The following is a 113,742-nucleotide window of genomic DNA, read 5'->3' as shown; positions in this document are numbered from 1 at the left end:
CGGCGCGGCGTCCGGCGCCACGAAGGCGTCCGACAGCGCCAGCTCGATCCAGGCCAGTTCATCGACGTCAGGGTTGTCCGGGAACAGTTCGGCCAGCGTCGCGCCGAAGCCGTCGGCGTAGGCGTCCAGGGTCCACGCGTGCGGCGGGCGGCGCTTGATATGGGCGGCGGCGGCGTACAGGAAACGCTCGTCGCCGATATGGGCGCGCAGCTGCGGATAGCTTTCCCGCAGACAGCCGACCAGCTGGGCCCGGTAGTTGTTCTGGTACACCGCCAGGCCCGGCGCTTCGCCGCCGCCCAGCCGGCCGGCGGCACCCGGCGCGGCGTCGGTGAGCCAGCTGCGGAAGTCGCGCTGCAGTTCGGCCAGCGTCATGCGGCCTCCCGCAATGCCGCGCGGCGCGCGACATCCAGTTCGGCCAGCAGCTCGGCCAGCGGCGGAATGTTGTCGTCGCGTTCTATCATGGTGGCCACCGGGCCGCAGCGCGCCACGGCTTCCCGGTACAGCGCCCACACGCCCTCGGGCACGGCGCTGTCGTGGGTGTCGATCAGCAGCTGCTTGCCCTGGCTGTGGCCGGCCAGGTGGATCTGGCGCACGCGGTCCGCCGGGATGCCCTGCAGGAAGGCGTGCGCGTCGAAGCCATGGTTGGCGGCGCTGACATAGACGTTGTTCACGTCCAGCAGCAAGCCGCAGCCGGTGCGGCGGCTCATCTCGGCCAGGAATTCCCATTCATGCATGGCGCCGCCGCCCAGGGCCAGGTAGCTGGAGGGGTTCTCGAACAGCATGGCGCGGCCCAGCGTGTCCTGCGCCATGTGGATATTGCTGCACACCAGGTCCAGCGCCTCCTCGGTGTACGGCAGCGGCAGCAGGTCGTGCGAGTTGAAGCCGCCGATGCGGGACCAGCTCAGGTGGTCCGACACGAACAGCGGCGCAATCTCGTCGGCCAGCGCCTTCAGCCGCCGCAGATAGTCGCGCCGCAGGCCGTCGGCGGAACCGATCGACATCGACACGCCGTGCAGCACCACCGGATAGCGCTCGCGCACCTGGCGCAGGATGTGGCGCGGCTGGCCGCCGTCGACCATGAAATTCTCGGAAATGACTTCCACGAAATCGACCGCCACGCGGGTTTCGAGGAAGTCCTGGTAATGCTCGCGGCGCAGCCCCAGGCCATAGCCGGAGAACGCGGTGGGACTTGGCAGGATGGACATGGGGCGCTCGCTTTACTCTTTTTCAGTCAGCGTGCCGCCGAGCGCCTTGCACTCGGACGGGGTCTTGACCAGCACGCCTTCGCCCTTGCACTCGTTCAAGCCTTTGCAGTCGTTCTTGGCGGTGGCGCACAGGCTGGTGCCCTTGCAGGTGTTGATGCCGTAGCAGCGGCCCGGCTGCTCGGCCTTGTCGCCGGTGGCGGCGGCATGGGCCGGCACGGTCATGCTCAGCGAGCTCAGGGCCAGCAGGGCGGCGGCGCCGGCGCGGAAGACTTGGGATTTGACTTGTTGGTTCATTGCATGCTCCTTGGGATTATTTGGCGATGGGGGTCAGCGAGCCGTAGCCCTTGGGGGTCTTGATGCTGGTGCAAGTGCCCTTCTCCACCAGCACCCAGGCGTCGCCCTGGTAGTCGGTGCTGGACGTGGCGGCGCACGAGGTGCCGGGGCCGGCCGAGCAGTCGTTATGGCCGGCCAGCGACACGCCGTAGCATTTCTCCATCGGCTTGCGCTCCGCCGCCTGGGCGCCGGTGGCGCACAGGGCGAGGGCCAGGGTTGCGGCCAGGGCTGCGTGGGATGATTTCATGGGTAGCTCCTTTCAGGGTTGGTCACGGTTACTTCACGTTCAGGGCGGCTTGCACCACCACCTCGGCCACGGCTTCCGGGCGCGACAGCTGCAAGGAATGGCTGGCTTTGATCTCAGTCACCTTTGCGCCGGCGCGCTGGTACATCCAGCGCTGCAGTTCGGGGTTCAGATAGAGGTCGTCGGTGGCGACGACCGCGTAGGACGGCTTGCTGCGCCAGGCCGCTGCCGTCGCCGGCGCATCCAGCAAGGCGCGCGCCGGCTTGCTTTGCGAGGCGGCCATGAAGTTGGTGCGGTTGGGCGGCAGGTCGCCGGCAAACACGGCGCCGAACCTGGCGGCGTCGATGTACAGGCGGCCGTCGCGGGTGGTTTTCACGCCGTTGTCCGGGGCCGGCTTGGAGGCGGCCAGCTGCGACACGCTCTCGCCCACTTCCGGCTGGAAGGCCGCGATGTAGACCAGGGCCTTGACCTTGTCGCTGGTGCCGGCCACCGAGATCACGGCGCCGCCGGTGTCATGGCCGACCAGCACCACCGGGCCGTCCTGGCTGTCGATGGCGTCGCGCGCGGCGGCCACGTCGTCCGCCAGCGAGGTGTGGGGCTGCTGCACCACGGTGACCTTATAGCCCTTGATCCACAACTGGTCGTGCATCGAGCGCCAGCTGGAGCCGTCGGTATGAGCGCCGGTGACCAGCACCACGTTCCTGGCGCCGGAGGTGACCACGTCCGGGAAGGCGGCGCTGGCCAGGCCGGGCGCCATGACGGCGAGGGTGGTGATTGCTGCGGTTTTGAGAGATTTCATTTCGTTTCCTGATGGAGATAGATCGGACTCGATCTAATTCAGGAACGATTCTATTTAAGGCACGGAAGACGGGAAAGCGGGGTTTTGTATGCCCGTTTGTCGCGCTTTCAAGCGGATACAAAGGAATACAAAAAGGCCCCGGTCACTAGCGTGAGCGGGGCCTCGGAACGGAAATGCGAGGGATTACAGCTTGCCGTAGGAGTGCAGGCCGGACAGGAACATGTTCACGCCGAGGAAGGCGAAGGTGGTCACCAGCAGGCCCACCAGCGCCCACCAGGCCGCCACTTTGCCGCGCAGGCCGGACATCAGGCGCATGTGCAGCCAGGCCGCGTAGTTGAGCCAGACGATCAGCGCCCAGGTCTCTTTCGGGTCCCACGACCAGTAGCCGCCCCACGCTTCGGCCGCCCACAGCGCGCCCAGGATGGTGGCGATGGTGAAGAAGGCGAAGCCGGCCGAGATGGCCTTGTACATCACGTCTTCCAGCGTTTCGGCGTCCGGCAGGCGCGCGGCCAGGCGGTCGCGCAGCAGGTTGGTGACCGCGAACAGCACCACCAGCACGGCCGTGAAGCGGCTGGCGTTGACCATGCCCTTGATGACCGCTTCGCCGGCGCCCGACACGTAGGCGATCAGCCAGGCCAGCGCCAGCAGCACGATGGGGGCGATCACCAGCGCCTGCCACAGGGTGCGGATCTTTTCATGCTTGAGCAGGTAGGCCCAGCCCACCATGGAGGCCAGCGCGAAGGTGCCGTAGCCGATGAAGTTGGCCGGCACGTGGATTTTCATCCACCAGCTTTGCAGGGCCGGCACCAGCGGCTGGATGTCGGCCGCGTCGCGCGAGACGGTGTACCACAGCAGGAAGGCCACCGCCGCCGAGATCACCAGCATCACGAAGGCGCCCAGCTGCCGCGTCTTGTAGTGCGCCTCGTAGTACAGGTAGAACATAGCCGTGATCAGCGCGAACAGGATGAACACTTCGTACAGGTTGGAGATGGGGATGTGGCCCACGTCCGCGCCGATCAGGTAGGACTCGTACCAGCGCACCAGCATGCCGGTGATGCCGATCACCAGCGCGGCCCAGCACAGCTTGGAGCCGACCACGAAGCCCATCGAGGAATGGGCCGCCAGGCCGATCCAGTAGAACAGCGTGGACAGGAAGAAGAAGGTGCTCATCCACAGGATGGCGGACTGGCTCGACAGCATGTATTTGAGCCAGAATTTCTGGTTGGCGGCGTCCAGGCTGCCGCCGTACAGGAAGATGGCCAGCAGCGCCAGCGCGAAGGACAGCGGCATGAACCAGCGCACCGGCTTCCAGCCCCAGCCCAGCGCCGCGAACGAGGGCGCGGCGGCCAGCAGGATCACTTTTTCGTAGATGTCCATATAGGCGCCGTAGCGGTTCAGCGCGAACAGCGCGCCGCCCGCCAGCGCCAGCGCGAACAGCCAGTCGAAGGCATTGAGGCGCTTGAAATAGCCCGGCGTCTGGCTATAGGTTTGGGGTTGTGTCATTTCCATATTGGTCTCCAGTACTGCTTCATGCCATGCAGCTTACGCCGATTGCGGCAGCTTTTCCTTCAAGTCTGCAAATTCCTTGTCGAAATCGAGGGTCTTGCGCTGGGTGCTCATGGCCATCAGCGCATGCGCGCCGCCATCCGCCCCCTGCCCGTCCTTGATCCACACCCACAGCCGGCGCTCGCGGATGTAGAACATCGAGAACACGCCCAGCACCAGGAACAGGCAGCCCAGGTAGACCACGTTCTTGCCAGGCGACTTGGTCACCTGGAACACCGACGCCTTCACTTCGTTGAATTCGTCCAGCTGCAGGTAGACCGGGGCGCCGTAGAAGGTGGCGTCGGACAGCGCGTTGGTGGCCAGCTGCAGGAAGCGGCCGTGCTGCTCGTTGCCTTCCACCGGCGCCAGGCCGTCCTTCTCGCGCGCGGCCTGCCACAGTTCCCACATGCTGCCGTTCAGGATCTTCATGAAGATGTCGGCCGCTTTCTCCTGCTCGGCCTGCGGCACTTTTTCCAGGAAGCGGGAGATCGCCATGTAGCCGCCCGCCGCGCCGCCATCCTTGTCCTCGCCCGCTTCGGCGCCGGCGAACATGTTCAGGCTGCGCGCGGACGACTGCGCCAGCTGGTCGCGCAGCACGGCGCTGCCGGCGCTGGCGGCGGATTTGGCCGCATCGGCGCCGGCCGGCATGGCGCGGCGCGCGTAGCGTTCGGCGGCGATGGCGCGCAGCGCCGGGTCATGCAGGGCGGCGCGCAGGCGCATCCATTCCTTCACCGTGTAGTCGTCGTCCGCCGGAATGCGCAGGTAGCTGAACGGGTCGGCCGGGCTGGCGCGCACGCCGGCCAGGAACACCGTGGCGCCGTCCACCGTCACCGGCTGCATATAGTTCTGGAACTCGCGCGCCTGGCCGGTCTTGTCGCGCAGCTTGTACTGCACGCTCGGGCCGACGTTCTTCAAGTCCTTGTTGTTGGCGTTCTTGGCGGCCGAGCCGAGCTGCTTGTCCAGGCCGCGCGCAAAGCTCTGCTCCAGCTTCTCGCCCTGGGCCACCGAGCGCGCGTCCTGGGTGGCCATGTTCTCCACGTTGAACGGGCGGAAGCCGCTCCATTCGATGCTGTATTCCTGGCTCCCGCCCAGCGCCAGCGGGGTGGCCGAGTTGACTTCGCCGCTGAGGTCGAAGCTGTCCTTGCCGGCGCCCGCCATCGGGTAGCCCTTGAGCTTGAGCTTGGTGCCGCCGTCCTCGAAACTGGACTGGTACACCGCCAGGCCCTTGTAGACCAGCGGCTTGTTCACTTCGATCACGGCGCTGAAGGTCTTGCCGGTTTCATGGTCGCGCACTTCCACTTCGCTGGCGAACAGCTTGGGCATGCCGGTGCTGTAGAAGTCGATATTGAATTTCTTGAGCAGGATGGTGAACGGCAAGTCCTGGATCAGCACGCCGTCCGCGCGCGGGATGATGGCGGTATTGCTGGCCTGCCCTTCGGGAATGGCGGTGTTGGCGCGGTAGGTGGGGTTGCCCAGGCCGAGGCGGTGCTGGGCCGGGATGTCGGCGATGACGCCGCTGCCGGCGAACGGGCTCTTGCCCATGAACCATTCCTGGAAGCGGATCGGCATGTCCGAATCGAGCAGGCCGCCGACGCAGATCACCACGATGGCGGTGTGCGCGAAGATGTAGCCGAACTTGGCGCCGGCGCCGCGCTTGGCGGTGACCAGGGTGGCGTGCTCTTTCTCGACGATTTTCGCCTTGTAGCCGGCGTGGCCGAGGCGCTGCGCCATCTGCTGCGCCAACGCCGCGCGCGGCAGCGGCGAGTTCCAGTCGCTCTTGTGGTGGAAGTTCAGCAGCGACTGCTCGCGCACGTTCTCGCGCCAGCTGCGCATGTCCTTCATCATCTTGGGCGTGTTGCGCACGATGCACAGCGTGGTGGACACCACCAGGAAGCCCATGATGGCCAGGAACCACCAGGCCGAGTACACGGCGTACAGGCCCACCTTGTTGAACACTTCGAACCAGAACGGCCCGAACTGGTTCACGTAGTTGGACATCGGCTCGTTCTGCTTCATCACCGTGCCGATCACGGAGGCGATGGCGATCATGGTGAGCAGGCTGATGGCGAAGCGCATCGACGACAGCAGTTCGACGGTCGCGTCGAAAGCTGGCCGGCGGGTCTTCAGTTTGATACCGGCGGTGCTGGTGGTGCTCATGCGGACACTATCTCAAAAAGGACTGGCAGCAGAATACCAACAAAAAGGGCAGCCCGCTCACGCGGCCGCCCTCTTTTTGATATTCACGGACTGATAGGCGCCATATCGGCGCATAAATACACGGAATTACTTCAGGCCGGCCACGTAGTCGGCCACGGCTTTCATTTCGTCGTCCGACAGGCGCTTGGCGATGGTGCTCATCTCGGCGCTGTTCTTGCGGCCGTCGCCGCGGAAACCGGTCAGCTGGGCCACCGTGTAGTCCTGGTGCTGGCCGGCCAGGCGCGGATACAGCGCAGGAATGCCGCCGCCGGCAGGGCCGTGGCAGCTGGCGCAGGCCGGCACGTTCTTCTCGGCAATGCCGCCGCGGTAGATCTTCTTGCCCAGCTCGACGGTGTCCTTGTTCTTGGCGGCGCCCGGCTTCTGCACCTGGCCGCTCAGATAGGCCGAAATGTTTTTCTTCTCATCGTCGGTCAGCATCTTGGCGTAGGTGCTCATCACCGCGTTGTTGCGCGACGGCGAGGCGAAATTCACCAGCTGCTTGTAGAGGTAGGCTTCCGGCTGGCCGGCCAGCTTGGGGTTGGCGGCGATGGTGGAATTGCCCGCCGCGCCGTGGCAGGAAACGCACGCCGGCAGGCCGCGGGCGTTGTCGCCGTCGGCATACAGGGTGGAGCCTTTGGCGGGATCTACTTTAGCGGGAGCAGCATGTTCGGCAGCCGACGCGACACCCGAAACGGCCAACACTGCGAGGAGCAAGGACTTTACCAACGGTGAAAACGCACGATTCATTCAAACACCCTGAGACTAGTGAAAAAAATGGTGGGACTGCGATGTATTGTTTTGCCGCTCGCTGAACGTTTATTTGCGCGCTTATTTGCTTTTATACATGGCAACAATTCGTAACCCCTTATTGTACAATAGCTTTTCGCGCTTTTAGCTTTCTTTGTTGCATTTCTGCCCACCCCTCCCATGTCCAAACTCTGGCAAGCCCGCTTCTTTACCACCGTGAATCACTTGCGTGAATTGCCCAATACCACGGTGCCCGAAATCGCCTTCGCCGGCCGCTCCAACGCCGGCAAGTCGACCTCCATCAATATTCTGTGCAATCAGAAGGGGCTCGCTTTCGCGTCCAAGACGCCGGGCCGCACCCAGCACATCAACTTCTTCTCGATCGGCGGCGCCCACGTGGCGATGCACCGCAAGGACCCCACCAAGGTCGAGGAAATCCAGGCCATGCTGGTAGACTTGCCCGGCTACGGCTACGCCGAAGTGTCCGGCAACACCAAGCTGTACTGGCAGCGCCTGCTGGGCGACTACGTGCAGCAGCGCGAACAGCTGGCCGCGCTGATCCTGATCATGGATTCGCGCCGCCCGTTCACCGACCTGGACATCCAGATGCTGGAATGGTTCGCCCCGACCGGCAAGCCGATCCATTGCATCCTGACCAAGGTTGACAAACTGACCCGCAGCGAATCGACCACCGTGCTGCGCCAGGCGCAAGCCAAGCTGGCCAGCTACGTGGACGAGGACGGCGAAGGCTTCCCCTTCACCGTGCAGCTGTTCTCGGCGCTCAAGCGCGTCGGCCTGGAAGAAGCCACGGCCAAGATCGTCGAACTGGCCGGCCTGGCCGAGGACGACGCCGCCGCGCAGGCCGAACTGATCGACACGCCGGAAGATTCGTCGCACGACTAAACCGTAAAGGAAAACCGCAGCCATGCCCCACAACACGCCCTTCCCCGCCATCCGCATGCGCCGTATGCGCCGCGACCCGTTCTCGCGCGCGCTGATGCGCGAAAACACCGTCACCGCATCCGACCTGATCTACCCGGTCTTCATCCTCGAAGGCACGAACCAGCGCGAGCCGGTGGCCTCGATGCCGGGCGTGGAGCGCGTGTCGGTGGACCTGCTGCTGAAGGTGGCGGAAGAGTGCGTGGCGCTGGGCATCCCGGTGCTGGCGCTGTTCCCGGTGATCGATGCGGCGCTGAAGACGCCGGACGGCATCGAGGCGACCAACCCGGACGGCCTGGTGCCGCGCGCCGTGCGCGCCCTGAAACAAGCCTTCCCCGAGCTGGGCATCCTGACCGACGTGGCGCTGGACCCGTACACCAGCCACGGCCAGGACGGCCTGATCGACGACAACGGCTATGTGCTGAACGACGTCACCACCGCCATGCTGGTGCGCCAGGCGCTGTGCCAGGCGGACGCCGGGGTGGACGTGGTGGCGCCGTCGGACATGATGGACGGCCGCATCGGCGCGATCCGCGCCGCGCTGGAGGAAAAAGGCCACATCCACACCCGCATCATGGCCTACTCGGCCAAGTACGCGTCGGCCTTCTACGGCCCGTTCCGCGACGCGGTCGGTTCCGCCAAGAACCTCGGCAAGAGCGACAAGAACACCTACCAGATGGACCCGGCCAACGGCAACGAAGCGCTGCGCGAGGTGGCGCTGGACCTGCAGGAAGGGGCCGACATGGTGATGGTGAAACCCGGCATGCCCTACCTGGACATCGTGCGCCGCGTGAAGGACGAGTTCAAGGTGCCGACCTTCGCCTACCAGGTGAGCGGCGAGTACGCCATGATCAAGGCCGCCGCGCAAAACGGCTGGCTGGACCATGACAAGGTGATGATGGAATCGATGCTGGCCTTCAAGCGCGCCGGCGCCGACGGCGTGCTGACCTACTTCGCGCTCGACATCGCGCGCAAGCTGAAAGCATAAAAAACGGGGCGCAAGCCCCGTTTTTTTATCTCCGGTAATTCGGGAAGAATTCCTTCAGCAGGAAAGCTTCCAGCTCGGCCTGGTACGGCCTGGCGGCGTTCATCGTGATGACCTTGCCCAGGCGGTGCGATTCCCACTGGAACTCGCCCGGCTTCTCCTTGCGGATCAGCTCTATCATGCGGCGCACGATGGCCGTTTCGATGTCCGGGTCCGTGCCCAGCTCGACGTGCACCTGCTGCGACCACTGGCGCTTGAAGTTGGTGTTCCAGCCTCGGAACTTGATGTCCGCGCTCAAGCCCGTTTTATTGATGATGGAAAAGATGCCGCCCGTGTCTTCCCGCTCGCCGGCCGCGTTGCGGCCCATGGCGCCCATGATGTTGGCGCGCGCAATGCGGTTGGCGCGGTCGGCCTCGCTCTCCTGCGGCTCCGGCGCCGGCTGCGGATTAGCCTCGGCGCGGCGCTTGCGGGCCGCTTCCACGCGCGCCATCATGTCTTCTTCCACGGCCGGGGTCGGCGGCGGCTTCATGGTGGCCTGCACCGGCGGCACATAGGTTTCCAGCTTGGGCGGCGCGGCCTTCTTGGCCACGGCCTTGCTCTCGCGGCGCGGCTGCGGCTGCGCTTTCGCCACTTCGGTTTTCTTCGGTTCCGGCTTGGCCTTGGGCGCCGGCTTGTCCTTCAGCGGCGCCACCCACACCATCTCGCCTTCCTTGGCCGGCGGCTTGAGGGAAATCTTGTGCTGGGGACTGAACAGGTAGTACAGCACGATCAGCAGGTGCAGCGCGATCGAGATGCCGATGCCGATGCGCTTGTGCCGGCTCGGGCCGCCATAGCCGCCATAGCCGTAGCTGGCGGGCGGCGGAAGGCGCTGGCCGCATGCTTCGCAATATTCGTGGCTGTGGTCGGCCCCGTGGGTGTGGCTGAACTGGAACAAGATAAACGGACTTTCTTTACAAACACCCGAGTACGCCAGCTTACCCGGACCCGGTCTTGATGGATGTTACCGTATGTATCACAAGATTGCCTAAAACAAACGGGCCGGAAATCTTCCGGCCCGCAGTATGATATCAGTGCTTGGCAAGACTGACAGCTTTTAGCTCCACCGGAGCCTTGGCCGGCTCCGGCTCGTCGGCCAGGGCCGCGTCGTCCATCGGCCCGCTGCCGCTGTATTTGTCGAGGAACAAGTAAATCACCGGCGTGATGTACAGCGTGATCACCTGCGAGAAGATCAGGCCGCCCACCACGGCCAGGCCCAGCGGCTGGCGCAGCTCGGCGCCGGCGCCCAGGCCGAGCGCGATCGGCAAGGCGCCCATCAAGGCGGCCAGCGTGGTCATCATGATGGGGCGGAAGCGCAGCACGCAGGCTTCGCGGATGGCGTCCGCCGGTTGCATGCCGTGGTTGCGCTGCGCGTCCAGCGCGAAGTCGATCATCATGATGGCGTTCTTCTTGACGATACCGATCAGCATCAGGATGCCGATGATGGCGATCATGGTCAGGTCCATATTGAAGATGCGCAAGGTCAGCAAGGCGCCCACCGCCGCCGACGGCAGGCCGGCCAGGATGGTCAGCGGGTGGATGTAGCTCTCGTAGAGCACGCCCAGCAGCACGTAGATGACGCCCAGCGCGGCGATGATCAGGATCAGCTGGCTGCCCTGCGAGCTCTGGAACACGGCCGCGTCGCCGCCATAGGTGGTGATGATGGAGGCCGGCAGGGCCATGTCCACCGCCATCTGGTCGATCTTGTTGGTGGCCACGCCCAGCGGCACGTCGGGCGCCAGGTTGAACGACAGGGTGATGGCCTGCAGTTGCCCCTGGTGGTTGACCGAGGTGGGGCCGACGGTGCGCTCCACGCTGGCAAAGCTGGACAGCTGCACCAGGTTGCCGGCCTTGTTGCGCACCGAGATCCTGGTCAGCGCGTCGTCGAACTGGCGGTCCTCGGTGGCCGCTTCCAGTATCACGAAGTAGCTGGCGGCGGACGAGTAGATGGTGGACACCTGGCGCTCGCCGAAGGCCAGGTACAGCGCGCTGCGGATGGCGCTCATTTCCACGCCCAGGGTGTTGGCCTTGTCGCGGTCTATCTTCAGCGACGCCTGCAGGCCCTTGTTCTGCGAGTCGCTGGTGACGTCGCGGAAGTCGTTGTCGGCGCGCATGCGTTCCTGGAACTTGTTGGCCCAGTCGCTGAGCGCGTCCGGGCTGACGGACTGCAGGGTGTACTGGTAGCGGCTCTTGCTCGGGCGGCCGCCCAGCTGCAGGTTTTGCACCGGGCTCAGGTAGACGGCGATGCCGGGCACCTGCCTGGTGGCCTTGCGCAGGCTGTCGAGCACCTGCGGCATCTTGGCGCGCTCGCCGCGCGGCTTGAGCACCAGGAACATGCGGCCGCCGTTGCCGCCGCTGACGAAGGAAGTCACGTCCTGTACGTTGGGGTCGGCCATGATGACGGCGGCCACCTTGGTCTGCAGCTCCAGCAGCGCGGCCGAGGAAATGTCCTCCGCAGCCTCGGTGGTGACGCGGATCTGGCCCAGGTCCTCCTCCGGGAAGAAGCCTTTCGGAATGGTGGCGTACAGCACCACGGTCAGCACGAAGGTGCCGACGGCCAGCGCCAGCACCGCGTAGCGGTGCTTGAGGGCGATGTCCAGCGTGCTGGCGTAGCCGTTGCGCAGGCGCGAGAAGCCGGCTTCGAACCAGCGGCCGATGAAGGTGTCGTCGCCGGCCGCGTCGTGCGCCTCGTTCGGCAGCAGGCGCGCGCACAGCATGGGCACCAGGGTCAGCGACACCACCGCCGACACCAGCACCGACAGCGCCACCACCACGGCGAATTCGTGGAACAGCAGGCCGATCACGCCGGGCATGAAGAAGATCGGGATGAACACCGCCACCAGCGAAATCGAGATCGAGATAATGGTGAAGCCCATTTCGCGCGAGCCGACCAGCGCGGCCTGCAGCGGCTTCTTGCCCATCTCGATGTGGCGCACGATGTTTTCCAGCACCACGATGGCGTCGTCCACCACCAGGCCCACGGCCAGCGTGATGCCGAGCAGGGACACGTTGTCCAGGCTGTAGCCGAAGGCGTACAGCAGGCTCAGCGCGCCCAGCAGCGAGATCGGCATGGTGATGGCCGGGATGAAAGTGGCGGCCGCCTTGCGCAGGAACAGGAAGATCACCAGCACCACCAGCACCACGGTCAGCGCCAGGGTCAGGTTGACGTCGTGGATGGCTTCGCGGATCGACACCGAGCGGTCGTTGACCAGGTTGATCTTGACCGAGGCCGGCAGCTGGGCGGTGAAGCGCGGCAGCAGCTGGCGCACGCCGTCCACCACCTGCACGGTGTTGGCGTCCGGCTGGCGCTGCACCAGCAGCACGATGGAGCGCTCGCCGTTGTAGCTGCCGGCGGTCTTGACGGACTGGTAACTGTCCTCGGCCTCGGCCACGTCCTTCAGGCGCACCGGCTGGCCGTTGCGGGTGGCGACGATCAGTTCGGCGAACTCGGCCGCCTTCATCAGCTGGGCGTTGCCCTGGATGGTCAGGGTCTGGCTGGGGCCGTCCAGGATGCCGAGCGGGGTGTTGGCGTTGGCGGCGCGGATGGCGGCGGCCAGCTCGTCCAGCGTGATGTTGCGCGCGTTCAGCAGGTCGGCCTTGGCGCGGATGCGCACCGCGAAGCGCTTCTGGCCGTTGACGGTGACCTGGGCCACGCCCGGCAGGGTCGACAGGCTGGGCGCCACCAGGTTTTCCGCATAGTCGTTCAGTTCGGACAGGCTCAGCGAAGGCGAGGTCATGGTCATGAACAGCACCGGCGCGTCGGCCGGGTTGACCTTGCGGTAGGACGGCAGGTCCGTCATTTCCTGCGGCAGCGAGCGCTGCGCGCGCAGCAGCGCGGCCTGCACGTCGACCGCCGCCTCGTTGACGTCGATGCTGGAGTCGAACTCCAGGGTCAGCGAGGTGTTGCCCAGGGTGCTGGTGGAGGTGATCATGCTCAGGCCGGCGATCGTGGAGAACTGCTTCTCCAGCGGCAGCGCGACCGAGGACGCCATGGTTTCCGGGCTGGCGCCGGGCAGGTCGGCGCCGACGTTGATGACCGGGGTGTTATAGCTGGGCAGCGCCGCGACCGGGATGTGGGCGTAGGCCAGCACGCCGGCCAGGATCAGGCTCAGCGACAGCAGCACCACCATCACCGGGCGGCGGATGCACAATTCGGACAGGTTCATGCTGCGCCATCCTTTTTCCTGGCAGCCCCGCTGCCCGGGGCCTCGCCCTTCTTCTTGTCCGGCGACGCGGCTTCGGCGATGCGCACCTTGCCGCCGGGGCGCAGGTTCTGCTTGCCTTCGACGATGATCTTTTCGTCGCCGTTCAGGCCGCTCACGGCGGCGTAGGGGCCGAAGGTGTGCAAGCGCTTGATGTTGGCCACGGCAGCGGTCTGGTCCGGGGCGACCGTGTACACGAAGGTCCCCCGCGTGTTGCTAATGATAGCGTTTTGCGGCACCACCAGCACGTCTTTCAGCGTTTGCACGGTGAGCTTGGTGTTGACGTACTGGCCCGGCCACAGCCGGGTCTGGCTGTTGTCGAACTCGGCCTTCACGCGGATCACGCCGGCCATCGGGTCGACCGCGTTGTCGATGAAGCTCAGCTTGCCCTTGAACAGCTGGCCGCCCGATTCCACTTCCACCGGCACCGCGCCGGCCTGTTGCGCCGCCAGCAAGCCGGCCAGCGCGCTTTCGGGCAGGGTGAAGGCCACGTTGATGGGGTTGAGCTGGGTCACCGTGGTGAGCGAGGTCGACAGCTGCACCAGGCTGCCCGGGTAGACGTTGATGGCGCCCACCCGGCCCGTCAGCGGGGCGCGGATGGTGGTGTAGCTGGCGTCCACCTTGACCGCCTGGGCGGCGGCGAGGTCCGCGTTGAGCACGGCGCGCGCCTGTTCGACCTGGCTGCGCAAGGTGTCCACCGCGCCCTGGGCGATGAATTTCTGCGCCAGCAAGTCCATGCTGCGCTGGTATTGGCGCTCCAGGTCGGCCAGCGTGGCGCGGTCGCGCATCACCTGGGCCTGGGCTTTTTCCACGTTGGCGTTTTCGCTGCGGCTGTCGAGCGAGAACATCAGCTCGCCCTGTTTGACGAACTGGCCTTCCTTGATGTGCACCTTGACGATGGTGCTGGTGGTTTGCGGATGCAGGTCGACGGTGCTGATGGGCGACACGGTGCCGTTGGCCGACAGCAGCACCGGCACGTCCTGGCGTTGCGGCGCCACCACGTTGACGGTGGTCGGGCCTTGCTGGCCCTGCTGCCCCGGCTTGCCTTGGGCGCCGGCCTGCGCGGCCGGCCCGGCCGGCTGCGCGAAATACCAGGCGCCCGCGCCGATTACGGCGGCCGCGCCTGCCAGGAGTACCAGAGTGGTCTTTTTCATCGTTTTTATAGGTAATTGGCTTGACTGCAATGCGTGCAATGCGGGAATCATTTCCCTGCGTAATATTCGGGCAGCACCAGGGTCACTTCCAGGCCGCCGTCGGGATGGTTGGCCAGCGCGATGCTGGCGCCGTGCTGTTCGGCGATATTGCGGGCGATGGTCAGCCCCAGGCCGGTGCCGCCCGATTCGCGCGAGCGCGAGCTTTCGATGCGGTAGAACGGCTCGAACACCTGGGCCAGCTGGTCGGGGGCAATGCCGGGGCCGGCGTCGCGGATGCGGATGCGCGCCGCGCCCACCAGGCGCTCGACCGTCACGCTGGCGCTCTGGCCGTACTTGACCGCGTTGTCCAGCAGGTTCACCAGGCAGCGCCGGATCGCCAGCGGGCGGCCCATCAGCGCCATCGCGGCGCGGCCCTTGAGGGCCACGTCCTGGCCGGCGTCGGCGGCGTCGGCGCACACGCTGTCGAGCAGCGAGTCCAGGTCCAGCGCCTGCATGTTCTCGGTGCTGTCCATGCTGCGCGCCAGGTCCAGGCCCTCCTTCACCATCTGCTGGGTGGCCGACAGGTCGCCCAGCAGCTTTTGCTGCAGGTCGCCGTCGGACACTTTTTCCAGCCGCAGCCGCATGCGGGTGAGCGGGGTCTGCAGGTCGTGCGTGATGGCGGCCAGCATTTGCGTGCGCTGGAAGATGTGCTGGCGGATGCGCGCCTGCATGGCGTTGAAGGCGGCGCTGGCCTGGCGGATCTCGCTGGCGCCGCTCAGGGCCAGCGGCGGGTGGTTGATGTCGTCGCCCAGGTCTTTCGCGGCCTGCGCCAGCTTTTGCAGCGGGCGCACGGCCATGCGGGTGACCAGGTAAGCCAGGCCGACTATGCTGAACAGGAAAGGCAGGATGCTGAACAGTTCGTTCTGGCCGGTGGGCGGCGGCGAGCGCGGCGGCAGCACGGTCAGGCGCAGCACCTGGCCGTCGTGCAGTCCGACGTGCACCACTTCACAGATGCCGCGCCATTGCACCGGGCCGAAGATGGAATTGATCTCGCGCGGCGCGTCGCAGGCGGCCGGGCGGCCCGGCTGAGGCGCCAGCGTGTAATCCTTGCCCAAGCGCGCGGACAGCTGGCGCGAAAAGTCCGTCTGCTGGGCCGCCATGTCGATGGCGGCGTCGGTCGCCTCCAGCCGCAGGCCGCCCTGGCTGACGATTTTCAGGTAGGCCGCGCGCGCGTCCGGCGCCACCACGCTGATGGTCGAGATCAGTTCGCCGGAACGGTCCAGCACGTAAGAGTCGCGGTAGCGCTCCAGCGTGCGCTGGCGTTCGGTGACGGCCAGGTAATGCGTCAGCGCGGCCGAGGCCACGATGCCGAGCAACAGGACCAGGAACACGCGGCCTGTCATCGAACTGAGGAAAGCTTTCACGCCCCCTGCTCCACGCTGACGGCACCGGCCAGCACATAGCCGCCGTTGCGCACGGTCTTGATGATTTGCGGCACGCGCGCGTCCTCGCCCAGCTTCTGGCGCAGGCGGCTGATCTGGATGTCGATCGAGCGGTCGAAGGGGTCGGCGTCGCGGCCCTGGGTCAGGTTCAGCAGCTGGTCGCGGTTGAGCACGCGGTTCGGGTGCTCCAGGAACACCTTGAGCAGGCGGAACTCGGCGCCCGACAGCATGATGACGATGCCGTCCGGGTTGACCAGGTGGCGCGCGGTCAGGTCCAGCGTCCAGTTGGAAAAGCGCATCTGCTGCACCTTGTCGGAGCCGGAATGGGACGGCATGGCGTGGCTGCGGCGCAGCACGCTGCGGATGCGGGCCAGCAGCTCGCGCGGCTCGAACGGTTTCGGCAGGTAGTCGTCGGCGCCCATTTCCAGGCCCAGGATGCGGTCCAGCGGCTCGTTGCGGGCGGTCAGCATGATGACCGGCAGCGAGGACGTGGCGCGCAGCTTGCGGCACAGGCTCAAGCCGTCGTCGCCGGGCAGGTTCAGGTCCAGCACGATCAGGTCCGGGCGCGCCTCGTCGAGCTGTTTCCACATGGCGCCGCCGTCCGCCGCGCACTGGGCGCGGTAGCCGTTGGCCTCCAGGTAGTCGGCCAGCAGGGAGCGGATATCGCGGTCGTCGTCGACGATCAGGATGGCAGAAGTTTGTTCCATGCCTCAATTATCCTCAGTTCGGAGGGGGAAGGCCAATAAGGGTTTGTATCGGCTTGTATATCTGCAGGCTCCGCGGCGCGGAGAAACAGTTTGATACAAAAGCGGCGGCGGGGGCAATGCGGCGGCAACACCGCGCTGCCAAGATATGTTCCATGTGCAGTGCACATAGTGCAGCCACCGGGCAGCTACCGAGCCACTGAACCCAACCACAAAGGACTTACCATGAACACGATACGCAAATCCCTGATCATCGGCATGACCGTGCTCAGCCTGGGCGCGGTGGGCAGCGGCGCCTTCGCCGCCGACACCCCGGCCCCGGGCCGCCACGGCCAGGCCCTGACCCAGGAGCAGCGCGCCGCCAAGGCCGCCGAGCGCCAGGCCAAATTCAAGGAAATGGTGGCCAAGCGCCAGGCCGCGCTGCACGACAAGCTGAAACTGACGGCGGCGCAGGAACCGGCCTGGAACGCCTTCATCGCCGCCAGCGCGCCCAAGCTGCCGGCGGCCCGCCCGGACCGCGCCGCGCTGGCCCAACTGAGCGCGCCCGAGCGCGCCGAGCAGCGCCATGAAATGCACAAGCAGATGCTGGCCCACCAGGAAACCCGCCTGGCCGCGCTGAAGACCTTCTACGCCCAGCTGACGCCCGAGCAGCAAAAGACCTTCGACGAAGCCACCAGGCGCCACCACGGACGCGGCCACGGTCACGGCGGCGCCCATGGACGCGGCCACGGCGCCATGCACCACAGCTGATCAAGCTTGCATCAACAACAAGGGGCGCCACGGCGCCCCTTACTTTATTGCAATTTGTTTAGCGATTTCGAGAACGTTTCGGCGTTCTGGAAGCCGATTACGCGCGAGTCCGGGATTTCCTGGCCTTGCGGGTTGAAGAAGATGATGCCGGGCGGGCCGAACAGCTTGAAGCGCTTCAGCATGGCTTTGTCGTCCTCGTCGTTGGCGGTCACGTCCACCTGCAGCAGCACGGTGTTGGCCAGTTTGGCTTTGACGGCCGGGTCGACGAAGGTGAGCTTTTCCATTTCCTTGCAGGACACGCACCAGTCGGCATAGAAGTCCAGCATGGCGGTCTTGCCGCCGGTTTGCGCCAGCGCGGCGTCCAGCTGGGCCACGGTTTTCACGCGCGTGAAGTGCACCGGCTGCTCGCCGCCGCGCCCCAGGTGGGCCAGCGGCGCCAGCACGTCCCGGCCGCCGGTGGCCGCGCCCACCAGCTGCACGCCGCCGAGGATGACGAACACCACCGCCGCCGCCTTGCCCAGCCAGCCGGTGCCGGCCCGGCCCCGGCTACCCGCCGTCAACAGGTAGACGCCATAGCCGATGCCCAGCAGCGCGAAACCCAGCATGGCCAGCCTGGCCGGCAGCACCGGCGACACCAGCCACAGCGCCATGGCCAGCAGCAGCACGCCGAAGAATTTCTTCACATTGTCCATCCAGCCGCCGGCGCGCGGCAGCAGGGTGCCGGCCGACACGCCCACCAGCAGCAGCGGCACGCTCATGCCCACCGCCATGGCGAACAGCGCGCCGCCGCCGATGACCACGTCGCGCGTCTGGCTGATGTAGACCAAGGCGCCGGCCAGCGGCGCGGCCACGCAGGGGCCGACGATCAGGGCGGAAATGGCGCCCATGGCGAACACGCCGGCCAGCTTGCCGGAGGACTGGCGGTTGGACACCGTGCTCAAGCGGCTTTGCAGCCCGGCCGGCACCTGCAGTTCATAGAAGCCGAACATGGACAGCGACAACGCCACCATCAGCAGGCCGAAGGCGCCCAGCACCCAGGGATTCTGCAGCGCGGCCGCCAGGCCTTCGCCGATCAGGCCGGCCGCCACGCCCAGCGCGGTGTAGACGATGGCCATGCCCAGCGCGTACGTGAGCGACAGCACCAGGCCGCGTCCACGGCTGCTGCGCGCGCCTTCGCCGACGATAATCGAGGACAGGATGGGCACCATGGGCAGCACGCAAGGCGTGAACGCCAGGCCCAGGCCCAGCAGCGCGAACAGCGGCAGGATCACCAGCAGGCGGCCGCCCTGCAGCGCCGCTTCGATCTTGCCCAGCTCGCTGACGCCGTCGGCTGGCCCGCTTGGCCCCGCCGCGTCCACGCCGGCCGGCGCAGCGCCCTGCCCCGCCGCGCCCGGCAGCGACATGGCCGCGCCGCTGCCGCCGGCGCCCACCAGTTTCACCTGCGCCTCCTGCGGCGAGTAGCACAAGCCCTTGTCGGAGCAGCCCTGCGAGGTGGCGACCAGGGTGAACGGTCCGGCGGTGTCGACCGGGATGGTGATGGTGACCTGCTTGCGGTAGGTTTCCACGTCCTTGTTGAAGGTTTCGTCGAACTTGACCTTGCCCGGCGGGATGTCCGGCGTGCCCAGCGTGGCGCCCTGCGCCTTGAACATGAAGCGTTCGCGGTACATATAGTAGCCGTCCGCGATGTCATAGGTGACGGTGGCGGTTTTCTCGTCCAGCATGCGGGCGGAGAACTTGAAGGCGACCGCCGGGTCGAGGAAGTCTTCCTCGGCGCGGGCCGGGGCGGCAAACAGCAGGACCGTCAACGCCAGCAGGCGGACGAGGGAGTGGGCAAAGCGGGACATGACTGCCTTCGAGAACTAAAACCTGCTTATGGTACACCTGGCCGCGCTTTCCCGCCCGGCCATAAAAAAAGCCAGGCAGAGCCTGGCTTTTTCCTTAACTCGGCGTAAATTACGCTTCGTCGGCAACTTCAACAGCTTCGGTGATCTCTGGACGGTCCAGCAGTTCAACGTAAGCCATAGGAGCGTTGTCGCCTACGCGGAAACCCATTTTCAGGATGCGCAGGTAACCGCCGTTACGGTTGGCGTAACGTGGGCCCAGTTCAGCGAACAGCTTCAGAACCATTTCGCGGTCGCGCAGGCGGGCGAAGGCCAGGCGCTTGTTGGCCAGGGTGTCGGTCTTGCCCAGGGTCAGGATCGGCTCGATCACGCGGCGCAGTTCCTTAGCTTTAGGAACGGTGGTTTTGATGGCTTCATGACGCAGCAGGGAAACGGTCATGTTGCGCAGCATAGCCAGGCGGTGGGACGAGGTACGGTTCAGCTTACGGAGGCCGTGACGGTGACGCATGGTACTTCCTTTCGATGATGTTTAATGCCAGGTTCTTCGATCGCCAAGGTGTTCGCCAGGGCGCGGACCGGTTCATAAGGGTTAAACGCCCCCGGCACATGCCGGGGACGGGTACAACAAGAATTACTTCTCCAGACCTGCAGGCGGCCAGTTCTCCAGCTTCATGCCCAGAGTCAGACCGCGCGAAGCCAGCACTTCCTTGATTTCGTTCAAGGACTTGCGGCCCAGGTTCGGCGTCTTCAGCAGTTCGTTTTCCGAACGCTGGATCAGGTCGCCAATGTAGTAGATGTTTTCCGCTTTCAGGCAGTTGGCCGAACGGACGGTCAGCTCCAGGTCGTCCACCGGACGCAGCAGGATAGGATCGACCAGCGGAGCGCGCGATGGCGCTTCGGCGGCCGCTTCCGTGCCTTCCAGGGCGGCGAATACATTCAACTGGTCCACCAGGACGCGGGCCGACTGGCGGATCGCTTCTTCCGGCGTGATCACGCCGTTGGTTTCGATGTTGATGATCAGCTTGTCCAGGTCGGTGCGCTGTTCCACGCGGGCCGATTCCACTGCGTAAGACACGCGGCGCACTGGCGAGAATGACGCGTCCAGGATGATGCGGCCGATGGTCTTGTTGGTGTCTTCGGACAGGCGGCGGACGTTGCCCGGCACATAGCCGCGGCCTTTTTCCACTTTGATCTGCATGTCCAGCTTGCCGCCCGCGGTCAGGTGGGCAATCACGTGGTCCGGGTTGATCAGCTCGACGTCGTGCGGCAGGTCGATGTCCGATGCCAGGACGGCGCCTTCGCCTTCCTTCTTCAGGGTCAGGGTGACGGAGTCACGGTTGTGGACTTTGAAGACCACGCCCTTCAGGTTCAGCAGCAGATCAACCACGTCTTCCTGGACGCCGTCCAGCGACGAGTACTCGTGCACCACGCCGGCGATCGTCACTTCGGTCGGCGCGTAGCCGATCATGGACGACAGCAGCACGCGGCGCAGCGCGTTGCCCAGGGTGTGGCCATAGCCACGCTCGAACGGCTCCATCACGACTTTAGCGTGACCGGCGCCCAGGGCTTCGACGTCGATGATACGTGGTTTCAACAAACTGTTTTGCATGAAATGTCCTTTTCAATACCCTCGGCTCATTACACCGATAAGGCTGATGGCATTAGTGAAAAAGCCCACTGGGCTTGACAGCCAGTGGGCGGTAACTACTTACTGCGATTAACGCGAGTACAGTTCGACGATCAGCGATTCGTTGACGTCGTGAGCGATTTCGTTACGCTCTGGCAGCGACTTCAGCGTGCCTTCCATTTTCTTGGAGTCAACCGACACCCAGGCCGGCATGCCGACTTGTTCAGCCAGCGACAGCGCTTCAACGATACGCACTTGCTTTTTGGCTTTTTCGCGCACGGCGATCACGTCGCCGGTCTTCACGTTGTACGAAGCGATGTTCACCACATTGCCGTTCACGGTGAAGGCTTTGTGCGACACCAGCTGACGCGCTTCAGCGCGGGTCGAGCCGAAGCCCATGCGGTATGCAACGTTGTCCAGGCGGGTTTCCAGCAGGGCCAGCAGGGTTTCGCCGGTGTTGCCCTTGCGGCGGTCCGCTTCAGCGAAGTAGCGGCGGAACTGGCGTTCCAGGATGCCGTACATGCGTTTTACTTTTTGCTTTTCGCGCAGCTGGTTGCCGTAGTCCGAGGTGCGGGCGCCCGATTTCACGCCGTGCTGGCCTGGCTTGACGTCCAGTTTGCATTTCGAATCCAGCGAGCGGCGTGCGCTCTTCAGGAACAGGTCAGTGCCTTCACGGCGGGACAGCTTTGCTTTTGGTCCGATATAACGTGCCACGATGTTTTCCTTTAAATATGACGCCCCAGCCGCGGCGCGACAATGCGTGCGGTTAGGCGCTAGTCCAGCTCACTTTCAGCTTGGACGGTGGCTCAAAACGAAAAACCCGTCGAAATCCATCCGACAGGCGAGAACAGCCGGACAGTATAGCCGTTTCCGGCCCACTGTTCCAGCGGTTTTTTTGCTTCCAAGAGGACGACGCCGGCGGAAGCGGGTTACCCCGCCGCCGGCGGCATCATTAGATACGACGACGCTTAGGAGGACGGCAGCCGTTGTGCGGTACTGGGGTAACGTCCTGGATCTCGGTGATCTTGATGCCCAGGTTGTTCAGTGCGCGCACTGCGGATTCGCGGCCAGGGCCTGGGCCCTTGATGCGCACTTCCAGATTCTTCACGCCGCACTCAACAGCCACTTTACCTGCGGCTTCGGCAGCAACCTGCGCTGCGAACGGGGTCGATTTACGCGAACCCTTGAAGCCAGCGCCACCGGAGGTCGCCCACGACAGAGCGTTGCCCTGACGGTCGGTGATGGTGATGATGGTGTTGTTGAAGGAAGCGTGAACGTGTGCGATACCTTCTGCAACGTTCTTCTTGACCTTCTTGCGTACGCGAGCTGCTGCTGCGCTGCTTTGTTGCTTAGCCATAATATTTTCCTAAGATTATTTCTTCAGCGATTGAGCGGCTTTGCGCGGGCCCTTGCGGGTACGCGCATTGGTGCGGGTGCGCTGGCCGCGGACCGGCAGGCCCTTGCGGTGACGCATGCCGCGGTAGCAGCCCAGATCCATCAGACGCTTGATGTTCATCGACAGTTCGCGGCGCAGGTCGCCTTCAACTACGAACTTGCCGATCTCATCACGCAGCTTTTCCAGCTCGCTGTCGTCCAGATCCTTGATCTTCTTGTTGGATGGAACACCCGTCGCCTGGCAGATGAACTGCGAGCGTGGGCGGCCGATACCGTAGATGGCGGTCAGGCCGATAACGGTATGTTGGTGGTTTGGGATGTTAACCCCTGCAATACGTGCCATTCGTTATTCCTCGATAAATAACGGTTATTAACCTTGACGCTGCTTGTGACGCGGTTCGACGCAGATTACGCGGACCACACCTTTGCGCTTGATGATCTTGCAGTTGCGGCAGATGCGCTTGACTGAAGCGTTAACTTTCATTTTTGCACTCTCTTCTAGTACGATTGTTTATTTACTTGGTCCGGAACACGATGCGGGCCCGGCTCAGATCATAAGGTGTCAGTTCGACCGTCACCTTGTCGCCAGGAAGGATGCGGATATAGTTCATCCGCATTTTACCCGAAATGTGTCCGAGCACCACGTGCCCGTTTTCCAGCTTCACTCGAAATGTTGCATTGGGGAGATTCTCCAGAATCTCGCCTTGCATCTGTATGACGTCGTCTTTTGCCATTTTTCGTTATGTTTGCCGCGCTTAACGCGTCGGAATTCCGCCCTTGAAGTTTGCTTTGCGCAGCAGCGACTCATATTGCTGCGACATCACATAGTTTTGCACCTGGGCCATGAAATCCATGGTCACAACCACAATAATCAACAGGGAGGTGCCGCCAAAGTAGAAGGGAACCTTCCACTGGGCTTGCATAAACTCCGGCAACAAACACACCAGCGTGATGTAGACGGCGCCGGCCAGCGTCAATCGCGTCAGGATCTTGTCGATGTAGCGGGCAGTCTGCTCACCGGGACGAATCCCTGGCACAAAGGCCCCGCTCTTCTTCAAGTTGTCCGCTGTTTCCTTGCTGTTAAACACCAGCGCGGTATAGAAGAAACAGAAGAACACGATTGCAATGGCGTACAACAATGCATGGATCGGCTCGCCAGGACTCAACGAGGCCGCCAGGTCTTTCATGAAACCGACGACCGGGCTGGACTTGTCGGCGCCCTTCGAGAACCACTCCACGAGCGTAGCCGGGAACAGGATAATCGACGATGCGAAGATCGGCGGGATCACGCCGGCCATGTTCAGCTTCAGCGGCAGGTGGCTGGTTTGGCCACCGTAGATCTTGTTGCCGACTTGACGCTTGGCGTAGTTGACCAGGATCTTGCGCTGGCCACGTTCCACGAACACCACGACGAAGGTAACCAGGGCTACCAGCACCACGATGAGGATGGCCGAGAAGCTGCCGATCGAACCGGTCGACACCTGGGTGAACAAGCCACCCAGCGCGCCCGGCAGACCGGCGGCGATGCCGGCGAAGATGATGATGGAGATGCCGTTACCGAGACCGCGCTCGGTAATCTGCTCCCCCAGCCACATCAGGAACATGGTGCCGGTCAACAGCGTCACGATCGTCACGAAGCGGAAGCCCAGGCCAGGATCCAGCACCAGGCCAGGCTGCGATTCCAGTGCCACGGACACACCCAGCGCCTGGAACAGAGCCAGCGCCACCGTCGCATAACGGGTGTACTGGGTGATCTTGCGGCGGCCGGATTCGCCCTCCTTTTTCAGCGCCTCCATCTGTGGCGACACGATCGACAGCAACTGCATGATGATCGAGGCCGAGATGTAGGGCGTGATACCGAGCGCAAACACCGTAAAGCGGGACAAGGCGCCACCGGAGAACATGTTGAACATGCCCAGGATGCCGCCTTCCTGTTGCTTGAACAGGGCCGCCAGCTGTACCGGGTCGACACCCGGTACAGGAACGTGAGCGCCGATACGATACACCACCAATGCGCCAAGCAGGAACCACAGGCGGCCCCAAGGGAAGCCAGCTGCGGCGCTCTTAGCAAGTTGTGGGTTGGTCGCCAATTTTCGCTCCGATCTAGCTGTTAGCTATCAGCTCAGGCTACCGAGCCGCCAGCCGCTTCGATGGCCGCTTTCGCGCCCGCGGTGACTTTCAGGCCTTTGACCACGACGGCTTTGGTGATTTCGCCGGAGGCGATCACGCGCACGTCGCGGGCCAGCACGCCCAGCACGCCGGCTTGCTTCAGGACCAGAATGTCGACTTCGCCGGTAGGCAGGTTGTTCAGGTCGGACAGGCGCACTTCAGCTTTGAAGGTGGCGTTGAGCGACTTGAAACCGCGCTTAGGCAGACGGCGTTGCAGAGGCATTTGACCGCCTTCGAAACCGACTTTATGGAAGCCGCCCGAACGCGATTTTTGACCTTTGTGACCACGGCCGGAGGTTTTACCCAGGCCGGAGCCGATACCGCGACCGACGCGACGCTTGTAGTGCTTCGCGCCGTCTGCTGGTTGAATGGTATTCAATTCCATTGATTTCTCCAGATCATAAGCCGAAGCTTACGATACGACTTTCACGAGGTAGGCGACTTTGGTGATCATGCCGCGTACCGATGGGGTGTCCTGCAGCTCGGAAACCGAGTTGACGCGGCGCAGACCCAGGCCGCGCACGGTGGCGCGGTGGTCTTGACGAGTGCCGATCAGGCCCTTCACCAGTTTGACTTTGATAGTGCTCATGTGGTTTCCCCTTAAGCCAGGATGTCTTCCACCGACTTGCCGCGTTTCGCAGCGATGTCAGCAGCAGTACTGATTTTCGACAGGCCGTCCAGGGTCGCGCGCACCAGGTTGTATGGGTTGCTCGAACCGGTGGATTTCGCCACCACGTCGGTCACGCCCATCACCTCGAAGATCGCGCGCATGGCGCCACCAGCGATCACGCCGGTACCCGGCTTGGCTGGCATCATCATCACTTTCGACGCGCCGTGGCGGCCGATGACGGTGTGATGCAGCGTGCCGTTTTTCAGCGGCACTTTGATCAGGTTGCGGCGGGCTTCTTCCATTGCCTTTTGCACACCCACTGGCACTTCTTTCGATTTGCCTTTACCCATGCCGATGCGGCCATCGCCGTCACCAACTACGGTCAGCGCCGCGAAGCCCATGATACGACCACCCTTGACCACTTTGGTCACGCGGTTGATCGCGATCATTTTTTCGCGCATGCCGTCGTCCGGCTTGTCGCTTTGCATTTTAGCTTGCATTTTTGCCATGATCGTACCCTTAGAACTTCAGACCGGCTTCGCGGGCAGCTTCTGCCAGCGCTTTGACACGGCCGTGGTAACGGAAACCGGAGCGGTCGAACGCAACTTCGGTGATTCCTGCTTTCAGTGCTTTTTCTGCTACGCGCTTGCCAACCAGAGCGGCGGCGGCGGCGTTGCCACCCTTGCCGGTTTTGCCAGCCAGTTCAGCGCGCACTTCCGCTTCCGCGGTCGAGGCCGAAACCAGTACTTTGGCATCCGGGGAGGTCAAGTTTGCATAGATGTGCAGGTTAGTGCGGTGCACCGACAGGCGGTTCACTTTCAGCTGTGCAATCTTGATCCGGGTTTGACGTCCGCGACGCAGACGAGATTCTTTTTTATCCATCGTCAGCCCCTAATTACTTCTTCTTGGTTTCTTTGATCTTAACCACTTCGTCCGAATAACGGACGCCCTTGCCCTTGTAAGGCTCAGGAGCGCGGTAAGCGCGAACTTCAGCGGCCACCTGGCCGACCTTTTGACGGTCGATACCCTTGATCAGGATCTCGGTCGGGGTCGGGGTTGCCACGGTGACGCCTTCTGGCATCGCGTGCACAACCGGGTGCGAGAAGCCCAGCGACAGGTTCAGCTTGTCGCCAGCGGCTTGCGCCTTGTAACCCACGCCAACCAGGTTCAGCTTCTTCTCGAAGCCCTTGGTGACGCCGGTGACCATGTTGTTCACCAGCGCGCGCAGCGTGCCGGACATGGCATTGGCTTCGCGGCTGTCGTTGGCCACGTCGAAGGACAGGGTGCCAGCGTTGTTTTCTACTTTCACCTGGCCGTTCAGAGCCTGGGTCAGTACGCCCAGCGGGCCTTTTACGGTGATCGCTTGTGCGGAGATGGCGACTTCAGCGCCAGCTGGCACAGCGATAGGCATTTTAGCTACACGAGACATTATTGCTCCTTACGCGACGTAGCAGATGACTTCGCCGCCGACGCCGGTAGCGCGTGCTTTGCGGTCGGTCATGACGCCTTGCGGGGTCGACACGATGGCAACGCCCAGGCCGTTCATCACGGTTGGGATTTCATCCTTGCCCTTGTACACGCGCAGACCCGGACGGGACACGCGCTCAAGGCGCTCGATAACAGGACGGCCTACATAATATTTCAAACCGATTTTGAGTTCCGACTTGCCACCGGCTTCGGCGACAGCGAAATCTTCAATGTAACCCTCGTCCTTGAGGACGTTGGCAATCGCTACTTTGACTTTCGACGATGGCATGGCCACGGTCGTTTTTTGAACGCCTTGGGCGTTGCGAATGCGGGTCAGCATATCGGCGATAGGATCGCTCATACTCATTGCTTGTTCTCCTATTACCAGCTGGCTTTAGTCATACCCGGAATCTCACCACGCATGGCGAATTCACGGAGCTTGATACGGCCCAGACCGAATTTACGGAAGGTGCCGCGTGGACGACCGGTGACGGCGCAACGGTTGCGCTGACGGGTCGGAGCGGAGTTACGTGGCAGCGCCTGCAGTTTCAGGCGGGCTTCGTAACGCTCTTCTTCCGTCTTCGACTGGTCGTCGATGATGGCCTTCAGCGAGGCGCGCTTGGCAGCGAATTTGTTTGCCAGGTCGACACGCTTCTGTTCACGGTTAATCAGTGCGAGTTTTGCCATGATCTATTAGTTCCTGAACGGGAATTTAAAGGCGGCGAGCAGAGCTTTCGCTTCGTCGTCGGTCTTCGCGGTGGTGGTGATCGAGATGTTCATACCACGCAGCGCATCGATCTTGTCGTACTCGATCTCTGGGAAGATGATCTGTTCTTTAACACCGATGTTGTAGTTGCCGCGACCGTCGAACGAACGACCGGACACGCCACGGAAGTCACGCACGCGCGGCAGGGCCACGGTGATGAAACGATCCAGGAACTCGTACATGCGGGCGCCGCGCAGGGTCACCATGGTACCGATCGGATAGCCTTCGCGGATCTTGAAACCGGCGATAGCTTTGCGCGACTTGGTGGTCACTGGCTTCTGGCCGGCGATCTTGGTCAGGTCGCCAACAGCGTGCTCCAGGACTTTCTTGTCAGCGATTGCTTCGCCCACACCCATGTTCAGGGTGATCTTGGTCAGGCGTGGCACTTCCATCACCGACTTGTAACCGAATTTCTCGGTCAGCTCGGCAACGATTTTGTCTTTATAGACTGCTTGCAGACGGGCCATTTCTTATTACCCTTTCACTACTTCGCCGGAGGACTTGAAGACGCGGACTTTTTTGCCATCCACTTCCTTGAAGCCTACGCGATCTGCCTTACCGGTCGCAGCGTTGAACAGAGCAACGTTGGACACGTGAATAGGCATGGTCTTGTCAACGATGCCACCAGTTACGCCAGTCATCGGGTTCGGCTTTTGCGCTTTTTTCGCGACATTGACGCCTTCAACCACGACATGCTCAGCGCCTACACGCTGTTGCACGGTGCCGCGCTTGCCCTTGTCTTTACCGGTCAAAACGATGACTTCGTCGTTTTTACGAATCTTATCCATTTACTGACTCCTTACAGGACTTCCGGTGCCAGGGACACGATCTTCATGAACTTCTCAGTGCGCAGTTCGCGCGTGACAGGTCCGAAGATGCGGGTACCGATCGGCTCCAGCTTGGCGTTCAGCAGCACGGCGGCGTTGCCGTCGAACTTCACCAGGGAGCCGTCTTGGCGGCGCACACCTTTAGCGGTACGCACAACCACAGCGTTGTAAATTTCACCTTTTTTGACACGGCCGCGTGGCTGGGCAACCTTGACGGTTACCTTGATCACGTCGCCAATGCCAGCATAACGGCGCTTGGAGCCGCCCAATACCTTGATGCACATGACTTCTTTGGCACCGGTATTGTCGGCCACTTCGAGCCGGCTTTCAGTTTGAATCATAGTATTCTCTTTCCCAACTTAAGCCGAAGAATCCACACAATGCGGACCTCTCGGTCAGTCTTGGTCCCGCCAGTGATTCGCATCACTGTTTGGGTGCTTGACCTTCGTACAAGTACTGACCGCAGGTGCGCGTCTGCGGAGAGACACTTTGCGGCGATACATGAGCGAAGCCCGCAAGTATCACATAAAACCTGCGGGCTTGCAAGAACTAATTGAAAACCGCCACAGTCAGGGACTGCGGCGGTTGGTCAATTAAACGATTTGTGCAGCTTGCACTACACGAGTCACCGTCCACGCCTTCGTTTTGGAGATCGGACGGCCTTCCTGGATCTCGACCGTATCACCGGCCTTGACTTGGTTGGTTTCGTCGTGTGCGTGGTATTTAGCCGAACGCACAATGATCTTGCCGTACAGAGGGTGCTTCACGTGACGTTCGATCAGAACGGTAACGGTCTTGTCCATCTTGTCGGACACCACTTTACCGATCAGCGTGCGCTTGAGCGACTGTTTCACTGGTTGGTTCATTTGGCTTCCTTCAGATTCATTACCGTCTTCACACGCGCGATGTCGCGGCGTACCTTCTTGAGCTGCGAAGTGTTGCTCAGCTGCTGCGTAGCGACTTGCATACGCAGACCGAACTGGGCCTTCAGCAGGTCGTTCAGCTCTTTTTGCAGAGCTGCCTGGTCTTTGCCGCGGAGTTCAGATGCTTTCATATTTCACTCCTATTATTGGCCAACCTGGCGCACCACGAAGGTGGTAGCCAGAGGCAGTTTGGCAGCAGCCAGGCGGAACGCTTCGCGCGCCAGTTCTTCTGCGACGCCATCCATTTCGTACAGTACTTTACCTGGCTGGATTTCAGCCACGTAGTACTCTGGATTACCCTTACCGTTACCCATACGGACTTCGGCAGGCTTGTTCGAAATTGGCTTGTCCGGGAAGACGCGAATCCAGATACGGCCGCCACGTTTGATGTGACGGGTCATGGCGCGACGCGCTGCTTCGATTTGACGTGCGGTGATGCGACCGCGAGCAACTGCCTTCAGACCGAATTCGCCAAACGACACGGCGGTGCCGCGGCTGTGCGAAATACCGGTGTTGCGGCCTTTCTGCTCTTTACGATACTTCCTGCGTGCTGGTTGCAGCATGGTTATTCTCCTGCTTTCTCAGCTGGTGCAGCGGCGGCCGGTTTCGCGGAACGCACACGGGCAGCACCTGCCGGGGATGGTTTAGCACCGGCTGGACCTGGACGTGGGCGGCCCGAAGGCTTGCCGTCGTCGCGGCGTGGACCGCGGCTTTTCTTCTCGTCGGCTGGGGTCTCGATGACTGGCGCTTCGCCGGTCGGCGAGCGGTCGCCCTTGTAAACCCAGACCTTGACGCCGATGATGCCGTACGTGGTCGACGCTTCGCTGGTGCCGTAGTCGATGTCGGCGCGCAGGGTATGCAGAGGCACGCGGCCTTCGCGGTACCATTCTTTACGCGCGATCTCGATGCCGTTCAGACGGCCCGACGACATGATCTTGATGCCCAGGGCACCCAGACGCATGGCGTTTTGCATCGCGCGCTTCATCGCGCGGCGGAACATGATGCGCTTTTCCAGCTGCTGCGAGATCGAATCGGCGATCAGCTGCGAGTCGATTTCCGGCTTGCGGATTTCTTCGATGTTCACGTGCACCGGCACGCCCATGATCTTGGTCAGCGCCGACTTCAGTACTTCGATGTCTTCGCCTTTTTTACCAATGACCACGCCTGGACGCGAGCTGTAGATCGTGAAGCGCGCGTTCTTGGCTGGACGCTCGATGACGATGCGGCCGACGGAGGCGTTCTTCAGTTTCTTTTTCAGGAAAGCGCGAGCTTTCAGGTCTTCGTTCAGCATGGCAGCGAAATTGCCGTTGCCTGCGTACCAGCGCGAAGCCCAGTTACGGGTGACCGCCAGACGGAAACCGGTTGGATGAATTTTCTGACCCATCGTGGCTCCTTAGTTACCGACAGTCACGTACACGTGACAGGATTGTTTCGAAATGCGGTCGCCACGGCCCTTTGCACGCGCGGTGAAGCGCTTCAGGATCGGGCCCTTTTCGACGTAGATCGTTTTCACGAACAGTTCGTCGATGTCGGCACCATCGTTGTGCTCGGCGTTCGCGATTGCGGACTCCAGCACTTTCTTGATGATGGCCGCGCCTTTTTTCGGGCTGAACTGCAGAATGTTCAGCGCAGCGTCAACCTTCTTGCCGCGGATCAGATCAGCCACCAGGCGGCCTTTTTGATCCGACAGGCGCACGCCTTTGAGGATAGCTTTGGTTTCCATTATTTCTTAGCCTTTTTGTCAGCAGCGTGGCCCTTGAACGTGCGGGTCAGCGCGAATTCGCCGAGCTTGTGACCAACCATGTTCTCGGAAACATACACTGGCACGTGCAGCTTGCCGTTGTGCACAGCGATCGTCAGACCGATGAAGTCAGGCATGATCGTCGAGCGGCGCGACCAGGTTTTGATTGGCTTTTTGTCTTTGGTCGCTTGCGCGGCTTCGACTTTTTTCACCAGGTGGGCGTCACAGAACGGCCCTTTTTTCAATGAACGAGTCATGGTTTATCCTTATTTCTTGCCGCGGCGCGAGACGATCATCGAAGAAGTACGCTTGTTGCTGCGAGTCTTCTTGCCCTTGGTCTGCTGGCCCCATGGGGACACTGGATGACGACCTGCTGCCGTTTTACCTTCACCACCACCGTGCGGGTGATCGACCGGGTTCATGACCACACCGCGAACGGTAGGACGAACACCGCGCCAGCGCATCGCGCCAGCCTTACCGATCTTGCGCAGGCTGTGTTCGGCATTGCCGACTTCGCCTACGGTCGCGCGGCACTCGATGTGCACGCGGCGCACTTCGCCCGAGCGCAGACGCACTTGAGCGTAGGTGCCTTCGCGGGCCATCAGCACAACGCCGGCGCCGGCGGTACGGGCCATCTGGGCACCCTTACCTGGCAGCATTTCGACGCAGTGCATCACGGTACCGACCGGGATGTTGCGGATAGGCAGGCAGTTGCCCGACTTGATAGGCGCTTCCGAACCGTTCATCACGCTGTCGCCGACGCTCATGCCCTTGGTGGCGATGATGTACTGGCGCTCGCCGTCGGCGTAGCACAGCAGGGCGATATTCGCGGTGCGGTTTGGATCGTATTCGATACGTTCCACTTTCGCAGGAATGCCATCCTTCTGACGCTTGAAGTCGATCAGGCGATAGTGCTGCTTGTGACCGCCGCCGATGTGGCGGGTGGTGATGTGGCCGTTGTTGTTACGGCCGGCGGTCTTCGATTTTTTCTCAACCAGGGCTGCGAACGGACGGCCTTTGTACAGGTCGGCGTTAACAACCTTCACCATGCCGCGACGGCCTGGGGAGGTTGGCTTCATCTTAACGAGTGCCATTATTTAGCCTCCTCGGAGAAATTGATTTCCTGGCCAGGCTTCAGGCACACGAAAGCACGCTTGGTGTGGTTGCGGCGACCGATGAAACGGCCCGAACGCTTAACCTTACCTTCGCGGTTGACGGTTTGCACCGACAGGACTTCAACCTTGAACAGCAGTTCAACGGCTGCCTTGATCTCAGGCTTGGTCGCATCCGGCAGTACGCGGAATACGATTTGCTCGTTCTTTTCCGCGACCATGGTGGCCTTTTCGGAAATGACCGGAGCCTGCAGCACCTTCATCAGGCGCTCTTCGCTGTGTTTGATGACTGCGCTCATGCCAGCATCTCCTCAATCTTGGCCAGTGCCGCCTTGGTGACCAGGATCTTCTTGTAGAAGACCAGCGACATTGGATCTGCGTGACGTGGCTCAACAACCAGCACGTTCGGCAGGTTACGGGAAGCCAGTTCCAGGTTTTCTTCGATGTTGTCAGCGATGATCAGCACCGATTCCAGACCCATGGCGTTCAGCTTTTGCGACAGCAGCTTGGTCTTTGGAGCTTCGATGGCGAAGTCTTCAACAACAACCAGGCGCTCTTCGCGAGCCAGTTGGGACAGGATCGAGCAGATACCGGCGCGGTACATCTTCTTGTTCACTTTGTGGGTGAAGTTCTCGTCAGGCGAGTTCGGGAAGATGCGACCACCGCCGCGCCACAGTGGCGACGACGACATACCAGCACGTGCGCGGCCGGTACCTTTTTGGCGCCATGGCTTCTTGGTCGTGTGGTGGACTTCTTCGCGGTCTTTCTGCTTACGGTTGCCGCTGCGAGCATTGGCTTGGTAGGCAACCACGATCTGGTGGATCAGGGCTTCGTTGTAATCACGGCCGAAGACGGTGTCAGCGGCGGCAACGTTGGAAGATGCTTGACCTTGAGCATTCAGGAGCTTGAGTTCCATCGATTAAGCCCCTTTCTTTGCTTTGACTTTGACAGCAGGCGAGACGACCACTTGGCCGTTTTTCGCGCCTGGTACCGCGCCTTTGACCAGCAGCAGCTGACGGTCGGCGTCGATACGAGCGATTTCCAGATTCTGGGTGGTAACAGTCACGTCACCCATGTGGCCGGTCATGCGCTTGCCTGGGAATACACGGCCCGGATCCTGCGCCATACCGATCGAACCTGGTACGTTGTGCGAACGCGAGTTACCGTGGGTCTGACGACCGGAAGCAAAGTTGTGACGCTTGATGGTACCGGCGTAGCCTTTACCGATGCTCGTGCCCTGAACGTCGATCTTCTGACCAACTTCGAACAGCGAAGCGGCGATAACTTCACCAGCTTTCAATTCTGCAGCTTTGGCAGCGTCAACGCGGAACTCTTTCAACAGAGTACCGGCTTCGACACCAGCTTTAGCGTAGTGACCGGCTGCGGCTTTGGTCACGCGGGAAGCGCGACGTTGACCGAAGACGACCTGAACAGCGGAATAACCATCCGTTTCAGGGGTTTTGATTTGCGCAACGCGGTTGTTCGACACGTCCAGCACGGTGACTGGGATCGAATCCCCATCATCCGTGAAGATGCGCATCATGCCAACCTTGCGACCGAGGAGGCCTAGGCTCATTTTTTCTCCATTCCCACCTACGATTGGGCGGGGCTTTGTTTAACTACAAAAATTAGTACGGCCCGTAAAAAGATGGAATCCATACCGAAGCCGGCTAGTGTAGCGTGAAAAGACTCTTGACGCAACAACTTAGTACGGGGTATGTCAATTATTTGCGGCCCGCCGCACATACGTGAAAAAGGGCCGGGCATCGCTGCCCGGCCCTGCCGTTTCTCAGCCTGCGGAACGGCTTAGAAGGTGTACGCGGCGCTCATGCCGATGGTGCGGAACAGCGGCTGCGAGGTGGTGTTGTTGAAACCGTCGCGCCAGTTGACGGCGGTTTCACGCTCGAACACGTTGTTGACGTACAGGCTCATGCGGACATTCTTGATGCCGGTGTAAGCCAGGTTGTAGTCGACCGTGGTCGGCGGCTGCACGCGCTCGCACGCTGCCATGTTCTCGGCGGCGACCTTCTGCGTGACGCAGTAGGTTGGCGAAGAGACACTATTGTTGCTAAAGCCACTGGCGTAGTGCACGGTCATGCCGTGGTCCCAGGCGCCGGCCTTCAGCGAAGGACGCAGCTTCACGATCAGGCGCGAACCGCCGTCGTAGTTGCCGTTGATGTTAGGGTTGTACTTGCCGTCGGCTACCGAGTAGGTCTGGTAGTTCAGGTTGTACGTGCCTTCCAGCTTGATCTTCAGGTCACCCACGTTCTTGATCGGGAAGCGGGTGGTGGCATCGAAGTCGAAGCCGGAGGCCTTGGTCTTGCCGCTGTTGACGTACGGGTTGTACACCAGGCCCAGCTTGCCCACGCCGCCGAAGTTGGTGGTGTTGGACGGCTGGTATTTGCGGACCAGGGCCAGGAACTCGTTGTCGTTGGCGGTGTTGTCCACGCGCAGCAACTGGCCGGCCGGCAGCGACGCTTCGCCTTTCAGCACGTCGACCACGGAACGGGTGCCGATTTCATCCTTGCGCTTGATGTTGAAGTAGTCCAGCGCGAAGGTGGTATTCTTGATCGGTTCCCACACCAGGCCGGCGGTGAACGATTTCGACGTTTCCGGCTTCAGCTCCGGGTTCGAGGCCACGAAGCTGGGCAGCGAGCCCAGGCAGTCGGCGTTGCGGAAGGTGTTCGCTTGCGCTTTCTCCGCGGTGGTGGCGTTCGACTTCTGGATCACGTCGTTCAGCGCGGTCGCGGTAGGGCAGCGGCGCGGATCGATGACGCTGGTGGCCACCGAGCTGCGGCCCAGGCCGTTGCCGGACTCGACGATGTTCGGCGCGCGGAAGCCGCCGGCGGCAGTGGCGCGCAGCAGCAGGCTGTCGGTGGCGTTCAGGCGCAGGCCCAGCTTCGGCGACACGTGCGCGTCGGCGTTGCCGCTCTTGTCGGCGCGCAGCGCGGCGCTCAGCTCCAGGCGCTTGACCACCGGAATGGTCGCTTCGCCGAAGATGGAGTAGTGCTTGGAGGTGTCCTTGACCTGCAGGCCGAAGATGCCCACCAGATCGCCGTTCAGGACGTTGTCCGAGCTCTTCATCTCGTACTTTTCCTGGCGGATGTCGGCACCCAGCGCAATGCTCAGCGGGCCGGCCGGCAGCTGCGCCACTTCGCCGGTGATGGTGCCGTCCCAGAAGGCGATCTTGGCCTTGCCGACCGTGGTACGAACCGGGAACATCGATTCCAGCAGCGCCGGATCGTTCTGCTGGCCGAACTTGTAGGTCTTGTTGACGATGGCGTCGGTGTAGCCCTTGGCGGACACGGCGCGGGTGGCCTTGGTGGCGCCCGAGGTCATGTAGCCGGCGGCCGATTTCCAATCGTAGTTACCCAGCGAGCCGGTCAGCGCCAGCATCACGCGCGACTGGTCGGACTCGGTGCGGTTGAAGTTGAAGCCGTTGCCGGTGTCCATCATGCGGGCGCGGTATTCAACCGGCACGGTGTACGGGTTGTTCGGGTGGCCGACCGGCAGCTTCGGATACGAGAACGGGCCGACCATCTTGCCGCCGTACACGTTGTACCAGACGCTGGACGACGAGGTGGCAGAACCGTTGCTGACGTTGAACGGGGCCACGATGTAGTCGTTGGTGGCGCCGGCCGAGGTGATCTCGAAGTTGGCGTCGATGTTCGAGCCGATCTTGAAATGGGTGTTGCTGGCCAGGGCCCAACGCTTGTTGTTGGTGGTCGAGCCGGTGTACGGCAGCACATCCCATTTGCACAGCTTATCGACCGGGTCGATCGCGTCGGCCGGGCAGCCGGGCGCGGCCACGATGTTGGTCGAGCTCAGGAAGTAGTTGCCGGTTGGCGAGTACGAGCTTTTGGCATCCCAGGTCGAACGGCCCGGGGTCAGGCGGTGCCAGTCCGGATAGTGGCTGCGCAGTTCGCCGGTGCTGTAGCCGTCGCGCTTGTAGCCTTCGAAGGTGACGTAGGTGTTGTAGCCGTCTTTGTCGAGGTCGCCGAAGCCGTAGATGGCCGAGGCGTTGCGGTTGCGGTAGTCCTTGAAGCCGTCGGCCATGGTGTAGTTGACCTTGACTTTGCCGCCCTGGTAGTCCTTCAGCAGGATGATGTTGATCACGCCGGCAATCGCGTCGGAGCCGTAGATGGCCGATGCGCCGTCTTTCAGGATCTCGATGCGCTCGATGGCTTCGGCGGCGATCGCGTCCAGGTTGGTGAAGTTCTGCTGCGCGCCGTCGGACAGGCCGTACTGGGCGATGCGGCGGCCGTTTACCAGCACCAGCGTACCCACTTTGCCCAGGCCGCGCATGTTCACGGCCGAGGCGCCGGTGGCGAAGCCGCCCGAACCCTGGGTGCCCGAGTCGATGCTGGTGTTGACGGTGGCCGACGAGGTCAGGATTTCCAGCGCGGTGGTGGCGCCGGTGCGGTCGATATCGGCGCGGTTCAGGATCTGGATCGAGCCGGCCGCCTCGGAGGCGGTGCGCTTGATGCTGGAGCCGGTGATTTCAACGCGCTGGATTTTCGGTTCCGCGGCAGGGGCTTGCTGTGCAAAGGCGGATTGCGAGAAGGCCACAGCCAGGGCTGCAGCGATCGCGCTCTTCTTAAGGATCGGCGTGTGGTTCAAGTAACTACTCCCAAGTGTTGTTATGCTATCAACTTATAATAAGTTGCCATCTGTCGCCGAGGGCCGGATTACGGCCTGGGCGGCGATGGCAACTTGGCAGCATTACTCAAGCTATTGCCAAGGCGCAAGGGTGAATTAACAAAACCCGCACAAACTTTCGTATTGGCCGGCAAACTGTTGTTTTTAATCACAAACTTTTGTTTGCGTAACAGATAGTTAAGTTAATGTTTGACCATCTCAGTTACCAATCTGGTACCAATCCACTTTGCGGGTTGCCACCATCAGCGCGGCCAGCACGGCGAACAGCAGCAGCGCACCCAGCACCAGCGCGTTGCTCTCGGAGATCAGCAAGCCGTACAGCGCGCCGTACAGCAGGATCAGGCCGCTGCCGAAGGCCAGGCCGCGCCAGCGGTCGCGCAGCACATGGCCCAGGTAGTAGGACAGCAGGCCGATGCAGGCGGCGCTGGCGCCCAGGTAGGCCAGCGCGAACTCCACGTGTTCCGACAGGCCCAGCAGCAGCAGGAAAAACAGCGCCAGCGCCAAGCCCACCAGCGCATACTGCACCGGGTGGATCGGCAGGCGCTTGAGGATCTCGAACACGAAGAAGGCGGCAAAGGTGAGCGCCACGAACAGCAGGCCGTACTTGCTGGCGCGGTCGGCCTGGCTGTAGATGTTGACCGGCTCGACGAAGGCCACGCTGAACGAGTCCAGCTGCGCGCCGGCCAGCCCGCCCGCGCCGCGCACCAGCGCCGCCTGGGCCGCCGCACCGGCAGCCGGGCTGCCCGGCGCGGGCGCCGCCCCGCCCTTCCAGCCCTCCTGCGCCTGCGCCGCCAGCAGCAGCTGCACATTGGACGCCAGCGACGGCACGCGCCAGGTGGCGGTGAAGCCGGCCTCGGACACGGACCGGTCTTCCGGCAGGAAGCGGCCGCCGAACTGCGGATGCGGCCAGTTCGACGCCAGCGCCACCACGTTGTTGCGGCCCACCGGCACGAAATGCTGCCGCTCCATGCCCGCCAGGTTGAGCTTGAAGCTGAACCGGGCCTGCGCCGTGCCCGCGGCAGCCCCGGTCCCCGCTGCGGCCAGCGTGTCGGCCGGCAGCATGGCGTGCATGCCGCCCTGCCAGGCGCCCAGCAGCGCGCCTTGCCCGAACTCCAGCAGCGCGCCGTTCCAGCTGATTTTCGGGATCGCGCGCACGCCGCGCACATCGGCCACCGGCAGCGACACATACGGCCGCCCCACCGCCGTGATGCGCGCGGCGCCGCCGCTGCGCGGCAGCTCGGCCGCCTGCGGCAAGGTGAAGGCGCCGCTGAAATCGTACTGGCCGTTGTAGACCAGCACCTGGTGGATGCCCCGGTAGCGGCGCTCGGTGCCGACGTTGCCGGCCACCTTCAGCTCGTCCGGATAAACCAGGTGCAGGCGGCGCACGGCACTCGTCTTCACGCGCGGCTGCTCGTCGCTGCCGCCGCTGGCCGGGGTGTCAAGCTCCTCGGTATAGGGAATGACCAGCACCGGGCCGATCACGGTCTGCTCGCCGACCGAATCCTCGGCGATGCTGCGGGCCGCGTCGTCGCGGTAAGCCATCCGCTCGCGGACGGTGGCCTGTATCATCAGCAGCGGGATGCAGAGCAGCAGCATCAGCGCGGCAATGATGCAGACCTTCATAAGCAATTTCTTTTGCATGGCGCTTCCTGTGGTGAGAAAGCGGCCAGTCTAGAAAACGCAGGCGAAGGGACGATGCGTTCTGTGTGCAGTGGAGATGAAGTGCCGGCGCGGGCTACATCGCCAGCGGCAGCGGCAGCACCAGTCGCGAACAGCAGCCGCCGCCCGGCGCGCTGGCCACGCTGACCGTGCCGCCGTGCAGCGCCGCCACTTCGCGCACGAAGGGCAGGCCCAGCCCGGTGCTCTTGCCGCCGCCGGGGCGCGGCAGCGAATAGAAACGCTCGAACAGGCGCTCCGCCGCGTAGGCCGGCACGCCCGGCCCCTGGTCGCACACGTCCACGCCGGCATCGTTCTGGCCGCGCCACAAGGCGATGCGCACCACCCCGCCGCGCGGCGAAAAGCCGATCGCATTGTCCAGCAGATTGCCCAGCGCCTGGCGCAGCAGCAGCGAGTCGCCCTGCACCAGCAGCGGCACGGGGCCGGCTCCTTCGCCCTCCTCGCCCGCCTGCCCCGCGCCGGCAATCTCCAGCGTCACGCCGGCGGCCGCCAGCGCGCCGGCGAAGTCACCGCCCACCTGCCGCGCCAGCGCATGCAGTTCGACGCTCTCGGCCGCCTCCAGCCGCTGCTGCTGCTCCACGCGCACCAGCGCCAGCAGCTTGTCGATCAGCTGCTTCTGGCGCGCGTTCTGGCTGACGATATTGCCCAGGAAATGGCGGCGCTCCTGCTCCGGCATGTCCTCCTGCAGCAGCTCGGCGGAGGCCTGGATCGCCGCGATGGGCGACTTCAGCTCGTGCGCCAGCGTGTGCATCAGCTGCTCCGCGTATTCCTTGCCCTCCAGCCGCGCGCGCATGGCCTCCAGCGCCCGCCCCAGGGTGCCGATCTCGCTCTTGCCCAACTCCGGCAGCACCACCTTGTGCCCGGCCTCCACCGCCGACACATAGGCCATCAGCTTGCCCAGCGCGCGCGCCAGCCAGGACGTGACGGCCAGGCCGATCAGCAGCGACAACCCCAGCAGCACCGCGCCGCCGCGCAGGATGCTTTGCTGGCTGCGCTCCACGAAAGCCTGCACGCTGGCGTTGGGCTTGGCCACCGTCAGCACGCCGATCAGCTTGCCCTGGTCCAGGATGGGCGCGGCCACGTGCATGACGGTGCTGTCCTCGTCGTCGGGATCGGAGCGGGTGCTGCGGGCGCCGTATTTGCCGCGCAAGGTCAGGTAGACGTCGTTCCAGCGCGAATAATCCTTGCCGGCGTCGCGGCCGTCGCTGTCGAACAGCACGATGCCGCGGGCGTCGGTAATATAGAAGCGGTAATCCAGCCGCTCGCGGTCGATGCCGCTGACGTTGGCGCGGATGGGGCCGCGCAAGGCGTCCCGCATGCGTTCCAGCACGCCGGACGACAGCAGCGTGCCGGCCTTCATGTCGCCCGCCACCACCGCCGCCAGCATGTGGGCGGTGCCCACCAGCGTGTCCTCCTGGGTGGCGCGCACGCCGGGCTTGACCTCCGCCATGAAGACGTTCAACAGGAACCACGCCGCCAGGCCCACCACCAGGAAATAGCCGAGCAGGATGCGCAGTCCTATTTTCATGCGGCGGCCAAGCTGTAGCCCAGCCCGCGATGGGTCTGGATCGGGTCGGCGTCGGGTGCCACCGCGCGCAGCTTGGCGCGCAGGGATTTCACGTGGGCGTCCACGGTGCGGTCCAGCGTGTCGGACGCATCGGTCCACACGCGGTCCATCAGCTGCGCGCGCGACAGCACATGGCCGGGATGTTCGATCAGCGTTTTCAGCAGCAGGTATTCATAGCGCGTCAGCTCCAGCGCCTGGCCGCCGTACAGGATGCGCGCCTCCAGCGCGCGCAGCTCCAGGCCGGCCACGGTGCGCGCGCCGGCGCCCGCCGCTGGTGCGGCTGCGGTTGCTGCGGCGGCGTCCAGCGGACGCGGCTCGCGCGGCTGCGGCGGCGCCATGCGGCGCAGGATGACGCGGATGCGCGCCACCAGCTCGCGCGGCGAAAACGGCTTGGTCACATAATCGTCCGCGCCGATCTCCAGGCCCACCACGCGGTCGATCTCGTCGCTGCGGGCGGTCAGGAAAATGACGGGCGCATCGGAAAACTGGCGCAGGCGGCGGCACACCTCCAGCCCGCTCATGTCCGGCAAGCCGATATCGAGCACCACCAGTTCGGGCACAGGCTGTCCGCCCTCCCCGCGCATGGCGGCCAGCGCCTGTTCGCCCAGCGTCACGTGCAGCGGCGCAAAGCCGTCGGTGCGCAGCGCATAGGCGATGCCGTCCGCAATCGCCTGCTCATCCTCCACGATCAGGATACTTCTCGCCATAGCAATTCCACAAGTTCAACACCCGCAGACTCTACCGCCGCCCACCCGCAAAGTCCACCCCGCGCTTAATGCGGAACGCGGTTGCGGCTGCGTCCTTGGGGTCGGGCAGCTGGGTGCCGCAGCCGCTCAGCATGAGCAGTGCGGCGAGCGGGATAAGCTTGTTGCGCATGGCGAGCCTTGTATGGATAATTTGCCTTTTAAGCGGTTTAATTCGCGACAAAATCCATACATCGAATCAAAATGCCCCCCACATCATCCATGCAAGACCCGCCGTGGCTGGGCGAGCTCAGTCCGACCGGCGGCCCGCGCTACCTGCAGATCGCCGATTTCATCGAGCGCGCGCTGTCCGACGGGCGCCTGCAGCCGGGCGACCGCCTGCCGCCGCAGCGCAATCTGGCGGCGCGGCTGCGGGTGGACCTGACCACCATCACCCGCGCCTACGACGAGGCCAAGCGGCGCCACCTGGTGGAGGGCAAGGGCGCGGCCGGCACCTACGCCTCCGCGCCCAAGGTGGCGCTGGCGCCGATGCTGGACCTGGGCATGAACATCCCGCCCCCGCCGGCCGGCGTGGATTTCGACGACATGCTGAAACAGGGGTTGAGCCAGGTGCTGATGCGCACCAACAGCGATCTGCTGATGAGCTACCAGTTGGGCGGCGGCAGCCAGGCCGACCGCGCGGCCGGGGCGATGTGGCTGGCGCCGATGCTGGGCAAGGTGGACGAGGAGCACATCGTGGCCTGCCCGGGCGCGCAGTGCGCGCTGGCGGCGCTGATTCTGGCGCTGACCAGGCCGGGCGACGTGATCCTGGCCGAACCGGCCATCTACCCCGGCCTGCGCTCGGCCGCCGCGCAGCTGGGACGGCGCGTGGCGGCGGTGGCGGTGGATGAGGACGGCATGCGGCCGGACGCGCTGGAAAAAATGTGCAAAAAGCACCGCGCGCGCCTGCTCTACCTGAACCCGACCTTGCAGAACCCCACCGCGCACACCATGCCGGCGCAGCGCCGCCGCGAAATCGTGCAGGCTGCCGCGCGCTGCGGCGCCGCCATCATCGAGGACGATCCCTACTGGCTGCTGGCCGGCGGCGGCGAAGGCAATGATGGCGGCGCCCCGCCGCCGCTGGCCAAGCTGGCGCCGCGCCACGTCTATTACATTTCCACGCTGTCGAAGTGTTTGGCGCCGGGCCTGCGCACCGCCTTCGCGCTGCTGCCCGATGCGCAGGTGCGCGAGCGCTTCCTGCAGGCGCTGCGCGCGCTGGTGCTGATGCCCTCGCCGCTGGCCGGCGCGCTGGTGACGCAGTGGATACACGACGGCACCGCCCGGCGCCTGCTGGCCGGGGTGCGCGAAGAAGCGCAGGCGCGCCGGCAGCTGGCCGCGCAGATCCTGTCCGGCCTGCAGTTCACGCCGGGCGGCATCCATGTCTGGCTGGCCTTGCCGGACTACTGGAGCCCGGAGCAGCTGGCCCGCGCGGCGCACGCAGAGGGCCTGGCGGTGACCGCATCGAACGCGTTCAGCGCGCCCGGCAGCGGCGCTTTGGTGCCGAATGCGATCCGCATTTCGCTGGGCAGCATCCGCGAGCAGGCCCGCCTGGCCGGCGCCCTGCGCAAGCTGTCCCACCTGCTGGGCCACAAACCCGCCGCGCCGCGCGCAACAGTGGTATAGCGGCGCCGCCGGCGCCGCGCCCCTGCCCCGGGTCAGAACACGTAGGACGCCTTCACCGTGAAGTAGCGGCCGTAGGCATTGTGCAAGCCCTCGTTGTAGCCCGCCAGCGGCGTGGCGGCCGAGTTGGTGCCGTCACGCGGATCGTACGGCGCGCGCTTGTCCAGCAAGTTCTGGATGTTCAAGTTCAACGTCAGGTTCTTGAAGCCGGTGTAGGTGTAACCCAAACCGACCGTCATCCACGGATTGACCTTGCAGGACGGGTAGTACGCCTCGTACAGCGGCACCGTGGTGTCGCGGTTCGGCTCCGCGTCGCTGGCCTTGCGGGTGCCGTAGTGGCAGAACGGCTGCGCGTACACGGTGTCGTAGTTGACCACGCGCAGCAGCGACAGCGAGCCGACGTAGTTCAGCGAAGCGTTCACCGCGTGGTCGCCGCGCGACCAGCGGCTGGTCAGGTTGAACTTCATGCGCGGCATGTCGGTGCCCGAGCCCAGGTTCCAGTCGTACAGGCCGGGGTTGCCGCCCACCAGGTTGTGCTCGGGATCGCCGCTCAGCGTGGCGATCGAGTAGTAGGTCATGTAGGTGCCGCTCAGCCGGGTGTCCGTGTCGCCCCAGGCGCCCAGGCTGGCGCGGTGCCGCACTTCGAAGTCGATGCCGCGCACTTCGGTGGCGCCCTGGTTGATCCACGGTTCCTTGACCATCAGCAGCGGGCCGGTGCCGGGAATGGGGTTGCCGTTGTTGTCGGTCACGAAGTTGACCGGGTTCTGGTCGCGCACCACGTTGCCGGGCGTCTTGTCCTCGTTCTTCAGCGCGTCGGCGGCCGAGCCCAGGATCACTTCGCCTTCCTTGCGGATCTTGAAGGCGTCGATGACGAAGTCCAGGTTCTTGGTCGGCGAGAAGATCAGGCCCAGCGAATAGCTCCTGGATTTCTCGGGCACCAGGTCGGGATTGGCGCCGCCGGTGCCGGCCACCGACTTGGAGCAATCGACCTCGGTGGCGCCCGGCTTCGGCGTTTCCTCGTCGGTTTCGCAGCGCTTCGGATCGTACAGGCTGTTCAGGAAGAACTGGGCGCCGCCCGGCGTCACCTGCACCAGCGCCGGCGCCCGGAAGCCCTTGGCGTAGGTGCCGCGCACCGCGAAGCTGTCGTTCGGGGTCCACTTGGCGCCCACCTTCGGCACATAGCTGGTGGCGATGCCGGGATATTTGTCGGCCCGGCCGGCGAAGTCCATCTCCAGGCCGCGCAGCAGCGGCAGGCGCAGTTCGGCGTAGGCCGACTTGACGTCGCGCTGGCCGTCGATCACGGTGTTGACCAGGCCGTAGATGTCGCCGCGTCCCACCAGCTCGTCCGGATTGAGCTTGATCTTCTCGCGCCGCACTTCCACGCCCAGCGCGATGGCCATCGGGCCGCCCGGCAGCATGCCGAACTCGCGGTTGGCCTTGGCGTCCCACTGCGTGATGGAAGCGGCATTGTCGGTCATCACGTCGTGGCCCAGGGTCGGGTCGGCCGACAGCTGGGCCAGCGTGGTGCCGGTGTTGAGCTTGCGCAGCGTGGGCAGGAACAGGCGGCCGTAGCTGAAGTCGGTCTTCTTCGACTCGTTCCACAGCAGGCCGGTCTCCCAGTCCCAGCCCCAGTGCGTGCCCTGCAGGCCGGCCAGCGCGCGGGTGTTGTCGATTTCGTTGCGGCTGCCGCCGCGCAGGTTCTCGAAGCGGTAGCCGACCGAGGCGCGCGCGTTCGGGAACGGGTTGTCCGGATGGCCGATTTCCAGGATGGCCTGGAACGGCGTGCCCACGCCGGTGGCGGTGAAGGTGTTCACCGAGGACTGGCCGATGGTGATCGGGGTGCCGGTGTAGTCGCGCTCGGAGCGCGCGTAGGCCACTTCGGCGAAGGCCCGCATGGCCGGGCTGATCTTGAACACGCCGCGGCTCATGACGGTGGCGTCCTTGCCGGCGCCCTGCGTTTCAAGGAACTGGTTGGTGTCGAAGTTGCAGAAGGTGCGGCCGATGAAGACGCTGGCTGCCGACAGGCCCATGTCGCGGCTGCCCACCAGTTTCTGGCTGTCCGGGCAGTCGGTGCGGGTGACCAGGCGCGCGGCCGCGTTGGCCTGGGTGACGCCGAAGTTCTTCGAACCGGGCGCGCTCTCGCGGTAGAACGAGGCGTGCGACGAGATGAAGCTGCCGTACGGCGTGGCGAAGCGGCCGTTGAGCTGCTGGTACTGCTCGAAGGCGATGTCGGTGGTCTCGCGGCGCGAGGTACGGTCGCGCGAGGACACGTCGGCGGTGATAAAGACGTTGTAGCCGTCGTTGTCCAGGTCGCCCTTGCCCCAGAAGGCGCTGGCGCCGCGCTTGGCGAAATTACCGTCGTCGTTGGCGCTGGCGCGGGCCGCGAATTCGAGGCCGTTGTAGTTGTTCTTGGTGATGAAGTTGATCACGCCGCCGATCGCGTCCGAGCCGTACACGGCCGAGGCGCCGTCCTTCAGGATCTCGACGCGGTCCAGCGCCGACAGCGGAATACTGTTCAAGTCGTACAGCGTGGAATTGCCGTTGTTCGGGTCGGCGTACGCGGCCGGCGTCATGCGGCGGCCGTTCAGCAGGATCAGGGTCGAGGTCGACGACAGGCCGCGCAGCGAGGCGGTCGACACGCCGGACGCGAAGGCGCCGCCGTTGGAGTCGAAGTTGTTGTCGGTGCCCATGGCCGGCACGGTGCGCATCAGTTCGGCCACCGTGGCCACGCCGGTGTCCTTGATGTCCTTGGCGGTAATCACCTGGACCGGATTGGCGCTTTCCTTGCCGGTGCGCTTCAGGTTGGAACCCGTGATGTAGACGGTAGCGGTCTCTTCCTTGGCCAACTGCTGGGCCAGCGCCGCCTGCGATGTGCCGAGTGCCAGCGCGACGGCCAGCACCCCCTGCTTCAATGCGAATTGATTAGTCAAAATACGCTCCCGATTGTTGTGATGGTCAGTCAGCCGGCGCTTCCCGTGCACCAGGCCGTTTCAATCTCTCACATACGAAAAATTGCACCAAGCACAAATAAATGGAACGTTGCACGAAGGTTACATTTGTTACAAAACCATGATGAAATACGGCGCTGAGGCGATTTTCCCGATGATTTGCAGCGTCCAACTTGCAAGTGACTGCGGCGAGAAACACGAGTGGAAACAATAGTTTAGGCGCGGCAGGCTAGCGCCGCGCCGCTGCTGGCTTAACGATAATTCACTACGGCGCCACCCCGGGGCCGCGTTCGTGTTCGCACTTTTCAAGGAGAACAGAGTGAAGATCGTCCACCAAGGGCTGGCAGCGTTCCTGCTGTCCGGCGCCAGTCTTGCCCATGCGGTACCGCACTACAGCGTCACCGCCCTCGCGCCCATCGGCAGCAGCGGCTACAGCATCAACAACGCCGGCACGGCGGTCGCCCGGTGCCCGAGCCGGGCACCTGGGCCATGCTGCTGGCCGGCCTGGCCACCGTGGGCGCCGGCCGCTACCGCGCACGCCGCATGAAAGAGCCAACGTAAACGGCACTGGGGCCGGGAGCTGCGCAAGCGCAGGTCCCGGCCCCAGTGGGCTGGCGGCAGGCTGTTGGGCCGCCGCCTGGCCGAAATCAATTATTGCAGTTTGATTTCTACGTCCACGCCAGCTGGCAGGTCCAGCTTCATCAGCGCGTCAACGGTCTTGTCGGTTGGGTCGACGATGTCCATCAGGCGCTGGTGGGTGCGGATTTCGAACTGGTCGCGCGAAGTCTTGTTCACGTGCGGGGAACGCAGCACGTCGTAACGCTGGATGCGGGTTGGCAGAGGTACTGGACCTTTTACCACGGCGCCGGTGCGCTTCGCGGTGTCAACGATTTCCAGAGCGGACTGGTCGATCAGCTTGTAGTCGAAAGCTTTCAGGCGGATACGGATTTTTTGGTTTGGTGCGGACATGATTATTCCTTAAAAGAACGAACCGGCGCGGGCGCGCACGGCAATAAGTGAACTCTGTACAGCTAAGAGGCGAGATGATACCACCGAAATGGCCAGCATGCTCAGCCCTGCGACAAAAAAAGGCAGCGCCGCGAACGGCACTGCCTTCTTGTCTTACCCTAGCTTATTAGGCCAGGATTTTTGCTACCACGCCGGCGCCGACGGTACGGCCGCCTTCGCGGATTGCGAAGCGCAGACCTTCTTCCATCGCGATCGGGTTGATCAGCTTGACGGTGATCGACACGTTGTCGCCTGGCATAACCATTTCTTTGTCCGCTGGCAGTTCGATCGAACCGGTCACGTCAGTCGTACGGAAGTAGAACTGTGGACGATAGTTGTTGAAGAACGGGGTGTGACGGCCGCCTTCGTCTTTCGACAGAACATAGATCTCGCCGGTGAAGTGGTTGTGCGGCTTGATCGAGCCTGGCTTCGCCAGAACCTGACCACGCTGTACGTCTTCACGCTTGGTGCCGCGCAGCAGCAGACCAACGTTGTCGCCTGCCTGACCCTGGTCCAGCAGCTTGCGGAACATTTCCACGCCGGTGCAGGTGGTTTTCACGGTGTCGGTGATACCAACGATTTCGATCTCTTCGCCGACCTTGATGATGCCGCGCTCAACGCGACCGGTCACCACGGTGCCGCGGCCCGAGATCGAGAACACGTCTTCCACTGGCATCAGGAAGGCGCCGTCCACTGCGCGCTCTGGCGTAGGGATGTAGCTGTCCAGTGCGTCGGCCAGGGCCATGATGGCCACTTCGCCCAGAGGACCGGTGTCGCCGTCCAGTGCTTTACGTGCCGAACCTTTGATGATTGGCAGGTCGTCGCCTGGGAACTCGTATTTCGACAGCAGCTCGCGCACTTCCATCTCAACCAGTTCCAGCAGCTCTTCGTCGTCGACCAGGTCGCACTTGTTCAGGAACACAACGATGTATGGAACGCCAACCTGGCGGGCCAGCAAGATGTGCTCGCGGGTCTGTGGCATTGGGCCGTCGGCTGCGGAGCAAACCAGGATCGCGCCGTCCATCTGCGCAGCACCGGTAATCATGTTCTTGATGTAGTCGGCGTGGCCTGGGCAGTCAACGTGAGCGTAGTGACGCGATGCGGTCTCGTACTCAACGTGTGCGGTGTTGATGGTGATGCCGCGTGCTTTTTCTTCCGGTGCAGCGTCGATCTGGTCGTAAGCTTTAGCTTCGCCGCCGAATTTCTTCGACAGAACGGTAGCGATTGCTGCGGTCAGGGTGGTTTTGCCGTGGTCGACGTGACCGATGGTGCCAACGTTGACGTGCGGTTTAGTCCGCTCGAATTTACCTTTTGCCATTTTATTCTTCCTTAGAACAAGATTTAAAGTTGCCCGGCCGGGGGGATCACCCCTCGGCCGGTCAATTCATTATTTTACTTCGCTTTAGCGGTAACGATTGCGTCGGTTACGTGCTTAGGCGCTTCCGAGTAGTGCTTGAATTCCATCGTGTAGGTCGCGCGGCCTTGCGTTGCGGAACGCAGGGTGGTCGAGTAACCAAACATTTCCGACAGAGGCACTTCGGCTTTGATGATCTTGCCGCCACCGCCTGGGATTTCGTCCATGCCCTGCACCATACCACGGCGGGACGACAGGTCGCCCATCACGGTACCGGCGTAGTCTTCCGGCGTTTCCACTTCCACTGCCATCATTGGTTCCAGGATGACTGGAGCCGCTTTACGGCAGCCGTCCTTGAAGGCCATCGAAGCGGCCATGCGGAACGCGTTTTCGTTCGAGTCCACGTCGTGGTACGAACCGAAGAACAGCGTTACCTTCACGTCCACCACAGGGTAGCCGGCCAGAACACCGGTAGGCAGCGTTTCGCGCACGCCTTTTTCCACTGCAGGGATGTATTCGCGAGGAACGGTACCGCCCTTGATCGCGTCCACGAATTCGAAGCCCTTGCCCGGCTCTTGCGGCTCGATCTTCAGAACCACGTGGCCGTACTGGCCGCGGCCACCGGATTGCTTGACGAACTTGCCTTCGATTTCTTCGCAAACCTTGCGGATGGTTTCGCGGTAGGCCACTTGTGGCTTGCCAACGGTCGCTTCCACGCCGAATTCGCGCTTCATACGGTCAACGATAATTTCCAGGTGCAGCTCGCCCATACCACCGATGATGGTCTGGCCGGATTCTTCGTCGGTCTTCACGCGGAACGACGGATCTTCCTGTGCCAGGCGGTTCAGCGCCAGGCCCATTTTTTCCTGGTCGGCCTTGGTCTTCGGCTCAACAGCCTGCTGAATCACCGGCTCCGGGAACACCATGCGTTCCAGCACGATGATCGACGATGGATCGCACAGGGTTTCGCCGGTGGTCACGTCTTTCAGACCAACCGCAGCGGCGATGTCGCCGGCGCGCACTTCTTTGATCTCTTCGCGCTGGTTGGCGTGCATCTGCAGAATACGGCCCAGGCGCTCTTTGCGGCCTTTTACCGAGTTGTACACGGTGTCGCCCGAGTTGATGGCGCCGGAGTACACGCGGAAGAAGGCCAGCTGGCCGACGAACGGGTCGGTCATGATCTTGAAGGCCAGCGCCGAGAATTTCTCGTCGTCGGCAGCTTTACGCGATGCAGGCTCTTCGTGCTCGTCGGTACCGGTCACGTCTTCGATGTCCACTGGCGATGGCAGGTACTCGATCACCGCGTCCAGCATGGCCTGTACGCCCTTGTTCTTGAAGGCGGTACCGCACAGCATAGGAACGATTTCGGAAGCGATGGTGCGGTCGCGCAGCGCTTTCTTGATCTCGGCTTCGGTCAGGTCGCCTTCTTCCAGGTACTTGTTCATCAGGTCTTCGGTCGCTTCAGCAGCGGCTTCAACCATCTTCTCGCGCCACTCGGCGGCCGAGGCAGCCAGTTCCGCAGGAATGTCGACGTAGTCGAATTTCATGCCCTGGGAAGCGTCGTCCCAGATGATCGCTTTCATCTTGACCAGATCGATCACGCCTTTGAAGTTGTCTTCAGCGCCGATAGGGATCTGGATCAGGACCGGGTTGGCCTTCAGGCGAGCGCGCATCTGCTCGTAGACCTTGAAGAAGTTGGCGCCGGTACGGTCCATCTTGTTGACGAAGGCCAGACGCGGCACTTTGTACTTGTTGGCCTGACGCCATACGGTTTCCGACTGAGGCTGCACGCCGCCCACTGCGCAGTAAACCATGCAAGCGCCATCCAGCACGCGCATCGAGCGTTCAACTTCAATGGTGAAGTCAACGTGGCCCGGGGTGTCGATGATGTTGATGTGGTGCTCAGGGAAGTTGTTCGCCATGCCCTTCCAGAAGCAGGTGGTCGCTGCGGAAGTGATGGTGATGCCGCGCTCTTGTTCCTGCTCCATCCAGTCCATGGTGGCGGCGCCGTCGTGCACTTCACCGATTTTGTGGTTCACGCCGGTGTAGAACAGCACGCGCTCGGTGGTGGTGGTTTTACCAGCGTCGATGTGAGCCGAGATACCGATGTTGCGGTAGCGCTCAATGGGGGTCTTGCGGGCCATAATAGATCCTAAATCTTTTAATGGACAAAACCGGACGCCATTTTTTCCAAAATGAGCCCGGCTTCGAACAAATGATTAAACGGCCGGAACACCAGATTCCGGCCAGTTTTATTAGAAGCGGAAGTGCGAGAACGCCTTGTTCGCTTCAGCCATACGGTGCACTTCGTCACGCTTCTTCATTGCACCGCCACGGCCTTCGGCCGCTTCCATCAGCTCACCGCCGAGGCGTTGTGGCATGGATTTTTCGCTGCGCTTGTTGGCAGCTTCACGCAGCCAGCGCATCGACAGCGCCATGCGGCGCACTGGGCGGACTTCAACCGGCACCTGGTAGTTTGCACCACCAACGCGACGGGATTTCACTTCAACCAGCGGCTTGGCGTTGTTGATCGCGGTAGCGAACACTTCCAGCGGATCTTTGCCGGATTTCGAAGCGATGTGCTCGAAAGCACCGTAGATGATGTTTTCTGCGACCGATTTTTTACCGGACAGCATCAGCACGTTTACAAACTTGGCGACATCGGTGTTGCCGAATTTTGGATCCGGCAGAATCTCGCGCTTGGGTACTTCACGACGACGTGGCATATCAATTCCTTTCAATCTTCAGTTGAGCTTGCGGCGATATGTTCCGCAGCTCGCGGATCACCATCATAGTGGTCCACTTACTCGGTCAGTTCGACCGATACATTCACTTAGTTAGCTGCCACTAAACGAAACTTGGTATTACTTCTTGCCTGCTTTAGCGCGCTTGGTACCGTACTTCGAGCGAGCTTGCTTACGGTCTTTAACGCCCTGGGTATCCAGTGCACCGCGAACCATGTGGTAACGCACACCCGGCAAGTCTTTTACACGACCGCCGCGCAGCAGAACAACGCTGTGCTCTTGCAGGTTGTGGCCTTCGCCGCCGATGTACGAAATCACTTCGAAACCGTTGGTCAGACGCACTTTGGCGACTTTACGCAGTGCCGAGTTAGGCTTCTTAGGAGTGGTGGTGTACACACGGGTGCAAACGCCACGTTTTTGCGGGCTGTTTTCCAGCGCCGGCGATTTGCTCTTCACGCGCAGCGAAACGCGTGGGTTGCGAATCAATTGATTGATGGTTGGCATCGTTGTTAATCCAACAAAATTACTACCGTTGACAACCCGGACTGGCGTCCGGGGGCTAAAACCTAGTCCCGACCTGGCGGCACCGAAGGCGCGAGCAGCCACTCACCAGGAGCGGCCTGCAAAAAGCGTATACGATGCGCAGAATAAATCGAGAACTCGCGAGTATAGACTGGTAAACAAGTCCAGTCAAACCCTTTCGCCGCCGCCGGCCCGGCCGCTGCGGCATTTCGGCAGCATACGTGCAGTGGGGAAACTGTTACCATTTCCACCATGGCGAACCAGAATATATTAGTCAGCCTGGCGTCCTACTTGGACCCCATGCTGTTCTTCACGCTCAACGAGGCGGTGGCCAAGGCCGCCCATCCGGAGCGGCTGCGCTTTGCCGTGGTGGACCAGCATTATGCCAGCCAGCGCGCCGCCATCGCCGCGCTGCCGTTCGCCGGCCTGATCCGCTACGTGCACGTGCAGGTGCAGGACACGCTGGGGGTGAGCTGGGCCCGCAACCTGGCCTTCTCGCTGTACGACGGCGAACAGTACCTGCTGCAGGTCGACTCCCACACCTGTTTCGAGCCGGGCTGGGACGAGTCGCTGCGGCGCCAGCACGGCCAGCTGCTGGAACTGGCGCCCAAGCCGGTGCTGAGCACTTACCCCTACCGCTTCGACATGGTGGACGGCGCGCCGCACTACACGCCGCCCGAGGGCAAGACCGTGCTGGTGCTGCGGCCGCACCCGGACACGCCGCTGCTGCCCGGCGGCGACGTGGTGCTGCGCTTCATCGCCAAGCACCTGTTCACCGACCGCCCGGTGCCGGCCTGCCACATCGCCGGCGGCTTCGTGTTCTGCCACGGCGGCTTCGTCGACGAGGTGCCGTACGACCCGTATCTGTATTTCCACGGCGAAGAGCAAAGCCTGGCGGTGCGCGCCTGGACCCGCGGCTGGGACATCTACCACCCGCTGCACGTGCCGCTGTACCATTTATATAAGGCGCCCAACACGCCGCACGACAGCCACCACTGGCACGGCGAGGTGGACCGCCTGCGCGCCTTCAGCGGCGCCTACCTGACGGTGCGCGCGGCAGAGCGCCTGAAGCGCCTGCTGTGCGGCGACGGCCTGCCCGGCGCCTACGGCCTGGGCAGCGAGCGCACGCTGGCGCAGTACGCCGCCTTCAGCGGCATCGACTACCGCAGCGGCACCGTCAGCGACCCGTTCCACGGCCAGCTCTGCTGAGGCCGGGCGCCCGGCAACGCCGGGCCGCCGCATAAAGCGCTCGCCGCGCGCGGCAAAGGGCCGGATAATGGGCGACTTTTTTTTATTTCCCGTGTCATGCGTCTTCTGTTTCGCCCATCCGCCCCGCCACCCGCCGGCTCCCCGGCCGCCCGGGCCTTCCTGCTGCTGAGCTACCTGGCCCTGTCGGCCGTGCCCTTCGTACCCTTGCTGCTGGGCAAGCCGGTGGACGCGCCGTGGCAGACGCTGGGCATGGAAGTGGTGGCCTGGGTGGCCGTGTGGGCCGTGTTCAAGCGCCCGGCCTGGTTCCACTGGCTGCTGCTGCCCGCCTTCCTGGCCCTGCCCACCGAGGTCTACCTGATCGTCTACTACGGGCAGGGCATTTCCACCCACCACCTGGGCATCATTGCCGAGACCAGCCCCAAGGAAGCCATGGAATTCCTGGGGCGCACGGTGTACCTGATGGCGGCCGTGCTGGCCGGCGCCATCGCCTGGTTCGGCGCCGGCTGGTACGTGGCGGTCAAGACGCGCGCACTGGCCTGGAGCGACAGTTCGCGCTGGGTGGCGCTGGGCATCGTGGCGGCGCTGGCCTGCGTGGCCGCCTACGGCTGGGAGTTCGGCGTGACCGGCAAGCCGGCCCGCAAGCCCGCGCAGGTGGCGGCGGCGCCCGCCGCGCCGGCCAGCGTGCCCGCCTCCGGTTTCGGCGACGGCGCCGCGGCCGAGCTGGAGGACGCGGAAGAGGAAGACGCAGCGGCCAGCGCGTCCGCCACCGGGGCCGTATCGGCCGCCGCCCGCACCGGCTGGAAGCTGGCGCCGCTGGCCTGGTGGGCCAAGGTGCCGGTCGACTTCGCCGCCTTCAGCAACACCTGGCCGTTCGGCCTGGCGGGGCGCGGGGTGGACTTCTACAACGAGCGCCAGCATCTGGCCGAGCTGGGCCGCACCAGCAGCAGCTTCACCTTCCAGGCGCGCCAGGCCGAAGGCAACGGCGAGCCGCAGGTGGTGGTGGTGGTGCTGGGCGAATCGTCGCGCTACGACCGCTGGAGCCTGAACGGCTACGCGCGCGAAACCAATCCGCTGCTGAGCAAGGAAGCCAACCTGGTGACGCTGCGCGACGTCATCACGGCCGTATCGGCCACGCGGCTGTCGGTGCCGGTCATCATTTCGCGCAAGCCCGCCATGCAAAGCCTGAAGGACGGCTTCGCCGAAAAATCCTTCATCACCGCCTACAAGGAGGCCGGCTTCAAGACCTACTGGCTGTCGAACCAGATCTCCTTCGGCCGGTTCGACACGCCGGTGTCGGTGTTCGCCAAGGAGGCGGACGTGATCCAGTTCCTGAACCTGGGCGGCTTCACCAACAACTCCAATTTCGACCAGATCCTGTTCGACCCGCTCAAGCACGCGCTGGCCGACCCGGCGCCGAAAAAGCTGATCGTGCTGCACTCGCTGGGCAGCCACTGGAACTACAGCCAGCGCCACCCGAAGGAGTTCGACAAGTGGCAGCCGTCGCTGTACGGCGTCGACAAGCCGGCCTACACCGACCTGAAGATCAAGCCGCAGCTCAACAACAGCTACGACAACTCCATCCTCTACACCGACTGGTTCCTGGCGCAGATCATCGGCACGCTGAAGGAGCAGCAGGTGGCCGCGTCCATGCTGTATGTGTCCGACCACGGCCAGACCCTGTACGACGGCAGCTGCCGCCTGGCCTTCCACGGCCACAACACGCAATACGAATTCCACGTGCCGGCGCTGGTCTGGTACTCGGACCAGTACCAGGAACGCTACCCGGGCAAGGTGCAGCAGCTGGTCAAGCACAGGAAGGCGCGGCTGGCGACGGAAAACATGTTCCACACGCTGCTCGACATGGGCGACATCCGCTACCAGGGCGAGCGGCTCGAGTGGAGCTTCCTGAGCCCGAAATTCAAGCAGCACAAGCGCTACGTGGACAGCTACGGCTGGACCAATTACGACAACGCCATCATCAAGGGCGACTGCCGCGAAGTGATTGACAAAAACAAGCCCCTCAAACAAGACTAGGCACGCAGCACACTGCCGTAACCCGCCAGCATCCACGCCAAGGAGACTGCCATGAACGCGAAGACCCGCCTCGCCTCGATCGACATGCTGCGCGGCCTGGTCATTGTTCTGATGGCGCTCGACCACACGCGCGACTTCTTTGGCCCGGCGCTGTTCCAGCCGGAAGACCTTGCCGCCACCACGCCGGCCTGGTACTGGACGCGCTGGATCACCCACCTGTGCGCCACCGTGTTCGTATTCCTGGCCGGCACCTCGGCCTGGCTGCGCGGCAGCATCCATGGCAGCGGCGACCGGCGCGCGCTGTCGCGCTACCTCGCCACCCGCGGCGCGCTGCTGGTGGTGCTGGAGGCCACCTGGGTCAGCTTCAGCTGGCAATTCGGCTACAGCGTCATCGTCCTGCAAGTGATCTGGGCGCTCGGCATGGGCATGCTGGTGCTGGCCGCGCTGATCTGGCTGCCGCACCTGGCCATCGCCGGCATCGCCGCGCTGCTGATCTGCGGCCACAACGCGCTGGACGGCTGGCACCCCGGCGGCCCGCTGTGGTTCGCCCTGCACGAGCGCGGCTACCGGCCGCTGATGGACGGCTTCGGCATCGTGGTCGCCTACCCGCTGCTGCCATGGCTGGGATTGATTGCCGCCGGCTACGCCAGCGGGCCGCTGTTCAGCCCCGCCGTGCCGGCCGGCCAGCGCCAGCGGCGGCTGTGGATGGCCGCCGCCGCGCTGATGCTGGCCTTCCTGCTGCTGCGCGCGATGAATGTGTACGGCGACCCGGGGCCATGGGCGGCGCAAGGGCGCGGCTGGATGGTCGACCTGATGTCCTTCGTGCGCGTGCACAAATACCCGCCGTCGCTGCAATACCTGCTGGTCACCGGCAGCATCGGCCTGGCGCTGCTGGCCCTGTTCGAGCGCCTGCAACCGGTGCCCTGGCTGCTGCTGTTCGGCCGCACGCCGCTGTTCTTCTATCTGGTGCACGTGGCGCTGATCCACCTGCTGGGCAATCTCTACTTCCACCTGCGCTTCGGCGGCACGCCCGACTTCAACGGCCCCGCGCCCCGCATGCCCGCCGGCTACGACCCGTCGCTGCCGGTGGTCTACCTGGCCTGGGTCTGCATGCTGCTCATCATGTACGCCCTCACCCGCCTGTGGCTGCGCTGGGGGGCCGTCAAGGCCAAGCCGTCTCCCGGAGGGCGTTGACCATCGGCCAGAACGTGGCCGCAGTCATCGGGGTGGGCAAGGTAGTCGCCGAGCCAGGCGTGGACTTGCGCGGCTTTGGCTTCGATGTCGGGACCGAAGCCGCGCTGGGCGAGCAGGGTCGATGAGGGCGGCAGCAAGAGTGATTGAATTCCTGGCAAGCTGAGTCGTTTGCCGGGAATGCAATGCCCGTCGTCAGCGGAATTTGTAGAGCTTGACCTTCTGCACCGACCAGCGGTCGCCATCGAGGCGGATATGGCGGCCCTGGTGGGTCTGGTCGCCGTTCATCCAGCGCCCTTCCTGCCACGCGCCGTCCTTGAAGCCGCCCTCGGTGGCTTTCTCGATGCCGACCGTGGTGGCCGGCCCGCCCGGATCGCGGAAGGTGACGGTCATGCCTTTGCCCGCGACGACGAATTCGTCCTCGCCGGTCTGGATCACCAGCCCGCCGCGCCCCTCATATTCCAGGCTTTCGGTCTTGCCCCACTGGTTGGCCAGGCTCACCTCGAGCTGGTAGCCGCCCAGCAGCACTTTGGCCGGGGTGGGATCGACCACATCGTCATACGACACGTTGGCCTTGAAGCCGCGCATCACGCCCTTGCCCTGCGATTGCATGATCAGCGGCGTCATCTGCCGGAGCAGCGCGTAGGCGCCGCGCAGCGGATCGTTGGGCGAGCGCTCGATGTCCTCGATGCCGAACGGCGAGTAGCCGATGGCATCCAGTTCGCCGATGGAGAAGAAGGCGTTGGCGCCCAGCTCCGGGCGACCGATGCGGTTGCCCTCGGGGACGAACAGCGGATTATCCGGCCGCTTGAACTGGCGCGCCCATTCGGCGAAGTTGGAGAAATAGGTGTCGATGGCCAGGATGTCGACCGCCGGCGCGCCCGCCTTCCAGATGTCGAACAGGTGTGGCAGCGGGCCCGCGCTCGGATACTCGCCGGGCTTCTTGCCGGGCCGGTTCAGCGCCACGTTGACGAACATCGGCAAGCCGTAGGCCGCCTTGCCCGCCGCCGCCAGCCCGTTGGTGAAGACCGCGTAATACCAGGCCTGGAACACCTCCTGCGCCTCGATGGAGTCGCCGAACACCTCGCCCCAGCTGCCGGCGCTGCGGCTGCCATGGCCTTCCCACAGCTTGCGCACCATGGGGTGCAAGGCGGCGCGGTTGGCGGCCAGGTAGGCCGTCAGCTGCGCCGGCACCGGGCCGGCGAAGGCCGCGTTGGCCGGCGCGCTGTAGTCGCGCACGTCCGGCAGCATGCCGATTTCGTTTTCAACCTGCACCATCAGCACGGTGCGTTGCGGGTCCACCTGCTTCAGGTGCGCCATGACGGCGGCAAAGGCCGCCGCGTCGGCCTTCAGCGTGGCGGCGCTGAACGGCGAAAGAATGTCCTGCGCCTGGCCGTCCCGGTTGCGGGCGCGCGGGAAACGCTGCTGGTCGCGCTTGACGAACGGCGGCATATAGGTGGACATGGAGTTCTTCCATGCGCCGAACCACAGCAGGATCAGGCGGCTGTTGCTGGCGCGCGCCTGCTTTAGCATGCCATCCAGCACGGTGAAGTCGAAGCGGCCTTCATACGCTTCGATCTGGTCCCATTCAACCGGGGCCAGCACGGTGTTGACGCCCGCCTCTTTCAGCGGTTGCCACAGTTTTTCGAGATAGGGGAGGCTGGAGGCGTTGGAATTGTGCAGTTCGCCGCCGAGCACGAGGAAGGGTTTGTTGTCTACGATGAGCTGCACGGCCGTGCCCTGCTTGCGCAACTGCGGCACGGGCGCATCGGCCGCTGCGGCCATGGCGGGCGATGCGAGGAGCATCGCCGCCAGGGTTGCAGCGGGCCGCCATCGCTTGGGGAAGCGAAGGTTCATGCGGCCCTTTCGTTTAGAACTTCATGCGCAGGCCGACTGCGAAGGTGCGGCCCGGATCGTACTGGGACATGGTGGCGTTGGAGAACTGGAAGTAGCCACGGCGCTTGGCCTTGTTCAGGTTCACGATGTCGAAGGTCAGCGATGGCCAGCCTTCGCGATCGAACACCTGGTCCAGTTCGATGGCGGACGAGAAGTCCCACTGCTTGTACGTGTCGCCGAACAGCGCAGCTTGCGTGATGCCGCTCTGGTTCGCCGTGGCCACCTGGCTGCCCTGCGAGTAGGTGTGCATGAAGCGCGCCATGTAGCCGTGGTTCTCGTAGTACACGCTGAAGTTGTTGGTCTTCTTCGGCACACCCAGCGCGATGAAGCCGCTGGAGCCTTCGCCGCTGGCCTTCTGGTTGATCAGCGTCAGCGTTTCGTTGAAGCCGAAACCCTTGATCGGCAGCAGTTTGTCGAGCGGCTGCACCCAGCCCAGTTCCAGGCCTCGGATGCGCAGGATGCCGTCGGCGTTGCGCGGACGGGTCATCACGACCTGCGCCACGTCGGGGCCGCCGCGCGAGTCGATCGCCTGCTGCTGGGTCGGGATCAGCGTGCCGTAGTTGATGCCGTACTGCGCCAGCGCGCTGAACGGCATGCTGATGTTCTCCTGCACCGTGAAGCCGTTGACACGCTTCTGGAAGCCGGTAACCGAGACGTAGCCTTCACGGCCGGTGTACCAGTCGAGGCCCAGGTCGATATTATCCGACAAGTAAGGCTTCAGTGCCGGGTTGCCCATGGTGCCGGTGTCGGCCGACACGCCGGAGAAGTTGATGCCCGGGCGCAGCGCGTTCGGATCGACGCGGGTCATGCTGCGCGATGCGGCGGCGCGGAACACCATGTCCTTGCGCACGTCGACGGCAACCGTAGCGGATGGCAGCACGTTGCTGTAGTCCGTGTTCTGGTACACCCATGCGCTGATGTTCGGGTACTTGCTGCCGTTCAGAGGCAGGTTGGCATTGCGCGGATCGGACTGCGAATTGAGCGCACCCACTTGCTGGTTGGTGCGCACGTAACGTACGCCCGCGTTCCAGCGCGTGTTGAAGCCGGCCGGAGCCAGTTCGCCGCTCGCTTCCATGTACACGCCCTTCGACTTCTCGCGGATGTAGCCGGCGCTGGCGCCGGTGGACGATGCACCCGAATCCGGCGCGGTGCTGTTGTAGTAGTCGTAGTTCGAGTCCTTGCGGAAGCGGTCCCAGTCCAGCGCCAGATTGCCGTACGGGCCGGGCACCAGGTAGCCCGGCAGCGCGGCGTTGGTGATCAGCGAACCCTGGTAAGTCAGCGGCGCCGACTGGCCTGCCGTGTAGCCGGTGCCGTAGCCCGGGTACAGTGCCGCAGCGCTGGCGCCCGGCGTGCTGGCGCCGTTGCATGGCGGCGCGCCGTTCGGGCCTTGCAGGAACACGGTCGGGTTGTTGCCGCAGACGGCAGCCTGCCATGCAGCGGAGTTGTCCTGCGCGCGGATCTGGCGGTCGATGTCGTCCCAGGCGAAGCCGCCCTTGATGGTCAGCTTCTTGTCGCCCCATGCCAGGTTGGTGTGGAAGCCCTTGGTTTCCGTCTGGCGCAGCTCGTTCTGGATGTTGACGCGGCCGCCCACCCACTGGTAGCTGGCCGGGTTGCTCAGGTCCAGGTTCGAGACGATCGACGGCACGCCGCCGTTGTTGGCGTAGGTGATGGTGTTGCCGCTGTTCGGCGCCGTCATCGGCATCACGGTGGGTGCTTCGTGCGTGAAGCGGCTGCGGTTGTAGTTACCCGCTACGTCCAGCACCAGCTTCGGCGTGATCTTCCATTCGGCGCCGGGGTTGATGCCCAGCAGGTCGACCTTGTCGCGGCGCGGGCCGAACTCGATGAAGTTCAGCGCGTTGGCGAAGGTGCCGGAGGTGACCGTGCAGCCATTGGCGCAATCGGTCTTATCGACCTGCATGTTGAGCGGAATCGACGCATTGTTACGCACGGCCCAGGTGTAGGCATTGCGCTGCATGTCGTCGTCCTTCTTGCTGTACATGGTGTCGACGTAGAAGTGCAGGTTTTCGGTCGGACGGTATTCGCCCGACAGCACGGCGGAAATCTTGTCCTTGGTGCCGTAGTATTCCATGGTGCGGCCCAGGCGCGGCACGATCGCATTGTCGATCTGCTGGATGGTCAGGCCCGGATTTTTCGCCAGCAGGAATGCCTGGTCGATCACGGTGCCGGCCACCAGGCCGTTGCCGGCATTGGCCGGCACGGTGGCCGGGATGGTCCAGTTGCCGCCGCCGGTGTTGTTGCGGGTCGGCGAGCTGCTTTGCGCGGCGGTCAGGTTGGGGTTGGTCCAGCCGACGGTTTCAAAGCCGGTGGTGCGGGCTTCCTGGCGCGACAGCGAAATGCCGCCCAGGATACCGTACTTGCCTTCCCAGGTATTGGACCAGATGGCGGTGCCGCGCGCGCCGGCCTTGTCGGCGATCTGCTGCTTGGTGCCGGTCAGGCTGATGGAGGTCTGGCGGCCTTCCTTGTCGAACGGGCGCGCGCTGCGCAGGTTGACCACGCCGGCGGCGCCGCCTTCGATCTGGCCTGCGGTCGGGCTCTTGCTGACGGTGAGCTTGGTGAACAGGTCGGTCGGCAGCAGGTCGAGGTCGACCTCGCGGTTGGTGTTGGCGCCGTCGATCGGGCCGGACGAGGCCACGGCGACCGGCGAGTTGTTCAGCAGGATTTTGGTGAACGAGGAACCCAGGCCGCGGATCTGGATCGTCATGCCCTCGCCCGTCACGTCGCGGCTCACGCCCACGCCCGGCACGCGGGCCAGCGATTCGGCGATGTTCTTGTCCGGGAATTTGCCCAGGTCTTCGGCGTTGATCGAATCCTGGAAGCCGACGGATTCCTTCTTATCCTTGGCGGAAGAGATCAAGCTGTTGCGGAAACCCGTCACTTTCACGGTTTGCAGCGGCGCGCCGCTGTCCTGTACCGCTTCGGGGGCAGGCGCCGGCGCCGTGGCCGCCTCCTGTGCATAGGCCTGCGCGATAACGCTGGCCATAACCGTCAGACCCAATACCACCTGCTTGCGCGCCTGGGCGGCGTGCTTTCCGTGCTGCTTGATCATCTTTGTCTCCTGGTGTTTTTCGATGCTGCTTTTATCAGTGTAGGAGCGTTTCGGCGAGCTTGTCAACATTTTCTAACATCGAATGTTATACGCAACCATTTCTAGTTTCCAGCTTGGATACAGTGCGTTACAGCGTATCCAATAGAGCGTCATGGTTGCAGGAAAGATACGCATGTTTAACGCAATCATGCACCGCACGGCCCGCCTGTCCGCCCCGGACAAGGACGGACAGCCGGACAGCGGACACGCCCCGTCCTGCCCTGCGAAATCAAGCACTTAGCTGCCGCAGCGGGCTGGCATGCTTTCTGCATTGACGTGCTTACATTTTTCACAAGCACACACCATGATCCGAGACACCTCCCATCAAGACACCGTCATCGCGCCACCGGCCGGGCAGCACCTGAAGCGCAAACTGATCGCGCTGGCGGTGGCCGTGGCGGTGGTGGCCGGCGGCGCGGTCCTGTACGGCAATTGGGCCGGCAGCAGCCATTCGGTGAGCGCGGCGCGGCTGCGCATCGCCGATGTCACGCGCGGCACGCTGATACGCGACGCCGCCGTCAACGGCCGCATCGTGGCCGCCGTCAGCCCCACGCTGTACTCCACCTCCCCTTCCACCGTGACCCTGAAGACCCACGCCGGCGCCACCGTGAAGAAGGGCGACGTGCTGGCCATCCTCGAGTCGCCCGACCTGACCGACGAACTGAAACGCGAGCAGGCCACCTACCAGGAACTGGCGGCCGAAGTGGCGCGCCAGCAGATCCTGGCGCGCAAGCAGAAGATGCTGGCCCGGCGCGACGCCGACACCGCCGAGATCGACCGCCTGTCCGCGCAGCGCACGCTGGAACGCTACGACGGCGTGTCCAACGAGGGCGTGGTGGCCAAGATCGACTACCAGAAGGCCAAGGACGCGCTGCAGGCGGCCGAGGTCCGTTCGCGCCACGCGGCGCAGGCTGCCGAACTGGAAAACGACAACGTGCTGCTGGAGCTGAAAACCAAGTCGGCCCAGCTGGAGCGCCAGAAGCTGAACCTGGCCAACGCCCAGCGCAAGGTGGACGAGCTGACCGTGCGCGCCCCGGTGGACGGTTTCATCGGCACGCTGTCGGTGCCGAACCGCAGCGTGGTGCCGGCCAACGCGCCCCTGATGACCCTGGTGGACCTGTCCGCGCTGGAAGTGGAAGTGGAAGTGCCGGAAACCTATGTGGCCGACCTGGGCCTGGGCATGAGCGCCGAGATCCAGGTGGGCGGCAGCAAGGCCATGGGCAAGCTGTCCGCGCTGTCGCCCGAGGTGGTGAAGAACCAGGTGCTGGCGCGGGTGCGCTTCGACGGCAAGCAGCCGGAAGGCCTGCGCCAGAGCCAGCGCGTGAGCGCGCGCCTGCTGATCGACGAAAAACCGAACGTGCTGATGCTGCCGCGCGGCTCCTTCGTGGAGTCCGAGGGCGGCCGCTACGCCTACGTGCTGCGCGACGGCGTGGCCGTGCGCACGCCGATCAAGCTGGGCGCCACCAGCGTCACGGCGGTGGAAATCCTGAGTGGACTGAAACAGGGCGACAAGGTGGTGGTCGCAGGCACCGAGACTTTCGAGAACGCCGAGCGCGTCTCGATCAACCAATAACGCAATCGAACCAATACAACCATCAAGAGGCCCCTCATGCTGCGCATGCAAAACCTGAGTAAAGTTTACCGCACCCACATGATCGAAACCCACGCACTGCGCGGCTTCGAGATCAACGTCAAGCAGGGCGAGTTCGTCACCGTGACCGGCCCGTCCGGCTCCGGCAAGACCAGCTTCCTGAACATCGCCGGCCTGCTGGAGGAATTCACCGACGGCGAATACGTCCTGGACGGCACCAACGTCAGAGGCCTGGACGACAATGCCCGTTCGCGCCTGCGCAACGAGAAGCTGGGCTTCATCTTCCAGGGCTTCAACCTGATACCCGACCTGTCGCTGTTCGACAACGTGGACGTGCCGCTGCGCTACCGCGGCTTCAACGCGGCCGAGCGCAAGGAGCGCATCGAGGACGCGCTGGCCAAGGTGGGCCTGGCGTCGCGCATGCGGCACTACCCGGCCGAACTGTCCGGCGGCCAGCAGCAGCGCGTGGCGATCGCGCGCGCGCTGGCCGGCTCGCCCAAGCTGCTGCTGGCCGACGAACCGACCGGCAACCTGGACACGGCCATGGCGCGCGGCGTGATGGAGCTGCTGGAAGAGATCAACGCGCAGGGCACCACCATCCTGATGGTGACGCACGACCCGGAGCTGGCGGTGCGTTCGCAGCGCAATGTGCACATCATCGACGGCCAGGTGTCGGACCTGGTGCGCAAGGCGCCCACGCTGGTGTCGGCATAAGGAGGCGCGCATGTTCTCATATTATTTCCTGCTCGGCATACGCAGCCTGCGGCGCAACCCGGCGCTGACCGCGCTGATGGTGCTCACGCTGGCGGTGGGCGTGGCCGCCAGCATCGCCACGCTGACCATCCTGCACGTGATGTCCGGCGACCCGATCCCGTCCAAGAGCGAGCGCCTGTTCGTGCCGCTGCTGGACAACGGTCCGCTGCAGGGCTACACCCCGGGCGACAAGCCGAACGACCGCCAGCTGTCCTATATCGACGCGGCCAACATCGCCGCCAGCAAGCAGGGCGACCGCCGCACCGTGATGTACGGCGTGGCCGGCCCCATCGAGCCGGCGCGCAAGGACCTGAACGTGTTCAACGCGGCCGGCCTGGCGCCGACACGCGACTTCTTCGCCATGTTCGAGGTGCCGTTCCTGTACGGCCAGGCCTGGAGCGAAGCGCACGACGCGGCCGGCGCGGACGTGGTGGTATTGAGCCGCAAACTGTCGGAAAAGCTGTACGGCGACGCCGACCCGGTGGGCCAGCGCGTGACGCTGATGGGCTTCGAGTACCAGATCACCGGCGTGTACGACACCTGGGACCCGGTGCCGCGCTATGTGCGCATCATCGGCGGCCCCGGCGCCTTCGGCAGCGAGGACGAGTTCTACATCCCGTTCGCCACCGCCATCCGCCACCAGTACGGCCACAACGGCAGCATGAGCTGCAGCGCCTACCGCGACCCCGGCTTCGATGCGCTGCTCAAGTCCGAATGCACGTGGATCCAGGGCTGGATCGAAATGCACTCGGCCGCCGACCGCCCGGCCCTGAAGAACTGGCTGGACGCCTACGCCGCCGAGCAGCACAAGCTGGGCCGCCTGAAACGCAACGCGCCCACCCAGCTGTACAACGTCGGCGAGTGGCTGGAATTCCTGAAAGTGGTGGGCAACGACAACAAGCTGTCGGCTTGGCTGGCGTTCGGCTTCCTGGTACTGTGCCTGGTGAACACCATCGGCCTGCTGCTGGCCAAGTTCTCGGTGCGCGCGCCGGAAGTGGGCATCCGCCGCGCACTGGGCGCCTCGCGCAAAGAGATCTTCAGCCAGTTCCTGATCGAGACCACGGTGGTCGGCCTGGCCGGCGGCATCCTGGGCCTGCTGCTGGCCTTCGGCGCGCTGGCCCTGCTCGCCATGCAGTCCAAGCAGCTCACTGTGGTGGCGCACATGGACTGGATCATGATGGGCTCGACCTTCCTGATGGCGGTGGCCTCCGCCGTGCTGGCCGGCCTGCTGCCGACCTGGCGCGCCTGCCAGGTGACGCCGGCCCTGCAACTTAAATCCCAATGAGGACAACCATGGAAATCCGTCCCATCCTCTCCGCGCTGATGCGCAACAAGACCGGCCCTATCCTGGTGGCGGTGCAGGTTGCGCTCAGCCTGGCCATCCTGGCCAACGCGCTGCACATCGTAAACATCCGCCAGGCGGTGGCGGCGCGCCCGACCGGCGTGGTGGCCGAGAACGACATCTTCCACCTGCAGGCGCGCAGCCTGCGCGAGAGCGGCCACGAGGAGCAGCTGGCCATTCAGAAAGCGCAGGCGGCCACGCTGCGCGCGGTGCCGGGCGTGCTGTCGGTGGCCGACGTGAGCCAGGTGCCGCTGTCGCGCTCCGGCAGCTACAACAGCTTCGTGGTGAGCCAGAAGCAGGACAAGGAAACCGCCAACACCTCCTACTACATCTCGCCCGATTCGCTGGTGAAGACCTGGGGCCTGAAGCTGATCGAGGGACGCGACTTCAACGCCGCCGACGTGATGGAGATCGACCAGAACACCAGCAAGGATCAGCCCAGCCTCATCATCATCACCAAGGCGCTGGGCCAGAAGGCCTGGCCGGACGCCACCAGCTACGTGGGCAAGACCTTCTACATGGGCATCGGCCCGGAAGGCCGGCCGGTGCGCGTGGTGGGCGTGGTGGAACGCCTGCAATCGCCCGGGGGACAGGTCGATATCACCGGCGAGATCAGCACCATCGTGCCGGTGCGCCTGACCGGCGACAACTACTCCATGTACACGGTGCGCGCCGAGCCGGGCCAGCGCGACCGCGTGATGAAGGAAGCCGAGGAAGCGCTGCGCAAGGCCAGCAACAACCAGCTGGTGGTCAAATCGAAGACGCTGGAAGGCGACCGCAAGGACCGCTACCGCGCCGACGTCGGCCTGGCGTGGATGCTGATCACGGTCAGCGGCCTGCTGCTGCTGATCACCGCCAGCGGCATCGTCGGCATGGCCAGCCTGTGGGTGACGCAGCGCCGCAAGCAGATCGGCGTGCGGCGCGCGCTGGGTGCGCGGCGGATCGACATCCTGCGCTACTTCATCACGGAGAACATCCTCATCACCAGCGTGGGCGTGACGGCGGGGGTGCTGCTGGCGCTGGGCCTGAACCAGCTACTGGTGAGCAAGCTGGAAATGGCGCGCCTGCCGGCCGGCTACATGCTGGCCGGCGCCGGCGTGTTCTGGGCGCTGGGCATCCTCGCCGTGTACGGGCCGGCCTGGCGCGCGGCCTCGATCTCGCCGGCCATGGCCACCCGCAGCGCATAAGAAGCAAAGTGGAAGCTAAGCCACGGCCAGGTAAGGCGCGCCCTCGGCGGACAGGCCCGCCTTGATGGCGCGCGTGCCCTGGTCGGCCAGCACTTCCTGCCGGCCCGCCTCCACCCCGTCCAGCGACTGGATCGCCACCTCCGACGGCTGTACTTTCGGCACGTCGAAGCCTTGCGTCAGGTCGGTATCGATGAAGCCCACGTGCAGGCCCTGCACGCTGGTGCCCTGCGCCGCCAACTCGCGCCGCAGCGAATTGGTGAAGCTCCACGCGGCCGCCTTGGACGCCGAGTAGGCCGACAGGAAGGGGCTGGCAATCCAGGCCGCGTCCGACAGCACGTTGACGATGGCGCCGCCGCCGTTGGCCTTCAGCACCGGCGCGAAGGCCAGGCTGACGTGCATCACGCCGTAGTAATTGGTCTCGAAGATTTCGCGCGCCATATCCACCAGCCCCGGCTCCAGCATCGACGGCAGCACGCGGGCGATACCGGCATTGTTGACCACCAGCGTCACGTCGCCCGCCTGCGCCACCGCCGCAGCCACCGACGCCGGGTCGCTCACATCGAGGCGGATCGCGGTCACGCCGGGAATATCGACGCCTTCCGGATTGCGAACGCCTGCATAGACTTTGGCGGCGCCGCGCGCCACCAGTTCTTTAGCGAAGGCCAGGCCAAGGCCACGGTTTGCACCGGTAACGAAAGCGACGGAATTTTTGATGTTCATGATGAGAGCTCCAGTGGTTTTAAGATTGCGACCGCAATCAATGAATTAATAGTAGTGGTCGCAATTATTAAAGTCAAGCAGAGATTTTTCTTTCCTTGTCGGCCTTTCCGCCGCCCGCCAACTTTAATTGTGACCACAACCAAAGTGTGCGAAAATAAGCCGCAAGGAGCGCATCATGAAAATCTCGAAGGAAAAGGCCGAAGAAAACCGCGCCGCGCTGGTGGAGGCGGCAAGCCGCCTGTTTCGACAGAAAGGAATAGACGGGGTGGGTGTCGCCGAGATCAGCCGGGCCGCCGGCCTGACGCACGGCGCGCTGTACGCGCACTTCCCGTCCAAGGAAGCGCTGGCCGCCGAAGCGCTGGCGTGGAGCCTGGAGCAAGGCAACGCCAAACTGCTGACCGGCACCGTCGATGGCGAACCGGACCTGGACAAATTCCTGGCCGGCTACCTGACCGTCTGCGAAGGCGAGGACTACGCCGAGCACTGCGCCATGGCCGCCGCCGCCAGCGAGATCGGCCGCCAGGACACGGCCGCCAGCGCCGCCTTCAGCGAAGGCTACATGGTGCTGGTGCGCGCGTTCGAGCGCCGCATCGCCGCCGCCAATCCCGGCGTGGACGCGTTGGGCACGGCCATGGGCGTGGTGGCCGCCATGGTGGGCGCCCTGTCGATCGCGCGCGCCACCGTGAAGGCCAGGCCGGAGCTGTCGGCCCAGGTGCTGCAGGGCGCGCGCGGGATGATAGTCACCGCGCTGGGCAAAAACGCCTGATCCCGTCCCTGTCCCCGGCTCGCCCGTGCGGGCTGTTTTAGGCTATGCTGGCGGGATGCCTACCGTACTGATAATCGACGACAACGCCGCCATCGCCGTCGCGCTCGAAGTCCTGTTTTCGCTGCACGACATCGACGCGCTGCGCGCCGCCTCCCCCGAGGAAGGCCTGGCCCTGCTGGAGCAGCGCAGCGCCAGCATCGACCTGGTGATCCAGGACATGAACTTCACGGCCGACACCACTTCCGGCGAGGAAGGCGTGGCGCTGTTCCGCGCCATCCGCAAGCGCCATCCGGACCTGCCGGTGATCCTGCTGACCGCCTGGACCCACCTGGACGCGGCGGTCGACCTGATCAAGGCCGGCGCAGCCGACTACCTGGCCAAGCCGTGGGACGACAACCGCCTGATCGCCACCGTCACCAACCTGATCGAACTGGGCCAGGCCAACCGCGCCCTGTCGCAGCGCATGCAGAGCGACCTGCGGCAGCGGCGCGACCTGGAAAAGCACGAGCTGCGCGGCATGGTGTGGCAGGACCCGGCCACCGAACGCGTGATCCACCTGGCCTGCCAGGTGGCGAAATCGGACGTGCCGGTGCTGATCAGCGGGCCGAACGGCACCGGCAAGGAACGCATCGCGGAAATCATCCAGGCCAACTCGGCGGTGCGCGACGGGCCCTTCGTGGTGCTCAACTGCGGCGCCCTGCCCGCCGAGCTGATCGAGGCAGAATTGTTCGGCGCGGACGCCGGCGCCTACACCGGCGCCTCCAAGGCGCGCGAGGGCAAGTTCGAGGCGGCCGACGGCGGCACCCTGTTCCTGGACGAGATCGGCAACCTACCGCTGGCCGGGCAGATGAAGCTGCTGCGCGTGCTGGAAACCGGGCGCTTCGAGCGGCTCGGGTCGAACCGCGAACGGCAGGTGCGGGTGCGCGTGATCAGCGCCACCAATGCCGACCTGCAGGCCATGATACGGGCCGGCACCTTCCGCGAGGACCTGTTCTACCGCTTGAACGTGATCGAGCTGAACCTGCCGCCGCTGGCCGGGCGGCCGGCCGACATCCTGCCGCTGGCCCTGCACTTCCTGGACGGGCGCAAGACGCTGGACGCGCGCGCCCAGGCGGTGCTGCAGGCGCACCCCTGGCCCGGCAATGTGCGCGAACTGAAGAATGTGATGCAGCGCGCCTGCCTGCTGGCCGGCGGCGAGGTCATCACGGCGGCCGACCTCGGCCTGCCCGCCGCCGCGCTGGCGCCGGCGGCGCTGGCCTCGGCCGCCGCTGCCGACGCCGAGCCGGACCGCGACGCCATCGCGCAGGCGCTGCAGCGCGCGCACGGCGTGGTGGCGCAGGCGGCCGCCGAACTGGGCCTGTCGCGCCAGGCGCTGTACCGCCGCATGGAGCGGCTCGGCATCGCCCGCGCATGAAGCGCAAGCTGGGCATCCGGCTGTCCTTGCTCACGCGCTGGTCGGCGCTGGTGGGCACCCTGCTCACCTTGGGCATCCTGATCGCGCTGGCGCTCACGCGCCTGCTGCCGGACCAGCCCACGCTGGTGGTGGGCATCTGCCTGCTGGCGGTGATCCCGATCGCCATCATCACCATCCGCGCGCAGCTGGAACACATGCTGTCGCTGTTCCGCGCCCTCACCGGCACCGTCACCAGCTACAAGGACGGCGATTTTTCCTTCAGCCTGCACTGGCCGCAGAACGACGAGCTGAGCGACCTGGTGGGCGCGCACAACGAGCTGGGCCAGGTGCTGCGCGAACAGCGCCTCGGCCTGGTACAGCGCGAGCTGCTGCTCGACACCATGGTGCAAAACACGCCGGTGGCCATGCTGCTGGTGAGCGACGACGGCCCCATCGTCTACGCCAACATCGCAGCGCGGCAACTGCTGCACCAGGGCCGCCGCCTCGAAGGCCACCGCCTGGACGCCATCCTCGCGCACGCCGCACCGGCGCTGGTGGACGCCATGGCGCGCGGCGGCGACGGCCTGTTCACCACCGGCGAGGGCCAGGGCGAGGACGAGGAGGTCTACCACCTGGCCCGCCGCAGCTTCAACCTGAACGGGCGCAAGCACGAACTGCTGCTGCTGCGCCAGCTGACCCTGGAGCTGCGCCGGCAGGAAGTGCAGACCTGGAAAAAAGTGATCCGCGTCATCAGCCACGAGCTGAACAATTCGCTGGCGCCGCTGACCTCGCTGGCCCACTCGGGCGCCGAGCTGGTGCGGCGCGGCCAGACCGAGCGCCTGCCGCAAATCCTGGCCACCATCGAGGAACGCACGCGCCACCTGGAAACCTTTATCCTCGGCTACGCCCGCTTCGCCAAGCTGCCCACGCCGCGCCTGGAGGAGCACCAGTGGCCGGCCTTCATCGCCCAGCTCAAGGACCAGGCGGACTTCACGCTGGCCGGCGAACCGCCGCAGGAGGCGGCCTGCTTCGACGGCGCGCAGATGGAGCAGGCGCTGCTGAACCTGCTGAAAAATGCGCACGAATCCGGCTCGCCGGCGGACGGCGTCAGCCTGGCGGTGCGGCGCGTACAGGGCATGGTGCGCATCGAGGTGCAGGATCGCGGCCCCGGCATGAGCGACGCGGTGCTGGCCAACGCGCTGGTGCCGTTCTACTCCACCAAGCGCAGCGGCACCGGCCTGGGCCTGGCGCTGGCGCGCGAAATCGCCGAAGCGCACGGCGGCCGCATCACGCTCGCCAACCGCGACGGCGGCGGGCTCAGCGTGACCTTGATCCTGCCGCTGCAAGCGAGCTGTACATGATATAGCTCAGCTATACGATGTAACTTTTAATTAAGAATAATTATTAGATAATATTGCAGTTTCGGCTAACTTGAACTCAGCTGTTGCGCCACCCCTGCTGACTTCAATGGAGATCCGACATGAAACTGCTCAACTACCTGGCCGCCGCCGTGCTGGCCGCCGCCTGCAGCCACGCCGCTGCCGAGAACGTCAACGCCAGCTTCGCCCTGAACGGTTCGCCGCCGCTGCAGACCGGCGCCTATTCGGTCACCCACATGCAGTCCGGCGCCTTCACCGACACCATCACCTTCACGCCCGGCGTCGGCTTCTCCTTTGTGGACGCCAGCCTGATCACCATCGGCCTGGACGCCACCAATATCGACCTGACCAGCGTGATGCTGGGCTTCGAACCGATGACCATTACCAGCAACAACGGCGGCCTGGTGGAAATGGCGGCGGTCTACCACGCGGACGCGCTGGGCATCCTGCAGATCACGGTCAACGGCTGGGCCGGGCCGGCCGGCGGCGGCAGCGGCCTGCCGATCAACGCGGTGTACGCCGGCACGGTGAACGTGCTGGCGGTACCCGAGCCGGCCACGTACGGCATGCTGATCGGCGGGCTGGCCTTGCTGGCCCGGCTGGCGCAGCGCCGCCGCGAACAGGACGGGACCGCCGACGGCTGGCGTGCGGCGCGGCTGGACGGCTGGTAAACTAACGGGATGACATCGCTTCCCACCTCCGCCCGCTACGACCAGCCCGGCCACCCGCCGGCTACCATCACCGAATTCCAGGGCGTGCGCTCGCTGCACCTGGGCACGTCCTGGGTGCAGGGCGCCATGCGCATAGCCAAGCCCGACGCCATCGAGCTGGAATACGTGCAGATGATGATGATGTGGATGCTGTTCCAGGACCAGCCGCGCCATATCGTGCAGCTGGGCCTGGGCAGCGCCGCGCTGACCAAGTTCTGCTACCGGCGCTTCCCGGACGCCAAGGTGACCGCCGTGGAACTCAATCCCAACGTGATCGCCATCTGCCAGGCGCTGTTCGGCCTGCCGCCCAACGACGGCCGCCTGAATGTGGTGGAAATGAACGCGCTCGATTTCGTGATGGACCCGGCCAACCACGGCAGCGTCGACATCCTGCAGGTGGACCTGTACGACGAGGATGCGCGCGGCCCGGTGCTCGACACGCCCGAGTTCTACCAGGCCTGCTTCGACTGCCTGGGCGAAAACGGCATCATGACTACCAATGTGTTCGGCGAGTTCAGCAACTACGACAAGAATCTGCAGGCCATGGAACTGGTGTTCGACGCGGTGGTGTGGCTGCCCGAGGTGCATGACGCCAATATCGTCGTGCTGGCCTTCAAGCAATCGCCGCAGATCGACTTCAGCGTGCTGTACGAACGCGCGGGGGCCATCAAGAACCGGCTCAATTTGCGGGCCAAGACGTGGGTGGACGGGCTGAAAGGCTGGATGCTCGATCAGCAATAGATTGGCAGAATTTCCGCCCAGGGGACAACATTACGATATTTCTTCTAAGAAATCACGCGAAAAAATAAAGATTATTCGTTTTTACAACAGCTGCATCGGAAATGCACCGAAACAATGCATTAATTCTTGGTCCACTCAATCGTGCGCGTTAGTATTTTCGCACCGCCGGGGCTTACCAGCTCACCGCGCCCACTAATAACGAGAGAGAATGGACCTTACATGAAGATAGCAGCACGCCAGGCTTCGCCTATCCGCTTCAAACGCACCCTTCTTGCCAGCGCCGTCCTGCTGGCCGCCTCCCAAGCCCATGCCCAGACCGCCGCCGCCCCCGCCGCAGCGGCCGACGAGCAGCAGACCGTGGTCGTGCTGGGTTCGCGCTCGACCGCCAAGACCGCGCTGGACACCTCGTCGCCGGTCGGCCTGATCAACATGAAGGACATGCAATCGGCCGGTCCGCTGGAACTGGGCAAGCTGCTGCAGACGCTGGACCCGTCGTTCAACTTCTCCACCACCTTCATCAGCGACGGTACCGACATTATTCGTCCGGCCACCTTGCGCTCGCTCGGCCCGGACCAGCTGCTGGTGCTGGTGAACGGCAAGCGCCGCCACCAGCAGGCGCTGGTGAACGTGCAGCAAACCATCGGACGCGGCTCGGCCGGTACCGACATCAACGCCATTCCGCTGTCGGCCATCCACCACATCGAAGTGCTGCGTGACGGCGCCGCCGCCCAATACGGCTCGGACGCGATCGCCGGCGTGATCAACATCGTGCTGAAGTCGAACGTCAACGAGACCGCGGTCAGCGGCCAGCTGGGCACCACCAAGGAAGGCGACGGCGACATGATGTCCGGCAGCGTGAACCGCGGCTGGGCGCTGGGCGAGAACGGCGGCTTCATCAACCTGTCGGTGGAAGCGCGCAAGCGTGACGAAACCAACCGCGCCGGCGTCGATTCGCTGCGCGTGAACCCGCCGCGCGTGACCCAGCGCATCGGCGACAGCGACGCCAAAGACGCGTACGCATGGTGGAATGCGGCCCTGCCGATCGACAAGTCCAGCGAGTTCTACGCCTTCGGCGGCTTCTCCAAGCGCAAGGGCGATTCGTCCGGCTTCTACCGCTCCAAGGGCGACGGCCGCAACGTGCCTTCCGTGTATCCGGAAGGCTTCCTGCCCAACATCCGCACCACCGTCAAGGACGGCTCCTACGCCTTCGGCTACCGCCGCGACCTGGCCAACGACTGGAAGGCCGACGTCAGCATCAACCATGGCATGAGCGAGCTGGCCTTCCACGAGAAGCAGACCATCAACATCTCCTATTGGTACGAGCCGAAACCGGGCGGCGGCATCTACGCCGAATCGCCGTTCGAAGCCGACACCGGCAAGCTGAAATTCAACCAGACCACCTTCAACGCCGACGTCAAGGGCCCGGTCAAGCTGGGCGGCGAAGAGATCTTCCTGGCCACCGGCTTCGAGTACCGCCAGGACAATTACGAAATCGTCGCGGGCGATCCGGTGTCCTACCAGTACGGCCGCACCAACAACCCGGCCATCATCATCGGGAATCAGAACTTCGACCCTACGAAACCGAACGAAAACAGGGCGGCAGCGGGCACGCAGGGCTTCCCCGGCTACACCCCGGCCACGGCCGTGGACGAAGGCCGCCACAACATCGCGCTGTTCCTGGACGCCGAATACCGTCCGTTCAAGGAACTGCTGCTGGCCGGCGCGGTGCGTTACGAGAAATACTCTGACTTCGGCAACACCACCACCGGCAAATTCAGCGCGCGCTGGGACCCGACCAAGGAATTCGGCCTGCGCGGCAGCGTGTCGTCCGGCTTCCGCGCGCCGGGCGTGCAGCAGAAGTTCTACAGCTCCGTGTCGACCAACCTGAACCAGGCCGGCCAGCTGACCGAGACCCTGACAGCGCGTGAAGGCAGCAACGTCACCACCAAGCTCGGCATCAAGCCGCTGAAGGAAGAAACCTCGCGCAACGCCAGCTTCGGCATGGTGCTGCGTCCGGCCAAGAATATGTCGCTGACGGCGGACGTGTACCAGATCAAGATCAAGGACCGCATCGTGTTCTCGAGCGAGATCTCGCCCGAAGCCGGCGGCGGCCCGATCGCCGACGTGCTGAATCCGCTGGGCGTGGGCCAGGCGCAGTTCTTCACCAACGCGGTCGACACCCAGACCCGCGGCCTGGACATCGTGGCAGACCACACCACCCGCTTCGACGCCTCCACCCTGGTGCTGTCCGGCCAGCTGGGCTTCAACAAGACCGAAGTGACCAAGCGCCATTCGCCATCGAGCCTGCTGAGCGGAGCGCAGCTGTTCAACCAGGCGCAGGTGACGCTGATCGAACGCGGCCAGCCGCGCAAGCACCACGTGGTCGCGGCCGACTACACCTTCGGTAAGTGGAACGTGAACACCCGCGCCAACTACTACGGCGAAGTGCAGGGCGAAGGCTTCAGCCCGCTGCAGACCTGGGACGCGAAGTGGATCGTGGACGCGAGCGGCCGCTACAACTTCAGCAAGAAGACCAGCGTGTCGGTCGGCGTGAACAACCTGTTCGACACCTACCCGTCCGAGTGGACCAACGGCGGCGACTTCCCGAAACTGGGCTTCAAGTACTGCTGGGAGACCTGCCCGTTCGGCGTGAACGGCCGCTCGATGTACGTGAAGTTCGACACGGTGTTCTAAGCAATGCGGCGCGCCCCGGCGCGCTGGAATTTCCCTCCTAAGCCGCCCGCTTGCGCGTTCCGACGCGCAGCGGGCGCGCCTCATAAGCGGCCAGGTGGATCACCGCCGCCAGCCGTTGCACGAATCCATCGATCAGCTCCGCAGGAATCTGCGCGTAGCCCAGCATCAGGCCGTTCCAGGCCTGGCCGCGTTCGGCCGTGGCGTGCATGCCCAGCGTGTGCGCCACGATGCCCTGCTGCTGCAGGCGCGCGCTGATGCCGGCCGCGTCCAGCGCGGCGCCGGTGAAGCGCAGCGACAGGTGCATGCCGGCGGACGCGCCATGCACTTCCGCGATCGACCCCAGGTGCCGCTGTAGCGACGCCACCAGCACATCGCGCCGCTGCCGGTACAGGCGGCGCATGCGGCGCAGGTGCAGCGCAAACTGGCCGCTGCGCAGGAACTCCGCCAGCGCCAGCTGCTCGGCGACGCGGCCGCGCGCGGCGGACTGCGCGCGCATCCCGGCCAACGGTTCAGCCAGCCACGGCGGCGCCACCAGGAAACCGATGCGCAGCGCCGGGAACATGGTCTTGCTGAAGGTGCCCAGATAGAGCACGGGCGCATCCGGCGCCAGGCCCTGCATGGCCGCCAGCGGCGGACCGTCATGACGGAACTCGCTGTCATAGTCGTCCTCGATGATGAGCGCGCCCGCCGCGCGCGCCTGGGCGATCAGCGCCAGCCTGCGCTCCAGCGTCAGCACGCACCCCATCGGATACTGGTGCGAGGGCGTGGTGTAGATCAGGCGCGGCGGACGGCGCAGCCAGTCCTGCGGCGTGGGCGCGATGCCGTCCTGGTCCACATCGATCCCCTCCACCTTCAGGCCCGCGCCACGGAAGGAGGCCAGCGCGCCCAGGTAGCCGGGGTGCTCGATCCAGACCGTGTCGCCGGCGTCGGCGCAGGCGCGCGCGCACAGATCCAGGCTGCTCTGGGTGCCGTCCGTGATGAACACCTGGCTGGCGTCGCACAGCACGCCGCGCGAGGCGCGCAGATGGTCGGCGATGGCGCTGCGCAACGCCGGCTCGCCGGCCGGGTCGCCGTAGTTCAGCTGCGCCGGATTCAGGCCGCGCCAGGCCTTGTCCAGCAGGCGGCGCCAGTGGGCGGCGGGGAAGGCGTCCAGCGCCGGCACGCCCGGCACGAAAGCGCCCATCTGGTGGGCCGGCCCGGCCACCTCGCGCAGGTTGAGCGCGCGGCGCGACAGGCCGGGGAACTGCGCGCTTGCGGCCGTCGTCGCCGTGGCCATGGCCGCAGGCGCCATGGGGTCCATGCGGTCCCTGAGCGCGGCGGCCGATGCCGCGCCGATGGCCACGGCGGCGGCCGGCGCAACCCTGGTGCCGCTGCGGTCGCTCACAGCGTAGCCCTCGCACACCAGCTGCTCGTATGCATACAGTACGGTGTTGCGCGCCATGCCCAGTTCCGCCGCCAGCGTGCGCGTGGCGACCAGGCGCGTACCCGCCGCTAGCGTGCCGTTGCGGATCGCCGCGCGCAGGCATTCGTGCAGCATGCGCTGGCGCGGCCAGCCGCGCTGCGCGTGCTGCTGCGTGAAGGAGGAAACAAGCAAGGCGTAGTCCATTGTGGCTCCAAAATATTCAATCATGCTGGACCTTTTTTCAGGACCAGATGTTGATTATATTGCAGCACATGAAAACACATCCATCCCCACGCACCCGTGTACGCCGCGTTGCAGACAACGCCGCCTACGACACCGCCACCCTGTACGCCATCATCGACGACGCCTACGTCTGCCATATCGCCTTCAGCAATGGAAATGGCGACGGCGATGGCAGCGCGCCGCACTGCATCCCGACCGCATGCTGGCGCGAAGGCGGCCACCTGTACATCCACGGCTCCAACGGCAGCCGCATGCTCAAGCGCCTGGCCGCAAGCGAGGCCTGCGTCACCATCACGCACGTGGACGGCCTGGTGATGGCGCGTTCAGCCTTCAACCACTCGATGAACTACCGTTCGGCGATGGTGTACGGGCAGTTTGAAGTGGTGGAAGGCGACGCCAAGCGCCGCACCATGGAAGCGTTCATGGAGCGGCTGCTGCCCGGACGCCAGGCGCAGGTGCGCGGCGGCAGCGACAAGGAATATGCCGCCACCACGGTGATGCGCATTTCGCTGGAAGAAGCGGCGTGCAAGGTGCGCACCGGCGGCCCGCAAGACGATGCCGAGGACATGACCATCGACACCTGGACCGGCGTGCTGCCCCTGCAGCGCGTGCGCGCCGCCCCCATCCCCGACGAGGGCGCAGGCGAAGCGCCTGACTACGTCCTGCAGTGGCAGCAGCGCGCGGGCTGATCGGCCGCGCTTAGTTCGGCTTAGTTGGACTTAGTTGGGCCCGGCTGGGCTCAACTGCGTTCGCGGCGCCAGAGCAGGAGCATGCCGGCGGCGCAGACGAGGGCGAAGGGCCAGGATGGCAACGGGGTGCGCGGGTTGCCTGCGGTTGCGGCCTCCGGGGAGCGCGCCGCGTAGCGGGCCGTGGCGTCCTGGCGCAGGGCGTTCTGCCATTGCGGCCAGTCGCCGGCGGCGTGGATGTAGATGCGGTGGCGGGCCTCGCCGCTGCGCAGCGTGAGCCAGCCGGGCTGCGGCGGCCAGAAGGCGGCGCAGACGCTGTCGGCCTGCGCGCGGCGCGCTTGCCATGCGGTGGCGGGCTGGCCGTCGATATGCAGCGCGGCGCCTGCCTCGGCGCCCTGGGCGCAAATCCCGGCGCGCAGGCCGGCCACCGGCATCGGGTCCGGCTGTTGCCAGTTGATCTTCTGCGTGGCGCCGGCGGCGGCCTTGTCGAGCAGCGCCTGCCACCACTGGCCCATCGCTGCCGGCGACGAGATGCCGTAGCGGTGCCAGTCCGATACGCCTACCCAGCTGATGCGGCCCTGTTTCCATGCGCGCTGCCAGAGCCAGGGGCGGCCTTTGCCGTCGGTGGCTCCCGCGCTCCATGCGCCTCCCGGCTGGTCCGCAGGGTTGAGCGGGGCCGGCGGCATGGCGAGCTGCTCGCCGCCCACGTTGAACTGGCGGAGATCTTCCTTTTCCGTGGTGGCGGATTGCGGCAGCAGCCGCAAGGCCAGCTCGCGCTGCCAGACGGCGGCGTCGCTTGCATTGCCGCCCAGGATAATCAATGGCACGCCCTGCCCTGTTTGCGCCAGCAGTGCCGCGCGCGCGGCGGCCGGCAGCGCTTCGAACCAGGCGCCGTCGATAACTTGCGCGCTGGGCTCGGCCAGCGCCACGCGTGCGGACTCGGTGCGGCTCAGGCCTTTACCCAGCGTGGTCTGCCAGTCGAGCACGGCGTTGCTGTCGGTCAGGAGCTGGTTCAGCGCGCGGACGTCGAACGAGGGCGCGCCGAAGCGGCCGATGATTTGCAGCGGCAGCGGCGGCGTCACGTCCAGCGGCACGGGGCCTTGGGCGATGACTTTTCCCCCGGCGTCGAGCAGGCGGGCTTGCAGCAGCAGTTGCTCGGCAAGAGGGGGTTGCCAGGACAGCGTGAGCGGCGCAGCGGCGGGCTTGGCTGGCTCGGCGGATTCGGCGAGGAGCTGGCCATTCTCGGCGAGCAGCTGCAGGCGCCAGCCGGCTTGCGCGGCCGTGTGCTGCGCGGACAGGACGAAGCTGCGGCCAAGCGGCAGCGTGCGCGGGAAGTCGAGCCGCAGCAGGTCGCCTTGCGGTGCGGTCCAGCGCAGCGGGCGCGCGGGCAGGTCGTCCCACTGTGCGGCGCGCAGACCATGTCCGGTCAGCGCAATCGATCCGGCTTGCGGCACGGTCAGCAACGCGCGCGACAAGGCATCGCCAAGCGGTGCAACGGCACCGGACGCCCCGGACACGCCAGTGGTTCCGGCCAGCGGCGCCGGCGCGGATGGCGCCGCCATGGCGTCCGTGGCGACGGCGATCTCACCGGCGCCGGCAGCGGGCTGCGAGGGTGAGGCCAGCATGGCTGCCAGCGACAGAGCAGCCAGCAGCGCCAGCGCGGCGTTGAGCGCCTGGCTCCTGCGCGCATACAGCGCGGCACTGAGCAGCCCGGCCAGCAGCACGCCAACGCTGGCCGCGCCCAGACTGAGTCCGATGCCGAACAATTCCAACTTCCACTCCGCCATCATGGCTGCTCCTTGCCGCGCCAGGCCTGGCGGAATTTACTGTCGGACTGCGGCTGCGCCTGCAGCACGACGGCCGGTTCGGTGAGCGTGGCGCGCAGGTAGGCACGCAGCACGGCGCGGCAGCTGGTGCAGCCGTCAGCCACATCCTGCACGGCGCGCTGTGCGGCCAATTTCTGTTCATCGCCGCCGATGCGCGCGGCGATGATCTCGCGCGCGCTCTTGCTCCACAAGGCAGGCAGCGCGCCGCCGGAAGCCAGCGCCTGCACCAGCTCGCGCACTTCCTGCGGCACTTTGTCGTCCGCCGCGCCTTGCGCACGCTTGGTACTCTGCGCTCCGACCACGTCGCCGGTCAGGCGCTTTTCCTCCTTGATGGCCGGCGGCACGAAGGCCGTGCGGTGCAGGTAGACGCGTTCGGCCTGCTGTAATTCCTTGATGGCCTCCAGCGCCTTGTACTCGGGTGCCAGCGCGGCCTTGGGCACGACGGCGCGCAGCTGCTTTTCCGCGTCCCACATGGCTTTCAACGCGCGGCGCAGCACTTCCTTGGTCTTGGGGTCGAAGATGGTGGCGTTGTCGGTTTCGTCGTGCTTGTGGCCGAACTCGGCGACGATGCTGGCCATGCCGCCGTCCTTGAAGGCGCCGGGGCGCGGTGCAGGCGAGGCTTCGTGTTTGTCGTCATCGCCATGCTCGTCGCCGTGCTTGTCGCCGTTTCCATGGCCATGGCCATGTTCATCGTCGCCGAACAGCGTCGATTCCTCGCCGAGGAACTGGCCGTAGCGCAGCCGCAGGCGCGACTGGTCGCTGGCGATGGATTCGCTGCGCTCGCGCAGCGTGGCGGCGTTCAGCTTGGGCGCATCGGCCAGCAGTTGCTCGGTGTCGATGATGATCTGGCGCTGGCTGCGCAGGCTCTCGGGCTTGACCATGGTCGGCAGCGCCGAGGAATCCAGGCTTTCCGACTGCGGTCCGGGCAGGCGCAGCGTGTAGGTAGGGGTTTGCACGGTGTGCGGCTGGGGCGCGTTGTCGGTGGCGCGAAGGAAGAAATACAGTTCGTCGCCAGGCTCCATGCCCAGCTCGGCAAGGGACCAGTTCTTCTGCCAGTTGCGCGCGCGCGGGTCGGCCGATTGCGGCAGCGGCATCTCGCGGTCGCTGAAGCGGATGTTCTCGCCGCTGCCACGCGCAAGAGTCAGGTGCAGGCTTGCGCGGACGATGCCGTAGTCGTCGCGCGCGGCCACCGAGAGCTGGACCGACTGGGCGCCGGCGGGCAATACCTGGATGGCTTCCGCCGGCGCGACGATGCCGACTTGCGGCGCCTGGTCGATGGTGACGCGGATGTTGTGGCGGCTGCCGCCGCCCACGCGCCAGAACAGGGACTCGCTGGCGGTCCAGCTGGCGCAGTCCTGCGTCAGGTTGAGGGTCTGGCCGTCGCTCAGTTCTATGGTGGCGGGCGGCTCGCCGCTGCGCTTGTAGCACCAGCGCACCTGGCTGTGCTGGGGAACCTGGATGTCGCCGGCGTCGGACTCGAAGGGCGCGGCCTTGGTGTAGCCCGGCGGCGTGATGCGCAGCACGATGTCGCCGGGAGCCGGCGGTCTGGCTTTTCCGGCAGCAGCCTTGCCGTTGGCGTTGGCGGGGCCGGCCTGGTTGGCTTGCCATGCGTACGCCGAGGCGGCGCACAGCACGCTGGCGGCAATGGGCAGGAGCGTGTGGCGGATGCGGGCGCGGGCGATAGCGCGGCAGTCGTCTTCGCGCAGCACGTCGAGCAGGCGGGCTTGCAGGCGCTGGCGCTGCAGGCGGGCGATGGGCGTGGCCGGTTCGGTGCCGAGCAATGCGCTGCTGTCTTCCAGCGCGGGCACGGCGGCGTCCAGCCAGCGCGGCCATTCGGCGGCGACGCGGCGGCGCAGGGCGAGCAGATCGAAGGTGAGCCACGCCAGCCATGCGGTGATCAGGATCAGCGCAGAGGCCGTAAACGCGAGCAGAAGCAGCAGCGGCAGCAGCGCGGCGGCCGACAGCGGCGCGCGGCGCAGCAGGACGGCGCGCCACAGCCGGCGCTGCACGGTGGAGCGGAAGTCAGCGTCGGCGGACATGGGTCATCAGGCGTTCAAGGGCAAAAAGGGCAAGCAGCACGTAGGCCAGCCATGCGGCGGGCGGCGTGTTGGGCATGGCCAGCGGGGAACTGCGGCGCGGCGCGAGTTGCATGGCGGGCATGGAATATGGCTGCGCGGGGCGCGTCAGGGATTGCCATGCTTCATATAGCGCACGGGCGGTGTCGGCGGTTTGCGGCGGCAGGGCGCTGGAACGCCACAGGCGGCCGCGCGGGCTGTCGGTGATCTGCAGGGGCAGGCCGTTGATCGTCAACGGCGCGGCTGCCGGCTCCTTGGCGCCGAATGCGGCCAGGGGGGCGGAGGCCGACAGCAACCAGAGCGGAGCGTGCCAGCCGGGCGGCGGTTCGGCCGGCGAGTCCCAGACGATCAGCTTTGTTCCGGCGGAGGGCTTGTCTTCAATGATGTAGCGGCCATCGCCCGCCGCCGAGAACGCGGCGAACAAGGCGCGCCAGGCGGCCATGCGCTCCGGCGGCGCGGACACGGTAACGTGATGCTCAGCACGCGCTGTGGCGGCGGTGGCGGTGCCGGCGGTGTCCGTGGCTGGCAGGAGGCGGACGTCGGCGGCATGGACCAGGGACGGGGGCTGGGCGGGCATGGGGATGGACTCGGCCAGGATGAGCATGCGCGAGCCGGGCCGCCATTCGTGCTCGTTGGCTTGCAGCCACTGCAAGGCATTCTCCGGCAACGGCATGCGCGGTGCTGCGCCCAGCCCGGCTGCGGCGATCTGCTGCTCGATCCTCGCGGCGGGTGCGGGCTTGCCGTTGCGGGAGGCCAGCGCGGGGTCGATGAAGACGGTGTCGCCGCGCCACGGCATGGCGGTGGCGGCGAGCCAGGCGATCAGGGCGGCCAGCAGCAGGCAGCGCAGGGCCAGCAGGACCAGGTCTTCCCAGCGCCAGATGCGCGCTGTCTGCGGCGGTGCGGCGGGCAGGAAGCGGGCGGTGGCCAGCGGCTCGGATTTGACACGCTGACGCTTCTGCCGGTGCCACCAGACGGGCAGCAGCAGCACGGGCAAGGCGAGCCACCAGAGGGGTTGGGCGCTGGAGATCATCGCGCCCTCGCCCGCGGCGACGCCAGCTGCAGCCAGCCGCGCAGCACCGCCGCCAGTGGCTGCTCGATACGCGCTTCGTAGTAGGGAATGTCGTGCTGGCGGCATGCGCCGCTGACGGAGGCGAAGTGCGCAGCCAGCGCGGCGCGGTAGGCCGCACGCCCCGCTTCGTCCAGCAAATGGAGGCGGGCTGCGGCAGCGCTGGCGCGTGCGGTTTGCGCGAGCGCGGCCGGAGCAGCGGCACCGGCGGCGGTGCCGGCGGCAGAGGTATCGCCCTCGGGGTCGCGGTAGCCGGCGCCGGGATTGAAGCTGGCGTCCAGTTCGGCCTGCGTGCGCACGGCCAGCAGGCGCACGTCGTGTTGCATGTGGCGCAGGCGCAGCAGCGCTTCGGAGAGCGGCGACGGCCATTCCAGGCAATCGCTGGCGGCGAAGACAAGGCTGGGCGCGCGCGCGAAATGCAGGCTGGATTTAAGCGTGGCCGCATCCGGCATGGCGCCCTGCGGCCTGGCCTTGGCCAGCTGGGCCAGCACGCGCTGCAGCTGGCGCGGGCCGCGCGAGGCAGGGGTGAATTCGGTGCGGCCGCCGGTGCAGACCACCAGCCCGAACGCGTCGCCCTGCCGCTGCGCGACGGCGGCGATACAGGCCAGCACCGTGCCGGCGAAACGCAGTTTGTCGACATTCGGCACTTCGCGGCTGGGCTCGGACATGGACGCGGTAGCGTCCAGCCACAGCCAGGTGGCGACATGGCTGTCGCGCTCCGCTTCCCGCACGTAGTAGCGGTCCGCGCGCGCCAGCAGCTTCCAGTCGACGCGGCGCCACTCGTCGCCGGGCGCGTAGGCCCGGTACTCGGAGAACTCCACGCCCGCGCCGCGTTCGCGGCCCGCGTGGATGCCGTGGCCCAGCCCCGCCAGCACGTGGCGGATGATGAGCTCAAGGTCGTTGGTATGCGCCAGCAGCGCAGGTGTGTCCAGCATCGGAAGTCCAGCTTAGTCCGGGCGGATATCGTTGCGCAGCGCGGCCAGGATGTCGGCGATGGCGACGCCGTCCGCCTCGGCCTCGAAGTTGCGCAGCACACGGTGCGCCAATACCGGCAGCAGCATGGCGGCAATGTCGTCGCGCGTCACGGCCAGGCGGTTGTGCATCAGCGCGCGCGCCTTGGCGGCCAGCACCAGCGCCTGCCCGGCGCGCGGACCGGCGCCCCAGCCCACGTGCTTGCGCACCGCCGCCACCGCGCTCTCCTTCGGCCGCGTGGCGCGCACCAGGCGCGTTGCGTACAGCAGCAGGTGCTCGCCAATCTCGATGTCGCGCACCAGCTGCTGCAGGCGCAGCAGGGTCGCCACGTCCATCACCGGCTGCGCGTCGGCCAGGCCGGCGTGCGTGGTGGCCGACACCATGGCCACCTCCTCCGCTTCGCTCGGATAGCCGACGTCGATGCGCAGCAGGAAGCGGTCCAGCTGCGCTTCCGGCAGAGGATAGGTGCCCGCCTGCTCGATCGGGTTCTGCGTGGCCAGCACGAAGAAGGGTTTGGGCAGCTTGTGCGTCTGCCCGGCGAAGGTGACGGCGCGCTCCTGCATCGCTTCCAGCAGAGCCGACTGCGTCTTCGGCGGGGCGCGGTTGATCTCGTCCGCCAGCAGCACCTGCGTGAACACGGGGCCCTGCTGGAAGCGGAATTCGCGCTTGCCGGTGGCGTGTTCTTCTTCCAGGATCTCGGTGCCGACGATATCGGACGGCATCAGGTCCGGCGTGAACTGCACGCGCCGGAACTCCATCTCGGTGGCCTGCGCCAGCGATTTGACCAGCAGCGTCTTGCCCAGCCCCGGCACGCCCTCCACCAGCGCGTGACCGCCGCCCAGCAGGCAGATCACCAGCGAATCGATCACGTCCTGCTGGCCGATGATCACTTTCGACATGCTGGCCTTGAGCGCGGCCACCTTGGCGCTCAGCGCGCCGATTTCGTTTTCATTCCACTGCACAGACACGTTCAAGCTCCCAATGCGTACTGAATAATGTTGACTGCAAACCGCGTGTTGTCCACCACCAGCCAGCGCTTGTTGCGGAAGTCGTAGTCCCACTCGCAGCCGTAGTCCTTGTTGCTGTACAAGACCCGCACGCGGCCGCCGAATTCGATCGCCTTCAGGTAGTCGTGCACCAGGTCGTCGCCCCAGCCGTTCAGCTCCACGCTGGTGTTGGGCGGGCCGTCGAACTTGAAGAAGCTCGAATAGACCGGGTGGTTGTTCGGGATCTTGTGCAGCGCCTTCGGGCCGAACATCTTTGCCAGTTCGGCCTCGAAGGACTTGGCGAACAAGCCGTCGATGTCGTGGTTGCAGTCGTCCACGAACACGAAGCCGCCGCCTTTCACGTAGCGCTCGAAGTTCTTGCGCTCGGCGGGCGTGAACTGCACCAGCTTGTGGCCGGCCAGGTAGCAAAACGGCGCTTCGAGCATCCTGGGATCGGACAGCGCGACGATGCGCTCAACGGGATCGACGCGCAGGGTCGTGTATTCGACCAGCGAGTTGAGCACGTTGCTCGGCATGCGCACGTCCACATCCCAGTCGCCCGACTCGTAAGTCAGGCGGGTGAAGTAAAAATCGAAGCTGGCCATGCAAACCTTATACGGCGTCCGACAAGGAGGTGAAGTTGAAGTCGCGCACCTTCATCGCCGGCAGCAGCATCTGGAAGTTGGAGTTGGTGCCGCCCACCACCACCGGCTTGCCCAGTTCCTCGATGTTGTTCAGCATGGCGACCGGACTCTCGTTGAAGCGGAAGTTCTTGATCGGATGCTTGATCTTGCCGTTCTCGATGTAGAAAGTGCCGTCGCGCGTGAGGCCGGTGAGCAGCTGCGACTGCGGATCGACCATGCGGATGTACCAGGTGCGGGTGACCAGCACGCCCTTCTTGGTGCTGGCGATCAGCTCCTCGGTGGACTTGCTGCCGCCGGACATGATGATGTTGCCGTGGCGGCCGATGGCGCGCTTGCCCTGCTTCTGCGCCCAGTAGCGCGTGTAATCCATGCCGGCCACCACGCCGTTCCTGATGATGTCGGCGCGTTCGCGCGCCAGCATGGAAGCGCTGTCCCACGGCAGCACCGGCACCTCCGGATTCCACGGGTCGGCCCACACGTTCACCTGTTCGTCGTACAGTTTCTCGCCCACGCGGTTTCCGCCGCCCTTCTTCGACAGGAAGCTGCGGCCCTCGTCCGCATTGCGGGCGTCGAAGGCGCCGAACATGAAGTTCAGCATGTCCGAGGTGGCGTCCGGCTCCAGGATGACGGTGTAGCGGCCCGGCTCCAGCGCCTTGGCGTCCGCCGAGCGCACTGCCTTCTCGATGGCGATGGCCGAGGCTTCGCGCGCGTCGAACTTGCCGGCGTCGTTGGCGTAGCGCTTGGCCCAGCCGGAACCGCGCCCGTCTTCGGTGCGGGTGGTGACGGTGAAACCGAGGCTGGTCAGTTCCTGGTAGCCGAACACGCCGTTCGAGTTGGCGTGCGCCTGGAAGGAAGTGGTGTCGTCGAAGAAGCCGGCCGCCTTCAGCTTGGCCTTGCGCGCCGCCTCGATGCTGCGGAACGCCACTTCGGCGCGGTACTCGGGATCGATGGCGGCGGTGTTCTTGCTCCACGTCGGCGTGGCCTTGTACTGCTGCGCGCTCACGTTGGGCATGAACTCCGGGTTCTCCGGCGCCAGGCGCGCCACGTCTTCTGCGCGGCGCACGGCTTTTTCCAGCGACTTGTCGTCGAACTCGTTGATGGTGGCGCTGCCCACCCGCTTGCCGAAGGAAACGCTGACGCTGAGCTGCGTGTCCTCGGTCAGGCCGGCGGTCGATACGGCGTTGTTGGCGTAGCGGATGTTGCCTTCGCGCTCGCCGCGCAGGCTCACGCTGCACTCATCGGCCTTCGAGAAGGCGATGGTCTTTTCGCAGACGCGCTTGGCTTCTTCCTGGGTCAAAAATTTCATCTTGCGCTAGCTCCTTAGCCGATCTTGCGGGCGGTGTTGATGACGTTCACGCCGTTGAAGCGCGTGGTGCTCGATCCGTGCGACACCGCACTGACCTGGGAAGGCTGGCCTTTGCCGTCGAAGAAGGAGCCGCCCATGCGCCAGTCGCGCTCATCGCACATGGCGGAGCAGGCGTTCCAGAATTCCTGGGTGTTGGACTGGTAGGCCACATCCTCCAGCGGCTGGGTGATCTTGCCGTCCTTGATTTCGTAGTACAGCTGGCCGCCGAACTGGAAGTTGTAGCGCTGCTGGTCGATCGAGAAGGAACCGCGTCCGGCGATGTAGATGCCCTTCTTCACGTCCTTGACCATCTCGTCCGGCGTGAGCTGCTTCCTGCCGGCCTGGAGCGACACGTTGGGCATGCGCTGGAACTGCACGCTGCTCCAGCTGTCCGCGTACGAGCAGCCGTGCGATTCCTTCTCGCCGATGATGTGGGCCTGGTCGCGCGTGGCCTGGTAGTTCACCAGCACGCCGTCCTTGATGATGTCCCAGCGCTTGCACTGCACGCCTTCATCGTCGTAGCCCACGGTGGCCAGCGCGCCCGGCGCGGTCTTGTCGGCCACGAAGTTGACGATGTCGGAGCCGTACTTGAATTTCTTCGACTGCCACTTGTCCAGCGTGGCGAAGCTGGTGCCAGCGTAGTTGGCCTCGTAGCCCAGCACGCGGTCCAACTCCGTGGCGTGGCCGACGGATTCGTGGATGGTGAGGAACAGGTGCTCGGGGCTGAGCACCAGGTCGTACTTGCCCGGCTCCACGGTCTTGGCGCTGAGCTTTTCGCGCGCCTGCTTGCCGGCCGCGCGGGCGTCCTCGATCAGGTCGTAGCCGTCCTTGTACAGCGTGGTGACGCCGCCCGGCGCGCGGATCTTGTGCTGCGGCTTGGCGTCGAAGAACTCATAGCCCATGCCGGCCGGCGAGGACAGGCCCTGGCGGGTGCGGAATTTGCCGCTGCTCTTGTCCACGGCGGTGGCGGTGAACGGGGCCCACAGGCGGTGCACGTCCTGGTCGATATAGGAGCCGTCGGTGGAGGCGAAGTACTTCTGCTGGTTCACCTGGAACAGGGTGGACTGCATGAAGCTGGCGCCCGCGTCCATGCCGGCCTTGTTGGCGGCGATCAGCATCTCGGCCTTTTCCTTGATGGGCACCGTGCGCCAGTCCTTCTTGAACGGCGTGGCCCACGCCACCTCGCCCACGCCCTTGACGGGCGCCAGGCGCACCGGCTCGGCCTGCAGGCGCGCGTTGGCCTTGGCGATGGCCACCGCCTGGCGCGCGGCTTCGGCCACCGAGTCCGGCGTCATCACGTTGGTGGAAACGAAGCCGTAGGCGCCGTTGGCCAGCACCCGCACGCCCACGCCGCTCGATTCGGTGTTGACGATGTTTTCCACGTTCAGGTCGCGCGTGGTGATGAACTGGTTCAGGTAGCGGCCTATGCGCACGTCGCAGTAGCTGGCGCCGGCCTTGGTGGCCGCGTTCATCGCGGCGTCGGCCAGCGATTTCTTGAACTGCACCGCCATCGGGTTGAGCAGCTCTTCAGCCGCGATGGCGTTGCCGAACACCGGCACCAGCAGGGTGCCGCCGGTGATGGCCCCTACTTTCAGAAATGTACGTCGTTCCACAATCTCTCCTGATTTACACCGCGTCCGACAGGGACGTGAAGTTAAAGTCGCGCACCTTCATCGCCGGAATCAGCAATTTGTACGGCGATTCGTCGCCGCCCAGTATCACCGGCTTGCCCAGTTCATCGATGTTGTTCAGCATGGTGACCGGGCTTTCGTTGAAGCGGAAGTTCTTGATCGGGTGCTTGATCTTGCCGTTCTCGATGTAGAAGGTGCCGTCGCGCGTGAGGCCGGTGAGCAGCAGCGATTGCGGGTCCACCATGCGGATGTACCAGGTACGGGTGACCAGCACGCCCTTCTTGGTGTTGGCGATCAGCTCCGCCGTCTCCTTGTTGGTGCCGGCCATGATGAAGTTGCCCGGCGAGCCGACGGCGCGCTTGCCCTGCTTCTGCGCCCAGAAACGCGAGTAGTCCAGCGCGGCGACCTTGCCGTTCTTGACGATGTCCATGCGCTCGCGCGCCAGGTAGGTATTGTTGTCCCACGGCGTGACGGCGATGTCCTTGTCCCACGGGTCGGACCAGATATTGACCTGCTCGTCGAACAGCTTGTCGCCCAGGCGGTTGGCGCCGCCCTTCTTGGACAGGAAGCTGCGGCCTTCGTCCGCGCTGCGCGCGTCCAGGGCGCCGAACATATAGGCCAGCAGGTCGGAAGTGGCGGCCGGCTCCAGGATCACCGTGTAGCGGCCCGGCTCCAGCGCCTTGGCGTCCACCGAGCGCAGCGCTTTTTCGATCGCCACGTCGGACGCTTCGCGCGCGTCGAACTTGTTCACGTCGCCCGCGTCGCGCCGCACCCAGCCCGAACCGCGCCCGTCCTCGGTGCGCACCGTCAGCGTGAAGTTCACGCCGGTCTCTTCCTGGTGGCCGAACACGCCCCTGGAGTTGGCGATGGCCTCGAACGAGGTGCTGTCGGTGAAGAAGCCGGCCGCCTGCAGCTTGTTCTTGCGGCTGTTCTCGATGCTGTAGGCGGCCACCTGCGCGCGGAAGTCGGGGTCGATGGCCGCCGTGCTCTTGCTGTAGGTGTTGCTGGCCTTGTATTCCTGCTTCGATACGGTGGGCATGAACTCCGGATTGTCCGGCGCCAGGCGCGCCAGGTCTTCCGCGCGGCGCACGGCTTTTTCCAGCGACTTGTCGTCGAACTCGTTGATGGTGGCCACGCCCTGCTTCTTGCCGAACGAGACCGCCACGGCCAGCTGGCTGTCTTCCACCAGGCCGGCGGTGGACACGGCGTTGCGCGCGTAGCGGATATTGCCGGTGCGGCTGCCGGTCACCTTCACTTCGCACTCGTCGCCCTTGGACAGCGACAGTACTTTATCGCAAATGCGCTTGGTTTCTTCCTGACTCAAAATCTTCATGTCGTCGTCCTGTCCTTAACCGATCTTGCGGGCGGTGTTGATCACGTTGATGCCGTTGAAACGCGTGGTGCTCGAACCGTGCGAGACGATGGACGACTGCGATGGCTGGCCCTTGCCGTCGAAGAAGGAGCCGCCCATGCGCCAGTCGCGCTCGTCGCACATGGCGGAGCAGGCGTTCCAGAATTCCTGGGTGTTGGACTGGTAGGCCACGTCTTCCAGCGGCCGGGTGATCTTGCCGTCCTTGATCTCATAGAACAGCTGGCCGCCGAACTGGAAGTTGTAGCGCTGCTGGTCGATCGAGAAGGAACCGTCGCCGACGATATAGATGCCCTTCTTCACGTCCTTGATCATTTCGTCCGGCGTGAGCTTCTTCTTGCCCGCCTCCAGCGACACGTTGGGCATGCGCTGGAACTGCACGCTGCTCCAGCTGTCCGCGTAGGAGCAGCCGTGCGATTCCTTCTCGCCGATGATGTGGGCCTGGTCGCGCGTGGCCTGGTAGTTCACCAGCACGCCGTCGCGGATGATGTCCCAGCGCTTGCATTTCACGCCTTCGTCGTCGTAGCCGACCGCGCCCAGCGAACCAGGGGTGGTCTTGTCGGCGACGATGTTGACGATGTCGGAACCGTACTTGAATTTCTTCGACTGCCACTTGTCCAGCGTGGCGAAGCTGGTGCCGGCGAAATTGGCCTCGTAGCCGAGCACGCGGTCCAGTTCCGTCGGGTGGCCCACGGATTCATGGATGGTGAGCCACATGTGCTCAGGGCTGAGCACCAGGTCGTACTTGCCCGGCTCGACCGACTTGGCCGACAGCTTGGCCTTGGCCTGCTTGCCGGCGTTGCGCGCGTCCTCGATCAGGTCGTAGGAATTGCGGTACAGGGTGGTGACGCCGCCGGCGGCCTGGAACTTGTCTTCCTTGCGCGCGTCCAGGTATTCGTAGCCCATGCCGACTGGGGACGACAGGCCGGAACGCGAGCGGAACTTGCCGGTGGTCTTGTCCACGGCGGTGGCGAAGAACGGCACCCACAGGCGGTGCACGTCCTGGTCGATATAGGAACCGTCGGTGGAGGCGAAATACTTCTGCTGGTTCACCTGGAACAGCAAGGACTGCATGAAGCTCGCGCCCGCGTCCAGGCCGGCCTTGTTGCCGGCGATGAGCAGCTCGGCCTTTTCCTTGATCGGCACCGCGCGCCAGTCCTTCTTGTAGGGCGTGGCCCAGGACACGGTACCCGCGCCGGTCACCGGCGCCAGTTGCAGCGGCGCGCTTTGCAGCCTGGCGTTGGCCTTGGCGATGGCCACCGCCTGGCGCGCCGCGCCCGCCACGCCGTCCGGCGACACGTCGCTGGTGGCGGCGAAGCCGTAGGCGCCGTGGGCGATGACGCGCACGCCGACGCCGGCCGATTCGGTATTGGTGATGTTCTCCACGTTCAGGTCGCGCGTGGTGAGGAACTGGTTCAGGTAACGGCCGATGCGCACGTCGCAGTAGCTGGCGCCGGCCTGGGTGGCGGCCGTCATGGCCGTATCGGCCAGCATCTTCTTGAAGGCGGTGTCCGCCGGCTTGAGCAGCTCTTCGGCCGCGATCGCCCTGCCGTATGCGGGCAGCAGCATGGTGCCCAGGGCCAAACCACTGATATTGAGGAATGCACGTCGTTCCATAATCTCTCCAAAAGAACCTTCGCCGGAAAGTACACCATGACGCAAGTTTTGTGCCATTGCAAATCTTTCCGGTGCAGCCGTCACACTCCTGTCATTTGCCGGACCCCGGCTTGCCAAACGCAAGCGGCGGGTGTCCGATGTGTCCGCGCGAGTGTCCGCTCAGTGTCCGGCAAGGGCGCGGCGGACACTATCGAATCTGCTTGACCCGGCCCGCGAGTTCCCCGATGATCGGCGCAGACGACCGCCACGCGTCGTCAACAACCTGGAGACATGCATGAAACAATTCATCCTCGGCGCAGCGATCGCATGCGGCCTGGCCGCCCCCGGCCTGGCCCTGGCCGACGACGCCCTCAAGGCCGCCATCGCCAACCCGGCGCGCACGCCTGCCAACGTGGCGCGCGACCCGGCACGCCATCCTTATGAAACGCTGACCTTCTTCGGCATCAAGCCCACCATGACGGTGGTGGAGCTGTCCCCTGGCGGCGGCTGGTACACCGAGATCCTCGGCCCCTACCTGCGCAAGGACGGCAAGCTGATCGCCGCCGGCAGCACGCCCGGCTCGGCCAACGAAAACGTCCGCAAGGCCGCCGCCCGCTTCCAGGACAAGCTGAACGCGGTACCGGCCTCCTACGACAAAGTGGTGCTGGGCGCCTTCGAGCCGAACAACAATGTGTTCAGCTACGCGCCGAAAGGCAGCGCGGACATGGTGCTCACCTTCCGCAACATCCACAACTGGATCGGCAACGGCGACGCCAGCGTGAAGGCGCTGTTCGCCAGCGTGTACGACACGCTCAAGCCGGGCGGCGTGTTCGGCGTGGTGGAGCACCGCCTGCCGGCCAGCATGAAGCAGGACGAGAAGGCCAGTTCGGGCTACGTGCACGAAGCCTATGTGATCAAGCTGGCGGAGAACGCCGGCTTCAAGCTGGCTGCCAAGTCGGAAGTCAACGCCAACCCGAAGGACAAGGCCGACCATGAAGGCGGCGTGTGGGCGCTGCCGCCAACCTACACCAACAAGGACAAGGACCGCGCCAAGTACCAGGCCATCGGCGAAAGCGACCGCATGACGCTCAAGTTCGTCAAGCCATAGCGGTTTTCAGCGCGCCGCCGCCGCATCGAAGGATGGACATTTCTTGCACCCCGGTATAAATTGTTAATTCGTTAAATTTACTAAGGGGTATATATGAAAGCATATGGCGCAGAGTTTGTCGGCACCTTCTGGCTGGTGCTGGGCGGCTGCGGCAGCGCGGTACTGGCGGCGGCGTTTCCCGGGGTCGGCATCGGCCTGCTGGGCGTGTCGCTGGCGTTTGGCCTGACGGTGCTGACCATGGCGTACGCCATCGGCCACATCTCGGGCTGCCACCTGAATCCAGCGGTATCGATCGGCCTGTGGGCCGGCGGCCGCTTCCCCGCCAACAAGCTGCTGCCCTACATCGTGGCCCAGGTGCTGGGCGCCATCGCCGCCGGCGGCGTGCTGTACCTGATCGCCAGCGGCAAGGCCGGCTTCAGCCTGGCCGGCGGCCTGGCTTCCAACGGCTACGGCGAACACTCGCCGGGCGGCTACTCGCTGACCGCCGCGCTGGTGACCGAAGTCGTGATGACGATGATGTTCCTGATCGTGATCCTGGGCGCCACCGACCGCCGCGCGCCGGCCGGCTTCGCACCGCTGCCGATCGGCCTGGCGCTGACGCTGATCCACCTGATCAGCATCCCGGTCACCAACACCTCGGTCAACCCGGCGCGCAGCACCGGCGTGGGCGTGTACGTGGGCGACTGGGCGGTAAGCCAGCTGTGGCTGTTCTGGCTGGCGCCGATCGCCGGCGCCGTGCTGGGCGCGCTGGTGTACCGCTTCATCGCCGACGAGGCCAAGGCCTAAGCGGCTGCAAGCGGCCGCACTCGGCCGCATGCAGCCGGATCGCGCCGCCATGCGCTACTATAGCGGCGTGATGATCAAGCTTTATTTTTTCCTGTCCCTGCTGCTGGCCTGCTGCGTTCCGCAGCGGGCGGCAGCCGCGCCGCCGGCAATGCATCGCTTCGTGCTGCCCGCCGTCTCCCCCAGCGCGAAGGAGCACGCCGCCTATTTCCCCCGCCTGCTGAAGCTTGCCTTGGACAAGACCGTGGCCAGCGACGGGCCGTACGAACTGGCCCACTACGGCCAGGAGCTGACCAGCCTGCGGCGCAATGCCGAACTCAAAAACAATGGCGTGATCAACGTGATGTGGGACGGCACCGATCGCCAGCGCGAAGCCGAGCTGCTGCCGGTGCGCATTTCGCTGATCAAGGAATTGAACGATTACCGCGTGTTCCTGATCCGCAGCGAGGACGCGGCCCGCTTCGCGGCGGTGCGCACGCTGGACGACCTGCGCAAGCTGAAGGCCGGCGCCGGCACCAACTGGCCGTCAACCGGGGTGCTGCGCTTTAACGGCTTGCCGGTGGAGACCTCGGGCGGCTATGAATACCTGTTCCCCATGCTGCGCGTGAAGCGCTTCGACTATATGCCGCGCGGCGTGCAGGAGGCATGGTCGGAGCTGGAGCAGCATCCGGGCGAAGGACTGCAGGTCGAGCCCACCATTTTCCTGCACTACCGCGTGCCGTTCTATTTCTTCGTCAGCCGCAACAGGCCGGAGCTGGCCGCGCGCATCGAGCGCGGGCTGCGCATGGCGCAGAAGGACGGCAGCTTTGAACGCCTGTTCAACAGCATCCCCGCCTTCCAGCGCGGCATGGACGAGATCACGGCGCGCAAGCGCCGCGTGTTCCAGCTGCGGCTGCCGTGATTACTTCTTGGGCGGCGGCACCGGCCTCAGGTCCAGGTCGGCGAAGTCGTAGCTGAAGTCCGTTTCGGCCGATACCGGCTTCATCTTCATGCGCTCGATGCTGCCGTCCGGGTTCAGCGCGAAGCTCACGTAGGCGTCCGCGTTGAAGTTGCGCTGGCGCCAGCGCACGATGAAGGAGTCGTGCTGGAAGTGCTCCAGGTCGCCCACCAGGTCCGGCGTCTTCACAAAGCGCATCACCTGCTTCTGGCCTTCGCGCTTGATGGTGACCAGGCCGTACCAGGCGTCCTGGTATTCGCCTTCGTACGCGGCCAGGGCCAGCGAGGGCTGCGACTTGGCCGCGCGCGCGGAGGCGGCCTTGCCCACCTTTGCCAGTTCTTCCTTGTGCTTGGCCTGCTCGTCGGCCGAGACGATGCCGATCCAGTCGGTCGCCGGCGCGTTCATGTACTGGTCCAGCAGGCGCCATTGCAGCGCCGCCATCGAGCCGCTGTTCTCGGCGTTGGTGAAGATGGCGATGCCCAGCTTTTCTTCCGGCACCAGCAGCACGCGCGAGTAGAAGCCTTGCAGCGCGCCGCCGTGCAGGGCGATCTTGCGGCCGCGGTAGTCGCGCAGCTGGAAGCCCAGGCCGTAGGCGGCGAAGTTCGGCCTGGTGGCGGCCAGCGGCGGCTTCGGTTCGCTGATCTTCATCGGCGTCTGCGCGGTCCACATTTCCGCCAGCTGCTTTTCGCTGACCAGTTGCCGGCCGTCCGGCGCCTTGCCGCCGTTCAGCAGCATGTTCATCCAGCGTGCGATGTCTTCGGCGCTGGTGTTGATGCCGACCGCGCCGATGGCGTTCTCCACCGGCATGGGCTTGACCACGGTGGTGGTCTCGCCGACCTTGCTGTGCGGCGCCGAATAGTCGGCCGTCTCCAGCATGGCGGCCACGCTGGTGGTGGTGCCGTCCATGCCCAGCGGCGCCAGGATGCGCTCGCGCACGGCCTCGCCCCAGGGCTTGCCGGCCTTGTCGGCGATGATCTTGCCGGCCACGATGTAGAGCAGGTTGTCGTAGGCGTAGCTGTTGCGGAAGCTGGTGGCCGGCTTGATGTAGCGCAGGCGCTCGATGATCTCGTCGCTGGTGAAGTTCGAGGTCGGCCACCACATCAAATCGCCCGCGCCGAGACCGAGGCCGCTGCGGTGGGTCAGCAGGTCGCGCACGGTCATGGCGCCGGTGACGTAGGAGTCGTACATCTGGAAGCCGGGCAGGTGTTTGGTGACGGGGTCGTCCCATTTCAGCTTGCCTTCGTCGACCAGCATGGCCAGCGCGGCGGCGGTGAAGGCCTTGGAGTTGGACGCCACTTCGAACAGCGTGCGGCCGGTGACCGGCGCCGGTTCGCCCAGCTTGCGCACGCCGTAGCCCTTGGCGGCGACCACCTTGCCGTCCTTGACGATGGCAATGGCGATGCCGGGCACGTCGAAGGTTTTCAGGACGCGGTTCACGTCGGCGTCGAGGTCGAAGGCGGACTGCGCGGATGCGGCGGCCGCGGCGGCCGCGGCGTCCGGCTGCGCGGCATCGGCGGCCGGGGCGGCGGCCCAGGCGGTGGTGCTGAACGCCAGCAGCAGCGCGGCGGCCAGTCTGGCGCCGGCGAACCGGGTACGCAATTGGGTACGCATTACCTTCATTTCTTCTCCCGCAGCTTATCGACTGCTTTTTGGGTGTCGGGGTGGTAGCGCGGGCGGGCCTGCTTGTACAGCGCCAGCGCCCAGTCGCGCTCGGCCGGGTTCTTCAGCAGCGCCGCGTACAGCGGCAGCACGAACTTCTTGCGGCCCACGCTCATCAGGAAGCTGTTGAGCGGCGCGCGCACGTCGTAGCCCGCTTTCACGGACGCCAGGTAGAAGCGGAACGCCACTTCGTTGTTGCCGCTCTTGGCCAGGCCGAAGGCCTGGTCCAGTTCCTTCAGCTGCGCGGCGCTGGCCTTGCCGTCGATGTCGTTCAGGAAGTGCATCCACTCGATGGCGATCCAGTTCTTGGTGGCCAGGCTGGTGGTGGCCAGCTCGCCCGCCAGCCAGGCGTCGCGCTGCGCGTCCAGGCCGGCCAGGCGCGGCGACGTGACGCGCTTGGCGCTGGCCGGCACGCCCGGGCCGTACAGCCATTCGTCCAGCTCGGCCTGGGTCATCACTTCGGGATGCTGGGCCAGCAGGTTTTTCTGCAGATAGCTCAGGAACTGCTCGGTGGTGGCCGACTGGAAGGCGTGCTGGTCGAACCAGCCGCGCAGGAAGGGATCGAACACGGCGCGGCCGGCGCGCTGCTCCAGCGTGTGCAGCAGCCAGGCGCCCTTGGGATAGGCCAGGCCTTCGTCGGTGTAGGTGGCGCTGCCGGTGTCCGGGTCGCGCGTGATCAGCGCCTGCTTCGGCGCCGGGATGTCCTTCAGCGAAGCGAACAGCTCCTCCTGCTCCAGCTGCAGGCCCATCTGCGCCACTTCGGCGCCGTACAGGCTTTCCACGATGCGGGTGGTGACGTAGGTGGTGAAGCCTTCGTTCAGCCACCAGTGCTTCCACGACGCGTTGGTGACCAGGTTGCCGGACCAGGAGTGCGCCAGTTCGTGCGCGATCAGGTCCACCAGGCTGCGGTCGCCCGCGATCATGGTGGGCGTGAGGAAGGTCATGCGCGGATTTTCCATGCCGCCGATGGGGAAGGACGGCGGCAGCACCAGCATGTCGTAGCGCCCCCAGCGATAGGGGCCGTACAGCGACTCGGCGGCGTCGATCATCTTCTCGGTGTCGGCCAGCTCGTAGGCGGCGGCATCGATGCGGGCCGGCTCGGCATACACGGCGGTGCGCGGGCCCAGGTTGCGCACTTCGATCTCGCCGATGGCGATGGCCAGCAGGTAGGACGGAATCGGCTGCGGCATCTTGAACTTCCAGCCGCCCTGGCCGGTGCCCTTCTGGTCGTTCTCGGCGCTCATCACCACGCGCAGGCCGGACGGCGCGTCCACCCGGGCGCTGTAGGTGAAGCGCACGGCGGGCGTATCCTGCACCGGCGCCCAGGAGCGCGCGTCGATGGTTTCGGACTGGCTGAACATGAACGGGCGCTTGCCCGACATGGTCTGCTGCGGCGTCATCCACTGCAGCGCGGACGCGGTGGGCGCGGTGCGGTAATAGACGCGCACCTTCTGCGGCTGGCTGGCCAGCGCGATGCGCAGCGCCTGGCCCTTTTCGGCGTCCGGCTTGTCCATCATGTAGGAGGCCGCGCTCCAGCGGCCGTTCGGCTGCAGCACCTGCACCTTGGCGATGCTGAGCTGGCGCGTGTCGAGCACCAGCGAACGGGCCGACTTGTCGAGCCAGTTCAGGGTCAGTTCGGCGTAGCCGCTCAGGGTCTTGCGGCTGAAGTCCGCTTTCAGGTCCAGGTGCAGGTCCGTGGTGCGGACCTGGTCGTAGCGGGCGTAGCTGAGCGGGTCTTGCGCCAGGGCGGCGGTTCCCGCCTGGGCCAGCAGCGCGCACAACAGCAAGCGCAGGGAGGTATGGTTTTGCATAGGCTTCTTTGGTTAAGAAAGGGCGCGGAGCAGAATAGCATACAAGGGATGCTTTTTTCACTCTGCGGGCCAGTCTGATACAATGCGAAAAGAACTTTAGGGAGTAGTCGGCTTCCGGTCCCACCGGAAGAATCTGCGTCAACATAATCGGCCCGCAGGCCGTGGCGCAGGTGGCCGCAGCACGCACACGGTGCGATGCCGCGCAGCTTGGCGAGACTATCGATCGAGGAGCGGCCGCTTTGGGCCGGAGTCGCTCCTGGATCTTTGGTTAACGTCCGGCCCTGAAGACCTCATCACATGGAAGCATTTCTCCTCTCCACCGGCATCGTTGCCCTCGCTGAAATCGGCGATAAAACCCAGCTGCTCGCATTCTGCCTGGCCGCGCAATTCCGCCGTCCGGTCCCTATCGTGCTGGGCATCTTCACCGCCACGGTGGCCAACCACGCCTTCGCCGGCGCGCTGGGCAGCTGGATCACCGGCCTGATGGGGCCGGACGTGCTGCGCTGGGTGCTGGGCGTGTCCTTCCTGGCGATGGCGGCATGGATACTGGTGCCGGACCAGATCGACGAGGACGAGCAGCCGAGCGCCAGGTACGGCGTGTTCGCGGCCACCGTGATCGCCTTCTTCCTGGCGGAGATGGGCGACAAGACGCAGATCGCCACCGTGGCCCTGGCGGCGCACTTCGACAGCCTGCTGGCCGTCGTCGCGGGCACCACCTTCGGCATGATGCTGGCCAATGTGCCGGCGGTCTACCTGGGCAAGAGCGTGGCGGCGAAGATTCCGCTCAAGCTGGTGCACGGCATCGCCGCCGCCATCTTCGCGGCCATCGGCGTTGCCACGCTGCTGGGAGCCGGGGCCTCCTTCGGCATCTAAAGCGTCAGCGTCACCGCGTGCGGCTGGCCGTCGTCCACCAACTGGATCTCGGCGCCGGACTGCACGGCGCCGTCCACCGTCAGGCCGGCCGCGCCTTCGCGCTGGATCGCGATGGTGTACACGCTGGCGCCGTAGCGGTAGGTCAGCGTGTAGCCCGGCCAGGCGGCGGGGATGCGCGGCGCCAGCGTCAGCTTGTCGGCCGTGCGCGTGAGGCCCAGCAGGGACTCCAGTATCAGGCGGTACATCCAGCCCGATGACCCGGTGTACCAGCTCCACCCGCCGCGCCCCACGTGCGGCGACACGGCGTACACGTCCGCCGTCACCACGTATGGCTCCACCTTGTACACCGCGCTCGATTCCGGCGTGCTGCCGTGCTGCACCGGATTAATCATGCGCATCAGCTCCCAGGCCTTCTCCACGTCGCCCATCTTGGCAAACGCCATCACGGTCCAGATGGCCGCGTGCGTGTACTGGCCGCCGTTCTCGCGCACGCCCGGCACGTAGCCGCGGATGTAGCCGGGATTCAGGTCGGCCTTGTCGAACGGCGGATCGAGCAGCTGGATCAGGCCGAAGTCGCGCCGCACCAGGCGCTTGTCCACCTGCGCCATCGCGCCGTGCACGCGCTCCTTGCTGGCCGCGCCAGACAGGATGCCCCAGCTCTGCGAGATCGAATCGATCTGGCATTCCTCGTTCTCGTGCGAGCCGAGCGGCGTGCCGTCGTCGAAGTAGGCGCGGCGGTACCACTCGCCGTCCCACGCGTTCTGCTCGACGTTGGCGGCCAGCTTGCGGGCCTCCTCGCGGCACTCGGCCGCGAACGCCGCGCCGTCGTGGCGCTCGGCCACCTCGGCAAAGCGCTGCAGCACCTCGTACAGGAAGAAGGCCAGCCACACGCTCTCGCCCTTGCCTTCCTCGCCCACCTTGTCCATGCCGTCGTTCCAGTCGCAGGAGCCGATCAACGGCAGGCCGTGCACGCCGAAGCGCAAGCCGTTGCGGATGGCCCGCACGCAGTGCTCGTACACGCTGCCGGTGACGCCGGAGCGGGTCGGCATGTCGTAATAGGAGTCCTCCTCCGGCTTGACCGGGCGGCCTTCCAGGAAGTGCACCACCTCGTCCAGCACCGTCAGGTCGCCGGTGGTGGTCACGTAGCGCGCCACGCCCAGCGGCAGCCACAGGTAGTCGTCCGAGCAGTGGGTGCGCACGCCGCGGTCCGACGGCGGGTGCCACCAGTGCTGCACGTCGCCTTCCAGAAACTGGTGCGCGCAGCACAGCACGATATGGTCGCGCAGCAGCTGCGGCTCGGTGTGCACCATGGCCATCGCGTCCTGCAGCTGGTCGCGGAAGCCGAAGGCGCCGCCGGACTGGTAGTAGCCGCTGCGCGCCCACATGCGGCAGGCGATGGTCTGGTACATCAGCCAGCCGTTGGCGATCACGTCCAGCGACGCTTCCGGCGTGGCGATCTGCACCGCGCCCAGCGTTTTGTTCCAGTGCGCGCGCACGGCCTGCAGCACCTCGCGCGCGGCGGCCCGGCCGCCGTGCTTCTGCACCATGCTGGAGGCGTCGGCGTTGCGGCGCCCGCCCAGGCCGAGCAGGAACACGATCTCGCGCTCCTGGCCCGGCAGCAGGTCGAACGGCACCTGGATCGCGGCGCAGCTGTCGAGCGCGCTGCCCACCTTGCCGGACAGGCGCATGCGGCGCAGCGCCTGCGGATCGGCCAGCGTGCCGTTCCGGCCCAGGAACTCGGTGCGGTCGGCCGTCACCGAGCGGGTGGTGGCGTCGGCGTTGAAGAAGGCCACCCGGCCGGAGAACTCGGTGTTGTACGGATTGCGCGCGAACAGCGCCCCGCTGATCGGATCGAGCTCGGTGACGATGTGCATGCCGGACTTGGAGCGCATGTCGCCCAGCACCCACTCGACGTAGCCGGTGGCCGACAGCCGGCGCGGCACCTGCGAATCGTTGCGTACCTTGAGCACGGTGTAGCGCAGCGGCGCGTCCAGCGCCACGTAGGTGGTCAGCTCGGTGGCGATGCCGGCCTCGGTGTGCTCGAAGGTGCTGTAGCCGAAGCCGTGGCGCGTGACGTAGTCGCCGCTGCCGCGCGCCGGCAAGGCGGTGGGCGACCAGAAATGGCCGCTCTGCTCGTCGCGCAGGTAGAACGCCTCGCCGCTGCTGTCGGACACCGGGTCGTTGTGCCACGGCGTGAGGCGGAATTCGTGCGCGTTTTCCTGCCAGGTGTAGGCCTGGCCGCTTTCGGAAATGACGCTGCCGAACTGCGGATTGGCCAGCACGTTGGACCACGGCGCGGGCGTGCGCTGCCCTTCGCTGGTGACGATCACGTACTCGCTGCCGTCGGCCGAGAAGCCGCCGATGCCGTTGCCCAGCTGCAGCCCCTGCGGGGTGTGCAGGTGCGGGCCGGCCTCGTCGTACTCGCCGCGCGGGTCCGCCATCAGCGGCGGCATGCGCAGCGGCGCCGGGCCGGGCCGCTTGAGCTGCTCGGCCAGGGTGCCGCGCTCGTCGCTGATGATGACGCGCGCCACCGACTGCAGCAGGATGCGGTCCTCGGGCGCGATCTGCTCGCCCATGCGCACGAAGATGCCGCCCGGCCGGTCGATGGCCTGGGCGTCGATGCCGGAGGCGATCAGGCCCATGATCTGGTCCTGCAGGGCTTGCCGGTAGCCGGACAGGTCCTCGTACCAGATCACCAGGTCCACCACCAGCCCCTTCAGGCGCCAGTAGGCGTGCGCCTGCACCATCTGGCGCGCCAGCTCGATGTTGGCCGGGTCGCGGATCTGCAGCAGCACGATGGGCAGGTCGCCGGAAATGGCGTAGGCCCACAGGCCGGACTGGCCGCGCTGGTTCCTGCTCAGGATGCCCGCGTCCGCGCGCAGCGAGGCGTTCGGGTAGATCACGCTGTTGGCCAGGCGGCCGTACAGCTGCGCGTCCGTTTCGCTGGCGTTGAGCTGGCGCAGCACCACCTGGCTGTGGGTCCAGGCCAGTTCGAACACGCGGTCGGCCAGGTGGCGGTCCTGGTATTTGTCGATCAGGTGCAGCGCCGATTCGCGCGTGTCGGTCATGCCGGTGACGATATCGACCGTGGCCGATTCGTCCGGCTCCAGCACGATCTGGTAGCGGATCGCCACGATGGGGTCCAGCACCGAGCCTTCGGCGCCGCTCAGCGGGCCGGCCTGCGTCATGGCGCGCGGCGCGATGGCGGTGTTGCCGCGCCCGATAAAGCGCGCGCGGTCGGTTTCGTAGGAAACGTTGCTGATGGCCGCGTCGTGCAGGGTCATCAGGTGCAGCATGTACGGCATGTGCTCGGCTTTGCCGCGCGGACGGCGCGTGCACAGGATGGCCGTTTCCTGCGGCAGGATTTCGGTCTGCACGAACAGCTTGGAGAAGGCCGGGTGCGCCGCGTCGGCCGGCGCCGGCGCCATCACCACCTCGGCGAAGCTGGTCACCTCGATGGTGCGGCGGCGTTCGGACTTGTTGGTGATGCGGGTGCGCCGCATCTCGATATCGTCCTCCGGCGACACCACGATCTCGGTGTACAGCTCCAGGTCGCGGTCGCTGCGCCGGAACTCGGCGCGGCCTTCGGAGAAGATCACCTCGTACTTGCGCGGCTCGGCCAGCGTCGGCTGGTAGGTGGTGGACCAGTAGGTGCCGTCGTCCAGGTCGCGCACGTAGCAGAAGTTGCCCCAGTTGTCGCGCGTGCTGTCCTCGCGCCAGCGGGTCACCGCCAGGTCCTTCCAGCGGCTGTAGCTGCCGCCGGCGCTGGTCACCATCACGTGGTAGCGGCCGTTCGACAGCAGCTGGGTTTCCGGCACCGGCTGGTTCGGCTGGGTCAGGATGCGCATCGGCTGCGCCTGTTCCTGCGCCACGGTGCGGATGGCGGCCTGCTCGGCGGTGTTGGAATAGAAGGCGCCGGCCTGCGGGCTGCGCTCCTGCAGCACCAGCAGCGTCGACTGCAGCAGCGGATCCGCTTCGAAGCGGCGCTGCATCGGCCGGTCGTGCAACAGGTAGCTCAGCGCCAGCAAGCCCATGCCCTGGTGGTGCACCATGAAGGAGCGGATCACCGCGTGGTTCTGGCCGCGCGGCAGGCGCGCCGCCGTGTAGTCGATCGCCTCGTAGAAGCCGTAGCGGCCCATGAAGCCCAGGCCGGCCATCTTCTGCAGGTTGGCGCAGGACGCTTCCGGGTGCACCATCAGCCCCATCATGGACGCGTACGGCGCCACCACCAGGTCGTCGGCCAAGCCGCGCTTCAGGCCCAGGCCCGGCACGCCGAAGGCGCGGTACTGGTAGTTGAGCGCCGCGTCCACCGTGTTGTAGCCGGACTCGGAGATCCCCCACGGCACGCTGCGCTGCTTGCCGTAGTCGATCTGCGCGCCGATCACGGAATTGTAGGTCTGGTCCAGCAGGGTGCTGGGGTAGTTCGGCATCACCAGCAGCGGCATCAGGTACTCGAACATGGAGCCGCTCCAGGACAGCAGCACCGGCTTCCCGCCCAGCATGCACAGCTGGCGGCCCAGCGCGAACCAGTGCTCCTGCGGCAGCTGGCCCTGGGCAATGGCGACAAAGCTGGCCAGCCGCACTTCGGAGGCCAGCAGGTCGTAATAGCTGGCGTCCAGCCGGCGCTCGGTGACGTTGTAGCCGATGGCCAGCAGATTGGTGGTGGGGTTGAACAGGAAGCCATATTCCACCTGGGCGAATTCCTGCGCCTGGCGCGCCAGGTCGGCCAGCTTCTCGAGGCGCTGGCGCGCCTGCGCGGCGCCCTGCGCCACCAGGCCGCCCAGCAGCTGCTGGCGTTCGCGCTCGCCCGGCGCCAGGTCGGTCTGGGCAAAGCCCTGCGTGCCCTGCGGCATGGCGGCCAGTTCGCGCAGCGTGGGAATGCGCAGCAGGTTGGCGTCGAACACCTCGCCCGCCGTCACCCAGGGCGCCAGCAGCAGCAGGTCGTCCAGCGCGGCCTGGCATTGCACCGCCAGCGCACTGGCCCACATCCGCACCGTGGCGTCGGACGGCTGCCCGCCGTTCACATACTGCGCGCTGGCGGCGGCGGCGCGCTTCAGCCACGCGTGCAGCTCGATCAGGTTGGCCGGGTACAGCGGCCGCAGCGGCGCGATCTCTTTCTGCAGCTGGATCAGCTCGTCCGGCACGTCGACACCGCCGCCGCTGCCCGGCGCCTGTTGCGCCACCGCCTCCATCAGCACCAGGATGGAAGTGCCGATGCCGTCCACCACCTGCTGCCCCACGATGGGCTGGTCCGCCAGCTGCAGCAAGCCTTGCTGCAGGGTGAGCAGATGGCCCGCCAGGTTGCCGCTGTCCACCGTCGAGATATAGATCGGGTACAGCGGCTTCATGGTGAGCGTGTCGTACCAGTTGTAGAAGTGGCCCTGGTGGCGCTCCAGCCTGGCCATCGCCTCCAGCGTGCCGGCGGTGCGCGCCACCAACTGGCCGCCGCAGATGTAGCCGAAGTCGTGCGCCGACAGGTTGGCCAGCAGCGCCATGCCCATATTGGTGGGCGAGGTGCGGTGCGCGATCACCTGCACCGGATGCTCCTGCATATTGTCGGGCGGCAGCCAGTTGTCCTCGGGGCCGACGAAGGTGTCGAAATAGGCCCAGGTCTTGCGCGCCAGCATATGCAGGAAGGTGTCCTGCTCGGGGCTCAGCGCGGCCTGTTCGCGGCGCAGCGGCTGGCTGATCCACCACGCCACCACGGGCGCGGCCAGCCAGCCGGCCAGGAACAGCAGCGCCGCGGCGAAGGACTGCGGCCGCCAGGCCAGCAGCGCCGCGCCGGCCGCCAGCGCCAGCGCGGGCGAGGCCCACATGGTGCGCCAGTAGTCGGCCAGATCGTTGCCGCCGCGGGTGAGCGCCGAGGCGCGCCATTGCAGCATGCGGCGCTTGGACACCAGCGTGCGCCACATGGTGCGCGCGATGGCGTCCAGGCCGAAGTAGGACTCGTAGGGCAGGAACACCAGCGTCAGCAGCGCGTGCGAGAACTGCATGCCGCTGCGGCGCGCGGTGGCGTTGACGTGCTGCGTCCACAGGGTGTCGCGCGGCTTGTGCAGCAGGTCGTACAGGGAGCTGGCCAGCGGCGGCACGAAGATCACCGCCAGCACGGCCAGGGTCCAGAACCACGGGTTGGGCAGCGCGCTCCAGGCCAGCAGCAGCGACAAGGTCAGCACCGGCGCCACCAGGCTGCGGCGCAGGTTGTCGAACAGCTTCCAGCGCGACAGCGCCGACAGCGGATTGCGTTCGCGCTGGCCGCCGCGCAGCGGCACCTTGCCCACCACCCAGGACAGCAGCTGCCAGTCGCCGCGCATCCAGCGCTGGCGGCGGCTGATGTCGTCGCTGTAGCGGGCCGGGTACTGCTCGTACAGCTGGGCGTCGCTCAGCAGGCCGGCGCGCAGGTAGCAGCCTTCCAGCAGGTCGTGGCTGAGGATGCGGTTGTCCGGCAGGCGCGCGCCGAGCACGCGCTCGAACACGTCCACGTCGTAGATGCCCTTGCCGATGAACGAGCCTTCGTAGAACACGTCCTGGTAGACGTCGGACACGGTGCGGGTGTAGGGGTCGATGCCCGGCTCGCCGCCGCACAGCTTCTCGTAGCGCGAGGCCTGCTCGCTCGGCAGGCTGACCGCCACGCGCGGCTGCAGGATGCCGTAGCCGTCGATCACGCGGTTGCGGCGCGGGTCGATCACGGGCCGGTTCAGCGGATGCTGCATGGTGGCCACGAACTGGCGCGCGGCGTCGCGCGGCAGCTTGGTGTCGGTGTCGAGCGTGATGACGTACTTGAAGGTGTCCAGGTCGCTGGTGTCGCCCACCACCAGCGAGAAACGGTCGCGCGCGCCGCCGCGCAGGAAGCGGTTCAGGTCTTCCAGCTTGCCGCGCTTGCGCTCGCGGCCCATCCACGCGTTCTCGGACGCGTTCCACAGGCGCGGCCGGTGCAGCAGCAGGAAGGGGCCGGCCGGCGCGTTGCCCTGCGGCCCGGCGGTGGGCGCGGCGCCGCGCGGCGTGGCGTCCGCGCCGGCCGTGTACAGTTCGTTGAGCCGGCGGATTTCCTCCTGCGCCTGCTGCAGCAGCGCGGCGTCGCCCGGCAGCACTTCCTCATTGGCGTCGGCGAAGTCGGTCAGCAGGCAGAAACGCAGGTTGATGTCGCGGTTGGCCAGGAAGCGCACTTCCAGCTGTTCGCACAGTTCGGCCACGTTCTCCTTGCTGTAGATGAGCGTGGGCACCACCACCAGCGCGCGCGCGTCGGACGGCAGGCCGTGCTTGTAGTCCATGCGCGGCAAGGGGTTGGGCCGCGTCAGCAGGGTGGCGGCCCAGTTCACCAGCGCCAGCGCCAGCTGGCTGCTGCACAGCACCGCCAGCAGCGCCAGCACGGCCAGCTGCCAGCCTTCCACGCCCTGGTTGCCGGCGCGTTCCACCAGCAGGCCGCTGATGACCACCGTGATGGCGGCGATCGCGCCCAGGTAGGAGGTGAGCGGCGAGGCGCGCGTGGTGCGCTGGAGGGAGGCCAGCGGCGGCAGGCGCACGCCGGCCTGCTGTTCCAGCATCAGCACGCCGCGCCCCACCAGGTAGTAGCCGATGTGGGCGTGGCGCGGGTCCGCGCCGTCGCGCCGCGCGCTGGCCAGCTGCAGCGCCATCACGGCGATTTCGGATTCGCTGTGCGGCGAGCGCTTGGCCAGCTTCTCGATCACGTGGCGGTACTGGTCGCGGGTGGCGAAATCCATCTCGCCGTAGATGTCGGCCGGGTCCATGCGCAAGGTCTGCTCCACCGCGCTCATGGTTTCGACGAACTCCTGCCAATCCATGGTGCCAAGGAAGCGCAGGCTGCCGATGCTGTTGGCGATGGACACCTGCTCGGCAGCCTGGTGCTGGATCTCGGTCTGGATCTGCTGCTCGATGGTCTGGCCCGACTCGGCCAGGCGGTGCGTGATCCACGTCAGCGCCAGGGTCAGGGTGGCGCTCTGGCCTTGCAGGCGGCGCGCCAGTTCGGCCACGAAGCCGCTGGTGATGGGCGGGTTGGAACGCGCCATGTCGGCCACCAGCAGGATCAGGCCGCTGGGGTTCTTGTCGGCGATGTCCATCATCTGGTCGGCCCAGGTGTTGGCCAGGTCGCGCTCGATGCGGTTCTCGGCCACGCGCGCGGCCACCCGGCGCAGGTTCTCGATCAGCGCCAGGCGCAGCATGATGGGGATGGCCCACAGTTCGCCCAGCTTCAGCGTGGACACTTCCTGGTAGGCGTCGACAAAGCGGCACAGGCTTTCCGGGTCGACCCGGCCGTCGCCGTGGGCGATGATTTCCAGCGCAATCTGGTACACGCGCGGCGTGCCGTCCGGCGCGCCTTTCGACAGGCGCGGCAGCTCCTTGCTGTAGTCCTTCGGCAGGTGGCGCCGCGCGGTGCGGATCTGTTCTTCGATCAGGTAGGAGTTGTCCAGCAGCCACTCGGAGGCGGGCGTGATCTGGCGCGAATTCTTGACGGCGGCGGTCAGCTCGTCGCAGGTCTGGGAGATGACGTCGGCATTCTCGGCCAGGCGCGCCAGCAGGCGGTCCGGGCCGCCGCGCTTGCTCAGTTCATGGGTTTCGGCCAGCGTCTTGCCGTGGGCCGCCATTTGTTGCGCACTGAATAGTTCCGCGCGCAAGGGGGAGTCGTCGTCCTGCGCCCCGCCCTGCAGCGCACCGGTACTGACCTCCCGGAAACCTATCGTCGCACTTGGCAACAGTATCGGATGTTCGTTCAACTTGGACCTCGCAATCTACCCTGACAAGCATTGTCAAGTATGGTCCAAGCAATGTTACGGAGGCGCACGGCACGTGACGGTGCGCTGACGTACAGAAAGACATACGCCCTGCAGTAATGATGAGTTCCTCAAGTCAACAGCGTGCTTTGCGGGCCCGTGCCGCCGTCATGCAGCGAGCGCCAGCGCGGCCGCCGGCGGCATGCCCAGCGCCATGCCGCCGGCCAGGTCGTAGGCCTGGGCGTAGCCGAGGCGGCGCAGGCATTGCGCGGCCTTGGTGCTGCGGTTGCCGCTGCGGCAGAAGAACACCAGCGGCACCGGCGCGGGCGCCGCCATCCAGGCCGGGATCTGGCCCGCCAGCTGCCCCAGCGGCACGCTGACCACCTTGCCGCCCCACGGCGCAGCGGGCGCGCCCACCAGGTGTTCATGGCTTTCGCGCACGTCGACCAGCAGCGCGTTCGGATGCCGCTGCAGCAGCGCCTGCAGCGCGGCCGCGTCCAGGTGCAGATCCGGGTGCGGCTCGCCGGCGGCAGGCGTTGGGGCAGGCGCTTGCGCCTGTGCTTGCAGGCTGCTGCAGAACGGCTGCTGCGCATCGCTGGCGGCGCACAGCAAGGTATCCGCGTGCACCAGTCCGGCCAGCTGCTGCGGCTCCAGCGCGCCGATGAAAGCGTGGCGCACGGCGGACGCCGGCAAGGCGCCGCAGGCCGGCTGGCCCAACAAATACGCCGCCTGGCGCGCGCCCGCCGGCACGCGCCTCAGCATTGCGCCACCCGCCTGGCCACCCAGCGCCAGCAATTCATCGCCAGCCGTGCCGGCCGGCCAGCCGAACGCATCCGCGCCGGGCGCCACGTTCAGCGCGCGCGACAGCGTGGCCAGGTCGGCGCCCGGCGTGGTGCCCAGCACGGCCACCGCGCGGTAGCCCAGGCCGCGCACGTGGGCCACGATGCGCTCGGCGAATTCCGGCTGCGGATCGATCACCACGCAGCTGCGGCTGGCCGCGTCGTGCACCAGCCAGCTGCATGCGCCGCCGCTGCCCAGCTGCAGCACGCCGTCCTGCGCCGGCAAGCCGCCGTCCTGCGCGATCACGCCGCTGGCGCGCAGCGCGGCGCCGCAGCGCTCGATGCGCTCGCAGGCGCGGGCGATGGACGCCTCGTCCGCCAGCGGGCCGAAGGACATGCGGATGGCGCTGGCGGCGCGCCAGTCCGGCACGCCCATGGCCTGCAGCACATAGCTGGGCGCAGCTTTGGCGGCCGAGCAAGCGCTGCCCGAGCTGACGCGCACGCCCGCCGCGTCGAATACATCCATCAGCTCCTTGCTGGACAGGCCCGGCACGGAGAAATTGAGCGTGGTCGGCAGCGCGTGCTCGAAGGCGGCGTTGAACACCACGCCCGGCAGCGCGCGGCGCAGGCTGGCCGCCAGGCGCTCGCGGAAGGTGCACAGCACGTCGTGCGGGCGGAACACGCCGCCCTGCTCCAGCGCCGCCAGCACCGCGTCCAGCGCGGCCACGCCGGCCATGTTCTCGGTGCCCGAACGCAGCGCGGCCTCCTGCCCGCCGCCCACGATCAGCGGCGTAAACGGCGCGCCCTGGCGCACGTACAGCATGCCGATGCCCTTGGGCGCATACAGCTTGTGGCCCGAGAACGGCGCGTAATCGATGCGGCTGCGCGCCAGGCGCAGGCGGAACTTGCCCAGCGCCTGCACGCAGTCCACCATCCAGTACGCGCCGCAGCCGGTTTCCTCCAGCAGCGCCTCGATGCCGGCGATGTCCGTCAGCACGCCGGTTTCATTGTTGGCCGCCATGGTGCACAGCATGGCCGCCTGCGGCAGCACGGCGCGCAGCGCCTGCAGGTCGTGGCGGCCGTCGCTGTCGACCGGCAGCTTGCTCAGCTCCAGGTCCAGGCCCAGCAGGCGGTTCCAGTGCGCCAGCGCTTCCGGCACCGCCTTGTGCTCGGTGGCGCCGTACACCAGCAGCGAGCCGATGGCCTGGCCCGCGTCGCGCCGTTCGCGCAGCGCGCACAGCGCCGACAGCACGGCGGTCTGGATGCCCTCGGTGGCGCCGCTGTTGAACATCAGGCGGCCCTGCTCTACGCCCAGCAGGCGCACCGCGCGCTGGCGCGCGCCGTCCAGCAGCGCCCTGGCCTGCAGGCCGGTGGTGTGGCTGCTGCTGGGGTTGCCGTAGCAGTCCTGCATGGCGCGCACGGCGGCGGCGATGGCGGCGGGCAGGACGGGGCTGGTGGCGTTGCCGTCGAGGTAGATTTCTGGAGTCATGATAGGCACTGTGCGGGATTTCTGATACTCAACAGCTTACGCACTGGCGCCGAATCATATATTCCAAAATCACACTGCAAAGGCGCATAATATGGAATGAATATGCTATCTTTTACCAATTTATAGAATGAACCATCTAGACCGTTACGATTACGCCATCCTGGGCGCCCTGCAGCTGGACGGCACGCTGTCGATTGCCGACCTGGCCGAGAAGGTTGGCCTGTCCAGCACGCCGTGCTGGAAGCGCCTGAAACGGCTGGAGGAGGAAGGCTATATCGACAAGCGCGTGGCCATCGTCAACCGCCGCAAGGCCGGGCTGGGCGTGACGGTGTTCGTCAGCGTGCGCACCAGCCAGCACGACGAGAAGTGGCTGGCGCGCTTCGCCGCCGCCGTGCAGGCGCTGCCGGAGGTGCAGGAATTCCACCGCATGAGCGGCGACATCGACTACCTGCTCAAGGTGGTCACCACCGACATCGAAGGCTATGACCGTTTTTACAAGAAGCTGATCAAGGCCGTGCAGCTGACGGGGGTATCGTCCGCTTTCTCCATGGAACAGATAAAATTCACGACTGAATTACCTCTGCACCTCGTCTCCCACGGATTGCCTGCATGAATTTTTTAGCCTCGCTGCTGCCAGCCCAAAGCCACACCAGCTTCCGCGAACGCGCCCGCGCCTGCAGCGGCGCCATCCTCGCCCTGCTGATCACCGGCCTGCTGTGCCGCTACCTGCTGCCCAATGAACCGTCGCACATCTTCCTGGTCGGCCCCATGGGCGCCTCGGCGGTGCTGCTGTTCTGCCTGCCGGCCAGCCCGCTGGCCCAGCCCTGGTCGGTGGTCGGCGGCAATGTGCTGTCCGGCCTGGTGGGCGCGGCCTGCGTGCGCTGGCTGGGGGATTCGGTGCCGATCGCCGCGCTGGCCGTGGCGCTGGCCATCGGCGCCATGTTCGTGCTGCGCTGCCTGCACCCGCCGGGCGGCGCGGTGGCGCTGACGGTGGTGATGGGCGGCCCCGCGGTCCACGCGGCCGGCTTCGAGTTCCCGCTGGTTCCGGTGCTGATCAACTCGCTGATGATGGTGGCCGTGGCCATCCTGTACAACAACCTCACCGGGCGCCGCTACCCGCACCTGCAGCAGCCGGCGCACGCCAACCCGCACGCCACGCGGGACCCGCTGCCCACGCTGCGCCTGGGCTTCAAGCCGGAAGACCTGGACGCGGTGCTCAAGCAGTACAACCAGGTGCTCGACGTGAGCCGCGACGACCTGGAAGAGATCTTCCTGAAAACCGAGATGCGCGCCTACCAGCGCCGCTTCGGCGTGATCTCCTGCGGCGACATCATGTCCAAGGACGTGGCGACGGCCGAATTCGGCACGGAACTGGAAACGGCCTGGCGCGACATGCGCGCGCGCAAAGTGGCCGCGCTGCCGGTGCTGAACCGCGCGCGCCGCGTGATCGGCATCGTCACGCAGAGCGACTTCCTCGACCACAGCGGCCTGGACGACTACCATACCGTGACCCAGAAGCTGCGCCGCTTCCTGCGCCGCACCGGCGTGACGCACACCGAGAAGGCCGAGGTGGTGGGCCAGATCATGACCACCAAGCCCACGGTGGCCACGCTGTCCACGCCCATCGTCGACCTGGTGCCGCTGATGGCGGACGCCGGCTTCCACCACATTCCGGTGGTGGACGAGGAGCAGCGCTTCGCCGGCATCGTCACCCAGTCCGACCTGGTGGCGGCGCTGTACGAATCGCGTTTGGCCAACTAGCTTTCCCACTTACCCACCATAGGAAACGCCGCATGAAACTCCGCATCAAGCCCGCAGCACTGGCTACCGCCATGCTGCTCGCCGTAGCGCCGCTGGCACACAATGCCGCCGCCGCCGCCCCGGCCACGGCAGCCGCTCCAGCCGTTCCGGCCAAGCCGGCCGCGCCCGCGCAAAAACGCCTGCTGGCCCTGGCCGACGAATACTACGACGCCGTGGCGCGCTTCGATCCGATGAACGCCACCGGCAGCGGCAACAACCGCTACGACGACCAGCTCGGCCTGACCATCTCGCCGCAGCGGCGCGAGCGGCAGTTCGCGCTGTACCGCCAGTACGCCAGGCGCCTGCAGGCCATTCCGCGCGCGCAGCTGGGCCGCGAAGACCGCATCAGCTACGACATCCTGGACTTCGAACTGAAGGCGCTGCTGTCGCTGGCGGCCTTCCCCGACCACCTGCTGCCGCTGGAGCAGATGAGCAGCATGCCGGTGATGCTGGCCAACCTGGCCAGCGGCGAAGGCCCGCAGCCGATCGGCACCGTCAAGGAATACGAGGCCTACCTGAGCCGCCTGCAGCAGCTGCCGGGCTGGATAGACCAGGCCATCGTCAATATGGGCGAAGGCATGCGCAAGGGCGTGGTGCAGCCGAAGGCGCTGATGGCCTCCCTGCTGCCGCAACTGAAATCGCTGGCCGCCGCCACCGCCGACAGCAGCGTCTACGCCACCCCGGTGAAGAAGCTGCCCGCCGCCGCCTTCGCCGAGGCCGACAAGCAGCGCCTGGCCGCCGCCTACCGCGACACGGTGGGCGCCAGGGTGCTGCCGGCCTTGGCGCGCCTGGCCGCCTTCATCGAAACAGACTACCTGCCGGCCTGCCGCGACACCGCCGGCTACGGCGCGCTGCCGAACGGCGCGGCCTGGTACCAGGCCTACGTGGCGCTGCAAACCACCACCGCGCTCAAGCCGGACGAGATCCACGCCATCGGCCTGCAGGAAGTGGCGCGCATCCAGCAGCAGATGGCGGCGGTGGGCGTCAAGCTGGGCTACACCGGCCCGGCGGCCGGCCTGCCGCTGTGGGTGTCGAAGCAGCCGCAGTTCTTCCCCTTCAAGACCGACGCCGAAGTGCAGGCCGTGTTTCACCAGCTGAACGCCCTGCTCGACAGCAAGCTGCCGGCCATGTTCTCCGTGCTGCCGAAAGCGAAGCTGGACCTGCAGCTGGAACCCGAACTGACGCGCGCCACCGCCGCCAACCACTACACCGCGCCGTCCACCGACGGCAGCCGGCCCGGCGTGTTCTGGTCGGTGGTGAACGACGCCACCAAGTACAACGCCACCGGCATGACCACGCTGTATCTGCACGAAGGCAAACCGGGCCACCACTTCCACCTGGCGCGCATGCCGGAACTGGCCATGCCGGACTTCCGCAAATTCGGCGGCAACAACGCCTACACCGAGGGCTGGGCGCTGTACGCGGAATCGCTGGGCAACGAGATGGGCGTGTTCGACGATCCGGCGCAATACTTCGGCCACCTGAACGCCGCGCTGTTCCGCGCCGCGCGCCTGGTGGTGGACACCGGCCTGCACTCGAAAGACTGGACCCGCGAGCAGGCCATCGCCTACATGCGCGACACGCTGGGCTTCGAAGGCCGCGCCAAGAGCGAGACGGAACGCTACATGGCATGGCCGGGGCAGGCGCTGGGCTACAAGATCGGCCAGCTGCGCATCAGCGCGCTGCGCGAACGCGCCGAGAAGGCGCTGGGCCCGAAATTCAATCTGCCCGCCTTCCACGAGGTGGTGCTGGGCGACGGCACCGTGCCGCTCAGCCTGCTGGAAGCCAAGGTCGATCAGTGGATCGCCGGGAACAAATAATTTTACGAACAGGACCAATATGAAACACCGCATCATCCTGGCCGCCATGGCCGCCGCCGTCACCCTGGCCTTCGCTCCGGCCCACGCCGCCCCGTCCGCCGCAGCAGCCGAGCAGGCACCGGCCGTCAGCGCGCCCGCCGCCAAGCAGCAGTTCAATACCCTGGCGGACGAGTACTACACCGCGCTGGCGCGCTACGAGCCGGTGAACGCCACCCAGAACGGCGACAACCGCTTCGATGACCAGATCGGCATGAGCATCTCGCCGGCCGTGCGCGCAAGGCAGTTCGCGCTGTACCACGACTACCAGAAGCGCCTGAAGGCCATCGCCCGCGCGCAGCTGAACCGCAGCGACCGCATCCACTACGACGTGCTGGGCTTCGAGCTGAAAACCCTGCTCTCGTTCGAGAAATTCCCCGAGCACCTGCTGCCGCTGAACCAGATGGACAGCATGCCGGTCACGCTGGCCAACTTCGCCGGCGGCGAAGCGTCGCAGCCGATCGGCACCGTGAAGGAATACGAGGCCTACCTGAACCGCCTGACGCAGCTGCCGGCGTGGATCGACCAGGCCATCGCCAATATGCGCGAGGGCATGGCCAAGCGCGTGGTGCTGCCGAAGGCGCTGGTGCAGTCGGCCCTGCCGCAGTTCAAGAAGCTGCCAAGCGCCACGCCCGAGACCAGCATCTACTACACGGCCATCAACAAGCTGCCCGCGACCTTCGCGGACTCGGACAAGCAGCGCCTGACCGCCGCCTACAAGGACGCCATCGCCAAGCTCAATCCGGCGCTGGAGCGCCTGGCGCAGTTCATGGAGGCCGACTACCTGCCGGCCGCGCGCGACAGCTCCGGCTGGAGCGCTCTGCCGCAAGGCAAGGAGTGGTACTTGGCGGCGGTGGCCTCGTCCACCACCACGAGCATGAAGCCGGAACAGATCCACGCCATCGGCCTGAAGGAAGTGGCGCGCATCCAGCAGCAGTTCGCCGTGCTGGGACCGAAGCTGGGCTACAACGGCCCTGCGGCCGGCCTGCCGGTGTGGGTGTCCGAACAGCCGAAGTTCTATCCGTTCAAGACGGAAGACGAGGTGCAGGCCGTGTACCACAAGCTGAACGACCTGCTCGACACCAAGCTGCCCGCCATGTTCACGCTGGTGCCGAAGGCCAAGCTGGACCTGCGCCTGGAGCCTGAGCTGAGCCGCGCCACCGCCGCCGACCACTACACCGCGCCGGCCGGCGACGGTTCGCGTCCAGGCGTGTTCTGGTCGGTGGTGAACGACCCGGCCAAGTACGGCAGCACCGGCATGAACACGCTGTTCCTGCACGAAGGCAAACCGGGCCACCACTTCCATATCGCGCTGACGCAGGAGCTGGACCAGCCGCTGTTCCGCAAATACGGCGGCAACAACGCCTTCACCGAAGGCTGGGCGCTGTACGCCGAGACGCTGGGCAAGGAGATGGGCTTGTTCGACGATCCGGCGCAGTACTTCGGCCACCTGAACGACGAGCTGCTGCGCGCCACGCGCCTGGTGGTGGACACCGGCCTGCACGCCAAGGGCTGGACCCGCGAGCAGACCATCAAGTACATGCGCGACACGCTGGGCTACGACGCCGTGGCCAAGAGCGAGACCGAGCGCTACATGGCGTGGCCGGGCCAGGCGCTGGGCTACAAGATCGGCTCGCTGAAGATCGTGGAACTGCGCCAGCGCGCGCAGAAGGCGCTGGGCAGCAAATTCAGCCTCCCGAAATTCCACGAAATCGTGCTGGGCGACGGCACCGTCCCACTCAGCCTGCTGGAGGCGAAAGTGGACCGTTGGATCGCTGAAACCCGGTAGGGCGGGCTCACTCCCCAGCCGGGGTCAGTTCCGGCATCGCGACACGAACCCAGCCGTTCACCGCGCCGACTGTCGAGGTCGTGTCGCGATGCCGGAACTGACCCCAAAAGGGGAACTGGCCCCAAAAGGGGGCTGAGGGTTAGCCGTCGGACAGCAAGGCGAACAGCTCGCGGTAGCGGAAGGCTTGCGTCATATGGCGCAGGCGCTTGGCCAGGTCGGGGCAGTCGTTCTCCACCACGGCCAGCGCGCCGGCCAGGCGCTGCTGGTCCAGCTCCACCGCGCCCTCCTTCAGCGCCCTTCTCACCTCGGCGGGCAAGTCCGCCAGTTCCTCCTTCCGCACCGGCGCGAAAGCGTCCACGCCGGCCGTGCCGTCTTCACTGGCGCAGGCCGCGCGCAGGAAGCGCACGTCGAGCAGCTGTTCGATGTGGGCGTACAGCTCGGCCGTGTTGAGCGGCTTGCGCAGGAAGGCGTCCGCGCCCGCTTCCAGCGCGACTTCGCATTGCTCCTCGAACGCGCTGGCGGTGCACATGATGACGCGCACCTGGTCGCAGTCCGGCTGGCTGCGCATGCGCCGTATCGTCGCCAGCCCGTCCAGCTCCGGCATGCGCCAGTCCATCAGCACCAGGTGCGGCGCGAAGCTGGCCACGCGCGCCAGCGCTTCCACGCCGTTGCCTGCGAAGGCCACCACGAAACCCAGCGGCTCGAGCAGCTCGCCCAGCAGCAGCTGGGACTCGCGGTCGTCGTCCACCACCAGCACGCGCTTGCCGCGCTCGTGCAGCGCCAGGCCCAGCACATTCCTCAGTCCCGGCGCATCCGCCGACGGCAAGGCGCGCGGCGCTTCGGCCAGCGGCAGGGTGAGCGCAAAGCGGAACACCGAGCCTTGCCCCACCTCCGACTCCACCTGCAGCACGCCGCCCAGCAGCTCCACGTACTGGCGCGAGATCGCCAGCCCCAGGCCGGTGCCGCTTTCGCTGGCCGGCGCGCCCACCTGCACGAAGG

99 protein-coding genes and 1 riboswitch (2 of these 100 only partly in view) are annotated in these 113,742 nt (G+C 65.5%); of the genes, 28 read left to right on the top strand and 71 right to left on the bottom strand.

Annotated features, from left to right (window positions below):
* The 8 genes from AC56DV_RS16720 to AC56DV_RS16685 all read right to left on the bottom strand — a co-directional run.
* Positions 1–372, bottom strand: partial view of an HvfC/BufC family peptide modification chaperone gene (locus AC56DV_RS16720; protein ID WP_496315369.1) — the beginning only. It extends 417 nt beyond the left edge of the window; only the first 372 of its 789 coding nucleotides appear in the window; the start codon lies at positions 370–372; its stop codon lies beyond the left edge, outside the window.
* A complete protein-coding gene (gene bufB, locus AC56DV_RS16715; protein ID WP_496315368.1) occupies positions 369–1,205 on the bottom strand; it encodes an MNIO family bufferin maturase in 837 nt (278 codons plus the stop codon). The genes AC56DV_RS16720 and bufB overlap by 4 nt, the downstream gene beginning before the upstream one ends.
* Before the next feature lie 12 nt (positions 1,206–1,217).
* Entirely contained in the window at positions 1,218–1,499 is a 282-nt protein-coding gene (gene bufA2, locus AC56DV_RS16710) for a BufA2 family periplasmic bufferin-type metallophore (RefSeq protein WP_496315367.1), read from the bottom strand.
* Positions 1,500–1,515: 16 nt separating this feature from the next.
* Positions 1,516–1,785, bottom strand: a complete 270-nt coding sequence (locus AC56DV_RS16705) for a BufA1 family periplasmic bufferin-type metallophore (RefSeq protein ID WP_496315366.1) — start codon at positions 1,783–1,785, stop codon at positions 1,516–1,518.
* Positions 1,786–1,813: 28 nt separating this feature from the next.
* A complete protein-coding gene (locus AC56DV_RS16700) occupies positions 1,814–2,581 on the bottom strand; it encodes an alpha/beta fold hydrolase (protein ID WP_496315365.1) in 768 nt (255 codons plus the stop codon).
* Positions 2,582–2,764: 183 nt separating this feature from the next.
* Complete coding sequence (ccsB, locus tag AC56DV_RS16695) at positions 2,765–4,084, bottom strand: c-type cytochrome biogenesis protein CcsB (protein ID WP_496315364.1); 1,320 nt, start codon at positions 4,082–4,084, stop codon at positions 2,765–2,767.
* A 39-nt stretch (positions 4,085–4,123) separates the two neighbouring features.
* Positions 4,124–6,283, bottom strand: a complete 2,160-nt coding sequence (locus tag AC56DV_RS16690; RefSeq protein ID WP_496315363.1) for a cytochrome c biogenesis protein ResB — start codon at positions 6,281–6,283, stop codon at positions 4,124–4,126.
* A 126-nt stretch (positions 6,284–6,409) separates the two neighbouring features.
* The gene (locus AC56DV_RS16685; RefSeq protein WP_496315362.1) at positions 6,410–7,069 is read right to left on the bottom strand and encodes a c-type cytochrome; all 660 of its coding nucleotides are present in this window, start codon (positions 7,067–7,069) and stop codon (positions 6,410–6,412) included.
* 180 nt (positions 7,070–7,249) lie between these two features.
* On the opposite strand from AC56DV_RS16685, the gene yihA reads away from it, so the two are divergent.
* Positions 7,250–7,972 carry a ribosome biogenesis GTP-binding protein YihA/YsxC gene (gene yihA / locus AC56DV_RS16680; protein WP_496315361.1) on the top strand — a complete coding sequence of 241 codons (723 nt, stop codon included), beginning with the start codon at positions 7,250–7,252 and terminating at the stop codon, positions 7,970–7,972.
* A gap of 22 nt (positions 7,973–7,994) precedes the next feature.
* A complete protein-coding gene (gene hemB, locus AC56DV_RS16675; RefSeq protein ID WP_496315360.1) occupies positions 7,995–8,996 on the top strand; it encodes a porphobilinogen synthase in 1,002 nt (333 codons plus the stop codon).
* Positions 8,997–9,021: 25 nt separating this feature from the next.
* Here hemB and AC56DV_RS16670 read toward each other — a convergent pair whose 3' ends face one another.
* From AC56DV_RS16670 to AC56DV_RS16650, 5 genes are all read right to left on the bottom strand, one after another.
* Entirely contained in the window at positions 9,022–9,927 is a 906-nt protein-coding gene (locus AC56DV_RS16670) for a cell envelope integrity TolA family protein (protein WP_496315359.1), read from the bottom strand.
* A 133-nt stretch (positions 9,928–10,060) separates the two neighbouring features.
* Positions 10,061–13,195: an efflux RND transporter permease subunit gene (locus AC56DV_RS16665; protein WP_496315358.1), complete on the bottom strand. Its 3,135-nt coding sequence runs from the start codon at positions 13,193–13,195 to the stop codon at positions 10,061–10,063.
* A complete protein-coding gene (locus tag AC56DV_RS16660) occupies positions 13,192–14,385 on the bottom strand; it encodes an efflux RND transporter periplasmic adaptor subunit (RefSeq protein ID WP_496315357.1) in 1,194 nt (397 codons plus the stop codon). The genes AC56DV_RS16665 and AC56DV_RS16660 overlap by 4 nt, the downstream gene beginning before the upstream one ends.
* Positions 14,386–14,432: 47 nt before the next feature.
* Positions 14,433–15,788, bottom strand: a complete 1,356-nt coding sequence (locus AC56DV_RS16655; protein WP_496315356.1) for an ATP-binding protein — start codon at positions 15,786–15,788, stop codon at positions 14,433–14,435.
* On the bottom strand, positions 15,785–16,513 hold the full coding sequence (locus AC56DV_RS16650) for a response regulator (RefSeq protein WP_496315355.1): 729 nt from the start codon (positions 16,511–16,513) through the stop codon (positions 15,785–15,787). Before AC56DV_RS16650 ends, AC56DV_RS16655 begins: the two co-directional genes overlap by 4 nt.
* Positions 16,514–16,735: 222 nt before the next feature.
* Between AC56DV_RS16650 and AC56DV_RS16645 the strand changes: the two genes are divergently transcribed.
* Positions 16,736–17,260 carry a Spy/CpxP family protein refolding chaperone gene (locus AC56DV_RS16645; RefSeq protein ID WP_496315354.1) on the top strand — a complete coding sequence of 175 codons (525 nt, stop codon included), beginning with the start codon at positions 16,736–16,738 and terminating at the stop codon, positions 17,258–17,260.
* Between the two features lie 44 nt (positions 17,261–17,304).
* Here the strand turns inward: AC56DV_RS16645 and dsbD are convergent, their stop codons facing one another.
* The 33 genes from dsbD to creB all read right to left on the bottom strand — a co-directional run bounded on the left by dsbD (position 17,305) and on the right by creB (position 40,348).
* A complete protein-coding gene (gene dsbD, locus AC56DV_RS16640) occupies positions 17,305–19,104 on the bottom strand; it encodes a protein-disulfide reductase DsbD (RefSeq protein ID WP_496315353.1) in 1,800 nt (599 codons plus the stop codon).
* A 109-nt stretch (positions 19,105–19,213) separates the two neighbouring features.
* Positions 19,214–19,609, bottom strand: a complete 396-nt coding sequence (gene rplQ, locus AC56DV_RS16635) for a 50S ribosomal protein L17 (RefSeq protein WP_056404269.1) — start codon at positions 19,607–19,609, stop codon at positions 19,214–19,216.
* A 123-nt stretch (positions 19,610–19,732) separates the two neighbouring features.
* Complete coding sequence (locus AC56DV_RS16630; RefSeq protein ID WP_026354946.1) at positions 19,733–20,710, bottom strand: DNA-directed RNA polymerase subunit alpha; 978 nt, start codon at positions 20,708–20,710, stop codon at positions 19,733–19,735.
* Between the two features lie 108 nt (positions 20,711–20,818).
* Complete coding sequence (gene rpsD / locus AC56DV_RS16625; protein ID WP_496315352.1) at positions 20,819–21,442, bottom strand: 30S ribosomal protein S4; 624 nt, start codon at positions 21,440–21,442, stop codon at positions 20,819–20,821.
* A gap of 238 nt (positions 21,443–21,680) precedes the next feature.
* Positions 21,681–22,085 carry a 30S ribosomal protein S11 gene (rpsK, locus tag AC56DV_RS16620; protein ID WP_008444339.1) on the bottom strand — a complete coding sequence of 135 codons (405 nt, stop codon included), beginning with the start codon at positions 22,083–22,085 and terminating at the stop codon, positions 21,681–21,683.
* Between the two features lie 15 nt (positions 22,086–22,100).
* Positions 22,101–22,466, bottom strand: coding sequence for a 30S ribosomal protein S13 (gene rpsM / locus AC56DV_RS16615; protein ID WP_056404273.1), 366 nt, complete (start codon positions 22,464–22,466; stop codon positions 22,101–22,103).
* 27 nt (positions 22,467–22,493) lie between these two features.
* A complete protein-coding gene (gene rpmJ / locus AC56DV_RS16610) occupies positions 22,494–22,607 on the bottom strand; it encodes a 50S ribosomal protein L36 (RefSeq protein ID WP_005663407.1) in 114 nt (37 codons plus the stop codon).
* Between the two features lie 31 nt (positions 22,608–22,638).
* Entirely contained in the window at positions 22,639–22,857 is a 219-nt protein-coding gene (infA, locus tag AC56DV_RS16605; RefSeq protein ID WP_005663428.1) for a translation initiation factor IF-1, read from the bottom strand.
* Between the two features lie 21 nt (positions 22,858–22,878).
* Positions 22,879–24,213 (bottom strand): preprotein translocase subunit SecY, encoded by a 1,335-nt coding sequence (gene secY, locus AC56DV_RS16600; protein WP_496315351.1) that lies wholly within the window; start codon positions 24,211–24,213, stop codon positions 22,879–22,881.
* Between the two features lie 32 nt (positions 24,214–24,245).
* A complete protein-coding gene (gene rplO, locus AC56DV_RS16595) occupies positions 24,246–24,677 on the bottom strand; it encodes a 50S ribosomal protein L15 (protein ID WP_056404276.1) in 432 nt (143 codons plus the stop codon).
* Positions 24,678–24,704: 27 nt separating this feature from the next.
* Complete coding sequence (gene rpmD, locus AC56DV_RS16590) at positions 24,705–24,881, bottom strand: 50S ribosomal protein L30 (protein WP_050409754.1); 177 nt, start codon at positions 24,879–24,881, stop codon at positions 24,705–24,707.
* 11 nt (positions 24,882–24,892) lie between these two features.
* On the bottom strand, positions 24,893–25,411 hold the full coding sequence (rpsE, locus tag AC56DV_RS16585; RefSeq protein ID WP_049817602.1) for a 30S ribosomal protein S5: 519 nt from the start codon (positions 25,409–25,411) through the stop codon (positions 24,893–24,895).
* A gap of 10 nt (positions 25,412–25,421) precedes the next feature.
* Positions 25,422–25,784 (bottom strand): 50S ribosomal protein L18, encoded by a 363-nt coding sequence (gene rplR, locus AC56DV_RS16580; RefSeq protein ID WP_496315350.1) that lies wholly within the window; start codon positions 25,782–25,784, stop codon positions 25,422–25,424.
* 13 nt (positions 25,785–25,797) lie between these two features.
* Complete coding sequence (gene rplF, locus AC56DV_RS16575) at positions 25,798–26,331, bottom strand: 50S ribosomal protein L6 (protein ID WP_056404279.1); 534 nt, start codon at positions 26,329–26,331, stop codon at positions 25,798–25,800.
* Between the two features lie 9 nt (positions 26,332–26,340).
* Positions 26,341–26,736 carry a 30S ribosomal protein S8 gene (gene rpsH / locus AC56DV_RS16570; RefSeq protein WP_056404280.1) on the bottom strand — a complete coding sequence of 132 codons (396 nt, stop codon included), beginning with the start codon at positions 26,734–26,736 and terminating at the stop codon, positions 26,341–26,343.
* A gap of 14 nt (positions 26,737–26,750) precedes the next feature.
* The gene (gene rpsN / locus AC56DV_RS16565) at positions 26,751–27,056 is read right to left on the bottom strand and encodes a 30S ribosomal protein S14 (protein ID WP_056404282.1); all 306 of its coding nucleotides are present in this window, start codon (positions 27,054–27,056) and stop codon (positions 26,751–26,753) included.
* Positions 27,057–27,062: 6 nt separating this feature from the next.
* Positions 27,063–27,602 (bottom strand): 50S ribosomal protein L5, encoded by a 540-nt coding sequence (rplE, locus tag AC56DV_RS16560; RefSeq protein WP_056404284.1) that lies wholly within the window; start codon positions 27,600–27,602, stop codon positions 27,063–27,065.
* 6 nt (positions 27,603–27,608) lie between these two features.
* Positions 27,609–27,923 carry a 50S ribosomal protein L24 gene (gene rplX, locus AC56DV_RS16555; RefSeq protein WP_496315349.1) on the bottom strand — a complete coding sequence of 105 codons (315 nt, stop codon included), beginning with the start codon at positions 27,921–27,923 and terminating at the stop codon, positions 27,609–27,611.
* A gap of 11 nt (positions 27,924–27,934) precedes the next feature.
* On the bottom strand, positions 27,935–28,303 hold the full coding sequence (gene rplN / locus AC56DV_RS16550) for a 50S ribosomal protein L14 (protein WP_050409761.1): 369 nt from the start codon (positions 28,301–28,303) through the stop codon (positions 27,935–27,937).
* A gap of 252 nt (positions 28,304–28,555) precedes the next feature.
* Positions 28,556–28,828 carry a 30S ribosomal protein S17 gene (gene rpsQ, locus AC56DV_RS16545; RefSeq protein ID WP_056404288.1) on the bottom strand — a complete coding sequence of 91 codons (273 nt, stop codon included), beginning with the start codon at positions 28,826–28,828 and terminating at the stop codon, positions 28,556–28,558.
* Positions 28,825–29,016 carry a 50S ribosomal protein L29 gene (rpmC, locus tag AC56DV_RS16540; protein WP_056404290.1) on the bottom strand — a complete coding sequence of 64 codons (192 nt, stop codon included), beginning with the start codon at positions 29,014–29,016 and terminating at the stop codon, positions 28,825–28,827. The genes rpsQ and rpmC overlap by 4 nt, the downstream gene beginning before the upstream one ends.
* Positions 29,017–29,028: 12 nt before the next feature.
* Positions 29,029–29,448, bottom strand: coding sequence for a 50S ribosomal protein L16 (gene rplP / locus AC56DV_RS16535; protein ID WP_056404292.1), 420 nt, complete (start codon positions 29,446–29,448; stop codon positions 29,029–29,031).
* Positions 29,449–29,450: 2 nt separating this feature from the next.
* The gene (gene rpsC, locus AC56DV_RS16530) at positions 29,451–30,269 is read right to left on the bottom strand and encodes a 30S ribosomal protein S3 (protein WP_057158346.1); all 819 of its coding nucleotides are present in this window, start codon (positions 30,267–30,269) and stop codon (positions 29,451–29,453) included.
* Between the two features lie 9 nt (positions 30,270–30,278).
* The gene (gene rplV, locus AC56DV_RS16525) at positions 30,279–30,611 is read right to left on the bottom strand and encodes a 50S ribosomal protein L22 (RefSeq protein WP_177307311.1); all 333 of its coding nucleotides are present in this window, start codon (positions 30,609–30,611) and stop codon (positions 30,279–30,281) included.
* On the bottom strand, positions 30,608–30,883 hold the full coding sequence (rpsS, locus tag AC56DV_RS16520) for a 30S ribosomal protein S19 (RefSeq protein WP_050409767.1): 276 nt from the start codon (positions 30,881–30,883) through the stop codon (positions 30,608–30,610). The genes rplV and rpsS overlap by 4 nt, the downstream gene beginning before the upstream one ends.
* Positions 30,884–30,892: 9 nt before the next feature.
* Entirely contained in the window at positions 30,893–31,720 is an 828-nt protein-coding gene (rplB, locus tag AC56DV_RS16515) for a 50S ribosomal protein L2 (protein WP_496315348.1), read from the bottom strand.
* Positions 31,720–32,037 (bottom strand): 50S ribosomal protein L23, encoded by a 318-nt coding sequence (rplW, locus tag AC56DV_RS16510; RefSeq protein ID WP_056404300.1) that lies wholly within the window; start codon positions 32,035–32,037, stop codon positions 31,720–31,722. The genes rplB and rplW overlap by 1 nt, the downstream gene beginning before the upstream one ends.
* Complete coding sequence (gene rplD, locus AC56DV_RS16505) at positions 32,034–32,654, bottom strand: 50S ribosomal protein L4 (RefSeq protein WP_056404301.1); 621 nt, start codon at positions 32,652–32,654, stop codon at positions 32,034–32,036. The genes rplW and rplD overlap by 4 nt, the downstream gene beginning before the upstream one ends.
* 3 nt (positions 32,655–32,657) lie before the next feature.
* The gene (rplC, locus tag AC56DV_RS16500) at positions 32,658–33,314 is read right to left on the bottom strand and encodes a 50S ribosomal protein L3 (RefSeq protein ID WP_056404304.1); all 657 of its coding nucleotides are present in this window, start codon (positions 33,312–33,314) and stop codon (positions 32,658–32,660) included.
* Positions 33,315–33,544: 230 nt separating this feature from the next.
* Complete coding sequence (locus AC56DV_RS16495) at positions 33,545–36,358, bottom strand: TonB-dependent receptor domain-containing protein (RefSeq protein ID WP_496315347.1); 2,814 nt, start codon at positions 36,356–36,358, stop codon at positions 33,545–33,547.
* 237 nt (positions 36,359–36,595) lie between these two features.
* Positions 36,596–38,038: a cell envelope integrity protein CreD gene (gene creD / locus AC56DV_RS16490; RefSeq protein ID WP_496315346.1), complete on the bottom strand. Its 1,443-nt coding sequence runs from the start codon at positions 38,036–38,038 to the stop codon at positions 36,596–36,598.
* Between the two features lie 94 nt (positions 38,039–38,132).
* Positions 38,133–39,602 carry a two-component system sensor histidine kinase CreC gene (gene creC / locus AC56DV_RS16485; protein ID WP_496315345.1) on the bottom strand — a complete coding sequence of 490 codons (1,470 nt, stop codon included), beginning with the start codon at positions 39,600–39,602 and terminating at the stop codon, positions 38,133–38,135.
* On the bottom strand, positions 39,599–40,348 hold the full coding sequence (creB, locus tag AC56DV_RS16480; protein ID WP_496315344.1) for a two-component system response regulator CreB: 750 nt from the start codon (positions 40,346–40,348) through the stop codon (positions 39,599–39,601). The genes creC and creB overlap by 4 nt, the downstream gene beginning before the upstream one ends.
* Before the next feature lie 240 nt (positions 40,349–40,588).
* Here creB and AC56DV_RS16475 point away from each other — a divergent pair, with 240 nt between their 5' ends.
* Positions 40,589–42,007 (top strand): aminotransferase-like domain-containing protein, encoded by a 1,419-nt coding sequence (locus tag AC56DV_RS16475; RefSeq protein WP_496315343.1) that lies wholly within the window; start codon positions 40,589–40,591, stop codon positions 42,005–42,007.
* A 32-nt stretch (positions 42,008–42,039) separates the two neighbouring features.
* Here the strand turns inward: AC56DV_RS16475 and AC56DV_RS16470 are convergent, their stop codons facing one another.
* Entirely contained in the window at positions 42,040–44,934 is a 2,895-nt protein-coding gene (locus AC56DV_RS16470) for a TonB-dependent receptor (RefSeq protein ID WP_496315342.1), read from the bottom strand.
* A gap of 483 nt (positions 44,935–45,417) precedes the next feature.
* Here AC56DV_RS16470 and AC56DV_RS16465 point away from each other — a divergent pair, with 483 nt between their 5' ends.
* Complete coding sequence (locus AC56DV_RS16465; protein WP_496315341.1) at positions 45,418–45,513, top strand: PEP-CTERM sorting domain-containing protein; 96 nt, start codon at positions 45,418–45,420, stop codon at positions 45,511–45,513.
* 90 nt (positions 45,514–45,603) lie between these two features.
* Here the strand turns inward: AC56DV_RS16465 and rpsJ are convergent, their stop codons facing one another.
* From rpsJ to rpsL, 5 genes are all read right to left on the bottom strand, one after another.
* Positions 45,604–45,921 carry a 30S ribosomal protein S10 gene (rpsJ, locus tag AC56DV_RS16460; RefSeq protein ID WP_028101676.1) on the bottom strand — a complete coding sequence of 106 codons (318 nt, stop codon included), beginning with the start codon at positions 45,919–45,921 and terminating at the stop codon, positions 45,604–45,606.
* A 166-nt stretch (positions 45,922–46,087) separates the two neighbouring features.
* Positions 46,088–47,278: an elongation factor Tu gene (tuf, locus tag AC56DV_RS16455; RefSeq protein ID WP_161071440.1), complete on the bottom strand. Its 1,191-nt coding sequence runs from the start codon at positions 47,276–47,278 to the stop codon at positions 46,088–46,090.
* A gap of 74 nt (positions 47,279–47,352) precedes the next feature.
* A complete protein-coding gene (gene fusA / locus AC56DV_RS16450; protein WP_496315340.1) occupies positions 47,353–49,458 on the bottom strand; it encodes an elongation factor G in 2,106 nt (701 codons plus the stop codon).
* A gap of 111 nt (positions 49,459–49,569) precedes the next feature.
* Positions 49,570–50,040 carry a 30S ribosomal protein S7 gene (gene rpsG / locus AC56DV_RS16445; RefSeq protein WP_057155378.1) on the bottom strand — a complete coding sequence of 157 codons (471 nt, stop codon included), beginning with the start codon at positions 50,038–50,040 and terminating at the stop codon, positions 49,570–49,572.
* A 138-nt stretch (positions 50,041–50,178) separates the two neighbouring features.
* Complete coding sequence (rpsL, locus tag AC56DV_RS16440; protein WP_056392507.1) at positions 50,179–50,562, bottom strand: 30S ribosomal protein S12; 384 nt, start codon at positions 50,560–50,562, stop codon at positions 50,179–50,181.
* A gap of 270 nt (positions 50,563–50,832) precedes the next feature.
* Between rpsL and AC56DV_RS16435 the strand changes: the two genes are divergently transcribed.
* The 4 genes from AC56DV_RS16435 (at position 50,833) to AC56DV_RS16420 (ending at position 55,142) form a co-directional block, all read left to right on the top strand.
* Positions 50,833–51,789 (top strand): GlcNAc-transferase family protein, encoded by a 957-nt coding sequence (locus AC56DV_RS16435; RefSeq protein ID WP_496315339.1) that lies wholly within the window; start codon positions 50,833–50,835, stop codon positions 51,787–51,789.
* 96 nt (positions 51,790–51,885) lie between these two features.
* The gene (locus AC56DV_RS16430; RefSeq protein WP_496315338.1) at positions 51,886–53,823 is read left to right on the top strand and encodes a phosphoethanolamine transferase; all 1,938 of its coding nucleotides are present in this window, start codon (positions 51,886–51,888) and stop codon (positions 53,821–53,823) included.
* Between the two features lie 51 nt (positions 53,824–53,874).
* Entirely contained in the window at positions 53,875–55,017 is a 1,143-nt protein-coding gene (locus AC56DV_RS16425) for an acetyltransferase domain-containing protein (protein ID WP_496315337.1), read from the top strand.
* Positions 55,014–55,142 carry a hypothetical protein gene (locus AC56DV_RS16420; protein WP_496315336.1) on the top strand — a complete coding sequence of 43 codons (129 nt, stop codon included), beginning with the start codon at positions 55,014–55,016 and terminating at the stop codon, positions 55,140–55,142. Before AC56DV_RS16425 ends, AC56DV_RS16420 begins: the two co-directional genes overlap by 4 nt.
* 67 nt (positions 55,143–55,209) lie before the next feature.
* On the opposite strand, the gene AC56DV_RS16415 is transcribed toward AC56DV_RS16420, so the two are convergent.
* Both AC56DV_RS16415 and AC56DV_RS16410 read right to left on the bottom strand, forming a co-directional pair.
* Complete coding sequence (locus tag AC56DV_RS16415) at positions 55,210–56,871, bottom strand: GH35 family beta-galactosidase (RefSeq protein WP_496315335.1); 1,662 nt, start codon at positions 56,869–56,871, stop codon at positions 55,210–55,212.
* Positions 56,872–56,884: 13 nt separating this feature from the next.
* Entirely contained in the window at positions 56,885–59,977 is a 3,093-nt protein-coding gene (locus tag AC56DV_RS16410; RefSeq protein ID WP_496315334.1) for a TonB-dependent receptor, read from the bottom strand.
* A 343-nt stretch (positions 59,978–60,320) separates the two neighbouring features.
* On the opposite strand from AC56DV_RS16410, the gene AC56DV_RS16405 reads away from it, so the two are divergent.
* The 4 genes from AC56DV_RS16405 to AC56DV_RS16390 are packed head-to-tail and all read left to right on the top strand — an operon-like array spanning position 60,321 to position 64,889.
* Complete coding sequence (locus AC56DV_RS16405; protein WP_496315333.1) at positions 60,321–61,589, top strand: efflux RND transporter periplasmic adaptor subunit; 1,269 nt, start codon at positions 60,321–60,323, stop codon at positions 61,587–61,589.
* Between the two features lie 36 nt (positions 61,590–61,625).
* Entirely contained in the window at positions 61,626–62,321 is a 696-nt protein-coding gene (locus AC56DV_RS16400) for an ABC transporter ATP-binding protein (RefSeq protein WP_496315332.1), read from the top strand.
* A gap of 10 nt (positions 62,322–62,331) precedes the next feature.
* Positions 62,332–63,645 carry an ABC transporter permease gene (locus AC56DV_RS16395; RefSeq protein ID WP_496315331.1) on the top strand — a complete coding sequence of 438 codons (1,314 nt, stop codon included), beginning with the start codon at positions 62,332–62,334 and terminating at the stop codon, positions 63,643–63,645.
* Positions 63,646–63,653: 8 nt separating this feature from the next.
* On the top strand, positions 63,654–64,889 hold the full coding sequence (locus AC56DV_RS16390) for an ABC transporter permease (RefSeq protein WP_496315330.1): 1,236 nt from the start codon (positions 63,654–63,656) through the stop codon (positions 64,887–64,889).
* Positions 64,890–64,904: 15 nt separating this feature from the next.
* On the opposite strand, the gene AC56DV_RS16385 is transcribed toward AC56DV_RS16390, so the two are convergent.
* Positions 64,905–65,609, bottom strand: coding sequence for an SDR family oxidoreductase (locus tag AC56DV_RS16385; protein ID WP_496315329.1), 705 nt, complete (start codon positions 65,607–65,609; stop codon positions 64,905–64,907).
* Positions 65,610–65,784: 175 nt separating this feature from the next.
* On the opposite strand from AC56DV_RS16385, the gene AC56DV_RS16380 reads away from it, so the two are divergent.
* The 6 genes from AC56DV_RS16380 to AC56DV_RS16355 all read left to right on the top strand — a co-directional run bounded on the left by AC56DV_RS16380 (position 65,785) and on the right by AC56DV_RS16355 (position 73,292).
* Positions 65,785–66,375: a TetR/AcrR family transcriptional regulator gene (locus tag AC56DV_RS16380; RefSeq protein ID WP_496315328.1), complete on the top strand. Its 591-nt coding sequence runs from the start codon at positions 65,785–65,787 to the stop codon at positions 66,373–66,375.
* A 55-nt stretch (positions 66,376–66,430) separates the two neighbouring features.
* Positions 66,431–67,789 (top strand): sigma-54-dependent transcriptional regulator, encoded by a 1,359-nt coding sequence (locus tag AC56DV_RS16375; RefSeq protein ID WP_496315327.1) that lies wholly within the window; start codon positions 66,431–66,433, stop codon positions 67,787–67,789.
* The gene (locus AC56DV_RS16370) at positions 67,786–69,129 is read left to right on the top strand and encodes a sensor histidine kinase (RefSeq protein WP_496315326.1); all 1,344 of its coding nucleotides are present in this window, start codon (positions 67,786–67,788) and stop codon (positions 69,127–69,129) included. The genes AC56DV_RS16375 and AC56DV_RS16370 overlap by 4 nt, the downstream gene beginning before the upstream one ends.
* 119 nt (positions 69,130–69,248) lie before the next feature.
* A complete protein-coding gene (locus AC56DV_RS16365) occupies positions 69,249–69,818 on the top strand; it encodes an FxDxF family PEP-CTERM protein (RefSeq protein WP_496315325.1) in 570 nt (189 codons plus the stop codon).
* Positions 69,819–69,827: 9 nt separating this feature from the next.
* A complete protein-coding gene (locus AC56DV_RS16360; protein ID WP_496315324.1) occupies positions 69,828–70,598 on the top strand; it encodes a spermine/spermidine synthase domain-containing protein in 771 nt (256 codons plus the stop codon).
* A 219-nt stretch (positions 70,599–70,817) separates the two neighbouring features.
* Positions 70,818–73,292 carry a TonB-dependent receptor plug domain-containing protein gene (locus AC56DV_RS16355; protein WP_496315323.1) on the top strand — a complete coding sequence of 825 codons (2,475 nt, stop codon included), beginning with the start codon at positions 70,818–70,820 and terminating at the stop codon, positions 73,290–73,292.
* A gap of 37 nt (positions 73,293–73,329) precedes the next feature.
* Here the strand turns inward: AC56DV_RS16355 and pdxR are convergent, their stop codons facing one another.
* Positions 73,330–74,898 carry a MocR-like pyridoxine biosynthesis transcription factor PdxR gene (pdxR, locus tag AC56DV_RS16350; protein WP_496315322.1) on the bottom strand — a complete coding sequence of 523 codons (1,569 nt, stop codon included), beginning with the start codon at positions 74,896–74,898 and terminating at the stop codon, positions 73,330–73,332.
* Positions 74,899–74,966: 68 nt separating this feature from the next.
* On the opposite strand from pdxR, the gene AC56DV_RS16345 reads away from it, so the two are divergent.
* Positions 74,967–75,626, top strand: coding sequence for a pyridoxamine 5'-phosphate oxidase family protein (locus AC56DV_RS16345; protein ID WP_496315321.1), 660 nt, complete (start codon positions 74,967–74,969; stop codon positions 75,624–75,626).
* A gap of 50 nt (positions 75,627–75,676) precedes the next feature.
* On the opposite strand, the gene AC56DV_RS16340 is transcribed toward AC56DV_RS16345, so the two are convergent.
* From AC56DV_RS16340 to AC56DV_RS16295, 10 genes are read right to left on the bottom strand one after another with little or no spacing between them, the layout of a single operon-like run.
* Positions 75,677–77,413 carry a hypothetical protein gene (locus tag AC56DV_RS16340; protein ID WP_496315320.1) on the bottom strand — a complete coding sequence of 579 codons (1,737 nt, stop codon included), beginning with the start codon at positions 77,411–77,413 and terminating at the stop codon, positions 75,677–75,679.
* Positions 77,410–79,488, bottom strand: a complete 2,079-nt coding sequence (locus AC56DV_RS16335; RefSeq protein WP_496315319.1) for a hypothetical protein — start codon at positions 79,486–79,488, stop codon at positions 77,410–77,412. Before AC56DV_RS16335 ends, AC56DV_RS16340 begins: the two co-directional genes overlap by 4 nt.
* Positions 79,472–80,554, bottom strand: a complete 1,083-nt coding sequence (locus AC56DV_RS16330) for a BatA domain-containing protein (protein WP_496315318.1) — start codon at positions 80,552–80,554, stop codon at positions 79,472–79,474. Before AC56DV_RS16330 ends, AC56DV_RS16335 begins: the two co-directional genes overlap by 17 nt.
* Positions 80,551–81,525, bottom strand: a complete 975-nt coding sequence (locus AC56DV_RS16325; protein WP_496315317.1) for a DUF58 domain-containing protein — start codon at positions 81,523–81,525, stop codon at positions 80,551–80,553. The genes AC56DV_RS16330 and AC56DV_RS16325 overlap by 4 nt, the downstream gene beginning before the upstream one ends.
* Before the next feature lie 12 nt (positions 81,526–81,537).
* A complete protein-coding gene (locus tag AC56DV_RS16320; RefSeq protein ID WP_496315316.1) occupies positions 81,538–82,524 on the bottom strand; it encodes an AAA family ATPase in 987 nt (328 codons plus the stop codon).
* An 8-nt stretch (positions 82,525–82,532) separates the two neighbouring features.
* On the bottom strand, positions 82,533–83,153 hold the full coding sequence (locus AC56DV_RS16315) for a DUF4159 domain-containing protein (protein ID WP_496315315.1): 621 nt from the start codon (positions 83,151–83,153) through the stop codon (positions 82,533–82,535).
* Between the two features lie 7 nt (positions 83,154–83,160).
* Complete coding sequence (locus AC56DV_RS16310) at positions 83,161–84,498, bottom strand: TldD/PmbA family protein (protein WP_496315314.1); 1,338 nt, start codon at positions 84,496–84,498, stop codon at positions 83,161–83,163.
* Positions 84,499–84,512: 14 nt separating this feature from the next.
* The gene (locus tag AC56DV_RS16305; protein ID WP_496315313.1) at positions 84,513–86,150 is read right to left on the bottom strand and encodes a TldD/PmbA family protein; all 1,638 of its coding nucleotides are present in this window, start codon (positions 86,148–86,150) and stop codon (positions 84,513–84,515) included.
* Positions 86,151–86,163: 13 nt separating this feature from the next.
* Positions 86,164–87,501 (bottom strand): TldD/PmbA family protein, encoded by a 1,338-nt coding sequence (locus AC56DV_RS16300; RefSeq protein ID WP_496315312.1) that lies wholly within the window; start codon positions 87,499–87,501, stop codon positions 86,164–86,166.
* A 15-nt stretch (positions 87,502–87,516) separates the two neighbouring features.
* Positions 87,517–89,154, bottom strand: coding sequence for a TldD/PmbA family protein (locus AC56DV_RS16295; RefSeq protein WP_496315311.1), 1,638 nt, complete (start codon positions 89,152–89,154; stop codon positions 87,517–87,519).
* 274 nt (positions 89,155–89,428) lie between these two features.
* On the opposite strand from AC56DV_RS16295, the gene AC56DV_RS16290 reads away from it, so the two are divergent.
* The 3 genes from AC56DV_RS16290 to AC56DV_RS16280 all read left to right on the top strand — a co-directional run bounded on the left by AC56DV_RS16290 (position 89,429) and on the right by AC56DV_RS16280 (position 91,925).
* Positions 89,429–90,241 carry a class I SAM-dependent methyltransferase gene (locus tag AC56DV_RS16290; RefSeq protein ID WP_496315310.1) on the top strand — a complete coding sequence of 271 codons (813 nt, stop codon included), beginning with the start codon at positions 89,429–89,431 and terminating at the stop codon, positions 90,239–90,241.
* A 93-nt stretch (positions 90,242–90,334) separates the two neighbouring features.
* Positions 90,335–91,027, top strand: coding sequence for an aquaporin Z (gene aqpZ / locus AC56DV_RS16285; protein ID WP_496315309.1), 693 nt, complete (start codon positions 90,335–90,337; stop codon positions 91,025–91,027).
* 28 nt (positions 91,028–91,055) lie between these two features.
* Positions 91,056–91,925: a transporter substrate-binding domain-containing protein gene (locus AC56DV_RS16280; protein WP_496315308.1), complete on the top strand. Its 870-nt coding sequence runs from the start codon at positions 91,056–91,058 to the stop codon at positions 91,923–91,925.
* Here the strand turns inward: AC56DV_RS16280 and AC56DV_RS16275 are convergent, their stop codons facing one another.
* Positions 91,926–93,572: a serine hydrolase gene (locus AC56DV_RS16275; RefSeq protein ID WP_496315307.1), complete on the bottom strand. Its 1,647-nt coding sequence runs from the start codon at positions 93,570–93,572 to the stop codon at positions 91,926–91,928. It lies immediately after the preceding gene.
* A 5-nt stretch (positions 93,573–93,577) separates the two neighbouring features.
* Positions 93,578–95,431, bottom strand: coding sequence for a M1 family metallopeptidase (locus tag AC56DV_RS16270; RefSeq protein ID WP_496315306.1), 1,854 nt, complete (start codon positions 95,429–95,431; stop codon positions 93,578–93,580).
* A gap of 99 nt (positions 95,432–95,530) precedes the next feature.
* Positions 95,531–95,713: riboswitch (yybP-ykoY riboswitch) on the top strand.
* Positions 95,714–95,728: 15 nt separating this feature from the next.
* Here AC56DV_RS16270 and AC56DV_RS16265 point away from each other — a divergent pair.
* Positions 95,729–96,304, top strand: coding sequence for a TMEM165/GDT1 family protein (locus AC56DV_RS16265; protein ID WP_496315305.1), 576 nt, complete (start codon positions 95,729–95,731; stop codon positions 96,302–96,304).
* Here AC56DV_RS16265 and AC56DV_RS16260 read toward each other — a convergent pair.
* Together AC56DV_RS16260 and AC56DV_RS16255 are read right to left on the bottom strand one after the other, a co-directional pair.
* Entirely contained in the window at positions 96,301–104,904 is an 8,604-nt protein-coding gene (locus AC56DV_RS16260; protein WP_496315304.1) for a glycoside hydrolase family 94 protein, read from the bottom strand. The genes AC56DV_RS16265 and AC56DV_RS16260 overlap by 4 nt on opposite strands.
* 294 nt (positions 104,905–105,198) lie before the next feature.
* Positions 105,199–107,298: an aminotransferase class V-fold PLP-dependent enzyme gene (locus AC56DV_RS16255; RefSeq protein WP_496315303.1), complete on the bottom strand. Its 2,100-nt coding sequence runs from the start codon at positions 107,296–107,298 to the stop codon at positions 105,199–105,201.
* Between the two features lie 127 nt (positions 107,299–107,425).
* On the opposite strand from AC56DV_RS16255, the gene AC56DV_RS16250 reads away from it, so the two are divergent.
* The 4 genes from AC56DV_RS16250 to AC56DV_RS16235 are packed head-to-tail and all read left to right on the top strand — an operon-like array spanning position 107,426 to position 112,743.
* Positions 107,426–107,911, top strand: coding sequence for an Lrp/AsnC family transcriptional regulator (locus tag AC56DV_RS16250; protein WP_496315302.1), 486 nt, complete (start codon positions 107,426–107,428; stop codon positions 107,909–107,911).
* Entirely contained in the window at positions 107,908–109,059 is a 1,152-nt protein-coding gene (locus tag AC56DV_RS16245) for an HPP family protein (RefSeq protein ID WP_496315301.1), read from the top strand. Before AC56DV_RS16250 ends, AC56DV_RS16245 begins: the two co-directional genes overlap by 4 nt.
* A gap of 32 nt (positions 109,060–109,091) precedes the next feature.
* Positions 109,092–110,918 carry a DUF885 domain-containing protein gene (locus AC56DV_RS16240; protein WP_496315300.1) on the top strand — a complete coding sequence of 609 codons (1,827 nt, stop codon included), beginning with the start codon at positions 109,092–109,094 and terminating at the stop codon, positions 110,916–110,918.
* A 19-nt stretch (positions 110,919–110,937) separates the two neighbouring features.
* Positions 110,938–112,743: a DUF885 domain-containing protein gene (locus AC56DV_RS16235; RefSeq protein WP_496315299.1), complete on the top strand. Its 1,806-nt coding sequence runs from the start codon at positions 110,938–110,940 to the stop codon at positions 112,741–112,743.
* 139 nt (positions 112,744–112,882) lie between these two features.
* On the opposite strand, the gene AC56DV_RS16230 is transcribed toward AC56DV_RS16235, so the two are convergent.
* On the bottom strand, positions 112,883–113,742 hold the 3' portion of the coding sequence (locus tag AC56DV_RS16230) for a response regulator (RefSeq protein WP_496315298.1). The gene runs 2,707 nt beyond the window's last position; the window shows 860 of its 3,567 coding nt (coding positions 2,708–3,567); its start codon lies off the right edge, out of view — the gene reads right to left on this strand; the stop codon is at positions 112,883–112,885.

Source organism: Massilia sp. BGA-UO-ETr-WB1 (assembly GCF_059567845.1).
The sequence above is the reverse complement of the archived record's forward strand: the minus strand, read 5'-3'. Positions and strand labels throughout refer to the sequence as shown.

What these genes read in the sequence shown, in the direction of transcription:
- bufB (WP_496315368.1), bottom strand. Translation starts at nt 1,205, where the DNA reads ATGTCCATCCTGCCAAGTCCCACCGCGTTCTCCGGCTATGGCCTGGGG.
- bufA2 (WP_496315367.1), bottom strand. Translation starts at nt 1,499, where the DNA reads ATGAACCAACAAGTCAAATCCCAAGTCTTCCGCGCCGGCGCCGCCGCC.
- AC56DV_RS16705 (WP_496315366.1), bottom strand. Translation starts at nt 1,785, where the DNA reads ATGAAATCATCCCACGCAGCCCTGGCCGCAACCCTGGCCCTCGCCCTG.
- AC56DV_RS16700 (WP_496315365.1), bottom strand. Translation starts at nt 2,581, where the DNA reads ATGAAATCTCTCAAAACCGCAGCAATCACCACCCTCGCCGTCATGGCG.
- ccsB (WP_496315364.1), bottom strand. Translation starts at nt 4,084, where the DNA reads ATGACACAACCCCAAACCTATAGCCAGACGCCGGGCTATTTCAAGCGC.
- AC56DV_RS16690 (WP_496315363.1), bottom strand. Translation starts at nt 6,283, where the DNA reads ATGAGCACCACCAGCACCGCCGGTATCAAACTGAAGACCCGCCGGCCA.
- AC56DV_RS16685 (WP_496315362.1), bottom strand. Translation starts at nt 7,069, where the DNA reads ATGAATCGTGCGTTTTCACCGTTGGTAAAGTCCTTGCTCCTCGCAGTG.
- yihA (WP_496315361.1), top strand. Translation starts at nt 7,250, where the DNA reads ATGTCCAAACTCTGGCAAGCCCGCTTCTTTACCACCGTGAATCACTTG.
- hemB (WP_496315360.1), top strand. Translation starts at nt 7,995, where the DNA reads ATGCCCCACAACACGCCCTTCCCCGCCATCCGCATGCGCCGTATGCGC.
- AC56DV_RS16665 (WP_496315358.1), bottom strand. Translation starts at nt 13,195, where the DNA reads ATGAACCTGTCCGAATTGTGCATCCGCCGCCCGGTGATGGTGGTGCTG.
- AC56DV_RS16660 (WP_496315357.1), bottom strand. Translation starts at nt 14,385, where the DNA reads ATGAAAAAGACCACTCTGGTACTCCTGGCAGGCGCGGCCGCCGTAATC.
- AC56DV_RS16650 (WP_496315355.1), bottom strand. Translation starts at nt 16,513, where the DNA reads ATGGAACAAACTTCTGCCATCCTGATCGTCGACGACGACCGCGATATC.
- AC56DV_RS16645 (WP_496315354.1), top strand. Translation starts at nt 16,736, where the DNA reads ATGAACACGATACGCAAATCCCTGATCATCGGCATGACCGTGCTCAGC.
- dsbD (WP_496315353.1), bottom strand. Translation starts at nt 19,104, where the DNA reads ATGTCCCGCTTTGCCCACTCCCTCGTCCGCCTGCTGGCGTTGACGGTC.
- rplQ (WP_056404269.1), bottom strand. Translation starts at nt 19,609, where the DNA reads ATGCGTCACCGTCACGGCCTCCGTAAGCTGAACCGTACCTCGTCCCAC.
- AC56DV_RS16630 (WP_026354946.1), bottom strand. Translation starts at nt 20,710, where the DNA reads ATGCAAAACAGTTTGTTGAAACCACGTATCATCGACGTCGAAGCCCTG.
- rpsK (WP_008444339.1), bottom strand. Translation starts at nt 22,085, where the DNA reads ATGGCTAAGCAACAAAGCAGCGCAGCAGCAGCTCGCGTACGCAAGAAG.
- rpsM (WP_056404273.1), bottom strand. Translation starts at nt 22,466, where the DNA reads ATGGCACGTATTGCAGGGGTTAACATCCCAAACCACCAACATACCGTT.
- rpmJ (WP_005663407.1), bottom strand. Translation starts at nt 22,607, where the DNA reads ATGAAAGTTAACGCTTCAGTCAAGCGCATCTGCCGCAACTGCAAGATC.
- infA (WP_005663428.1), bottom strand. Translation starts at nt 22,857, where the DNA reads ATGGCAAAAGACGACGTCATACAGATGCAAGGCGAGATTCTGGAGAAT.
- rplO (WP_056404276.1), bottom strand. Translation starts at nt 24,677, where the DNA reads ATGGAATTGAATACCATTCAACCAGCAGACGGCGCGAAGCACTACAAG.
- rpmD (WP_050409754.1), bottom strand. Translation starts at nt 24,881, where the DNA reads ATGAGCACTATCAAAGTCAAACTGGTGAAGGGCCTGATCGGCACTCGT.
- rpsE (WP_049817602.1), bottom strand. Translation starts at nt 25,411, where the DNA reads ATGGCAAAAATGCAAGCTAAAATGCAAAGCGACAAGCCGGACGACGGC.
- rplR (WP_496315350.1), bottom strand. Translation starts at nt 25,784, where the DNA reads ATGGATAAAAAAGAATCTCGTCTGCGTCGCGGACGTCAAACCCGGATC.
- rplF (WP_056404279.1), bottom strand. Translation starts at nt 26,331, where the DNA reads ATGTCTCGTGTAGCTAAAATGCCTATCGCTGTGCCAGCTGGCGCTGAA.
- rpsH (WP_056404280.1), bottom strand. Translation starts at nt 26,736, where the DNA reads ATGAGTATGAGCGATCCTATCGCCGATATGCTGACCCGCATTCGCAAC.
- rpsN (WP_056404282.1), bottom strand. Translation starts at nt 27,056, where the DNA reads ATGGCAAAACTCGCACTGATTAACCGTGAACAGAAGCGTGTCGACCTG.
- rplE (WP_056404284.1), bottom strand. Translation starts at nt 27,602, where the DNA reads ATGGCCCGTCTGCAAGCAGTCTATAAAGACAAAATCGTTGCCGAGCTG.
- rplX (WP_496315349.1), bottom strand. Translation starts at nt 27,923, where the DNA reads ATGGATAAGATTCGTAAAAACGACGAAGTCATCGTTTTGACCGGTAAA.
- rplN (WP_050409761.1), bottom strand. Translation starts at nt 28,303, where the DNA reads ATGATTCAAACTGAAAGCCGGCTCGAAGTGGCCGACAATACCGGTGCC.
- rpsQ (WP_056404288.1), bottom strand. Translation starts at nt 28,828, where the DNA reads ATGAACCAACCAGTGAAACAGTCGCTCAAGCGCACGCTGATCGGTAAA.
- rpmC (WP_056404290.1), bottom strand. Translation starts at nt 29,016, where the DNA reads ATGAAAGCATCTGAACTCCGCGGCAAAGACCAGGCAGCTCTGCAAAAA.
- rplP (WP_056404292.1), bottom strand. Translation starts at nt 29,448, where the DNA reads ATGCTGCAACCAGCACGCAGGAAGTATCGTAAAGAGCAGAAAGGCCGC.
- rpsC (WP_057158346.1), bottom strand. Translation starts at nt 30,269, where the DNA reads ATGGGTCAGAAAATTCATCCAACCGGTTTCCGTCTGGCGGTCACCCGT.
- rpsS (WP_050409767.1), bottom strand. Translation starts at nt 30,883, where the DNA reads ATGACTCGTTCATTGAAAAAAGGGCCGTTCTGTGACGCCCACCTGGTG.
- rplB (WP_496315348.1), bottom strand. Translation starts at nt 31,720, where the DNA reads ATGGCACTCGTTAAGATGAAGCCAACCTCCCCAGGCCGTCGCGGCATG.
- rplW (WP_056404300.1), bottom strand. Translation starts at nt 32,037, where the DNA reads ATGAGCGCAGTCATCAAACACAGCGAAGAGCGCCTGATGAAGGTGCTG.
- rplD (WP_056404301.1), bottom strand. Translation starts at nt 32,654, where the DNA reads ATGGAACTCAAGCTCCTGAATGCTCAAGGTCAAGCATCTTCCAACGTT.
- rplC (WP_056404304.1), bottom strand. Translation starts at nt 33,314, where the DNA reads ATGAGCCTAGGCCTCCTCGGTCGCAAGGTTGGCATGATGCGCATCTTC.
- creD (WP_496315346.1), bottom strand. Translation starts at nt 38,038, where the DNA reads ATGCAAAAGAAATTGCTTATGAAGGTCTGCATCATTGCCGCGCTGATG.
- creC (WP_496315345.1), bottom strand. Translation starts at nt 39,602, where the DNA reads ATGAAAATAGGACTGCGCATCCTGCTCGGCTATTTCCTGGTGGTGGGC.
- creB (WP_496315344.1), bottom strand. Translation starts at nt 40,348, where the DNA reads ATGGCGAGAAGTATCCTGATCGTGGAGGATGAGCAGGCGATTGCGGAC.
- AC56DV_RS16475 (WP_496315343.1), top strand. Translation starts at nt 40,589, where the DNA reads ATGCCCCCCACATCATCCATGCAAGACCCGCCGTGGCTGGGCGAGCTC.
- rpsJ (WP_028101676.1), bottom strand. Translation starts at nt 45,921, where the DNA reads ATGTCCGCACCAAACCAAAAAATCCGTATCCGCCTGAAAGCTTTCGAC.
- tuf (WP_161071440.1), bottom strand. Translation starts at nt 47,278, where the DNA reads ATGGCAAAAGGTAAATTCGAGCGGACTAAACCGCACGTCAACGTTGGC.
- fusA (WP_496315340.1), bottom strand. Translation starts at nt 49,458, where the DNA reads ATGGCCCGCAAGACCCCCATTGAGCGCTACCGCAACATCGGTATCTCG.
- rpsG (WP_057155378.1), bottom strand. Translation starts at nt 50,040, where the DNA reads ATGCCACGTCGTCGTGAAGTACCCAAGCGCGAGATTCTGCCGGATCCA.
- rpsL (WP_056392507.1), bottom strand. Translation starts at nt 50,562, where the DNA reads ATGCCAACCATCAATCAATTGATTCGCAACCCACGCGTTTCGCTGCGC.
- AC56DV_RS16435 (WP_496315339.1), top strand. Translation starts at nt 50,833, where the DNA reads ATGGCGAACCAGAATATATTAGTCAGCCTGGCGTCCTACTTGGACCCC.
- AC56DV_RS16430 (WP_496315338.1), top strand. Translation starts at nt 51,886, where the DNA reads ATGCGTCTTCTGTTTCGCCCATCCGCCCCGCCACCCGCCGGCTCCCCG.
- AC56DV_RS16425 (WP_496315337.1), top strand. Translation starts at nt 53,875, where the DNA reads ATGAACGCGAAGACCCGCCTCGCCTCGATCGACATGCTGCGCGGCCTG.
- AC56DV_RS16415 (WP_496315335.1), bottom strand. Translation starts at nt 56,871, where the DNA reads ATGAACCTTCGCTTCCCCAAGCGATGGCGGCCCGCTGCAACCCTGGCG.
- AC56DV_RS16410 (WP_496315334.1), bottom strand. Translation starts at nt 59,977, where the DNA reads ATGATCAAGCAGCACGGAAAGCACGCCGCCCAGGCGCGCAAGCAGGTG.
- AC56DV_RS16405 (WP_496315333.1), top strand. Translation starts at nt 60,321, where the DNA reads ATGATCCGAGACACCTCCCATCAAGACACCGTCATCGCGCCACCGGCC.
- AC56DV_RS16400 (WP_496315332.1), top strand. Translation starts at nt 61,626, where the DNA reads ATGCTGCGCATGCAAAACCTGAGTAAAGTTTACCGCACCCACATGATC.
- AC56DV_RS16395 (WP_496315331.1), top strand. Translation starts at nt 62,332, where the DNA reads ATGTTCTCATATTATTTCCTGCTCGGCATACGCAGCCTGCGGCGCAAC.
- AC56DV_RS16390 (WP_496315330.1), top strand. Translation starts at nt 63,654, where the DNA reads ATGGAAATCCGTCCCATCCTCTCCGCGCTGATGCGCAACAAGACCGGC.
- AC56DV_RS16385 (WP_496315329.1), bottom strand. Translation starts at nt 65,609, where the DNA reads ATGAACATCAAAAATTCCGTCGCTTTCGTTACCGGTGCAAACCGTGGC.
- AC56DV_RS16380 (WP_496315328.1), top strand. Translation starts at nt 65,785, where the DNA reads ATGAAAATCTCGAAGGAAAAGGCCGAAGAAAACCGCGCCGCGCTGGTG.
- AC56DV_RS16375 (WP_496315327.1), top strand. Translation starts at nt 66,431, where the DNA reads ATGCCTACCGTACTGATAATCGACGACAACGCCGCCATCGCCGTCGCG.
- AC56DV_RS16370 (WP_496315326.1), top strand. Translation starts at nt 67,786, where the DNA reads ATGAAGCGCAAGCTGGGCATCCGGCTGTCCTTGCTCACGCGCTGGTCG.
- AC56DV_RS16365 (WP_496315325.1), top strand. Translation starts at nt 69,249, where the DNA reads ATGAAACTGCTCAACTACCTGGCCGCCGCCGTGCTGGCCGCCGCCTGC.
- AC56DV_RS16360 (WP_496315324.1), top strand. Translation starts at nt 69,828, where the DNA reads ATGACATCGCTTCCCACCTCCGCCCGCTACGACCAGCCCGGCCACCCG.
- AC56DV_RS16355 (WP_496315323.1), top strand. Translation starts at nt 70,818, where the DNA reads ATGAAGATAGCAGCACGCCAGGCTTCGCCTATCCGCTTCAAACGCACC.
- pdxR (WP_496315322.1), bottom strand. Translation starts at nt 74,898, where the DNA reads ATGGACTACGCCTTGCTTGTTTCCTCCTTCACGCAGCAGCACGCGCAG.
- AC56DV_RS16345 (WP_496315321.1), top strand. Translation starts at nt 74,967, where the DNA reads ATGAAAACACATCCATCCCCACGCACCCGTGTACGCCGCGTTGCAGAC.
- AC56DV_RS16340 (WP_496315320.1), bottom strand. Translation starts at nt 77,413, where the DNA reads ATGATGGCGGAGTGGAAGTTGGAATTGTTCGGCATCGGACTCAGTCTG.
- AC56DV_RS16335 (WP_496315319.1), bottom strand. Translation starts at nt 79,488, where the DNA reads ATGTCCGCCGACGCTGACTTCCGCTCCACCGTGCAGCGCCGGCTGTGG.
- AC56DV_RS16330 (WP_496315318.1), bottom strand. Translation starts at nt 80,554, where the DNA reads ATGATCTCCAGCGCCCAACCCCTCTGGTGGCTCGCCTTGCCCGTGCTG.
- AC56DV_RS16325 (WP_496315317.1), bottom strand. Translation starts at nt 81,525, where the DNA reads ATGCTGGACACACCTGCGCTGCTGGCGCATACCAACGACCTTGAGCTC.
- AC56DV_RS16315 (WP_496315315.1), bottom strand. Translation starts at nt 83,153, where the DNA reads ATGGCCAGCTTCGATTTTTACTTCACCCGCCTGACTTACGAGTCGGGC.
- AC56DV_RS16310 (WP_496315314.1), bottom strand. Translation starts at nt 84,498, where the DNA reads ATGAAATTTTTGACCCAGGAAGAAGCCAAGCGCGTCTGCGAAAAGACC.
- AC56DV_RS16300 (WP_496315312.1), bottom strand. Translation starts at nt 87,501, where the DNA reads ATGAAGATTTTGAGTCAGGAAGAAACCAAGCGCATTTGCGATAAAGTA.
- AC56DV_RS16295 (WP_496315311.1), bottom strand. Translation starts at nt 89,154, where the DNA reads ATGGAACGACGTGCATTCCTCAATATCAGTGGTTTGGCCCTGGGCACC.
- AC56DV_RS16290 (WP_496315310.1), top strand. Translation starts at nt 89,429, where the DNA reads ATGAAACAATTCATCCTCGGCGCAGCGATCGCATGCGGCCTGGCCGCC.
- aqpZ (WP_496315309.1), top strand. Translation starts at nt 90,335, where the DNA reads ATGAAAGCATATGGCGCAGAGTTTGTCGGCACCTTCTGGCTGGTGCTG.
- AC56DV_RS16280 (WP_496315308.1), top strand. Translation starts at nt 91,056, where the DNA reads ATGCAGCCGGATCGCGCCGCCATGCGCTACTATAGCGGCGTGATGATC.
- AC56DV_RS16275 (WP_496315307.1), bottom strand. Translation starts at nt 93,572, where the DNA reads ATGCGTACCCAATTGCGTACCCGGTTCGCCGGCGCCAGACTGGCCGCC.
- AC56DV_RS16270 (WP_496315306.1), bottom strand. Translation starts at nt 95,431, where the DNA reads ATGCAAAACCATACCTCCCTGCGCTTGCTGTTGTGCGCGCTGCTGGCC.
- AC56DV_RS16265 (WP_496315305.1), top strand. Translation starts at nt 95,729, where the DNA reads ATGGAAGCATTTCTCCTCTCCACCGGCATCGTTGCCCTCGCTGAAATC.
- AC56DV_RS16260 (WP_496315304.1), bottom strand. Translation starts at nt 104,904, where the DNA reads ATGGCGGCCCACGGCAAGACGCTGGCCGAAACCCATGAACTGAGCAAG.
- AC56DV_RS16255 (WP_496315303.1), bottom strand. Translation starts at nt 107,298, where the DNA reads ATGACTCCAGAAATCTACCTCGACGGCAACGCCACCAGCCCCGTCCTG.
- AC56DV_RS16250 (WP_496315302.1), top strand. Translation starts at nt 107,426, where the DNA reads ATGAACCATCTAGACCGTTACGATTACGCCATCCTGGGCGCCCTGCAG.
- AC56DV_RS16245 (WP_496315301.1), top strand. Translation starts at nt 107,908, where the DNA reads ATGAATTTTTTAGCCTCGCTGCTGCCAGCCCAAAGCCACACCAGCTTC.
- AC56DV_RS16240 (WP_496315300.1), top strand. Translation starts at nt 109,092, where the DNA reads ATGAAACTCCGCATCAAGCCCGCAGCACTGGCTACCGCCATGCTGCTC.
- AC56DV_RS16235 (WP_496315299.1), top strand. Translation starts at nt 110,938, where the DNA reads ATGAAACACCGCATCATCCTGGCCGCCATGGCCGCCGCCGTCACCCTG.